Source organism: Pseudoalteromonas sp. APC 3355 (assembly GCF_030407615.1).
GTDB lineage: Bacteria > Pseudomonadota > Gammaproteobacteria > Enterobacterales > Alteromonadaceae > Pseudoalteromonas > Pseudoalteromonas distincta.
Genome location: NZ_JASDDB010000001.1, coordinates 271557 through 386899, shown reverse-complemented (window position 1 = coordinate 386899; position 115343 = coordinate 271557). Strand labels below are relative to the sequence as shown.

107 protein-coding genes and 2 pseudogenes (1 of these 109 only partly in view) are annotated in these 115343 nt (G+C 38.3%); 46 read left to right on the top strand and 63 right to left on the bottom strand.

The features are described 5' to 3' along the window. The 5 genes and pseudogenes from asnB to pxpB form a co-directional block, all read right to left on the bottom strand. On the bottom strand, window positions 1-1310 hold the 5' portion of the coding sequence (gene asnB / locus QMA08_RS01705) for an asparagine synthase B (RefSeq protein ID WP_290173427.1). Its footprint begins 364 nt before the window's first position; only the first 1310 of its 1674 coding nucleotides appear in the window; it begins with the start codon at window positions 1308-1310; its stop codon lies off the left edge, out of view. A gap of 153 nt (window positions 1311-1463) precedes the next feature. Beyond that, the gene (gene pcp / locus QMA08_RS01700; RefSeq protein WP_290173426.1) at window positions 1464-2132 is read right to left on the bottom strand and encodes a pyroglutamyl-peptidase I; all 669 of its coding nucleotides are present in this window, start codon (window positions 2130-2132) and stop codon (window positions 1464-1466) included. After that, a pseudogene (locus QMA08_RS01695) lies at window positions 2125-2407 on the bottom strand (DUF979 family protein); the annotation flags it as partial. The gene pcp and the pseudogene QMA08_RS01695, both read right to left, overlap by 8 nt. Before the next feature lie 43 nt (window positions 2408-2450). Then, complete coding sequence (locus tag QMA08_RS01690; RefSeq protein ID WP_290173424.1) at window positions 2451-3377, bottom strand: biotin-dependent carboxyltransferase family protein; 927 nt, start codon at window positions 3375-3377, stop codon at window positions 2451-2453. Next, window positions 3370-4035: a 5-oxoprolinase subunit PxpB gene (pxpB, locus tag QMA08_RS01685; RefSeq protein ID WP_290173423.1), complete on the bottom strand. Its 666-nt coding sequence runs from the start codon at window positions 4033-4035 to the stop codon at window positions 3370-3372. The genes QMA08_RS01690 and pxpB overlap by 8 nt, the downstream gene beginning before the upstream one ends. A 248-nt stretch (window positions 4036-4283) precedes the next feature. Between pxpB and msrA (QMA08_RS01680) the strand changes: the two genes are divergently transcribed. After that, window positions 4284-5573 carry a peptide-methionine (S)-S-oxide reductase MsrA gene (gene msrA / locus QMA08_RS01680; protein WP_290173422.1) on the top strand — a complete coding sequence of 430 codons (1290 nt, stop codon included), beginning with the start codon at window positions 4284-4286 and terminating at the stop codon, window positions 5571-5573. A gap of 133 nt (window positions 5574-5706) precedes the next feature. Next, window positions 5707-6483: an amino acid ABC transporter substrate-binding protein gene (locus QMA08_RS01675; protein WP_138489015.1), complete on the top strand. Its 777-nt coding sequence runs from the start codon at window positions 5707-5709 to the stop codon at window positions 6481-6483. 813 nt (window positions 6484-7296) lie between these two features. Here QMA08_RS01675 and QMA08_RS01670 read toward each other — a convergent pair. From QMA08_RS01670 to QMA08_RS01630, 9 genes are all read right to left on the bottom strand, one after another. Next, a complete protein-coding gene (locus QMA08_RS01670; protein WP_002961883.1) occupies window positions 7297-8178 on the bottom strand; it encodes a LysR family transcriptional regulator in 882 nt (293 codons plus the stop codon). A 333-nt stretch (window positions 8179-8511) separates the two neighbouring features. Further along, window positions 8512-9168: a CoA transferase subunit B gene (locus tag QMA08_RS01665; RefSeq protein WP_002961879.1), complete on the bottom strand. Its 657-nt coding sequence runs from the start codon at window positions 9166-9168 to the stop codon at window positions 8512-8514. Between the two features lie 14 nt (window positions 9169-9182). Beyond that, window positions 9183-9881, bottom strand: coding sequence for a CoA transferase subunit A (locus QMA08_RS01660; protein WP_008135270.1), 699 nt, complete (start codon window positions 9879-9881; stop codon window positions 9183-9185). Window positions 9882-10142: 261 nt separating this feature from the next. After that, the gene (locus QMA08_RS01655) at window positions 10143-11039 is read right to left on the bottom strand and encodes a hydroxymethylglutaryl-CoA lyase (protein WP_290173421.1); all 897 of its coding nucleotides are present in this window, start codon (window positions 11037-11039) and stop codon (window positions 10143-10145) included. Beyond that, window positions 11039-13057: an acetyl/propionyl/methylcrotonyl-CoA carboxylase subunit alpha gene (locus tag QMA08_RS01650; protein ID WP_290173420.1), complete on the bottom strand. Its 2019-nt coding sequence runs from the start codon at window positions 13055-13057 to the stop codon at window positions 11039-11041. Before QMA08_RS01650 ends, QMA08_RS01655 begins: the two co-directional genes overlap by 1 nt. Before the next feature lie 8 nt (window positions 13058-13065). Next, window positions 13066-13836: an enoyl-CoA hydratase/isomerase family protein gene (locus QMA08_RS01645; protein ID WP_290173419.1), complete on the bottom strand. Its 771-nt coding sequence runs from the start codon at window positions 13834-13836 to the stop codon at window positions 13066-13068. 12 nt (window positions 13837-13848) lie between these two features. Continuing rightward, window positions 13849-15456, bottom strand: coding sequence for a carboxyl transferase domain-containing protein (locus QMA08_RS01640; protein WP_290173418.1), 1608 nt, complete (start codon window positions 15454-15456; stop codon window positions 13849-13851). A gap of 10 nt (window positions 15457-15466) precedes the next feature. Next, window positions 15467-16642 carry an isovaleryl-CoA dehydrogenase gene (locus tag QMA08_RS01635; RefSeq protein WP_290173417.1) on the bottom strand — a complete coding sequence of 392 codons (1176 nt, stop codon included), beginning with the start codon at window positions 16640-16642 and terminating at the stop codon, window positions 15467-15469. 56 nt (window positions 16643-16698) lie between these two features. Then, window positions 16699-17133 carry a MerR family DNA-binding transcriptional regulator gene (locus tag QMA08_RS01630; RefSeq protein ID WP_165723432.1) on the bottom strand — a complete coding sequence of 145 codons (435 nt, stop codon included), beginning with the start codon at window positions 17131-17133 and terminating at the stop codon, window positions 16699-16701. Between the two features lie 330 nt (window positions 17134-17463). Here QMA08_RS01630 and QMA08_RS01625 point away from each other — a divergent pair, with 330 nt between their 5' ends. The 7 genes from QMA08_RS01625 to QMA08_RS01595 all read left to right on the top strand — a co-directional run bounded on the left by QMA08_RS01625 (window position 17464) and on the right by QMA08_RS01595 (window position 25224). Next, window positions 17464-18645: an acetyl-CoA C-acyltransferase gene (locus tag QMA08_RS01625; protein WP_007376569.1), complete on the top strand. Its 1182-nt coding sequence runs from the start codon at window positions 17464-17466 to the stop codon at window positions 18643-18645. A gap of 125 nt (window positions 18646-18770) precedes the next feature. Beyond that, window positions 18771-20261: a CoA-acylating methylmalonate-semialdehyde dehydrogenase gene (locus QMA08_RS01620; protein ID WP_290173416.1), complete on the top strand. Its 1491-nt coding sequence runs from the start codon at window positions 18771-18773 to the stop codon at window positions 20259-20261. A 162-nt stretch (window positions 20262-20423) separates the two neighbouring features. Next, window positions 20424-21581 (top strand): acyl-CoA dehydrogenase family protein, encoded by a 1158-nt coding sequence (locus tag QMA08_RS01615; protein ID WP_002961869.1) that lies wholly within the window; start codon window positions 20424-20426, stop codon window positions 21579-21581. Between the two features lie 10 nt (window positions 21582-21591). Further along, window positions 21592-22383 carry an enoyl-CoA hydratase gene (locus QMA08_RS01610; RefSeq protein WP_182751964.1) on the top strand — a complete coding sequence of 264 codons (792 nt, stop codon included), beginning with the start codon at window positions 21592-21594 and terminating at the stop codon, window positions 22381-22383. Next, on the top strand, window positions 22383-23534 hold the full coding sequence (locus QMA08_RS01605; protein WP_290173415.1) for an enoyl-CoA hydratase/isomerase family protein: 1152 nt from the start codon (window positions 22383-22385) through the stop codon (window positions 23532-23534). The genes QMA08_RS01610 and QMA08_RS01605 overlap by 1 nt, the downstream gene beginning before the upstream one ends. Window positions 23535-23544: 10 nt before the next feature. Beyond that, complete coding sequence (gene mmsB / locus QMA08_RS01600) at window positions 23545-24444, top strand: 3-hydroxyisobutyrate dehydrogenase (RefSeq protein WP_182711279.1); 900 nt, start codon at window positions 23545-23547, stop codon at window positions 24442-24444. Window positions 24445-24453: 9 nt separating this feature from the next. Further along, window positions 24454-25224, top strand: coding sequence for an SDR family oxidoreductase (locus QMA08_RS01595; protein ID WP_182715378.1), 771 nt, complete (start codon window positions 24454-24456; stop codon window positions 25222-25224). A gap of 73 nt (window positions 25225-25297) precedes the next feature. Here the strand turns inward: QMA08_RS01595 and QMA08_RS01590 are convergent, their stop codons facing one another. Continuing rightward, a complete protein-coding gene (locus tag QMA08_RS01590) occupies window positions 25298-26266 on the bottom strand; it encodes an integron integrase (protein WP_182715379.1) in 969 nt (322 codons plus the stop codon). Between the two features lie 235 nt (window positions 26267-26501). On the opposite strand from QMA08_RS01590, the gene QMA08_RS01585 reads away from it, so the two are divergent. From QMA08_RS01585 to QMA08_RS01565, 5 genes are all read left to right on the top strand, one after another. Next, a complete protein-coding gene (locus tag QMA08_RS01585; RefSeq protein ID WP_290173414.1) occupies window positions 26502-27236 on the top strand; it encodes a hypothetical protein in 735 nt (244 codons plus the stop codon). A 106-nt stretch (window positions 27237-27342) separates the two neighbouring features. Beyond that, on the top strand, window positions 27343-27774 hold the full coding sequence (locus tag QMA08_RS01580; RefSeq protein ID WP_024600383.1) for a hypothetical protein: 432 nt from the start codon (window positions 27343-27345) through the stop codon (window positions 27772-27774). Between the two features lie 289 nt (window positions 27775-28063). Beyond that, on the top strand, window positions 28064-28513 hold the full coding sequence (locus QMA08_RS01575) for a hypothetical protein (RefSeq protein ID WP_182715381.1): 450 nt from the start codon (window positions 28064-28066) through the stop codon (window positions 28511-28513). An 88-nt stretch (window positions 28514-28601) separates the two neighbouring features. Next, window positions 28602-29015 (top strand): hypothetical protein, encoded by a 414-nt coding sequence (locus QMA08_RS01570; protein ID WP_182716931.1) that lies wholly within the window; start codon window positions 28602-28604, stop codon window positions 29013-29015. Window positions 29016-29075: 60 nt separating this feature from the next. Next, complete coding sequence (locus tag QMA08_RS01565; protein ID WP_182716927.1) at window positions 29076-30104, top strand: IS110 family transposase; 1029 nt, start codon at window positions 29076-29078, stop codon at window positions 30102-30104. A gap of 236 nt (window positions 30105-30340) precedes the next feature. Here the strand turns inward: QMA08_RS01565 and QMA08_RS01560 are convergent. After that, window positions 30341-30598 (bottom strand): annotated as a pseudogene (locus QMA08_RS01560) (transposase); the annotation flags it as partial. A gap of 403 nt (window positions 30599-31001) precedes the next feature. On the opposite strand from QMA08_RS01560, the gene QMA08_RS01555 reads away from it, so the two are divergent. Further along, a complete protein-coding gene (locus QMA08_RS01555; RefSeq protein WP_002961860.1) occupies window positions 31002-31223 on the top strand; it encodes a hypothetical protein in 222 nt (73 codons plus the stop codon). A 675-nt stretch (window positions 31224-31898) separates the two neighbouring features. Continuing rightward, window positions 31899-33056, top strand: coding sequence for a DUF547 domain-containing protein (locus tag QMA08_RS01550; RefSeq protein WP_182672632.1), 1158 nt, complete (start codon window positions 31899-31901; stop codon window positions 33054-33056). A gap of 541 nt (window positions 33057-33597) precedes the next feature. Here QMA08_RS01550 and QMA08_RS01545 read toward each other — a convergent pair. Together QMA08_RS01545 and QMA08_RS01540 are read right to left on the bottom strand one after the other, a co-directional pair. Beyond that, a complete protein-coding gene (locus tag QMA08_RS01545; protein ID WP_182715455.1) occupies window positions 33598-34626 on the bottom strand; it encodes a methionine synthase in 1029 nt (342 codons plus the stop codon). A 78-nt stretch (window positions 34627-34704) separates the two neighbouring features. Beyond that, window positions 34705-35682 (bottom strand): DUF1852 domain-containing protein, encoded by a 978-nt coding sequence (locus QMA08_RS01540; protein ID WP_170070935.1) that lies wholly within the window; start codon window positions 35680-35682, stop codon window positions 34705-34707. 612 nt (window positions 35683-36294) lie between these two features. Here QMA08_RS01540 and QMA08_RS01535 point away from each other — a divergent pair. From QMA08_RS01535 to QMA08_RS01515, 5 genes are all read left to right on the top strand, one after another. Next, on the top strand, window positions 36295-37044 hold the full coding sequence (locus QMA08_RS01535) for an ATP-binding protein (RefSeq protein WP_290173413.1): 750 nt from the start codon (window positions 36295-36297) through the stop codon (window positions 37042-37044). Between the two features lie 136 nt (window positions 37045-37180). Then, window positions 37181-38194, top strand: a complete 1014-nt coding sequence (locus QMA08_RS01530) for a DUF5924 family protein (protein WP_290173412.1) — start codon at window positions 37181-37183, stop codon at window positions 38192-38194. A 71-nt stretch (window positions 38195-38265) separates the two neighbouring features. After that, window positions 38266-38502, top strand: a complete 237-nt coding sequence (locus tag QMA08_RS01525) for a hypothetical protein (protein WP_076926026.1) — start codon at window positions 38266-38268, stop codon at window positions 38500-38502. Window positions 38503-38513: 11 nt separating this feature from the next. Beyond that, a complete protein-coding gene (locus tag QMA08_RS01520) occupies window positions 38514-38957 on the top strand; it encodes a hypothetical protein (protein WP_182724490.1) in 444 nt (147 codons plus the stop codon). A 122-nt stretch (window positions 38958-39079) separates the two neighbouring features. Beyond that, complete coding sequence (locus QMA08_RS01515) at window positions 39080-39883, top strand: hypothetical protein (RefSeq protein WP_182724489.1); 804 nt, start codon at window positions 39080-39082, stop codon at window positions 39881-39883. Window positions 39884-39951: 68 nt separating this feature from the next. Here the strand turns inward: QMA08_RS01515 and QMA08_RS01510 are convergent, their stop codons facing one another. Beyond that, the gene (locus QMA08_RS01510; RefSeq protein WP_182724488.1) at window positions 39952-40272 is read right to left on the bottom strand and encodes a hypothetical protein; all 321 of its coding nucleotides are present in this window, start codon (window positions 40270-40272) and stop codon (window positions 39952-39954) included. 12 nt (window positions 40273-40284) lie between these two features. Next, window positions 40285-41331: a YHYH protein gene (locus tag QMA08_RS01505; protein WP_182724487.1), complete on the bottom strand. Its 1047-nt coding sequence runs from the start codon at window positions 41329-41331 to the stop codon at window positions 40285-40287. A 250-nt stretch (window positions 41332-41581) separates the two neighbouring features. On the opposite strand from QMA08_RS01505, the gene QMA08_RS01500 reads away from it, so the two are divergent. Further along, window positions 41582-42241 (top strand): NAD(P)H-dependent oxidoreductase, encoded by a 660-nt coding sequence (locus QMA08_RS01500; RefSeq protein ID WP_290173411.1) that lies wholly within the window; start codon window positions 41582-41584, stop codon window positions 42239-42241. A 121-nt stretch (window positions 42242-42362) separates the two neighbouring features. Then, entirely contained in the window at window positions 42363-42809 is a 447-nt protein-coding gene (locus QMA08_RS01495) for a hypothetical protein (protein WP_182724485.1), read from the top strand. A gap of 114 nt (window positions 42810-42923) precedes the next feature. On the opposite strand, the gene QMA08_RS01490 is transcribed toward QMA08_RS01495, so the two are convergent. Next, a complete protein-coding gene (locus QMA08_RS01490) occupies window positions 42924-44939 on the bottom strand; it encodes a TonB-dependent receptor (RefSeq protein ID WP_182724484.1) in 2016 nt (671 codons plus the stop codon). Window positions 44940-45164: 225 nt separating this feature from the next. On the opposite strand from QMA08_RS01490, the gene QMA08_RS01485 reads away from it, so the two are divergent. Beyond that, on the top strand, window positions 45165-46982 hold the full coding sequence (locus tag QMA08_RS01485; RefSeq protein WP_290173410.1) for a serine/threonine protein kinase: 1818 nt from the start codon (window positions 45165-45167) through the stop codon (window positions 46980-46982). A gap of 106 nt (window positions 46983-47088) precedes the next feature. On the opposite strand, the gene QMA08_RS01480 is transcribed toward QMA08_RS01485, so the two are convergent. Both QMA08_RS01480 and QMA08_RS01475 read right to left on the bottom strand, forming a co-directional pair. Next, on the bottom strand, window positions 47089-47619 hold the full coding sequence (locus QMA08_RS01480) for a hypothetical protein (RefSeq protein WP_290173409.1): 531 nt from the start codon (window positions 47617-47619) through the stop codon (window positions 47089-47091). A 13-nt stretch (window positions 47620-47632) separates the two neighbouring features. Further along, a complete protein-coding gene (locus QMA08_RS01475) occupies window positions 47633-48637 on the bottom strand; it encodes a YHYH protein (RefSeq protein WP_290173408.1) in 1005 nt (334 codons plus the stop codon). A 206-nt stretch (window positions 48638-48843) separates the two neighbouring features. On the opposite strand from QMA08_RS01475, the gene QMA08_RS01470 reads away from it, so the two are divergent. Continuing rightward, window positions 48844-49275, top strand: coding sequence for a DUF3859 domain-containing protein (locus QMA08_RS01470; RefSeq protein ID WP_290173407.1), 432 nt, complete (start codon window positions 48844-48846; stop codon window positions 49273-49275). 97 nt (window positions 49276-49372) lie between these two features. Here the strand turns inward: QMA08_RS01470 and QMA08_RS01465 are convergent, their stop codons facing one another. The 3 genes from QMA08_RS01465 to QMA08_RS01455 all read right to left on the bottom strand — a co-directional run bounded on the left by QMA08_RS01465 (window position 49373) and on the right by QMA08_RS01455 (window position 51539). After that, window positions 49373-49789, bottom strand: a complete 417-nt coding sequence (locus tag QMA08_RS01465) for a VF530 family DNA-binding protein (RefSeq protein ID WP_002960902.1) — start codon at window positions 49787-49789, stop codon at window positions 49373-49375. A gap of 72 nt (window positions 49790-49861) precedes the next feature. Further along, window positions 49862-50854 carry an MDR family oxidoreductase gene (locus tag QMA08_RS01460; RefSeq protein ID WP_290173406.1) on the bottom strand — a complete coding sequence of 331 codons (993 nt, stop codon included), beginning with the start codon at window positions 50852-50854 and terminating at the stop codon, window positions 49862-49864. A gap of 49 nt (window positions 50855-50903) precedes the next feature. After that, window positions 50904-51539 (bottom strand): TetR/AcrR family transcriptional regulator, encoded by a 636-nt coding sequence (locus QMA08_RS01455; protein WP_182194609.1) that lies wholly within the window; start codon window positions 51537-51539, stop codon window positions 50904-50906. Between the two features lie 409 nt (window positions 51540-51948). Between QMA08_RS01455 and rmf the strand changes: the two genes are divergently transcribed. Further along, a complete protein-coding gene (gene rmf / locus QMA08_RS01450) occupies window positions 51949-52119 on the top strand; it encodes a ribosome modulation factor (RefSeq protein WP_002960897.1) in 171 nt (56 codons plus the stop codon). Between the two features lie 65 nt (window positions 52120-52184). On the opposite strand, the gene fabA is transcribed toward rmf, so the two are convergent. Further along, window positions 52185-52700: a bifunctional 3-hydroxydecanoyl-ACP dehydratase/trans-2-decenoyl-ACP isomerase gene (gene fabA, locus QMA08_RS01445; RefSeq protein ID WP_002960896.1), complete on the bottom strand. Its 516-nt coding sequence runs from the start codon at window positions 52698-52700 to the stop codon at window positions 52185-52187. A 203-nt stretch (window positions 52701-52903) separates the two neighbouring features. On the opposite strand from fabA, the gene QMA08_RS01440 reads away from it, so the two are divergent. The 3 genes from QMA08_RS01440 to QMA08_RS01430 are packed head-to-tail and all read left to right on the top strand — an operon-like array spanning window position 52904 to window position 55009. Next, a complete protein-coding gene (locus QMA08_RS01440) occupies window positions 52904-53761 on the top strand; it encodes a 6-carboxytetrahydropterin synthase (RefSeq protein ID WP_024595367.1) in 858 nt (285 codons plus the stop codon). Beyond that, entirely contained in the window at window positions 53754-54572 is an 819-nt protein-coding gene (locus QMA08_RS01435) for a M23 family metallopeptidase (RefSeq protein WP_182693902.1), read from the top strand. The genes QMA08_RS01440 and QMA08_RS01435 overlap by 8 nt, the downstream gene beginning before the upstream one ends. Before the next feature lie 5 nt (window positions 54573-54577). Then, window positions 54578-55009 carry an acyl-CoA thioesterase gene (locus tag QMA08_RS01430; RefSeq protein ID WP_182733519.1) on the top strand — a complete coding sequence of 144 codons (432 nt, stop codon included), beginning with the start codon at window positions 54578-54580 and terminating at the stop codon, window positions 55007-55009. Window positions 55010-55280: 271 nt separating this feature from the next. Here QMA08_RS01430 and QMA08_RS01425 read toward each other — a convergent pair whose 3' ends face one another. Genes QMA08_RS01425 through QMA08_RS01405 form a run of 5 tightly spaced genes read right to left on the bottom strand, consistent with a single transcriptional unit; the run spans window position 55281 to window position 60877 of the window. Next, window positions 55281-56603 carry a Na+/H+ antiporter family protein gene (locus tag QMA08_RS01425; protein WP_096793083.1) on the bottom strand — a complete coding sequence of 441 codons (1323 nt, stop codon included), beginning with the start codon at window positions 56601-56603 and terminating at the stop codon, window positions 55281-55283. A gap of 8 nt (window positions 56604-56611) precedes the next feature. Then, window positions 56612-58582, bottom strand: a complete 1971-nt coding sequence (locus QMA08_RS01420; protein WP_290173405.1) for a DUF3488 and transglutaminase-like domain-containing protein — start codon at window positions 58580-58582, stop codon at window positions 56612-56614. Continuing rightward, the gene (locus QMA08_RS01415; RefSeq protein ID WP_290173404.1) at window positions 58582-59568 is read right to left on the bottom strand and encodes a DUF58 domain-containing protein; all 987 of its coding nucleotides are present in this window, start codon (window positions 59566-59568) and stop codon (window positions 58582-58584) included. Before QMA08_RS01415 ends, QMA08_RS01420 begins: the two co-directional genes overlap by 1 nt. Before the next feature lie 6 nt (window positions 59569-59574). Beyond that, window positions 59575-60480, bottom strand: a complete 906-nt coding sequence (locus tag QMA08_RS01410; protein WP_290173403.1) for a MoxR family ATPase — start codon at window positions 60478-60480, stop codon at window positions 59575-59577. A gap of 13 nt (window positions 60481-60493) precedes the next feature. Beyond that, window positions 60494-60877, bottom strand: a complete 384-nt coding sequence (locus QMA08_RS01405) for a response regulator (RefSeq protein WP_290173402.1) — start codon at window positions 60875-60877, stop codon at window positions 60494-60496. Between the two features lie 529 nt (window positions 60878-61406). Between QMA08_RS01405 and QMA08_RS01400 the strand changes: the two genes are divergently transcribed. The 6 genes from QMA08_RS01400 to QMA08_RS01375 all read left to right on the top strand — a co-directional run bounded on the left by QMA08_RS01400 (window position 61407) and on the right by QMA08_RS01375 (window position 68264). After that, a complete protein-coding gene (locus QMA08_RS01400; RefSeq protein WP_290173401.1) occupies window positions 61407-62735 on the top strand; it encodes a hypothetical protein in 1329 nt (442 codons plus the stop codon). 152 nt (window positions 62736-62887) lie between these two features. Next, the gene (locus QMA08_RS01395; RefSeq protein WP_182736149.1) at window positions 62888-64192 is read left to right on the top strand and encodes a sugar ABC transporter substrate-binding protein; all 1305 of its coding nucleotides are present in this window, start codon (window positions 62888-62890) and stop codon (window positions 64190-64192) included. A gap of 146 nt (window positions 64193-64338) precedes the next feature. After that, the gene (locus QMA08_RS01390) at window positions 64339-65211 is read left to right on the top strand and encodes a sugar ABC transporter permease (protein ID WP_290173400.1); all 873 of its coding nucleotides are present in this window, start codon (window positions 64339-64341) and stop codon (window positions 65209-65211) included. A gap of 2 nt (window positions 65212-65213) precedes the next feature. Next, on the top strand, window positions 65214-66044 hold the full coding sequence (locus QMA08_RS01385; protein ID WP_024589367.1) for a carbohydrate ABC transporter permease: 831 nt from the start codon (window positions 65214-65216) through the stop codon (window positions 66042-66044). Window positions 66045-66054: 10 nt separating this feature from the next. After that, window positions 66055-67056 carry an ABC transporter ATP-binding protein gene (locus QMA08_RS01380; RefSeq protein ID WP_290173399.1) on the top strand — a complete coding sequence of 334 codons (1002 nt, stop codon included), beginning with the start codon at window positions 66055-66057 and terminating at the stop codon, window positions 67054-67056. A gap of 248 nt (window positions 67057-67304) precedes the next feature. Further along, window positions 67305-68264 carry a sugar-binding transcriptional regulator gene (locus QMA08_RS01375; protein WP_002960874.1) on the top strand — a complete coding sequence of 320 codons (960 nt, stop codon included), beginning with the start codon at window positions 67305-67307 and terminating at the stop codon, window positions 68262-68264. Window positions 68265-68684: 420 nt separating this feature from the next. On the opposite strand, the gene QMA08_RS01370 is transcribed toward QMA08_RS01375, so the two are convergent. The 14 genes from QMA08_RS01370 to QMA08_RS01300 form a co-directional block, all read right to left on the bottom strand. After that, window positions 68685-69509, bottom strand: a complete 825-nt coding sequence (locus QMA08_RS01370) for an alpha/beta hydrolase (RefSeq protein ID WP_149602630.1) — start codon at window positions 69507-69509, stop codon at window positions 68685-68687. Between the two features lie 357 nt (window positions 69510-69866). Then, a complete protein-coding gene (locus tag QMA08_RS01365) occupies window positions 69867-70295 on the bottom strand; it encodes a response regulator (protein WP_002960870.1) in 429 nt (142 codons plus the stop codon). Between the two features lie 206 nt (window positions 70296-70501). Then, entirely contained in the window at window positions 70502-73372 is a 2871-nt protein-coding gene (locus QMA08_RS01360; protein WP_290173398.1) for a response regulator, read from the bottom strand. Then, the gene (locus tag QMA08_RS01355) at window positions 73369-74535 is read right to left on the bottom strand and encodes a hypothetical protein (RefSeq protein ID WP_272450487.1); all 1167 of its coding nucleotides are present in this window, start codon (window positions 74533-74535) and stop codon (window positions 73369-73371) included. The genes QMA08_RS01360 and QMA08_RS01355 overlap by 4 nt, the downstream gene beginning before the upstream one ends. 9 nt (window positions 74536-74544) lie before the next feature. Then, window positions 74545-75360: a secretion system protein gene (locus QMA08_RS01350; protein ID WP_024589372.1), complete on the bottom strand. Its 816-nt coding sequence runs from the start codon at window positions 75358-75360 to the stop codon at window positions 74545-74547. Then, window positions 75357-76232, bottom strand: coding sequence for a type II secretion system F family protein (locus tag QMA08_RS01345; protein WP_290173397.1), 876 nt, complete (start codon window positions 76230-76232; stop codon window positions 75357-75359). Before QMA08_RS01345 ends, QMA08_RS01350 begins: the two co-directional genes overlap by 4 nt. After that, complete coding sequence (locus QMA08_RS01340; RefSeq protein WP_039487860.1) at window positions 76225-77523, bottom strand: ATPase, T2SS/T4P/T4SS family; 1299 nt, start codon at window positions 77521-77523, stop codon at window positions 76225-76227. The genes QMA08_RS01345 and QMA08_RS01340 overlap by 8 nt, the downstream gene beginning before the upstream one ends. Window positions 77524-77529: 6 nt before the next feature. Continuing rightward, window positions 77530-78297, bottom strand: coding sequence for a hypothetical protein (locus tag QMA08_RS01335; protein WP_002960857.1), 768 nt, complete (start codon window positions 78295-78297; stop codon window positions 77530-77532). Between the two features lie 69 nt (window positions 78298-78366). Further along, a complete protein-coding gene (locus QMA08_RS01330; RefSeq protein ID WP_039487863.1) occupies window positions 78367-78756 on the bottom strand; it encodes a hypothetical protein in 390 nt (129 codons plus the stop codon). A gap of 688 nt (window positions 78757-79444) precedes the next feature. Further along, window positions 79445-80122, bottom strand: coding sequence for a hypothetical protein (locus tag QMA08_RS01320; RefSeq protein WP_290173396.1), 678 nt, complete (start codon window positions 80120-80122; stop codon window positions 79445-79447). Further along, window positions 80119-82038, bottom strand: coding sequence for a pilus assembly protein N-terminal domain-containing protein (locus QMA08_RS01315; RefSeq protein ID WP_182756565.1), 1920 nt, complete (start codon window positions 82036-82038; stop codon window positions 80119-80121). Before QMA08_RS01315 ends, QMA08_RS01320 begins: the two co-directional genes overlap by 4 nt. Before the next feature lie 212 nt (window positions 82039-82250). After that, window positions 82251-82823: a tRNA-(ms[2]io[6]A)-hydroxylase gene (locus QMA08_RS01310; RefSeq protein WP_002962521.1), complete on the bottom strand. Its 573-nt coding sequence runs from the start codon at window positions 82821-82823 to the stop codon at window positions 82251-82253. A gap of 47 nt (window positions 82824-82870) precedes the next feature. Beyond that, window positions 82871-83503 (bottom strand): sulfotransferase, encoded by a 633-nt coding sequence (locus QMA08_RS01305; RefSeq protein WP_290173395.1) that lies wholly within the window; start codon window positions 83501-83503, stop codon window positions 82871-82873. 14 nt (window positions 83504-83517) lie between these two features. After that, window positions 83518-83889, bottom strand: coding sequence for an MAPEG family protein (locus QMA08_RS01300; protein WP_290173394.1), 372 nt, complete (start codon window positions 83887-83889; stop codon window positions 83518-83520). Between the two features lie 152 nt (window positions 83890-84041). Between QMA08_RS01300 and QMA08_RS01295 the strand changes: the two genes are divergently transcribed. Then, entirely contained in the window at window positions 84042-85388 is a 1347-nt protein-coding gene (locus QMA08_RS01295; RefSeq protein WP_290173393.1) for a DUF2254 domain-containing protein, read from the top strand. Between the two features lie 134 nt (window positions 85389-85522). Here QMA08_RS01295 and QMA08_RS01290 read toward each other — a convergent pair whose 3' ends face one another. The 3 genes from QMA08_RS01290 to ggt all read right to left on the bottom strand — a co-directional run bounded on the left by QMA08_RS01290 (window position 85523) and on the right by ggt (window position 90018). Next, window positions 85523-86248, bottom strand: coding sequence for an SIMPL domain-containing protein (locus QMA08_RS01290; protein WP_290173392.1), 726 nt, complete (start codon window positions 86246-86248; stop codon window positions 85523-85525). Between the two features lie 154 nt (window positions 86249-86402). Next, window positions 86403-88097: an NAD-dependent malic enzyme gene (locus tag QMA08_RS01285; protein WP_149592354.1), complete on the bottom strand. Its 1695-nt coding sequence runs from the start codon at window positions 88095-88097 to the stop codon at window positions 86403-86405. Window positions 88098-88239: 142 nt separating this feature from the next. After that, window positions 88240-90018, bottom strand: coding sequence for a gamma-glutamyltransferase (gene ggt, locus QMA08_RS01280; RefSeq protein ID WP_290173391.1), 1779 nt, complete (start codon window positions 90016-90018; stop codon window positions 88240-88242). Between the two features lie 97 nt (window positions 90019-90115). Between ggt and rrtA the strand changes: the two genes are divergently transcribed. Then, on the top strand, window positions 90116-90712 hold the full coding sequence (rrtA, locus tag QMA08_RS01275; RefSeq protein ID WP_290173390.1) for a rhombosortase: 597 nt from the start codon (window positions 90116-90118) through the stop codon (window positions 90710-90712). A gap of 89 nt (window positions 90713-90801) precedes the next feature. Here the strand turns inward: rrtA and QMA08_RS01270 are convergent, their stop codons facing one another. The 5 genes from QMA08_RS01270 to QMA08_RS01250 all read right to left on the bottom strand — a co-directional run bounded on the left by QMA08_RS01270 (window position 90802) and on the right by QMA08_RS01250 (window position 98092). After that, entirely contained in the window at window positions 90802-93306 is a 2505-nt protein-coding gene (locus tag QMA08_RS01270; protein ID WP_290173389.1) for a prolyl oligopeptidase family serine peptidase, read from the bottom strand. Window positions 93307-93438: 132 nt separating this feature from the next. Then, window positions 93439-94602, bottom strand: a complete 1164-nt coding sequence (locus QMA08_RS01265) for an endonuclease/exonuclease/phosphatase family protein (RefSeq protein WP_272450493.1) — start codon at window positions 94600-94602, stop codon at window positions 93439-93441. Between the two features lie 112 nt (window positions 94603-94714). Further along, window positions 94715-95866, bottom strand: coding sequence for a 5-(carboxyamino)imidazole ribonucleotide synthase (locus tag QMA08_RS01260; RefSeq protein WP_272450494.1), 1152 nt, complete (start codon window positions 95864-95866; stop codon window positions 94715-94717). Between the two features lie 2 nt (window positions 95867-95868). After that, window positions 95869-96351 carry a 5-(carboxyamino)imidazole ribonucleotide mutase gene (purE, locus tag QMA08_RS01255; RefSeq protein ID WP_272450495.1) on the bottom strand — a complete coding sequence of 161 codons (483 nt, stop codon included), beginning with the start codon at window positions 96349-96351 and terminating at the stop codon, window positions 95869-95871. A 151-nt stretch (window positions 96352-96502) separates the two neighbouring features. Then, window positions 96503-98092, bottom strand: a complete 1590-nt coding sequence (locus tag QMA08_RS01250) for an ABC-F family ATPase (protein WP_076914937.1) — start codon at window positions 98090-98092, stop codon at window positions 96503-96505. A 637-nt stretch (window positions 98093-98729) separates the two neighbouring features. Between QMA08_RS01250 and QMA08_RS01245 the strand changes: the two genes are divergently transcribed. Then, window positions 98730-99938 carry a porin gene (locus QMA08_RS01245; protein ID WP_290173388.1) on the top strand — a complete coding sequence of 403 codons (1209 nt, stop codon included), beginning with the start codon at window positions 98730-98732 and terminating at the stop codon, window positions 99936-99938. Between the two features lie 780 nt (window positions 99939-100718). Here the strand turns inward: QMA08_RS01245 and QMA08_RS01240 are convergent. From QMA08_RS01240 to QMA08_RS01230, 3 genes are all read right to left on the bottom strand, one after another. After that, the gene (locus QMA08_RS01240; protein ID WP_272450497.1) at window positions 100719-101600 is read right to left on the bottom strand and encodes an alpha/beta hydrolase-fold protein; all 882 of its coding nucleotides are present in this window, start codon (window positions 101598-101600) and stop codon (window positions 100719-100721) included. Window positions 101601-101630: 30 nt separating this feature from the next. Then, entirely contained in the window at window positions 101631-102242 is a 612-nt protein-coding gene (locus QMA08_RS01235; RefSeq protein WP_272450498.1) for a MarC family protein, read from the bottom strand. Window positions 102243-102404: 162 nt separating this feature from the next. Next, the gene (locus QMA08_RS01230) at window positions 102405-102887 is read right to left on the bottom strand and encodes a GNAT family N-acetyltransferase (protein ID WP_002962624.1); all 483 of its coding nucleotides are present in this window, start codon (window positions 102885-102887) and stop codon (window positions 102405-102407) included. 107 nt (window positions 102888-102994) lie between these two features. On the opposite strand from QMA08_RS01230, the gene QMA08_RS01225 reads away from it, so the two are divergent. Further along, the gene (locus QMA08_RS01225; protein WP_002962626.1) at window positions 102995-103195 is read left to right on the top strand and encodes a hypothetical protein; all 201 of its coding nucleotides are present in this window, start codon (window positions 102995-102997) and stop codon (window positions 103193-103195) included. 58 nt (window positions 103196-103253) lie between these two features. On the opposite strand, the gene QMA08_RS01220 is transcribed toward QMA08_RS01225, so the two are convergent. Continuing rightward, window positions 103254-103448, bottom strand: coding sequence for a CPXCG motif-containing cysteine-rich protein (locus QMA08_RS01220; protein ID WP_002962627.1), 195 nt, complete (start codon window positions 103446-103448; stop codon window positions 103254-103256). Between the two features lie 281 nt (window positions 103449-103729). On the opposite strand from QMA08_RS01220, the gene msrA (QMA08_RS01215) reads away from it, so the two are divergent. Then, window positions 103730-104329 (top strand): peptide-methionine (S)-S-oxide reductase MsrA, encoded by a 600-nt coding sequence (gene msrA / locus QMA08_RS01215; RefSeq protein ID WP_290173387.1) that lies wholly within the window; start codon window positions 103730-103732, stop codon window positions 104327-104329. A 68-nt stretch (window positions 104330-104397) separates the two neighbouring features. Here msrA (QMA08_RS01215) and QMA08_RS01210 read toward each other — a convergent pair whose 3' ends face one another. Then, on the bottom strand, window positions 104398-104637 hold the full coding sequence (locus QMA08_RS01210; protein ID WP_002962631.1) for a hypothetical protein: 240 nt from the start codon (window positions 104635-104637) through the stop codon (window positions 104398-104400). 323 nt (window positions 104638-104960) lie between these two features. On the opposite strand from QMA08_RS01210, the gene QMA08_RS01205 reads away from it, so the two are divergent. From QMA08_RS01205 to QMA08_RS01190, 4 genes are all read left to right on the top strand, one after another. Further along, window positions 104961-105875: a 2OG-Fe(II) oxygenase family protein gene (locus tag QMA08_RS01205; RefSeq protein WP_290173386.1), complete on the top strand. Its 915-nt coding sequence runs from the start codon at window positions 104961-104963 to the stop codon at window positions 105873-105875. A gap of 333 nt (window positions 105876-106208) precedes the next feature. Next, window positions 106209-107471: a hypothetical protein gene (locus tag QMA08_RS01200; protein WP_290173385.1), complete on the top strand. Its 1263-nt coding sequence runs from the start codon at window positions 106209-106211 to the stop codon at window positions 107469-107471. Then, on the top strand, window positions 107471-107911 hold the full coding sequence (locus QMA08_RS01195; RefSeq protein ID WP_138489075.1) for a hypothetical protein: 441 nt from the start codon (window positions 107471-107473) through the stop codon (window positions 107909-107911). The genes QMA08_RS01200 and QMA08_RS01195 overlap by 1 nt, the downstream gene beginning before the upstream one ends. Further along, on the top strand, window positions 107904-109535 hold the full coding sequence (locus QMA08_RS01190; protein ID WP_290173384.1) for a sensor domain-containing diguanylate cyclase: 1632 nt from the start codon (window positions 107904-107906) through the stop codon (window positions 109533-109535). The genes QMA08_RS01195 and QMA08_RS01190 overlap by 8 nt, the downstream gene beginning before the upstream one ends. 67 nt (window positions 109536-109602) lie before the next feature. Here the strand turns inward: QMA08_RS01190 and QMA08_RS01185 are convergent, their stop codons facing one another. Continuing rightward, complete coding sequence (locus tag QMA08_RS01185) at window positions 109603-110025, bottom strand: hypothetical protein (RefSeq protein WP_290173383.1); 423 nt, start codon at window positions 110023-110025, stop codon at window positions 109603-109605. Window positions 110026-110289: 264 nt separating this feature from the next. Between QMA08_RS01185 and QMA08_RS01180 the strand changes: the two genes are divergently transcribed. Both QMA08_RS01180 and QMA08_RS01175 read left to right on the top strand, forming a co-directional pair. Continuing rightward, window positions 110290-110991 (top strand): metal-dependent hydrolase, encoded by a 702-nt coding sequence (locus QMA08_RS01180; RefSeq protein WP_290173382.1) that lies wholly within the window; start codon window positions 110290-110292, stop codon window positions 110989-110991. Window positions 110992-111303: 312 nt separating this feature from the next. Beyond that, a complete protein-coding gene (locus QMA08_RS01175) occupies window positions 111304-111906 on the top strand; it encodes a thiamine biosynthesis protein ThiC (protein WP_290173381.1) in 603 nt (200 codons plus the stop codon). A 259-nt stretch (window positions 111907-112165) separates the two neighbouring features. Here QMA08_RS01175 and QMA08_RS01170 read toward each other — a convergent pair whose 3' ends face one another. The 3 genes from QMA08_RS01170 to QMA08_RS01160 form a co-directional block, all read right to left on the bottom strand. Next, window positions 112166-112540 (bottom strand): hypothetical protein, encoded by a 375-nt coding sequence (locus tag QMA08_RS01170; protein ID WP_290173380.1) that lies wholly within the window; start codon window positions 112538-112540, stop codon window positions 112166-112168. Continuing rightward, entirely contained in the window at window positions 112540-113514 is a 975-nt protein-coding gene (locus tag QMA08_RS01165) for a hypothetical protein (RefSeq protein ID WP_290173379.1), read from the bottom strand. The genes QMA08_RS01170 and QMA08_RS01165 overlap by 1 nt, the downstream gene beginning before the upstream one ends. 664 nt (window positions 113515-114178) lie before the next feature. Next, window positions 114179-115153, bottom strand: a complete 975-nt coding sequence (locus QMA08_RS01160) for a transposase (RefSeq protein ID WP_290173378.1) — start codon at window positions 115151-115153, stop codon at window positions 114179-114181. Between the last annotated feature and the right edge of the window lie 190 nt (window positions 115154-115343).

The following is a 115343-nucleotide window of genomic DNA, read 5'->3' as shown; positions in this document are numbered from 1 at the left end:
AAACCTTCACGTAAAATGTGTTTTTCGATTTTGCCATCTTTACACATTTTAGCTTCAGGGTTGATACGCATAGCAACATCAACAAATTCTTTATCAAGGAACGGTACACGTGCTTCAACGCCCCATGCTGCCATTGATTTATTAGCACGTAAACAGTCAAACATATGCAGTTTTGATACTTTACGGTTTAGCTCTTCATGAAACTCTTGTGCGTTAGGGGCTTTATGGAAGTATAAGTAACCACCAAATAGCTCATCAGCACCTTCGCCAGATAACACCATTTTAATGCCCATCGCTTTAATTTGGCGAGCCATTAAGTACATAGGTGTAGAGGCACGAATCGTTGTTACATCATACGTTTCAATGTGGTAAATCACTTCACGCAGAGCATCAATACCTTCTTGAATGGTAAAAATGATAGGGTGGTGAATAGTACCAATCATGTCAGCTACTTTTTGGGCAGCGGCTAAATCAGGTGAACCCTCAAGGCCTACTGAAAAAGAATGCAGCTTAGGCCACCATGCATCGCTTTCGTCGTTATCTTCAATACGTTTGGCAGCAAAGCGCTGGGTAATAGCAGAGATAACCGATGAGTCTAAACCACCAGAAAGTAATACACCGTAAGGCACGTCACACATTAGCTGGCGTTTAACGGCCGCTTCTAATGCATCTTTAACGTCTTGCGCTTGTGCGCTGTTATCTTTAACTGCATCAAATGTTTCCCAATCACGCTTGTAATAAGGTGTCATTTTGCCATCTTTGCTGTACAGGTAATGCCCTGGTGGAAATTCTTCAATATGCTTACAAATTGGAGAAAGTGCTTTTAACTCAGAAGCAACGTAAAAGTTACCGTGCTCGTCGTGACCAGTGTAAAGCGGGATAATACCAATATGGTCACGGCCAATTAAGTAAGCGTCATTTTCTTCATCGTATAAACAAAATGCAAAAATGCCATTTAGATCATCTAAAAAGTCAGGCCCTTTTTGTTTATAAAGCGCTAAAATAACTTCACAGTCTGATTGAGTTTGAAAAGTAAAATCAACATCTAGCTCTGCTGCAAGTTCTTTATGATTATAAATCTCGCCATTAACCGCTAAAATATTTGTTTTTTCAGGATTATATAAAGGCTGTGCACCGCTTGATACACCAACAATAGCTAAACGCTCATGTACTAAAATAGCTTTTTCAGATGCATATACACCAGACCAATCTGGGCCACGGTGTCTAAGCAGCTTTGACATTTCAATTGCTTGGGTACGCAATTGAGCGGGATCAGATTTAATATCTAATACCCCAAAAATTGAACACATAGTAACTCCTCATTCCTATTATGTGTGCAGCAAAGCCAATTTGCTGTGCTGCGAAACCTTGTTTTATCAGAAAAAATTACTCAAGTCACATAGCTTTTACAATTAATTAAGAATAATTTATGCACCAAGTTATATGTAACCGCACCAAAGTGGTCAATGCGTGGTGCCTGCTGTTATTTTTACGTCGTTATTATTGTTCAAAGCTTGTGCAATCATCACTTTTAGCGCGTTAATAACAGTGTCTTTACACATGCTTGGTGCGCCATTGTGGTGCACAGCTTGGCTTGGTAAATAAGGAATATGCACAAAGCCACCTTTCATTACAGCGCAGTGATCATTTATATAATGCATAAGGCCATACATAACGTGATTGCATACAAACGTACCTGCCGTATTGGAAATGGCAGCAGGTATATTGCTGTTGTGCAGTGCTTGAAACATACGCTTTATGGGTAAATTTGTGAAATAGGCATCAGGGCCATTTTTTTCTATTGGTGAATCGACAGGTTGCTTACCTGCATTGTCTTTAATACGTGCATCGTCAACGTTTATTGCAATACGCTCAATTGATATTTCGCTGCGCCCACCGGCTTGGCCTATACATAAAACAACCGCCGGATTATGTGACTCAATGGCGTTTATAAGCTGACTAATAGACGTATTAAACTCACAGGCAAGTTCTAGTGTACATATTTTGTGTTTCATGATGATAGTTTCATCAAGTTTTTGCACTGCTTGCCAAGAAGGATTGATAGTTTCGCCACCAAAAGGCGCAAAGCCGGTTATTAATACACACGCCATAGAAGAAGTTGATTTAGTCATTAAACACCAAGCTATACATTAAAATAATATTAACGGCGAGTAAGGTAACTGCCGTCGGAATTTGAACCTTTATTACATAGCACTTATCTTTTAAGTCTAAAAGAGCTGCAGGAAGAATATTAAATTTGCTGTCATAGGCGTCATTAACATACCGCAATAACCGCTATACATGCCGAGCGCAACTAATGGAGCAGGGCTTGCGCCATGACCTCCAATTAAAAATGCCATACCTACACAATACAAAAAACCAGTATAAAACGATTATCAGGGCCAATAATTTAAGTCGAACATAGTTTTCCTATTTATTTTTAGAATATTTTATAGGTTATTTTTAAGTGCAAGGCTCAATTGATGTAGGTGTCCGTCAAGTTTCTGCTTCGCCTTTGCTGCTTCTTCAAACGTTACATATTTAAACTCAACAGTATCTAAAGGTCTAAATTGTGCAAATTGACGTAAGTCGGCTTCAATAACAGTCCCTAACAGAGGGTAGCCCCCTGTGGTTTGGCCATCATTTAGTAACACAATTGGCTCTCCACTTGGTGGTAATTGAATACTCCCAGGGCTCACCCCTAATGATGGCAAAGAGTGCGAATGCCCCAAATTATTTTTATGCTCAAGCCTTACGCCCATTCGGTTACTATTATTGCTGACTTTAAAAGCGGTAGACACAAAGTTGCTAAGTAAAGTATCGCCTAATAAGTTGGCATGAGGACTTGGATGCAGGCGTATAAGTTTGCGCTGGGCGGGAGCAATTGCGCCTACCTTTATAAACTCTCCATAATAAGGAGTAATAGGTATTTCATCACCAGTGGTGAGAGATCTACCTTCAAAACCACCAAAACATGCGTTTAAATCTGTAGACTTAGAACCCATAACCTCAGCATTTTGTATACCGCCTTTCACTGCTAAATAAGCTCTTAAGCCTGCTCTACCAGTAGCAAAACTTAGGACTTGTTTGTTTTTTACTGTGTATGTCCAACCAGGATAAATTGCATGTCCATCAAGGGTTGCTTGCAAATCTGCACCATGAAGCGCAATTACTGTGTCGCAGGTAAATTCCAGTTCGCACAAACCCACAGTTATTTCTAAAACGGCATCATTGTCGTTATTGTTAAGTAATCTATTAGCAATTATTTGTGCATAAGGGTCTAGGCTGCCCGCTTTGCTTACACCTAAATGGCGGTAGCCCTCACGGCCAAAATCTTGAATTGTAAGTAATACACCACTTTTAAGTACTTTAATCATGATTTGCTCCTTTATTAACGAGCGGAACAAATTCAAGCGTATCGCCTGGTTGAATTAAACAAGGTTGCTCAGAGGTCGAATCAAACAAAGCAGTATCTGTATGGCCTATTATATGCCAACCACCTGGGGTATCTGCGGGGTAAATGCCGGTTTGTGCAGCACCTATCGCAACAGAGCCTTTAGGAACCCTAGTACGTGGCTTATCACGTCTTGGTGTATGTAATTGCTCATTTAAGCCATGTAGGTAAGCAAAACCGGGCTGAAAGCCTAAAAATAAAACGTAGTACTTGGTTTTACTATGAATATTAATAACTTCATCGGCACTTAAATTATGATAGCGAGCCACGTAATTAATGTCCTCACCCTTGTATGAGGTTTTGATTAAGTGATGCTGCCCCTTAAAAGTACTCGTTTTAATATCATTCCACAGCGAAGGTAGCACTTGTACCCACTTATTTAAGTGTTTATCTGATTTTAAATAAAGAGTGAGCGAGTTCATGGCTGGCACTAAATCGTTAAATTCATCAGTGCTTTTACAGTGGCTAGCTAAAGCCCAAATTTTCTTTTGAATAGAGAGTCTATCTGTAGCGTCTAAATGCGATGCATCAAACAGTAAACTACTGTTTGTTAATGCATAAATATGAGGAGCTGGCTTCATTAAATAAACCTATTTGTACAACATAATTTAAACGTAACACAGTTTTATTAATTTATTTACACCATTGCGACTAAGTGGTTATGTTTATTGCCCAACATACTTTAAGAGTAGTTTTATATTCAATTAATTGTATTTAACTTATTGAAGACCAAAACTTAATACGCTTCGTACTAAATAAGTAATTAGGTTGAAATGAAAATTAGGATAAGGAGGTCTTAGTTAGCACGCACTTGTTTAAGAGGTACTTTATGAAACACCAGCATTTATTATATTTATCAGGCGCTGCTATTATATTTAGCGCAGGCAGCTTTGCTTTATCTATGGAAAAGGTTGAGCACAGTAATGTAGAAGCCACCATGCATGTAGAAACCATTGTACTTGGATCGGGTTGTTTTTGGGGAGCCGAAAAACGCTACGAAGCGCTTAATGGCGTTATTGATGCTGAATCGGGGTACGCTGACGGCAATGGCTTTAAAGCTACCTACAGAAACATTACTGATCAGTCTCGTCGTTTTGACGAGAACAATTATGCTGAAGTTGTACAAGTTATGTATAACAGCAATATAATTTCAGCAAAAGATCTCTTAAAAAACTATTTTGAAAGTCACGACCCTACGCAAAAAAATCGCCAAGGTAACGACATTGGTACGCAATATCGCTCAATTGTATTAACGACCACTGATGCGCAAGCTAAAGTAGCTGAGCAAGTTAAATCGCAATATCAGCAGCTTTTAACTGATGCGAGCTATGGCAAAATTGAAACAGTTATTAAACCGCTTCAAGGTTTTGTATCGGCAGAAGAGTATCATCAAAATTATTTAGAAAAGAATCCTAATGGCTATTGTCCCGATCACTCTACCGGTGTTGTTTTTAATAAAACACCTGTAGAAAAAGTAGATAACACTGCTTTACTAGCAGGAAAGCAAATAGTGGTACTTGATTCACGTGAATACTGCCCATATTGTGAAAAGTTTAAAAAAGCAGTCGCAAATGATTACAAAGGAACAATACCAATGTCGTTTCGCCATGCTGACCAACTTGATGATTTAACTATTAAGTCAGCCACGTGGGCAACACCAACCATTTTGTTTTTAGAAAATGGCGTTGAGGTATATGGTCGTCAAGGTTACGCAACGCCTGAAGAGTTTTATAAAGCATTAGGCGCTTTTAAACTAGGTAACAGTGATGCTTATAAAGTTGCATTTGATGCACGAACAGATAGACCTTACTGTAAAGAGTACAAAGAGTTTAAAAATACACCAGACGGCACTTTTGTTGATAAATTAAGTGGCGAGCCACTATTTGATACAAGCGATAGGTTTAACTCAGGTACTGGTTGGTTGTCCTTTACTCATCCTGTAAAAAACAACGTAACACAGCACGACGATAGCAGCTGGGGCATGACACGCATTGAGCTTCGCTCTAAAAGTACAGGCATACACTTAGGGCATCTATTTCCAGGTGAAGGTCCAAGAGGTCGAGATCGTTACTGTATTAATGCAACAGTCCTTGATTTTGTACCGAGAGATAAAAGCTAAACCCTTTCTTTGCGAAGCCTGATTTTAATCAGGCTTTTTTTTGCATAAAACAAAATAGGCTTATCATAATCTTTGCAAATTTGTTAAAATTTAAGCGTGCAGCTAATCGTCAATAATATTACTTAGGTTATTAATGAATCAATTAAAAAAAATAGCAACGCAGTTAATATATTTGCCATTCGCTTTACTGCTTTTAATAAACAACGCTAAATCAGCGACTCATTACGTAGTAGGCGTAGAGAATATAGAATACCTTCCATACTACGATGGTAGTGGGGCTGATAACCGCGACTATTATGGTTTCAGTCAAAAGTTACTTACCTTGTTTGCCCAGCAGCATGACTTTGAGTTTGAGTTTTACACACTACCTATTAATCGACTTTACAAAGAATTTGTGGAACATCGCCATGTCGACTTTAAGTATCCAGATAACCCTAGCTGGAAACCAAGCTACAAAGCTTCATTTATTGATGTAAATAAAATTATTTATTCGCAGCCAACCGTTGTGACTAAAACGGGCATTGCGAGTTTAAATAAAAATATCACTATTGATGAATGCATTAGTTTTGCAACGGTAAGAGGGTTTACGCCTCAAAGCTTCAAACCGTTAATGAATAATGAAAACGTTGAGTTAATAGAAACAGCTAACGTAATTGAATTAATAGAGTTGCTTTTAAAAGAGCGAGTGGAGTGTATTTACATATCTAACGATGTATTAAATTATAACCTCCTAAAATACTTTAAATTAACCCGACCTGTTTATTTTCAAAACGAATTGCCGACAGATTTACAAGCCTTTCTATTATCGTCGATTGACTACCCTGACATAATCAAGAAATTTAATACCTTCTTGATTTCACATAAAGTGCAAATAAGTAAATTAAAAAAAGAATATCAAATTAAAAATTAATTAAAAAAGCCCCGTAAGTTATAACTTACGGGGCTTTTAAAAGTATTAAACTTATATTGCATATCATGTGGTTTGCGCCAAAAATAAAAACAGTTCAAGCTAAGTCACCACCTAACTTGAACCGCTTTTTCACACTGACAACATCTTCACACACAATATAAAGATTCTGTTTACTACGCTTTGGTAGCTTTGTATTGCATACCATGTGGTTTGAGCCAAAAATAAAAACAGTTCAAGCCAAGTCACCACCTAACTTGAACCGCTTTTTCACACTGACAACATCTTACACACACAATATAAGATTCTTTTCACTGCTACGTTTGAGTTACTAGAACTCTAAAGGTTGCATTTATTGCTCTTAAGAAACAATTTAACTAAGTTGTTTTGAGCTGATAAAGCAACTTTAATATTTAACTTTATTTTCGACAAACGATAAAAACGAAACCAATGAGTGAAAAAAATTAAACTATAGACTTTAGTCTAATGTATGGCGCTAAGTTTATGTATTTAATTAAAAAATATTATTTAAATTTGCAGGAAGTTATACCAATCTGCTTATATATGGGGTCTATTTAACGTTAAGAAAATTACGCTAGAACTAGGCAAAAATTTTTGTATCTAGTTGTTCTCGGCAATTGCTCCCTGCATTGCTCTACCTCCTGCATCCATGCAGTCGTAAATAAAAAATTTTTAACGACGTAATAGTGCAATTTAATTAGTTAAATTGATCAAAGATTTATGCAGGTTGGTATTAGACGAGTTCAGTAATACAACACAGAGTTGGTTGTATTACTGAACTCACTTAATAGGGGATTATTCTTGGATTTTTCTAAACGTATTTACAACCCACTTCGCAAATAAATCAAGGGGGTGATTAGGCGTGCTTGATTCGTGCTGCACTAAATAGTATTTATCTTTAGTTGTTAAAGGCTGTTCGAATAACTTGTAAAGCCATTGCTCATCTAGCCAGCTTTGGCTAATAGGCAGTGGGATAAGTGCAATCCCCATGCCTTGCTGCGCTGCACGCGCTACACCAAACATGCTATCTATTTGAATAATCTGCGAAGGAGAAAAGTCATCAATCCCTGCTTTTTCGGCCCACTGATGCCAAGCCCAAGGGCGAGCTTTGTGCAAGATTAGCGGAACTTGGTTAAGGGCTTGACGATGATCGTCCCTCCACTGATCGAGCAATTTTTTATTACATGCAGGAATATATTCAAGGTTAAACAACTCAGTCGCTAACCCTTCAGTAGGTTTACCTGAGGACAATACAATAGATAAATCGCTATGACGCGTTAATTCTTTGCGTGTTTTAAGCGTGTCCATTTGCAGGTTTATATTAGGGTGTTCTGACGTCCACTCACTTAATTTAGGCATGAGTAGTTCGCTGGCAAAAAATTCAGGCAGCGTAATCGTCAAATTTGTATTTTGCTGCATCTGACTAAACTCATTAATGGTGCTCTCTAACATTGTGATGATAGGAGACACAGCATCAAAAAAGTTTTTACCCGCTGTGGTTAAGCTAATTGAACGCGTTTTACGTTGAAAAAGCTCAATACCAAGTTGTTCTTCAAGTTGTTTTATTTGATGGCTTACCGCAGACGGCGTTAAGTACAGCTCATTAGCTGCATGCTTAAAACTTAGGCTTCTTGCGGCAAAGCAAAAAGAGCGAAGGCCACGAATAGGAGTTTGCATGTTTTCCAGAATTATTTAATTTATTGAGACGCCTTACTTAGGCAAAATTTGAACCAACTATTTAATTTTTAAATATCAGTAGGTTAAAAATAAAATTAACGCTAGTTCACAAAAAGGGTGCAGGCTATCCACAAAATAGTGCAAAGAATCTAAGCGCTTACATTTAATTTATATTTGTATTATAGATAAAATTTACTACAGATGTATGAATGACGGTAAAAATAATGACAAAAGATAAAAAAAATCCCTCGTAAGAGGGATTTTGGGTAACTCAGCGCCATTGGCACTGGGAATGAGGTCGGTACAGGGTAAAGCGTTATTTTAAGTTAAAGCCTAAAAAACCATTTCTGGAACTTCACCGTCAACAAGTAACTTACCTGCTGTTTTACTAATGATTTCATCAACAGTAACGCCCGGAGCACGTTCTAATAGATGAAATGCGCCGTCTTTAACTTCTAATACGGCTAAATCTGTTACTATTTTTTTTACGCAATTAACGCCAGTAAGCGGTAAAGAGCAGGCCTCTAATAGTTTAGAGTCACCATGCTTACTTGCATGGGTCATAGTAACAATAATATTTTTCGCGCCAGCGACTAAATCCATCGCGCCACCCATGCCTTTAATCAGCTTTTTAGGGATCATCCACGATGCGATGTTGCCGTTCTGGTCAACTTCAAATGCACCCAGAACGGTTAAGTCTACATGACCACCCCGTATCATGGCAAAACTATCTGCACTATTAAATATGGCTGCACCTGTGGCTGCTGTCACGGTTTCTTTACCCGCGTTAATCATATCGGCGTCTAGCTCTGCTTTAGTTGGGTACGGGCCCATGCCTAAAAGGCCATTTTCGGACTGTAACATAACTTCAATATCATCTGGTACATAGTTTGCGACGAGTGTCGGAATTCCTATGCCCAAATTTACGTAGTAACCGTCTTGAAGTTCTTGTGCAACGCGCATTGCAACTTGTTCACGTGATAATGCCATAATTATGCTCCTGCTTAATCTCGTGTTGTTACACGTTCAATGCGTTTTTCAAAGCTGCCTTTAATAACGCGATTTACAAAAATACCTGGGGTATGAATTTGGCTTGGCTCAAGCTCACCCGGTTCTACAATTTCTTCTACTTCGGCAACGGTAATTTTGCCCGCTGTTGCCGCCATTGGATTAAAGTTCATGGCGGTGTGTCTAAACACTAAATTACCAAAGCGGTCGGCTTTCCACGCTTTAACAATAGCAAATTCACCCGTTATAGATTCTTCTAAAATATACGGGCGACCATTAAACTCTTTTACGTCTTTGCCTTCAGCAACTGGAGTACCGTAACCGGTTGCGGTGTAAAACGCAGGTATACCCGCGCCACCAGCACGCATTTTTTCAGCTAGTGTACCTTGAGGCGTAAGCTCTACATCAATTTCGCCACTTAATAACTGCTGCTCGAATAGGGCGTTTTCGCCAACGTACGAGGCAACTACTTTTTTAATTTGTTTGTCTTGTAATAAAATACCTAAACCAAAGTCATCAACACCACAGTTATTAGATACTACGGTTAAGTTTTTTGTTTGCATGTGCTTAATTTGTTTAATTAAGCCCTCAGGAATACCACATAAACCAAAACCACCGGCAATAATGGTATCGCCGTCTTTTAATCCTTCCATTGCAGCTTCGTAACTAGAAACTACCTTATCAAAACCGGCCATGAGTCTCTCCTCATTGTGTGCTATTTGTTGTTAACTATCGTGAATCATCATTTCATAAGATAGCTATTTAACCTGAACTCTGGTTAATAGATTTACTAACATATGAATCAGGGTGATATTTAAATTTATTTTCTCTAGCCAGAGATTTTCAGTGAAAACAAGGCGAATTTACGCGTCAATAGCTGGCCTATTGCAAGTAAATTCAACGCAGTTAGTGCTGAAAATAGCTGCTCGAGATAGATTTATTATCCAGAGCTCAGGTTATTTTGTGTGTAGTGCCACAGATACTTTGCTCACAGGTTGCTTACCAAGTGCTTTGGTTATTTCCCAGCCAGTGTCACTTAACCTTTGTAAATCAATTCCATGCTCAATGCCAAGCCCTTGCAGTAAGTAAACTACATCTTCGGTGGCAACATTTCCTGACGCACCCTTAGCATAAGGACAGCCACCAAGGCCCGCAACTGCCGCGTCAACCGTTGCAATACCTAGGCTTAAAGCTGCGTAAATATTTGTGAGCGCTTGGCCGTATGTATCATGAAAATGCACGGCCAACTTGGCTTTATCAATGTGCGTTAAAAGTAACTCGATTAATTGCGTTACTTTTTTTGCGGTGCCAACACCTATGGTATCGCCAAGGCTTACTTCGTAACAGCCTAAATCTAATAGCTTTTGCGATACACTCAGTACTGCTTGTGGGTCAATTTCACCCTCATAAGGGCAACCTAGCACACAGCTTACATAACCACGTACGCGAATATTATTCGCTTTAGCAAACGCCATTACTTCGCTAAAACGTTCAATACTTTCGTCTATTGAGCAGTTGATATTTTTTTGACAAAACGACTCACTCGCAGCTGTAAATATAGCAAACTCTTTAATGCCAACAGCATGCGCTGCTTGTGCACCTTTTAAGTTAGGTGTAAGGGCACTTAAATTTACGTCAGGTAAATCTAGCGCTGATATTACATCCGCTGAGTCTGCCATTTGCGGCACCCACTTAGGAGAGACAAACGCACCAGCTTCAATATCTTTTAAACCTGCAGCACTTAGGGCGTTAATAAGCGCTACTTTATCGGCTGTGCTTACTGTTTTTTCGTTTTGTAGGCCGTCTCGCGCACCAACTTCAACAATACGTACTTTAGTTGGAAAGGCACTCATTATGCACCTTCCTCAGTTGTATCTTCTACTATAGCAAGCAGAGCACCATGCGTTACTAATTCGCCTTCACCAAAACAATAGCTTTTTAAAATGCCGTCGTGTGGTGCGTTAAGCGTGTATTCCATTTTCATGGCTTCGATAATAACAACCGCATCGCCTTTGGTAATTGTGCTACCAATGTCGATTAAGTGCTTAACTACTGTGCCATTAAGGGGCGCGGCAAGAGGCAGTGCTTCGCTTTCGTGCGAACTAATATAATGTTTATCAACTAGCTCAAGCTTAGTTTGCAGTGCTTTATTCATAACAGTGACAATATTGCCACCAGTACTATTGCCAACAGTATTATTACCTACCGTAGTTACGTGCGCGGTATGTTTTTCGCCATTAATAAATACACTGCACAGATTATTATTTAATGTGCCTTGTAGGTTAAATACGTGCTCGCTATGCGTAATACTATAGCCCGCTGCCGTTTTTATAGCGCTTAGCTGTAAATCGGCAAAAGGGACTGTAATTACTTGTGGTGCATTGAGTGTAAAACCACTCAGTTGTTGCCACGGGCTTGCACTGTTTTGCGCATTTTGGGTATTAGTTAGCGATTCTAAATATGCAAAAGCAGCAATAAGCTGGCTCGTTTGTAATAACGATTCGTCAACCGCAACTAACGAGTCGCCTTGCTCTGCAATAAAGTGTGTGCTTGGCGCACCTTGTTTAAAGGTAGGGTGGCTTGCTAAATTATGTAAAAAGCCAATGTTTGTGCTAAAACCCGCTAAATGAAATTGCTCAAGGGCTTGTTGTAAGCGGCTCAGTGCTTGTTCGCGATTGTCGTCGTGCACAATAAGTTTTGCAATCATTGGATCGTAAAACGGGCTGATTTCGTCGCCTTGTGCAATGCCTGTATCAATGCGTACAAATTCACTGTTAAGCGGTGTGTGTAGTGCTTCAATAGTGCCCGAGCACGGAATAAAGTCGTTGGCTGGATCTTCTGCGTATATACGTGCTTCAAAGCTATGACCCTGCAATTGAATATCACTTTGTGTCAGTGGCAATGTTTGCCCACCCGCAATATTTATTTGCCAATTGACTAAATCTACACCGGTTACCATTTCGGTCACTGGGTGTTCTACTTGAAGGCGCGTATTCATTTCCATAAAGAAAAATTCATCGCCACACAGTAAAAACTCAACCGTACCTGCGCCTCTATAATTTATAGCCAGAGCACAACGTACAGCCGCTTCGCCCATTTCTTTGCGTAGTTCGTCAGATAAACCCGGAGCAGGGGCTTCTTCAATTACTTTTTGATGACGACGTTGCAAAGAACAATCACGATCGCCTAAATAAACACAGTTACCGTAGTTATCCGCAAATACTTGCACTTCAACATGGCGAGGCTGGTTAACGTAGCGCTCAAGTAATACTAAATCGTTACCAAAACCGGCAATCGCTTCACGTTGCGCACCTTGTAATGCGCTCATAAAGTCTTTTGCCTTTTGTACAACGCGCATGCCTTTACCACCGCCACCAAAGGCAGCTTTAATTAGTACAGGGTAGCCAATTTTTTCAGCTTCACTTTGTAAAAAAGCAGGGTCTTGTTTATCGCCGTAATAACCAGGTACTAATGGCACATTAGCAGCTGCCATTATTTCTTTAGCGCGGGTTTTAGACCCCATTGCTTCAATGCTACTTGCTGGTGGCCCTATAAAAGCAATGTTATTAGCTTCGCAGGCTTTAGCAAATTCACTGTTCTCAGATAAAAAACCATAGCCCGGGTGAATACAATCAGCGCCGCAGTCTTTGGCAACTTGTAAAATTTTGTCTGCTACTAAATACGAATCTTTACTTGGCGCGGCACCAATATGGTAAGCCTCGTCAGCCATTTTTACGTGCTGGGCATGTTTGTCTGCGTCAGAATAAACCGCGACCGTGGTTAAGCCCATTTGTTTTGCGCTGCGCATTACTCGGCACGCAATTTCTCCACGATTGGCAATCAGTATTTTTTGTAATCGTTGTGTGTTCATAATCAATCCTACAGTTGCCAAGCGGGTGGGCGTTTATCAAAAAAAGCACTTAGCCCTTCTTGACCTTCTTCAGATACGCGAATTTTTGCAATACGCTCTGCGGTAAGCTCAATGAGTTCATCGGTAATTTCTTTATTTGCTACATCGTTAATTAATGCTTTTGCGGCTTTTACTGCAACAGGTCCGTTATCAATCAGTGTTTGCAGCATATTATCGAGTGCACAGTCTAAATTACCGGTTACTTGATGAATTAAACCAAGTTGCTTAGCAGTATGTGCATCAAACACTTCAGCCGTTAAAAAGTACCTGCGAGCAGCGCGCTCACCAATGGCTTTAATGACATACGGGCTAATAACCGCCGGAATAAGACCCAGCTTTACTTCACTTAAACAAAATTGCGCATCGTCTTTACTAAGGGCTATGTCGCAACAGGCAATTAAGCCCAGAGCACCACCAAAAGCAGCACCTTGCACAGCACAAATTGTAGGATGAAGGGATCTTGCTAATACATGCATTAATTTAGCTAATTGCATTGAATCAGCTAGGTTATCGGCATAGTTGTTATCCGCCATCGATTGCATCCAGGCTAAATCGGCGCCTGCTGAAAAGTGTTTACCCTCAGTTTTTAAAACCAAAGCACGAATATCAAGCGTATTTGCATGTTCAATACACTGGATCAGCTCATGTATTACTTCGCTGTTAAATGCGTTTCTTTTTTCTGGGCGACTTAACACAAGTACAGCCACATTAGATTTTGTTATTTGTAGTGTTACTGACATTTTGCGCTCCGGTTACATTCTAAATACGCCAAATTTCGAATCACGTTTTGGTGCGTTATTCGCAGCCGTTAACGCAAGCCCTAATACATTACGCGTATCGGCAGGGTCTATAATGCCGTCATCCCACAAGCGTGCGCTTGCGTAATACGGATGACCTTGCTCTTCGTACTGATCAATAATTGGCTTTTTAAAATCACTGATTTCTGGCTCGCTCATGGTTTGGCCTTTGCGTGCTAAACCATCTTGTTTAACTTGCGCCATTACACCGGCTGCTTGCTCGCCGCCCATTACCGAAATACGGGCATTAGGCCACATCCACATCATAGTTGGTTCAAATGCGCGGCCACACATACCGTAGTTACCTGCGCCGTAAGAGCCGCCAATAAGTACAGTGAATTTAGGCACATCAGCACACGAAACCGCCATCACCATTTTAGCGCCGTGCTTAGCAATACCTTCAGCTTCGTATTTTTTACCCACCATAAAGCCGGTAATATTTTGTAAAAACACTAAAGGAATATTGCGCTGAGCACACAGCTGAATAAAGTGCGCGCCTTTTTGCGCCGACTCACTAAATAAAATACCGTTATTAGCCACTATGCCAACGGGGTTGCCATAAATGCTGGCAAAACCGGTGACTAACGTTTCACCAAAATAGCGTTTAAATTCATCAAATGATGAGTCGTCCACTGTGCGCGCTATTACTTCGCGTACATCAAACGGCTTTTTAAGGTCGGTGCCTACAATGCCGTAAAGCTCGTTAATATCGTAACGCGGTGGTTTTACATCCTCTAGAAGAGGGGCTGTAGGGCGTGTGTAATTAATACGCTCGATACATTGGCGCGCAATAGAAAGCGCATGAGCATCGTTTTCAGCGTAGTGATCGGCAACACCCGAAATTTTACAATGCACATCGGCACCGCCAAGCTCTTCGGCGGTTACTTCTTCGCCGGTTGCTGCTTTTACAAGGGGCGGACCTGCTAAAAATATAGTGCCTTGATCTTTTACAATAATGCTTTCATCGGCCATTGCAGGTACGTACGCACCACCTGCGGTACATAAGCCCATTACTACAGCAATTTGTGGAATGCCTTTACCCGACATACGGGCTTGATTGTAAAAAATACGACCAAAATGCAGCTTATCCGGAAATACATCATCTTGCTCAGGCAGGTTAGCACCGCCGGAATCCACCAAATAAATACACGGTAAGTGGCAGCGCTCTGCAATGTCTTGTGCGCGTAAATGCTTTTTAACGGTAAGCGGAAAATATGTACCGCCTTTAACCGTGGCATCGTTTGCAATAATCATGCATTCAACGCCTTTAACACGGCCAATACCGGCTACAACGCCTGCACAAGGTATTGCTTGTTCGTACACACCAAAGGCAGCAAATTGCGAAATTTCTAAAAACGGTGAGCCTTCGTCAATTAATGTATTTATGCGGTCGCGTACAAATAATTTACCACGGCCTTCGTGGCGCTCCTTTAATGCAGCGCCTCCGCCTTGGCTAATTGTTGCTACTTTACTGCGTAAATCATCCACCAGCGCTGACATATTTTTATGGTTTTGCACAAACGTTGGGTCGTGAGGATTAACGCTCGATTTTAAAATAGTCATGGTTTAATCCTTAACGGCTTTCTGTGAAAAGTTCGCGGCCAATAAGCATGCGACGAATTTCGGATGTACCTGCACCAATTTCGTATAATTTAGCGTCACGAAGAAGACGACCCGTTGCGTATTCGTTTATGTAGCCATTGCCACCTAAAATTTGAATTGCATCTAGCGCCATTTTAGTTGCAAGCTCTGCGGCGTATAAAATGGCACCGGCGGCATCTTTACGGGTGGTTTCGCCTCGGTCACACGCTTTAGCTACCGTGTATACGTATGAGCGCGCAGCATTCATTTGTGTATACATGTCGGCTATTTTGCCTTGAATTAACTGAAATTGACCAATAGGGGTATCAAACTGTTTACGCTCATGAATGTACGGTACCACTATGTCCATACACGCTTGCATTATGCCAAGCGGGCCCGCTGCAAGTACTACGCGTTCGTAATCAAGGCCACTCATAAGTACTTTAACGCCTTCGTTTAAGTTACCTAAAATGTTTTCCTCGGGTACTTCGCAGTTTTCAAATACTAACTCACAGGTATTTGAGCCGCGCATGCCCAGTTTGTCGAGCTTTTGCGCTGTTGAAAAACCAGGAAAGTTACTTTCAACAATAAACGCGGTAATACCTTTAGCGCCGGCGTTTAAATCTGTTTTAGCGTAAATAACTAACGTGTGCGCGTCTGGACCATTGGTGATCCACATTTTATTGCCATTTAAAATGTACTTATCGCCTTTTTTCTCGGCTTTGAGTTTCATCGATACAACGTCAGAGCCCGCATTAGGCTCGCTCATTGCAAGGGCACCAATGTGCTCACCACTAATAAGCTTTGGTAAGTATTTTTCTTTTTGAGCTTGTGTGCCGTTACGGTTAATTTGATTAACACACAAGTTTGAATGCGCACCATAGCTTAAACCTATAGAGGCACTGGCACGGCTTATTTCTTCCATAGCAATAACATGTTCTAAGTAACCTAAACCGGCGCCGCCAAGTTCTTCAGATACGGTCATACCTAGTACGCCCATTTCGCCCATTTGAGTCCAAAGTTGATTTGGAAAAGCGTTATCTAAGTCCGTTTTTTCAGCAAGCGGGGCAATCTCCTGACTCGCAAAACTGTTTACGTGGTCGCGGATCATATCGGCGGTTTCGCCAAGGCCAAAGTTCATTTCTTTATATAGTGAAATAGTGCTCATGATTCATTCCTGTGTGACGTGTGTGTTGTCAGTGTGTTTTTATTTTAAAAATAAACTTACTCGTCTATTTTATTAAGCGTGTCTCTACAGCGGCGCTCGGCCGTCACCAACTCCATAAGAACAACTTTAATGTCGTCCATTTGTTGAGATAGGTCTGCTTTTTTTTCTGAAATAAGGTCAAGCATAGTAACCAACTGCTTAGCGCTTGATTTATCTGCGTCGTACAGTTCAAACAAACGACCGGTTTCGGCCAATGTAAAGCCAAGGCGCTTACCACGTAATATTAGTTTTAAACGCACTTTATCGCGTTTTGAATAAATACGGGTTTGACCATTACGATCAGGCGTTATTAACCCTTGGTCTTCGTAAAAGCGAATAGAACGGGTTGTAATGTCAAATTCTTTAGCGAGTTCGCTAATGCTAAATGTTTGTTCATTACTGGCCGGCATTTTGGCTGAGCTTGCAAAGTTTGTTTGATTATCTGGTTTCATAATTGTATTTACCTCATTCGAATAACTCCAATATAAGTGAAGTTTACGTAAAGGTAAAGCTTGGTGTGATTTGAAACTATTTATAAAGAGATGTTTGAGCGAGGCATTGATTTATATTATTAATATTCAATGGGTTACTTTTATTTTATCAGTGTAGTCTAACCGATGGAAAATAATCCTTACACTTATAAAACTAAAAATTAAGCTGTTTTTAGTTGACGTTGGCGTAAACGTTAGTATTGTGTAAGGGTATTAAATAATAAATGAATACTAAATTAATAGAGCAAATATACTAACAACTATTTGCATATAAATACAATGGAGTTAGTTATGACTTTAGAATCAGTGGTAATTGTAGCAGCAAAACGCACCCCAATGGGTGGTTTTATGGGAGCGTTAAGTGATGCGCAGTCTACCGAGCTTGGCGCTACCGCCATTGCCAGCGCACTTGCACAAACTGGTTTAGCTAATAACGCTATAGATGAAGTAATTATGGGCTGCGTATTACCAGCAGGCCTTGGACAAGCACCCGCACGCCAAGCAATGTTAAAAGCAGGCCTTGCACTTAGCACTGGCGCTACAACAATTAATAAAGTATGTGGCTCTGGTTTAAAAGCGGCCATGCTTGCAAACGATTTAATTAAAGCAGGCTCTATTCAATCTGCTATTGCCGGTGGCATGGAGAGCATGACAAACGCACCGTACTTTATTCCAAAAGCGCGTGGCGGAATGCGCATGGGACATGGCGAAATAAAAGATCACATGATGAGCGATGGCCTTGAAGATGCTTACGACAACAAAGCAATGGGTTGTTTTGCACAAGACACCGCCGACGAATACGGCATTGGCCGCGAGCAAATGGATGCGTTTGCATTAGGCTCATTAAGTAAAGCTAAAGCCGCGATACAAAATGGTAGCTTTGATAACGAAGTTGCACCCCATACAATGCAAACACGCAAAGGCGATGTAACAGTATCGATTGATGAGCAACCAGGTAACGCCCGCCCAGAAAAAATTCCTACCTTACGTGCAGCTTTTAAAAAAGACGGCACTATTACAGCGGCTAATTCATCGTCAATTTCAGACGGTGGCGCAGCGCTTATATTAATGAGCGAATCAAAAGCAAAAGAGCAGGGCTTAACACCGCTTTGTAAAATTGTGGCGCACAGCACGCATTCTCAAAAACCAAGTGAATTTACAGTAGCGCCAGTAGGGGCTATGAACAGCGTGCTTGAAAAAGCAGGTTGGGCTGTAAACGATGTTGATCTTTGGGAAATTAACGAAGCATTTGCCATGGTAACCATGCTGGCTATTAACGAGTTAAAACTTGATGAAAGCAAAGTAAACGTTAATGGCGGTGCATGTGCACTTGGCCACCCAATTGGTGCAAGCGGCGCGCGTATTTTAGTAACGCTTATTCATGCCCTTAAAAACCGAGGCCTTAAAAAAGGCATTGCGTCTTTATGTATTGGTGGCGGTGAAGCGGTTGCTATGGCCGTGGAAGCGTATTAACTAGGTATTTAATAGTTATAAGAAAGCTGTACGAATAACTATAAAAGCGCTGCACTAATAATACTAACAAAGCGGCGCTACCAATTTTAAAAGAGAACACACAACTCACACACTAGGATTTAATCATGCACCAAGTACCACTACTTATTAATGGCGAATTTATTCAATCAGCATCAAAAGAGCTTATCGATGTTATAAACCCAGCAACTCAAGAAGTACTTGCACAAGTGCCATGTACCACAGAATCAGAAATGGACGCGGCAATTGCCTCAGCTTCTGAAACGTTTAAAACATGGAAAGACGTACCTATTACTGAACGTGCTCGCATTATGATGAAGTACGCGGCGCTATTAAAAGAACATCATGATGAGCTTGCTACCATTATTTGCCATGAATTGGGTAAAACATTTGAAGATGCAAAAGGCGATGTTTGGCGCGGTATTGAAGTAGTAGAACAAGCAGCAAACGCACCATCATTAATGATGGGTGAAACAATGGAAAACGTAGCGCGTAAAATCGATACGTATTCTTACATGCAGCCACTTGGCGTATGCGCGGGCGTAACCCCGTTTAACTTCCCAGCAATGATCCCTCTTTGGATGTTCCCGCTCGCTATTGTGTGTGGTAACACCTTTATTTTAAAACCGTCAGAGCAAGATCCACTTACACCAATGCGCTTAGCTGAGCTATTTATTGAAGCCGGCGCACCAAAAGGCGTATTACAGGTTGTTCATGGTACAAAACCACAAGTAGACCGCTTACTAGAAGATAAAGCAGTGCGTGCTATTTCGTTTGTAGGCTCGTGTGGTGTAGGTGCTTATATTTATTCTAAAGGCACACAAAATCTTAAACGCGTGCAAGCGTGTGTTGGCGCTAAAAACCACATGGTTATTATGCCTGATGCAAGTAAATCGCACGTTGTAAACAACCTAGTAGGCGCATCTGTCGGTGCTGCTGGCCAGCGTTGTATGGGTATTTCGGTTGCTGTGTTTGTAGGTCAAGCAAGTCAGTGGGTAGATGAAATAAAAGCAGGCTTTGAAAATGTACGCCCAGGCGTGTGGGATGATGCAAACGCGGCATACGGTCCACAAACATCAAAAGCAGCAAAGGCACGTATTTTATCACTCATTGCTGGTGGTAAAGAGCAAGGCGCTACCTGTTTAATTGATGGCTCTGACTTTACGGTTGAAGGGTATGAGCAAGGTAACTGGGTTGGTCCGACGTTATTTATCGATGTAACCAAAGAGATGGATTTATACAAAGAAGAAATATTTGGTCCAGTACTCGCGTGTATGTTTGTAGACACGCTTGATGAGGCAATCGCACTTATTAACGACAGCCCTTACGGTAACGGCACCTCGTTATTTACCTCAAGCGGCGCAGTGGCTCGTAAATTCCAACACGAAATTGAAGTAGGCCAAGTAGGTATTAATGTGCCAATTCCGGTGCCACTTCCGTTCTTTTCATTCACTGGTTGGAAAGGCTCGTTTTACGGCGATACTCACACGTACGGCAAGCAAGGTATTCGTTTTTACACAGAAACTAAAACAATTACCTCACGTTGGTTTGAAGACGACATTGCGTCGGGTCCAAACATGAGCATTAACTTAAAATAATCGTAATTAAAAAATGAGTAAATAAAAGAATAATTAATAAAAAAGATGGGCGCGAAGGCTACTTCACACACAACACACACATAAGCCTTCGCCGCTCGTCACAAACTATCCCTGTGACGGGAAACACTAACAACACAACTAACACAATTAAAGAGGCCTACCATGGACTTTAACTTATCTGAAGATCAACAAGCCTTTGCTCAAACTGCACGTCAATTTGCCGAGTCAGAACTTGCGCCCCATGCTGCAAAATGGGATCGCGAACATATCTTTCCTAAAGACACGATTAAAGCAGCGGGCGAGCTTGGTTTTTGTGGTTTATACACGCCAGAGGAAGCAGGCGGCCTTGGTTTATCACGTTTAGATTCGAGCATTATTTTTGAACAACTTGCTATGGGCTGTACCGCAACAACGGCCATGTTGACCATTCATAATATGGCCACCTGGATGGTAGCAAGTTTTGGTACTGATGCCGTAAAAGACAAATACGTAGAGCAATTAGTAATGGGCGAGCTACTTGCCTCTTACTGTTTAACAGAGCCAGGCTCGGGCTCAGATGCCGCATCACTTAAAACAAAAGCCGTGCTTGAGGGTGATGAGTACGTTATTAATGGCTCAAAAATGTTTATATCAGGCGCGGGCGAAACCGAAGTATTAGTGGTAATGGCACGTACAGGCGGCGAAGGCGCTGCGGGTATTTCGGCATTTGTAGTGCCTGCCGACGCAAAAGGCGTTGAATACGGCAAAGCTGAAGAAAAAATGGGTTGGAACGCACAACCAACACGGCTAATTAGCTTTGAAGATGTGCGCATCCCTGCGCATAACTTGTTAGGCGCAGAAGGCGAAGGCTTTAAATTTGCGATGCAAGGCCTCGATGGCGGCCGAATTAACATTGCCACATGTTCAATTGGTACAGCGCAAGCGGCGCTTAATACAGCCCGTGAATATTTAAAAGAACGTACACAATTTGGTAAACCATTGGCTGCGTTTCAAGCATTGCAATTTAAAATTGCCGATATGAACACCGAGCTTGTAGCTGCGCGCCAAATGGTAAGGCTTGCTGCATTTAAACTTGATAATAACGACGTTGAAAAAACCACTTACTGCGCCATGGCTAAACGCTTTGCTACCGATGTTGGCTTTACTGTGTGTAACGACGCACTGCAAATTCATGGTGGTTACGGTTACATAAAAGAATACCCGCTTGAGCGCCATGTACGTGATGTACGCGTTCATCAAATTTTAGAGGGCACTAACGAAATTATGCGTGTGATTATAGCGCGCCGTATTTTGGCTGAGTCTGCAAGCGACGTTTTATAAGGAGCAATGTATGTCAGAATCTAAATCTAATCCGAGTATTGAACTTACAACCGAAGGTCATGTTGCTATTTTAACTATGTCTAACCCGCCAGCAAACACCTGGACAAAAGACACCCTAGTTGATTTAAAAAATACCGTTAACGCGCTTAATAATAATAAAAATATTTATGCATTAGTACTGACTGGTGAAGGCGAGAAGTTTTTTAGCGCGGGTGCCGACCTAAACGTATTTGCTGGTGGCGATAAAGGCGTAGCTGCTGATATGTCGCGTGTATTTGGTGAAGCATTTGAAGCGCTTACTAATTTTAGAGGCGTGTCGGTTGCTGCCATAAACGGCTATGCAATGGGCGGCGGTTTAGAGGTGGCGCTTGCGTGCGACGTACGTATAGCGGAAGAGCAAGCACAAATGGCGCTCCCTGAAGCTAAAGTAGGGTTATTACCCTGTGCTGGTGGCACACAAAATTTAGCATGGCTAGTTGGCGAAGGCTGGGCAAAACGCATGATTTTATGCGGCGAGCGCTTAAAAGCTGATAAAGCCCTGCAAATTGGCTTAGTAGAAGAAGTAGTACCACAGGGTGAAAGCTTTGCGGCGGCATTAAAACTGGCCAACCAAGTGGCCGATCAAAGCCCCACCTCAGTTGCAGCATGTAAAACATTGATTCAAAAAGGGCGCCATCAACCAATGGCAAGTGTATTGCCTCTTGAGCGCGAGTTATTTGTTGGTTTATTTGATACCGAAGATCAACAAGAAGGCGTAAATGCCTTTTTAGAAAAACGCCGCGCTAACTGGGTAAATGGCTAATGAGTGCTTTAACATTATTAAATAGCGCCGATGAGCCCGTGGTATTTGAAACCGCAACCGCAGAAAACGGCAGTTTAATTGGGCTTATTACACTCAATGCGCCAAAAGCCTTAAATGCACTTAATTTTGAGATGATCAAATTACTTGAGCCGCAATTGCGAGCTTGGCAAGACGATGATGCTATTGCAATGGTGTTGTTAAAAGGCGCAGGCGATAAAGCATTTTGTGCAGGCGGCGATGTTGTAAGCCTTCATCATGCAATGGCGCAAGGTAAACCAACAAGCTTAGTCGAAGAGTTTTTTACGCTTGAGTACAAGCTTGATTATCTTATTCATACCTTTGATAAACCTATCCTCGTTTGGGGTAACGGCATAGTAATGGGTGGCGGTTTAGGGCTAATGGCCGGTGCTAGCCATCGCGTCGTAACCGAAACATCACGCATTGCCATGCCAGAGCAAACCATAGGTTTATACCCTGATGTAGGCGGTAGTTACTTTTTACATAAAATGCCACAAAGCGTCGGGTTATTTTTAGGGCTAACTTCGGCATCAATTAACTGTGACGACGCGCGTTTTGTATCGCTTGCCGATCACTTTATAGACAGCACTAAATATGATGCCATGCTTGCACAAATTTTAGCAGCTAAATGGGGCAAAACCGCAAGCTTAAATCATGAGCGTTTAACTAAGTTATTAACCGATTTAGACAACCAATCTGCGCGTATGCCAAAAGGCAATATAAAAGCTAATTTAAAAACAATTCAAAAGCTGGGTGAATTTACAACCTTGCAGGAGCAAGTTGATTATATTTTAGGGCTAACCACTGATGATAAGTGGCTACAGCGCGCTCAAAAATCACTTAAACACGGATGCCCACTAAGTTGTGCACTCGTTAGTGAGCAATTAAAAACAAGTAAAGGCAAAAGCTTATTAGCGTGTTTTAAAATGGAGCTGGGTATGTCGGTTCGCGCTGGCGAAGTAGGTGAATTTCAAGAAGGTGTAAGAGCGCTATTAATAGATAAAGACGGCGCGCCTAATTGGCAGTACAAAACACTTAGTGATGTCCCACAAACAATAATCGACAGCTTTTTTGCTAATCGCTTTGGCGAAAACCACCCACTCGATGGCTTAGACACGCCAATACACAAATAAAGGAAAGACGATGACTAAACTCAATATCGGTTTTATCGGCTTAGGCAATATGGGCGGCCCAATGGCGGCTAACTTAATTAAAGCTGGACATACTGTGAGCGTGTTCGATTTAAACCAGTCGGTCGTAAATGAACTTGCAAGCAAAGGCGCAAAAGCTGCGATTGATGCAAAGCAGTGTGCAACCAATGCTGACGTACTTATTAGTATGTTACCTGCGGGCAAACATGTTAAATCGCTGTATTTGGGTAATAACGACGACAGCGGTTTAATTAACGTGCTGAGCAAAAATACATTAGTCATTGATTGCTCAACAATAGATGCAGAATCAGCACGTATTGTAGGCAGCGCACTTGGCGAGCAGAGTATTAGCTTTGTAGATGCACCAGTATCGGGCGGAGTTGCAGGAGCAACTGCTGGCACTCTTACCTTTATTGTAGGTGGCGAAAAAGCAGCGTTCGATAAAGCAAATACAGTGCTTAGTGATATGGGTAAAAACATATTTCATGCAGGCGATATTGGCGCAGGGCAAGTAGCAAAAATATGTAATAACATGCTACTCAGTATTTTAATGGCAGGTACCAGCGAAGCACTGCAAATGGGTATAAATAACGGCCTCGATCCTAAAGTACTTAGCGACATAATGACCGCAAGTTCGGGCCGTAACTGGACGCTTGAACTTTACAACCCTTGCCCAGGTGTAATGGATACCGCACCGGCTAGTAACGATTACAAACCAGGCTTTATGGTCGATTTAATGGCTAAAGACCTAGGCCTTGCCATGGAAGCCGCGCAGCAAAGTAATTCATCAACCCCAATGGGTTCAATGGCTAAAAATTTATACACTATGCTACAGCACCAAGGTGCGGGTAGTGATGACTTTAGTGCCATTTTTAAACTGTTTTCTAAGTAGGAGCAACGCGTGGAAATTAAAAGTAACACGGTAGTAATAACCGGTGGCGCACAAGGTTTAGGCTTTGCAATGGCGCAAAAGTTTGCACTTATGGGTGCTAACATTGCTTTAATAGATATGGCACAAGACTTATTAAACACAGCATGCGAAGAACTCACACAGCTTGAAGGTGTAACTAGCAATATTAAAGGTTATGCCGCAAACGTAACCACTGAGAGCGAAGTAGAAAACGTATTTAATACCATCAACAGCGATTTTGGCCATATTGGCGTGCTTATAAACAACGCCGGTATTTTACGCGACGGCATGTTTATAAAAGCTAAAGATGGCAAGGTCGTTAAAAAAATGTCTCTTGAGCAATTTCAATCAGTGATTGATGTGAACCTGACCGGTGTGTTTTTAGCAGGGCGGGAAGCTGCAAGCCACATGATTGAATCAGGCAAAGGCGGCGTAATCGTAAATATGTCGAGCGTAGCGCGCGCAGGTAATATTGGGCAAACAAACTACGCGGCATCAAAAGCAGGCGTAGTGGCACTTACCACCACATGGGCTAAAGAACTTGGCCGCTTTGGTATACGCGTAGGCGCTATTGCACCAGGTGTTATAAGCACCGCCATGACCGACGCCATGAAGCCCGAAGCCAAACAACGTATGCTTGCAGTAACGCCAGTAGGGCGCTTAGGCGAAAGCGACGAAATTGCCCATACTGCACAATACATTATCGAAAACGACTTTTTTACCGGTCGCGTGGTTGAAATAGACGGCGGCATTCGTTTGTAAAACGAACTAGATTAAGGTTGATTTAAAAGCATAACTCTTTGGGTTGTGCTTTTTTGTTTTAAATCGGGGAGATTTATAAACTTGAAAAAGGGCTAATAACCCCGTTTGCACCTTGCTGCAATACATGAGTATAAATTTGTGTGGTTTTAACATCAGAATGGCCAAGCTGAGCTTGAACAGTTCTTATATCGGCGCCATTTTGCAGTAGATGAGTAGCAAAAGAGTGCCTTAATGTATGAGGTGTTATTATTTTTGTTAACCCTGATTTTTGGACGGCTTTTTTAACCTCTTTTCTAATACAAGAGTGATGAAAATGATGTCGCCTTATTTCACCACCTTGAGGATCTGAACTTAACATATGAGAAGGAAATAAATATTGCCATGCTAGTGTTTTTGCGGCTGAAGGATATTTTTTTGTTAAGGCATATGGCATCCACGCGCCGGCATATTTAGTGTTATTTAAATCAAGCTTTAGGTAGTCATCAACGTTTAAAATTTGAGTTCTCAGCATAGGGATCAGCTCTGTAGCGAGCGTTACAATACGATGTTTATTTCCTTTGCCATTCCATACTTGAATACATTTATAATCAAAATCAATATCTTTCACCCTTAATTGCACCGCTTCCATTACTCTTAAACCACTTCCATACATAAGGGCTGCAATTAAATAATAGCGCTTATTTAAATGAGCCATCAACATTTTAACTTCCTCTGGGGTCATCACGACAGGGAGCTTTGCTTGTTTTTTACTACGGGCAAAATTTAAATTTAATGAAAGTTCGTTTTTTATTATATGTTTGTATAAAAATGACAATGAATTGAGTGCAGTGGCTTGCGTACGTGGTGCAACGTTTTGCTTTAACACTAAATGTTCTAAGTAGCACTCGACTTCATTGTCTCCCATTGAGGCGGGATGGCGTTTATTATGAAAATGGATATAAGATGCAATCCATCTTAGGTAGGTATCGATGGTGCGTAATGAATACTGACGTACCAACATATAATCGGCTATATAATTTAAAAATGGAGAGCGTGTTTTCATATTACCACCAATAATGTAACTGTATTTATATACAGTATAGTTGCACTGCTCCCATCTTCAAGAAAATGAGCGACGAGCGCATTTTGTCTTTTATTGAGAGTTTGTGTGCTAGTAAAAAATTATATATAGCAATGTGTTAAGTTATTTGGTAAAAATGATTTATTGAATACATGAGCGTGACATTGGCAGGTATATGCGCGATGAGCGCACTATAAAATTGTTAGGTATTTAGAGTATGCATCGAGTTCAGGTTCAATATGAAAGGTTACGTAGGCACTATGAGCATGCAGAGAAAACATATGATTATGCCTCTCTTTTAGATCTTTCTCACATTTTAAGAATTTGGGTAGAGTTAAAGGCAGTACTACCTAATATCGACAAATCATTCACATCAAAAATACTTTTTAAATCAGCAGTACCAAATAGAAAAATATTAAAAGCATATAAAGACGTTGAATACATTGTTGCCTTTATGCCAGATGGAGTTACAACTCATGCGGCAAAAGGAAAAATGTTTGATTGGAAAGAAAAAGAAGGAGATTTTTCAATTGGTGGCAGTGTAGCCCAAAAAGACGACTGGATGAAAATGACAAGTTTTCATTTCTGCTTTCCCAATGCAGAGAAAGGCACAAAAAGTATATGTGACAACCCTAAAATAAGCCGATTAAATATGGTTCAATGGTTTGGTGCTGAAATCATTAGAATTAACTTTAGAAACAATAATGGTTTGTTGGAAACTATATCAATCCCTAGAGAAATACTAGTAAAGCGGCTAGCAAATATAATGGACGGCTCGCATACTTCACTAGAAAAAAGTGGAGATTTTGACAATAAATTTGATGAGCCAATAAAATTCTTAATGGACTTTAAGTGTGCGGGATGTCCTATACCTTATTATTTGTTAATGAAAGTTGCCCAAGACATAGTAGAGTTTGGCCCTAAATTGATAGGTAGTATAAAAAATACCTAACAAGCAAATCAACTAGGACTAAAAACAGCGGGCTGTTCGCTCCGCTCCATTTTAGCCCACTATTTTTAGCCTGTTATTTGGGCGTTAGGGTTTTCTGGAGTCACGGATGAAATTTAAACTACCTTTTATTTTCCTCGTATTTATTTCAACATTCGCGTATTCGAATGAAATTGATGAATTCTGGAATACAGAAGCTGCATATAAAAACAAAGCTGAAAGTTATATTTCTCAACTGTACAGCAATAAGCCTGAACTTCTTGTTCTTGAATTTTCTATTAAACGCAACCCAACGAAAATTGAATCTGAATTAGAGCACTATGTATTTTTTAAGGCGCTCGACAAAGCGAGTATCGTTGATACTAAAGATCCTGCTATTCTAGAATGGGCTAAATCTAATGGTATAAGTGCTAAAGATATAACCATCTATGACGTAGTTTTCGAGTTGCCTAAAACTAATAATATCAGTCCAGTAATAATGTCAGTTGGGCAAGAGACTGGCTTTTTAAACAACAAATGGGCAGAGTTAATAAAACCTTAAAAACACTTAAAATGCAACAAAAACAGTTACTCAGGTTCCGCTTCGCTTCACATTTTAACCAGCTATTTTTGTCCGCTTAAGTGGGCGTTGAGGCTGTAGAATTACTCTTTTTTAAGAAAACAGCCTGTTTTATGGTTTCCAAATGCATTACCTAATGCTTTTAAAGCGCTTAGAGTTGATTTGAGGAACTCGTTTTTTAATTGAATTTGGTTGTTGGAGTTATTCTACAGCCTCGTTAGTTGGCTTAAATTCACCCTGTAGTATGGAATAGATTTTTGGAGTTTTAAAAATGGAGTTTCTCATAGGTTTAATTCTTTTTTTATTCTTCTTTGTTCTAGTAAATTATGTACAAAGCATTGTTGGATTTTACCCTAAACTAGCAAAAGAGTACAAAACGGATTTATGTATTTCTGAACGTTCACTTTTTAAATCAAAAAGTATTAACCTGACAAATGTTGCGGACTTTTCTCAGGAGAAAAACAGTGAATATAGAAATTTTCTAAATATAAAACCATGTAAACAAGGTTTGTTTATAGGTCAAAATAAGATGTTGATTCTACTATTTCCCAATAAATTTTTAATTCCTTGGGGGCAAATCAACCTAATAAAAGAAAAAACTAATTTTTTAAAAAATCAATATCTTTATAAAGTAGAAAGTAAAAAAGAGCCTATTTATATCATTTCTAAATTCGATCTGTTTAAAAGCACAACTAACAAGAATTTAAAGCGGGACTGCTAACAGTTTGCTCAGTTTCGCTTCGCTACACATTTTAGCAAACTATTATCAGCCCCTTAAATGGGTGTTAAATGCAAAGGAATCTCCAGCAATGGATGCGCTCGAAAAATTAGCGGAGAGAAACCGCCAACATAATAAAATAAAAAAGGATGAAAAATTCTCAACGTATTTTCTTTTGTTAGGCTTATTGCCTTTTTACACAGATCTCATTTATTCTAAATTTGTTGTTGGTCTAGAGTTTCCTGAAAGCTTTGGGTATTTTCTGCAATCACTGGCTGGGAATTGTATATTCGCTTTTCCTGTTTTAGGTATGGGGAGTCTTTTACTTTTTCCTCGGTTACTGAAATTGTTTACTTTAATTGGTATTCAAACTTGGTTTACATATTTTTGGGTATTCCATGACTTAACTTGGGTTGGCTTTTTCCCTTTAGTAATTGTGTATATAACTTTTCAAATACAATTACCAAAAATAAAGCAACGTGCCGCAGAAGAAGATGGTATATAACAAGATAATTGGACTCCCAACTTCTACACTTAAGTAGAAATTATTTTTCGGAGTTCAATTATGAATAAGTTAAGAATTGGTGTCGATTTAGCTCATAAATTAATACAAGTTTGTAGTTCTACAAATAATAAAGTGCACTCAAATAATGAGATGACACTGCAACAATTTAGTGAGTACTTGGTATCGCTTAGTTCTTCAACGATTATTTTTGAGGCCTGTGCGAGTGCTAATTATTGGCATCAATTTGCAACTTCACTTGGTCATAATTCCTTACTAATATCTGCGCGATTAGTTATGTCTGTTCGTCAAAGTCAAAAAACAGATAAAAATGATGCTTTGGCTGTTTTACAAGCATCGCTGTTACCAGATGTTCACTTTATTACTGCAAAATCAATTAATGAACAGCAAGCGCAATCAATGCTCAAATTGAGAGAGCACAGTGTTAAACAAAAAGTAGCGCTTAAAAATCAACTCACAGGTTTACTGCGTGAATTTAATATAAGCAGTGGTCGCTCAATAAGTCAGTTTGTAGGTACAATCCAAGATACATTGGAAGATGCCGAGAATGGTTTTTGTGATGCATTTAGAAAAATGCTTAAAGTATCATTGGATTTATATTTAACGTTAACTGAAGCAATCGCGACCTATGATTTAGCATTGGCTAAATGGGTTGATGAAACACCAAGCTGTAAAAAACTAATGCGCCTAGAAGGGGTTGGGATTTTAAATGCCATTCATCTTTTTATTAATTTGTCGTCGGGTGAATTAGCCAGGTTTAAAGCGGGCAAAGATGCCGCTGCTTGTATAGGTTTGACACCGACTCAGCACAGCTCTGGTGGTAAATTAAGTTTAGGTAGAATAAGTCGGCGTCGAAATACAACATTACGTAGTTTACTGATTACAGGTGCAATGGCTGTCATCCAACAAGTTGTTAAGCGAGAGCCAAAAACAAGTAAAGAGCGCTGGCTTAAAGCGTTAATAGAACGACGAGGGAAAAAGTGTGCAGCAGTCGCATTAGCCAATAAAACGGTTAGAACCGCTTTTTCTTTAATCAATAATAAAACAGAATATAAAGCTGTTTTATTATAAAAAAATCAAACATCAGCTTTAGCTAAATTAACAACATGTTAGACGACACAGTATAGTCACAAGTCACAAGAGCGAAAAGCTCGTTAACAAGAAGAGTGTTCTAACACGCGAAATTATCTTGGAGTCGAGGTAGCGCCTCATTTAGAACTCGTACATAAGAAAGCGAATTTATTTAGTTAAAATAGTTGTTGATAAATGGGACTCCACATAAGTGACTATGGTGTCAATTCCTAATTTTAAACCATTTTAGGATCCCACATGACACCATTTCTCACCAGAGAATTAATGATTACTATAAGCTTTCTTATACAGGCAATAATAGCCACTTTTTTAGATTTCCCTGCCGCGGCTAGCCGATGATAAATAGCTTTAAATTTAGGGTTACATTGGATAGCTGACATCATTACCATATACATTGCGGTTCTAATTTTTTGCCGTCCACCTCGTATCATTCGTTTACTCTGATAGGCTCCACTTTCTCGATTAAATAATGGCAAACGACTCGGCTGTATCGAACCGGCTTTCCTTTAAATAAAAAGCGGAACATTACAGTGAATAAAGGGGTGAACAAACTGACCTTACGAGGTCAGATGAAAACGAATGCCTTTACTTTATTGTGTGGCAACTGTATTGCCTTGTTCATAAAATAGAAAAGTTGCAAAACACGATGCATTAAGAAGGGTAAGCCCTTTTACTCTAAATAAAAGCCACTCAAACACCCGAAATCCCTTCCAAAACGCCAATTAAAACAATATCAAACACTTCTATATTTTGCGTAAAAATACAGTAATCAATTGAACCAAAATAGGAACTCAGCTATGGTTTGTTTATCAATAAAAAACAAATTTAAAAGCGAGTTAATCTACAGGCTCGTTATAATCAAAGGAGCTGTAGTGGATGGAATCAAAAGTAAAGTTAACTGGTGGCACGTTATTCGTAATAGCGTTAATTGTTCTCTTTTTGGGGAATGCACGTTCCATAGAAATTGTAGAAAAACTAGATGAGATACAGTCTGATGTTTCTAGCTTAAAGAGTGAAGTTGCATCTTACAAGCAGCAAGTTGAAATATTGAAAAATGAAAACCTTAACTTAAAAGAACAGCTTAGAAGTGGTAATTAGTTATAACAAGCTGTTAAACAAGGACAATGCTCCTGACCCGTTTTAGTGGACACCTCCTCATCACTTTGAGGAAAATAATGATTAGGATGACACCTATCCTAATCATTAGGAAAAAAGCCAACAAAAACAGTATGAAGAGTGCATTATTATAAATAATGAATCACGCAAAAAGCTGAGCTATGTAGACAAAATGAAAGTAAAAATAGACAGCCCAATCGGGCTACGATAGCTGTTTATTAAATAATGGCAAACGACTCGGCTGTATAGAACCGGCTTTCCTTTAAGTAAAAAGCGAAATATTATCGTGAATAAAGGGATGAACAAACTGACCTTACGAGGTCAGATGAAAATGAATGCCTTTACTTTATTGTGTGGAAACTGTATTGCCTTGTTCATAAAATACAGTTGCAAAAGACGATGCATTGAGAAAGGGAGGCCCTTTTACCCTAAATTAAAGCTACTCAACCAGCCGCAACCCTTTCCAAAACGCCAATTAAAACAACACCAAATTCCCACTTTATATTCTGCATAAAATACAGTAATCGATTGAACCAAAATAGGAACTCAGCTATGGTTTGTTTATCAATAAAAATAAATAAAAAACGAGTTAATCTACAGATTCGTTATGTTGCTCATGAAGAATGTGGGCTATTCTACTCAAAATAAGGATTTTTTATGAGTTTATTTAAATTAGTTAGTTTATTGATCAAGTTTAGTTGTTTGTTGTTGCTTTTAAGCGCCCCAAAATATCTTCATGCTGAGGATAAAGCCTACCCTCAATTTAGCGGTTATTCACCTAAATCTAAGTTAACAATAAACTTTGAACCTGTGAACATATTATTAGAATCGAATGTTCTTGATATGGGGCCATCCAGAAGAATAAATGCTAAACTTGACAAACCTCCGATAGGTACTAGGTTAAGAAATGTTTTCCCCAGTGCTACCCATAATGAAAGTAACAGATTCACATATGAGTTGATAAAATCTCCTAAACAAAAAAGTTTAGTCAATGATGTTAAAAAATATTTAGAATCATTGCCCGAGAAAAACAACCTTAATTTATATTCAAAACAAGAGCAATTGGCCTATTGGCTTAATCTTTATAACATTACTTTAATTAACGAAATTGTAAAGCGGTATCCAATAGTTAGTTTAGAAAAAATATTAACTGGTCCTGACTCACTATTGGATAAAAAGCTAGTGAATATTGGTAGTCTTCAGTTGAGTCTCAGTGACATACAGTATGGGATTTTAGATAAAAACTATAGTAAAGAACCTTTAATTATTTATGGATTATATCAAGGGTATATCGGCAGCCCAAATATCAATAAAAAAGCCTTTTCAGGTAAAAATGTATATAAGCTATTAAAAAATAATGCAACAGATTTTGTCAATTCGAATAGAGGTACAAAAATTGATTCTCTAAATAGTTTAGAGGTCTCAAGTTATTATGCGAGAAATGCTGATTATTTTCCTAATTTTAGCAATGACCTCAAACTTCATCTGTTGCAATTTGCTGATAAAACAACCCAAGAAATAATAAATAAGTCGGATAAAATTGAACCCATTATAAATAATTGGGCAATTGCTGATCTATTTGGAAGTAAAAGAGTCTTTGGTGGGGGCATGTCTACTAACTCAGCAGCATCAATAGGAATGTCAAGAAATTATGCGTTGACCGATAAAGTCACTAAAGACGCGAACACAGGTGGAAAGTTCAGACTTTCAGCTAGAGAAATAACCAGGTTAAAGGAGTTAATGAGAGTAAGAGCTAAGAATTACGGTGAGACATCCGTAACGATAACAGACCTAGAATTACAAGATGAAAACTAAAATTTACAATATATGAACAGTAGCTCAGTATGGTGAGAAAAAAAACAAATAAAAAACGAGTTAATCTATAGGCTTGTTAGGTATACAAGGAAGTATTGAGTCTGGTGTTGATCCTTAAAGAAAAATTCAAAACTATTTTTGAGTCTACTTTCTTAATCGTTGTATTCTTACTTTGTGGGTTGGCAATTAGTGATATCCTAATTCAGCCGTTTGCAAAACTCGTATTCATATCTATATTCTTTTTAGCATGGTTTATATTGCTAATTTATGGCTTAATTTACAAAGAGTCTTATATGTTTAAGTGTTCTGTAAAAAGTAGATTATTGATATACTTAGCTGAGCAGTTTATATATTGTTCTTTGATCATAATTACAGGTATTGTTCTCTTTCGAGCAGTGTATACCTAACAACACCTCTGAGGTGGACAGCAAGCTCTAAAGCTCACTTCCCACCGCAAGCTTTAACAGTGTTGATCTCTTACTTTTCAATGCCGTTAGGTAAGTTGATTCATCTTAGGGCGTATGTAGATTTAAACCCTATTTTACTTATTTAGTTCTTTTCTTATAATTTCTGCCCCTGCGCTCAAGGCATTTAATTTGCCGTTAGCTATATGGTGAGGTAGCGGAGCCATGCCGCAGTTTGTACATGGGTAGAGTTTGTCGGCATCTACAAATTGCAGTGCTTTACGCAGCGTATTAGCTACTTCTTCTGGCGTTTCGATAGTGTGATTTGCTACATCAATAGCACCAACCATTACTTTTTTACCACGAATGAGTTCTAGTAAATCCATTGGTACATGGGAGTTATGGCACTCTAGTGAAATAATATCGATTTTAGATTGCTGAAGTTTAGGGAATGCTTCTTCGTACTGTCGCCATTCACTTCCTAGTGTTTTTTTCCAATCTGTATTGGCTTTAATGCCGTAGCCATAGCAAATATGCACGGCTGTTTCGCATTTGAGCCCTTCAATTGCGCGCTCTAAACAGGCAATTCCCCAGTCGTTTACTTCATCAAAAAATACATTAAACGCGGGCTCGTCAAATTGAATAATATTAACGCCTGCGGCTTCTAACTCTTTTGCTTCTTGATTTAGAATTATGGCAAATTCCCACGCTAGTTTTTCGCGGCTTTTATAATGGTCATCGTAAAGCGTGTCAATCATTGTCATTGGGCCTGGTAATGCCCATTTTATTGGTTGCTTGGTTTGCTTGCGTAAAAATTTAGCGTCTTCAACAAACACAGACTTTTGACGGCTGACAGGGCCCACAACGGTGGGTACACTTGCGTCGTATCGGTCACGAATTTTTACTGTTTTACGTTTTTCAAAGTCAACGCCATTTAGGTGCTCTATAAATGTAGTTACAAAGTGTTGCCTTGTTTGCTCACCATCGCTAACAATATCAATGCCTGCTTGTTGTTGGTCGAATAATGACAAGCGAAGAGCGTCGTGTTTGCCTTGAGTTAATTCATCACCTTGTAATTTCCAAGGTGACCAAAGTGTTTCTGGCTCTGCAAGCCATAAAGGCTTAGGTAAACTGCCAGCGGTAGATGTCGGTAGTAATTTTTTCATAATAAATAATGCCGTATATTTTAGTTAATTATTAAACGTAGCGTTAAGCGCGTTATTACTGGTTGTTACCATTAGTTGTTATGACAGATAGCTAGTAGAGAATTGCTCAAGGACCGTTTGGTACGGCTTGATAAAATGCTCTTGTGCAAACTTGCCTTGCTCACTGGCTAACTTGCCGCGCTCTTCTCGGTCATACACAATTTGCGTTAGTGAGTGATCCAAGTTTTTTAAGTTTGGTTTATATGATTTACCCGCTGTTGCGTTGGCATTATAAATCTCTGGTCTGTAGATTTTTTGAAACGTTTCCATCGTACTAATGGTGCTTATAAGCTCAAGATTGCTGTAATCATTAAGTAAATCACCAAAGAAAAACAATGCTAAAGGCGCTGCACTATTTGGCGGCATAAAGTAACGTACCTGCAAGCCCATTTTTTTGAAGTATTGCTCAGTTAAAGACGATTCATTTGGTTCGTATTCAACGCCAAGTACCGGGTGTTGGTTTTCGGTGCGGTTGTAGGTTTTGTTATCTGACACACTTAGGCATATAACCGGTGGTTTTTTAAAGTTTTGTTTGTATGTATCCGAATTTACGAATGACTGAAATAGCTTGCCATGTAAAACTCCAAAGTCATCAGGAATACTAAATTGAGGCTTGCCTTTATTGTGCTCTTGTAGGAGTACGCTAAAGTCGTAGTCACGCACATACGATGAAAAGTTGTTTCCTACAATGCCTTCAATGCGCTTATTAGTTTTATGATCAACAATATTTGTTTTTAATATTTCGATTGATGGGAAGCTTTCGCCGCCGTCTTCAATACCTATCTCAACAGAGACAATTTCAAGCTCAACAGCATAACGCTCACCTTTGGTGTTATCCCAGTGGGCTAGGGCATTAAAACGGTTGTTAATCATGTTTAAGGCGTTACGCAAGTTTGCTTTGCGGTATTCACCTCTGGCTAAATTAGCAAAGTTGGTTGTGATACGCGTATTAGTTGATGGATGATAATTTTCGTCGAGTGAAACGCTCTTAATATTAAATGTAAAATCTTTTTTCATCGTGTTTATATCCAATTTTATAATTTAAACCTGATTGATGCTCTGCGCTTTATTAGCCTTGCAACTTACTTAGCTGGTTTTGTTATTCAGCGGCTTTAAGTTGTTAGTAATAGTGTTTAGCGCTAAGGGATGAGTAATTTATACGTGGATTGGCATATGAAGAAAAACGGTTTAATTTCACATAAAACATGAGTCATATTCATTACACATTATTGTTAGATGCGATTACGTAGTAATTGACGAAAAAAAGGCATAAATCGATAAAAATAAAGGATGGATGTTTAGCCGTTTAGACTTCCTTTGTGTTGGTGTGTACTTTATTCATGTTAAACATGAGGAATATTCAAAGAGTTTTTTTGTAGCTATATCAGTGTATTAGTTGGTTTTTAGCATATTGCATCGCTGTTTATAATAAATGTCGTCACGGGTAAGTTCCATCTAGCTATATAAGTAGATACCTTAGCTAATCTAATCCCAAAAGATAAACCGACTTTTCTGAGTACGTATATAAATGCCTGTAAATTAATAAAAGGCTATAAATCATATTAATAGCCATGGCAGTACGTTAAGTAAGTTATACTCGTTTTTCATCACCTCACCTATTGAGTATTCGTGGATATCAAAGGCACTTGTATTGCATCAACTATTGATGAGCATGGCCCTGTTTATGTATATCAAACAAAAAAGAATCTAATTCTCAGCTTTGACGGAAAAATTTATCAAAGCTGTATTAAGTTAAATAATATTAACGGGTTAAGCTTAGCTTATACGCAAGCTATGATGGCTGCGCTTTTTTTTATACCAAATTTAAAAACCGCGATGATAATGGGACTTGGGGCGGGCTCTATAGCAAAAAGTCTTTATCATGCGTTTCCTGCACTAACTATATATACCGTTGAATACCGTAAAGCCGTTGCTGAAATGGCTATAAAATATTTTGAACTGCCTGTGTCAGAACGTTTGTTTATTCACATTGATGATGCGGCAAACTACATGAAAAAAACGCAGATAAAAACGGACGTTATTTTTTCTGATTTATATAGCTCAGAAGGGATGGAGTCAGATCAGGTGCAATCATCCTACTTACGTGATTGTAAAAATGCGCTCACTTTTGATGGTGTTTTAGTACTTAATATTTGCCATACCAAAATTGGGCAGAGGGAAGTGTTTGATCAACTACTTGAGAAAGAATTTGCAGGAAAGATTCTTAGTTTTATTCTTGAAGGCGGTAATAAAATTGTGTTCGCTTTTAACAATAAAATGCCTGCACTTAGTGAAGACGAATTACTTGCTAAGGCTCACGCGTTACAAAAATTAATAAACGTACCAATGACGCGCTATGCTGGGCTTTTATTTAATTAAAAATGGTTAGTTTGATGTACTGTTAAATGGCGCGTTTAAATCCATCCATCTATCTGTTGTTCATTTAAACTTGGTTAAACTAATCATACTCTGAATAAAAATAATAAAGTACGTACCCGTACGGAAACACTCATACATGGATTACTGTAAAAATATAATCGCTAAGTTTATAAGCTTGATGCAAAAGCGGCCTGGATTATTGGCTGTGTTGGCGTTTTTGTCGGGCGTTGCTAGCTTTGTACTTGTAGATAGAAAAGAGTCTTTTTCGCAAGTTATTGCGATATTTTTACTTATTAGTTGGTTGTGGCTAATTATTGATAATTGGCTACGAGACAAAGTAGAAGAAAAGTTTGGTGTGGCTGTATCTCCTAATGTAATGCGTTTTGCTCTACAAATGGTGCAGCAAGAAAGTCTATTTTTTGCTTTGCCGTTTTTTTTAGCGGTTACGCAGTGGGATCATCCTCAAGCAATTTTTACTTCCCTTATTGCTTTGTGTGCAGTTATATCGGTTATCGATCCCTTTTATTATAAAAAACTTGCTAGAAACCGCACGCTATTTAGCGTGTTTCATAACTTTGCTTTATTTGTTGTTTTACTTGTTACCTTACCTATTTTGTTAAACCTTACAACGAGCCAAAGTTTAGCTGCCGCACTTGTAACTGCTGTCGTGGTTACTCTTCCGAGTTTAAACAATTTAATGCCTAATGCTCGCTGGTGGCGTTTTCCTATTCTTGTATTGATTTTATGTGCTTTAAGCACAGCAGTGTGGCAATTAAGAAGCTATGTGCCTCCTGCAGCACTGCGATTAACCGATATTACATTAGCTCATGAAGTTGATTTACAGCATAAAAAGCCAGTAGGGAGTATTAAACACTTAGATTCTTATACGCTGCACCATCAAGGTTTATATAGTTGGACTGCTGTTAAAGCACCAAGAGGCTTAAACGAAAAAATATTTCATGTGTGGCTTCATAATAAAAAAGAAGTTGATCGGATCACGTTAAATATAAACGGTGGGAGAGAACTCGGTTATAGAGCGTGGACACACAAAGTAAACTTTCCTAAATACTCTGTTGGTAAGTGGCAGGTAAAAGTAGTCACCGAATCAGGCCAGTTAATAGGTTTAACGAAATTTACTGTTACACCTTAATGATGGTAATAAGTTTGTAATCTAATAAATATTTGATAGGCTATTTTTACAGTGTTTATTGGATGAACGTTATGAGTTTTGCATTTGATCTGTTTATTTGGTTAATGGTAGAGACTATTTTAGGTTTTTTTATTTACTCAACAGGTTGTACTATTTTAAAAATAGTTACCTTTGGTAAGTTTAAATGTGATATTACCGATTACGTATCGTTTAAGGCGAATAAAGCTAAAAATGTTTATTTAATTTGTGTGCTCGGGTTTAGCTTTTACGTGCTATTAATTGGCTTTGTTGCCTACATGAGTCATTAAATTATAATTACATGAATAACAATACGTTATTTACAGCAGGCATTTTAAGCTTTATAGCATCACTTTTACATGTAGCCTGTGTTTTTGGAGGGCCTGATTGGTATCGCCTTTTGGGTGCTGGTGAGCAAATGGCTCAAATGGCAGAGCAGGGCAGTATGTATCCTACTTATGTAACTTTAGCTATTTCAGTTATTATTGCTATTTGGGGCTTTTATGCTCTCTCTGGTGCAGGCGCCATTTTAAAACTGCCATTTTTAAAAACTGCACTCGTATTAATAACCGCAGTGTATTTAATACGAGGTATTGCGGGTTTAATCATTCCTTTTTTAACTTCAAGCCAAATCGTTCATCAGAATTCTATTCAATTTTGGATTATAAGCTCGATAATCTGCTGCATTTATGGGTCATTTTACTTATTTGGTACCCTTAAATGGTGGCGAATAAAAAATGTATGAATGCTAGATTTCCTGATCTTTTAAATTCAAATTATTAAATACTGATAGCTTATTTTTATATTGCGAAATACTATGTGCGACTATTTTTTACGCGCATATATTTTGGCTTTAGGTATCTATAAATGAATAAAACGTTATTGAGTACTTTGCTTGCAGCTCTTATTTGTGCATCTCTTTTAGCTAAAGTGCAGGCCCAAGACGTTCATGCACTTGAGCCTGAATTAGGTGTTGGCGGAAATATTAAGCTAGATGAGGCAAGTACAGCTTATGTTGATGACGGTTTTGATTTTCATGTGCATCCACTTTGGGAAAGTCGATATGTAAGTGAGGGCCGTGACAATTTAGCGGGTAAAGGTATTGCCTCAATCGCAACTGAATTCAATTATAATGAAATAGCTATTATTCCGTGGGTTGCAACGGGTGTTGATAGCGATTATACCGAGTTTAACTTAAATGCTATTTATGCAACTCAGTTATTTAATACCGTTGATATGTTTATTGGTTACAACCATTTAAGATCGCGTGAAAATACCTCTAATGCTCTCGACAATGAGGTTAGCTTAGATTTTTCGTATTTTTACGATGATAAATTTCAGCTCACTAGCAGCGCATATTATTCGTTTGATTCTCAAGGCACATTTATAGAGCTTACGATAAATAAAGGCTACGAGATAAATGAAGCTGTTAATATCGATTTTCAAACGGGGCTAGGGTTTAATGCAGGTTATGTAAGTGATGGCCATAATGGTATTAACAACCTTAAGCTTACAGCTAACGTATCGTATCAAGTTATTAAGCAGCTTGAAGTATACGCATATACTAGCTACACCATGGCAATTAATAAAAATGCTGAGCGCTTTGTGGGTGATCAAACCTTAAAAAACGTGTTTTGGAGTGGTATTGGTCTGAGCTATCTATATCGTTAAAAGTTAGCAGCACAATAAAATGGTTGTGCTGCTTATTAAGAGTTTATCAATAAAAATTAGCCCTAAATTTACATAGCTTTATTAACGTTGGTTTTTAAATCACTCTTTTCTTTTTCGTGAGTGTGGCTTTTTATAGGGGCGGAAATTCCATTATCAATTTTTTGAATCGGTTGGCTTCGTACACACATTAAATCATCAGCCATATACTGGCAGCTGCCAATATATAAATCGTTATGGCCGCCTTCGTATTTACATGATTGAGATTTTACTTTATCTGCGCATGCTTTAACTGCAACACCATTTAACGGCCCTGAATGAGCATTTAAAAATGTGGGTGCTGCAAGTAAAGCCATACCAAACACGCTTAAACAACTACTTTTTATAAACATAACAACTCCTTTTTAATGCTTTTCAGGATCATTTCCTGGCGGTGGACCATTATGATCACCCGGTGGCCCACCTGCAGGCCTAACTGATTCTCCATGTAGGCACCCTATAAACATATTTTCACTAGGACTGGCTGCGTGGTAGTGATAACCCCTTACTTCATCTGTATTACCTCGGCATTCATCAAGTGACTCTTCTTTACCGCTTGTATCACGCATTGCATAAATACCATAACCGTCTATTGCATAACCTATAAGAGGTGCATGTCCACCTTCTGTAGCAGCTGAGTCAGTACAACCAGTGGTAGAGTGATAGTGATAACCTTGGTGTAAATTTATATGGCCACCACAATCATCAAATGCCGCAATGGTATAGCTCTCTAAAATTGCATTAATTGGAGCAGGCCCTGATAGCTCAGTACCGTCTAGTGCTATACCTACTGTTCTTAAGCGGCCAGTATCAGATGCTGGAATAGGTGTAACAGGAATTAAATACGTTAATGAAAAACTATCTTCTAAATACGAAAGTTCACACTCAATACAATTTTGTTTATATTGCTCTTCAACATCAGGGCGAGCTGCACCAGCGCAAGACTCTTTTGTAGCTGTATATCTAATTTCATTTGTTTTAGTGTCGTAAAGTACCCACTTTTCATCGCCGTAGTATTCATCAAGCTTCAGGACAAATTGGCCTGTTAAATCAACTAAATCACCAGTACCTTCTTTACTAAACCAACTGCCAGTTACATCAGCGCCATCGGTCGATGTGCGCGGGCAAAATGGACCCGGCTCTCTACCTGCAGGTGCTCCTGATGTAATTAACTCATAACACTTAGTTTTAGTTCCTTGCGCCGTTTCGCAATCAACAATGTTAGGCTCAGATAAAAAGGCCCCTTTTTTAAACATAGATAAATTTATTGTTTGATTCGTTTTTTGTACTTCACTAAGGGAGCTACTAACTTGCTTAGTATTTTTATTAGTTGGTGAGTCGTCGCAGCCACTTAGAGTTAAAACTGTTGCGGTAATAATGATTGCAAACGCGCTGTAATTATTTGAGCCCATTACTTGTATCCTTTTCAGTATAGGTTTTGGTGTACTTATACTGTGGCATATTACTGGCTAAATGTGCAAAAAGTATGGAGAACGACAAAATAAGCACATGATAAAAAACCTTTAACAGTGTGTGGTTGCTAAAGCGCAGTTTTAAATTTAATTATTAGTGTTCAAAATTAATAAAAACGGATATGTGTAATACACATAAGCTAAAAGTGTTAGTGTTTAGATGTTATTCAAATACATATGAGGATTACATATGAAGTTTTTAGTGTTCTTAGGGACAGTGCGTAACAGCACGCCACCAAAACCTGCTCGCTTAGGTGAGAGAGTGTCTAAAGCCTGCATGGAGTGCTTAAACGAGCAATTCTCCGAACATGAGTTTGAGCTTATAGATGCACTTGATTACCCAAGTGATCAAGTTTTTAAACCACATTTTGCCTATGCTCAAGGTAAGGCGCCTTCAATGCTAAATACTTTAGCTGATAAAATTAAAGCGGCTGATGGATATGTAATGGTTAGCCCTGAATATAATCACAGTATGAGCCCAGCTCTCGCTGACTTACTTAATCACTTTGGTAGCTCACTATTTTCATATAAGCCCAGTGCTATTGTTACTTACTCTGCTGGGCAGTGGGGTGGACTCAGAGCGGCAATTAGTATGCGCTCGTTTTTATCAGAGCTTGGCTGCTTACCTGTATCAGCAATGATCCACGTACCAAAAGCACAAGAAGTATTTAATGATAATGGCTCTGTGCAAGCTGGTGAAGAGCAGTCACCGTGGTTTAATTATTTTCACCGTACTTTTGGGCAGTTGGTTTGGTGGGCAAAAGCTGCAAAAGTGCATAGTGAAAATGTAGATCCTCATCAAATGATAAAAAGCTTTAAATCAAATCCATCGCAGCGTAATGCCCCTTAACGAATACTTTTAAAATATAACTAATTTAGCCCTTAACTGGGCTAAATTTGTTTCTTTTATAGAAACTTAAAATATATAAATGTTACTATTAACATCTACTTATAAAAAAGGATGTTATATCTTGAAATACCTTACTCTTTTAAGTGTATTAACACTTAGTGCTTGCAGCTCTGTACAAAACTTAACGGCGCTAGGCGAAGGGACTACTGCTAATATGAATTTAATAGCTCTTTCGGAGCAGAGCGCGCCACAAGGTGTTAGCGGTACATTTAAGTTTTATATTAAAACTGCAGGCTCTCAGTTCGGTGACGTATTTTTAAATACCGAAGCTGACTATCGTGATCGACGTGCTATTACAATTTCAATTGATTCAAAAGTAGCTGCTAAACTCACCGAAAAATACGGACAATCAGCCAACACATTTTTTATAGGTAAAACAATTGAAGTAACAGGTGAAGCGAAGCGGGTAACTATCGATTTTTTAAGTAAAGGCAGAAAAACCAATAAATATTACTATCAAACACATGTTGCTGTTAACTCAATAAATCAACTTCGCATTGTTGAGTAACATCAGCCAGCTTGTTGAGGCATCGGATTAATTACTAAGATACTTATTGGCTAAGGGTATGTTTTACAGTGATACTGTTCTTATATACAGTACCACTGTAAATCTCAATGAATACTAAAATAATAAACTTACACTTAATCGAGCTGTTCGTGGCTCTATTGGATGAAAGTGGTTATCTTCAACGCCTTGTGCTGATTCGCCAGGTAAACGCGATGCATAATAGTAATCTATATCGTGGTCGGTGCTATTAAATAAGTTAAGTAATTCAAAGTTTACTTTCCAGTGAGTCTGCTCATAGCTAATTGCGCTATTTACTACTGTTAAAGGCTCCGAACGCTCGTCACCATCGCTAGTTAATGTACGTTTGCCAATATGGCGAACTCTAACTGATGACTGCCATTGCTCACTTAAGTGCCAATTTAAACCTGTACTTGCAACAACAGGAACAGCACCTTCTATATAATCATTATTGTCATTAATATCTAAACGTGAATGCGTGAACGAGGTTTCTGCGTCGATACTAAAGCTGTCGTTAATCCAATAATAAGCGCTTATTTCTAATCCGTAACGTTTAGATGCATCACTTGGTTCTGTGTTACCCGCATCGCCAACAAATAAAAGCTCTGAGTCGAGTGTTAGCCACCAAAGTGCAGCTGATAGATTAAACTTTTGCTCATCAGCAAATCGGACGCCTATTTCAGCGCCTTCACTTTTAACTAATAAGTCAACTTGCTCTGCTTGCTCACCGGTAACAGGGTCAATATTAATAGTAGATCCGCGCGCATCATTTGAATGAAAAGATTGTCCCCAATTAGCATATGCAGCTACTAAATTTGTAAAACGGTAATTTAAACTCCCTTTAAAACTTACTAAATCATCCTTTGCTTTTCCTGAATTTACGGCGGTAATACTAGTCACGTTTGTATCAAAATAGTCGTACCTAACGCCAACGGTTGCTTCAAGTTTTGGAGTAAGTAAAAGTTTAGACTCCCAAAAGCTTGAGTAGCTCGTTTGCTTTAGTTCATCTTGCCTAACCGTACTAAGTCGCTCTCTTGCTTGTGTGTTATAAAGCCCTACGTTATCTATGTCGTCGTGGCGAAGCTCAATACCTACGGTATGTTGTATGTTTATATCTGATGTTTTGGTTTCAAACTGGTAGCTTATATCTGTTCCATAAATATTTCGGCTATCTTGCTGATTAAACTGATCGCCATTAATTGGATCATTTAAAAAATAACTAAAATTAGAATACAGGTTTAAATCGTAATTAATTACATAAGCGCTGGCTTTTATATGCTCGCCCTGCCAGTTACTCGATAAGCTATAACGGCTAGAGCTACCGCCAAGTGTGGTGTCAAGAGAGCCTAATTGAGTAATTAAATTTTGTGATATAGCGCGCTGTGGAATTTGATCTGCTGAATTCCATGTATTGTCGTATGCCATGGCACTTATTGATAAGTCACCATCAAAAGCTTTACCAACATAGCGCAGTAGGGCATTCTTTTTATTTACATCTTCGTTTATATCATCCCATGGGCCGTCATAGCCTTGCCATTCTGCCGCTGCAATGAGCTTACCTGTTGCAATGTTAGTAGATCCCAGTACAACAGCGCGTCTATAATTATCTTCTCCTATACTGAGTTCAACTTGGTGATGTTTTAGGTTATCAGTAAGTTGAAATTGAGCACTACCAGCGGTTGAAAAGTCACCTTGGCTTGCGCTATATGAGCCTTTTTGATAGTTAATAGTTGAAATAGACTCAGGGATTATAAAGTTTAGGTCGGTGTAACCTTGTCCGTGGCCATGGCTGCGCATATTAATTGGCATGCCATCTATGCTGGTGGCAAAGTCGGTGCCGTGATCTAAATTAAACCCCCTAATAAAGTACTGATTAGCTTTACCAGAGCCGCTATGTTGAGTGACCGCCATACCTGGGATTAACTCTAACATTTCGGCGCTTCTTAACATTGGGCGCTGCTGAATTTCACCTTGACCAATAATACCGCTAGATGCGCTGATTGACTCACCAATTAACCCATCTCTGTGACCATAAACGGTTAATTTTTCTATGTTTGCATAGCTATAACCACTATACAAAGCGCCTAGCGCTAAAATTGCTAATGTTTTCATGACTAAAATCCCTATCTAATGTATTTGTTATTAATGCAGCTATGTTAAATACGGCTTAGATAATTTATTGGATGCAACATTTGTTGGTTATTTGTAACTATTTAGGGGTGAGTAAAGATGGGTAACTTAAAAACTACGCCGCACGCTATTGTAATCTTATTACATAAAACTAATAATCGAGTGCTTTAAATAACTGTATAACACTAACAAGACAGAGAGCCCGTATTGAAAGCCAAAGAAATCCGCAATTTTTACATTAACGAAGAGCAATCTGTTTATTTGCTTTCGCACCGCGATGCTAAAAAGCACCGTCAGTGGCTTAATATTTGTATTAAGCAGTTAACAGTGTTGGGCTATAAAAACGTTGAAATGATTGGCTCGGGTGCTTTTGGCTTTGTGTTTGCAGGAGATGACGATAACGGCTTACCTTGGGTATTTAAGTTTTCGCGTATTACTCTTGCTCAAAGTGTGCGTGACCGCCTAGAAGACGAAGCGTATATGCTTTCGCAAATTAATAACCCCTTAGTGCCTACCTTTTATGCTTTTGAACGTATTAAAAAACAAGGGATTTTAATGATGGCACGCGCCATTGGAGAGGACCTTGAAAAAGTATCGCTTAAAACAGGGCGCTTTAGTGCCGCGCAAATAATGACGCTAGCTGTTAGGTTACGTAATGTGTTGGTTGATTTACGTAGCCATAAAAATGGCGTTAGCCCACAACCTATAGTGCATGGCGATATAAAGCCTTCAAACCTTGTATGGGATGCAAACACTGATGCGCTGTCGTTAGTGGATTGGGGAAGCTCTGTGTATGCACAGCTCGATAGTGATGGTAACCCTGTTGCCAGTAACTTTATGGATTTAATGTCGGGCGATTTAAGTACAACGAATGCGCGTATGGGCGATGTGTACTTTATTGGTGAAGCGCAAATGTCGGGGGAGCAATCATCCCCACGATTTGACGAACAAGGTGTAGCCGCTACGTTGTATGCGCTAGCGTCGGCGCAGTCATGTCGCTTTGGTGCACAAGCTATCCCAGCAAGCAGCTTAGGGCTTCCAAAAGAGCTGGCTAAAGTCATTGACGGTATGCTTTCTAAAAGTAAAGCTCAACGTGATGGTGCTGGTGATTACTTTATGCGTAACATTACAACTATGGCGAAAGCGTATTTACCTGAGTTTGCTAAAAAACCAAAAAAAGCAGATATCCCTTTTTGGTATGGCAACGACGAGCAGCCCGACACGGTGGTATATAGTTCACGAAAACAGTTTTTACGCCAAGCCGATCATAACCAGCAATTACTAGATATAAACGACGCGCAACTTGACCGCTATTATAAAGAGTTTTTATTTGATACAGGCGATACCGAAAAAGCATTTTTAGCATCAATAAGCCGATTAGCTAAGTACCCTGTAGTAGGTGGGCTTAGTTTTCATTGGAAGGATGAGTCAATGTTTGTTGAATCATCTTTAATTATGCATGACGAATCATTGGGTGATGCGTTTAGCGATGCGATTAATAACACGGTAATGCTTGCTCAAGCGATTAATCAAAAAGGGTTATTTAAGTGTTGTTTGTTTGATGCCCGTAAAACCATTCAGTTAGAGCGAGATGGCACCGGTGCATTTAAGTTTGATAGCCTACCAGAGCTTGAATACGAAGTTGTAAGCATGAAGGCAAACGATATAACCCGCCCGCATTCATACTTTGAAGACGGTAAAGACCCTGATGAGCAACTACAGCTACCTAAAAAAGTTATTAAGTGCGTATTTGAGCTTAACCAAATTCATCATACGGGGTGTATTATTTTTGAAGCACTGCCGGACAGAATGAAGATTCACCATTACTACCGCTTACTCGATTCGAGCAAAGAGGTTGAGTTTAAACGCCTTCTTAATAAACTTATGCAATACGCAGTAAATATTACGGACGTGGGTGTTGCGGGCTTTATGAAGTTGCCATATAAAAACACCCGTGAGTTTAGTTTACGTGAGCAGCAACAAGAGCATTACTTTCCTAAAAATCCCAAGCTTGTATCTTTATAGAAAGAACCCTTCACTAAAGAGTGTTAAATAAGAAGACAAAGATAAAAAAGAGCACAAATTTGTTTAACTTGTACTCTTTGCCACTTAATTATTTAGGTAAGTATTACTAATTATTAAACACCTTACTAAAGGGCGACGTTGGTGTTAGCTCAAATTGATGAGTTAGCTTTTGCGTTTTATTAGTCGCTGTAATTTGATAATGCTGCTTGTGCTCATTGTTACTAAATAGCTTAACGTTAAAGTTAACTTTGGTTAGTTTACTAGGCAAAGAGTAGCGCCCAGTAATGGTTACTTGGTCTATATTGTCGCTTTTATGTTTATGCGACGCTTCTGGGTTTAGCAAAAGTCCATCAATAGTAAATTTATACTGATGATCCGCTAAATAAACGTTCTTTTTAACTCGCTTAGTTATTAGTTTTTTATGAGCGTTAAACTCAATTATTGACACTTTGCCATCCTTGTTTTCATCAACCCCTTTAAAAGCCGACATAGGGATTGAAAGCACAATAAACACGTTATTATCAACAAAATTCAGCGTACCGTGCTCTGCAACCATTAAATGCGCGTTTGCTAATGTTGATGTACTCAATAAGCCCAATGTGGTCACACTTAACAGATAATTTTTTATATAAGGCATAACTTACTCCAAATTAAACTTCGCCTTTAACGCAGCGTTGAAAAAACGGGTAAGTGTCTGTTGCGTAGTAGTGGTATATCCCATCAGGAAACTCAGGTGTTACGCCAACGCGGCCATTACATTCATCTAAATCACCAGAGCCTGCTACGTATTCCCAATCTTGTGCAAATGTACCTAATGGGTATATATCGGTAGAAGGGCGGTTTACGCTTACAGATGTTATGTGTTGGTAGCTACCGGTCATTACGGTTAGCGCTGAAGTTGCATCATTTGAGTCTAAATAGCCGTAACGTGCATAAATGGGAAAGCCGTCTGCTGCCCAGCCTATTAGAGTCATAGTGGAGCTATTGCCACCTCGCAGTGTTACAAAGCCTTCAGGCATACCATGATAATGATATGTGCCATCGGGTTGTACGTGTGCATTGTTGTCGTCTGTTCCAAAACTAAACGTGTCTTGGCTTAAAGCTTCTATATTCCAATTACCGCTGTTGTCGCCTAAATCGCAATCGGTGCCTGAATCATCGCAACTTCCGCCTGTGCCGGCGTCTATTTTAATGCCGTTAAGTACAACGCCTATCATTCCGCGAGGGCCACCAAGCATGGTTGCTTGTGTTGTTTCTACAGGCTCAAGTGTGTAGCTTTCATTTACTGATTGTTCAGAAATAGTATTTGGGTTATCGGCATTAGGGAATGTACCTACTTCGTGATCAGGTATGCCATTAGCTACTAAGTCGCGTGTAGTTCCTGTGCATGACCAATCTGCAGCGCTGGTGGCCTGTACTGATACTGACTCGTTATATTCACTGTAGCTATATTCACAAAACACGCCTTGGGTTGAGCTACTCGTACCTGTACCGTTATCTGAGGTGGTTGATGATGAATCTGTAGTTGTTGAGGTATCAACTATGCCTTCTTCACCTCCACAAGCAACTAACGATAAAACAACTAGAGCCAAGGTGCTTAGCTTTATAGCATTTACCCTATTTGAGTTTTTATTATTAAGTGCGTGTAGTTTCATTGCTGCTTACCTGAACAATTAAGTTACTCAAACAATAATCAGCAATTGTGCAAATAATGTGTAAACAATGATGACAAATTAGCAATGATGTAAATAGACAAAGTATTAAAGCTAAGTTGAGATTTAACTTTATTGAATTGTGTTTTATTTTAAAAATTCAAAAAGTTAAACTAATGCAAAAATAGCTAATATAAAAGGTTACCTTAATGGCTAAAACAAAACCTGTAGTGACGTTACAAAGTCACGGTATTTACTCTAAGTGGGACAGCGAAAGTAAAGCATTGCCACAAATAGAGCAATTTACAACACATGTAATAGCTGAGGTAGATGTTGAGTTTGGCTTAATCGTAAATATTAAAAAGGGTAAAGGCGAAAAGCTTCACTATTGTATATACCATCCAGATATTCCAGACAGTGACGGTGATGTAATGGACCCCTTTGAAGGCGACGTATACGTTAAAAACAGTGATTGGAACTTTTATTTAGGCGACACGCTTTGGTTACCAATAGAGAATAAGTTGGGTGATTGGCGTATGACGATTGAGCTAAATGGAAAAATTATTGCTGATAAAACTTTTAAGGTGGCATTAGAGCTAGAGCGTACTGAAACAGATTTTTGGAAAAACCGAGGGTATTGATTTCTATTTGTTAGCTATACGGCGTGGATGTAATAGAAATTAATAAAAGAGAGTTGTAGAGCCATTAAAATAGCTCTACAAAATTAAATTAGCGTGTTTAGTTACCCCAAGGGTTACTAGAATTAGAGCGTTGTTTGCGATCACGAGCACGTTGCTTTGATGCTTTTTTTTCCATAATACGTTTTGCATCACTAAAACTTAACTCACATGGCTCACCAGGTTTATGATCAGCTGGGATCACGCGATCACGTGGCGGTAATTCGTATTGTACATCATCAGGTCTAGGTAAGTTTTTTAGGCGATAAAGGTAAAAGTTATCTACTTTTTCTTGTGCCCATTGTGTTTTACGTAAAAATTTAACCGCTGACTTTATATCAGGATTGTTTTTAAAGCAGTTAAGTTGTAAATAAGCGTGTAGGAGCTCCCACCCGTATTGTTCAACCAGCTCTTCAACCACTTGTTCTAATTTAACGCCTTGCAGTGGATTATTACTGAAAAGTTCTTGGTTGCTCATAGGTGTTGCCTCGTTATTAAAATACAAATTGCATTATAAATTTAATAACGAGGCTTTAACAGAGTAAATAGCTTAACTTTGACAATTAACTACAACACGACCGCGAATTTTGCCTTGCATAAGTAGCTCTGCGTTATCAATTACGTGTTCTAGTGATATTTCTGTCGAAATTTTATCTAAATAATCAGCGTTTACTAATTTTGCTAAACGATCCCACGCTTCAATTCTGTCGGCTTTAGGGCGCATTACGCTATCAATGCCTATTAGTGACACACCACGTAATATAAATGGGGCAACTGAGGCAGGTAAATCCATGCCTTGGGCAAGTCCGCAGGCGGTTACTACACCCCCATACTTTAATGATGCACAAATATTAGCAAGTGTATGGCTACCTACTGAATCTAATGCCGCTGCAAAGCGCTCTTTTTGCAAAGGCTTACCAGGATTTGAAAGCTCGTTTCTGTCAATTACCTGTTTAGCACCTAACTCTTTTAAATATTCACTTTGATCTAATCGACCCGTAGCTGCTGTTACGTTGTAGCCAAGCTGGTTTAATAAATAAATAGCAAAGCTGCCTACGCCACCATTGGCACCTGTTACAAGTATTTCGCCAGATTCAGGGTTTATTCCTTGTTTTTCAAGAGCTATAACACTTAGCATAGCGGTATAACCGGCTGTACCTATTTGCATCGCTTGTTTTGGAGAAATACCTGCAGGCAAGGGGATTAGCCAATCGCTATTAAGTGCCGCTTTTTGAGCAAGCCCGCCCCAATGTTTTTCGCCTACACCAAAGCCATTTAATATTACGTTATCGCCATTTTTAAATTCATCGCTGGTGGAATTTGTAACCGTACCCACTAAATCGATACCTGGCACCATAGGAAAACTGCGTACAACAGGGCCTTTACCCGTAATTGCTAAACCATCTTTATAGTTAAGTGTGCTGTATAGCACGTCGATAAAGACGTTTTCGTTTGGTAAATCACTGCTTTCGATAGTCGATAATGAGGCGCTGTAGTTATTATCTTCTTTATTAATAACAATGGCTTTAATTGGGTTATTCATAGGATATCCTTTTAGACCGATCGTCTTTTAATTGGTAAATAAAAACGCATTAGGTTAGTAATGCGCGTAAAAACATTTCTGTATATAAAGTAAGTGGGGTATTTGATTTTGTGAGCTTGGCGCGCATAACCGCACCTTCCCAGCCAATCCAAAAGTACTCACTCATCAATTTTGTATTTACATGGCTTGCAATAGTGCCTTGTTGCTTAGCTTGGTTTAAGCAAACCTCTACATGGTTTTGCCAAGCGGTGTAGCTTTGCATTAATCTGGTTTTAAACTCATCACTTAAATGGTTAAGCTCTTGATTTAAGTTACCGACTAAACAGCCACGTTTGTAATCGTATTTTTTCATTCCTTTAATTGCGCTTTGGGTAAAATTAACGATTCGCTCAAGTGGGGGAATATCTTCTTGCTGTAGGTAATGGGTAAGCTTTGCAATAAAGTAACTGTCGTATGCATCAACTAGGGCAATGCCGTAGGCCTCTTTACTTTTAAAGTAATGATAAAAGGAGCCTTTAGGTACAGCCGCTTTTTTTAAAATAGTATCGAGCCCCGTGGCGCTAAAGCCAAATTCAGTTAAGGTTTCTAGGCCCGTGCGAATAAGTAACGCTTTGGTATCGGCGTTCTCTCTGGCTATTTTAGGTGGGCGACCACGGCGTATTGGTGTTGATGTATTTTTGTTCATGTACATATATTAGACCGATCGACTTTAAATAATCAAGCATAAATTTAAATTGTTTAAAAATACTTCAAGTTAAAGGCGGGCTACTAATTTAAGATTAATGAAATAAAAGTGTCACGATTACATTTTTGTTTGGAACTTAGTCAATATTAGTCGGTCACAAATAAAGCACATAAGTGCTTTTTAGCGATTATTGAGTCGCATTTTATTTAGCATAAAACCGGTCAAATTAAATGTTGTATGACCACTTACTTTTTTAAATGTTAATTCATTTTTGCATCAGCAGCTTAGTTAAAGTCAAACAATTTAATTGCTTTTACGATTTGAATTTTACATTTTTATTAACTATTCATTAAATGTAGATTTCACTAATGCTACACAATATATAAATAAAAAGGTGAGGATATTACCGATGAAGAGACAGAAAAGAGATCGTTTAGAAAGAGCTCATTCTCAAGGTTTTAAAGCAGGTTTAGCAGGTCGCTCAAAAGAGCTATGCCCTTATCAACAAGTAGATCCCAAATCAGAGTGGTTAGGAGGTTGGCGTGAAGCGATTGAAAACCGCAACATGTACAAAACCTAAAATCAATAATCGAATTTAAGCAAAAAGGCCTCCACGTTGGAGGCCTTTTTGTACGCATTTAAAAATTAAAACGCGCTAGTGTCTTGGAACAAGCCCACTTTTAAATCTTTTGCTTCGTAAATTACTCGGCCATCTACTTCTACAGTGCCATCTGCAACACCCATGAACAATTTACGTTTAATTACGCGTTTCATTACAAGGCGGTAAGTTACTTTTTTATTAGTTGGTAAAATTTGGCCAGTAAATTTAACTTCACCCACACCTAGCGCACGGCCAAGACCAGGGCCACCAGACCAACCTAAGTAAAAACCAACTAGTTGCCACATAGCATCTAAGCCTAAACAACCTGGCATTACTGGGTCGCCTTTAAAATGACAATCGAAAAACCAAAGGCTAGGGTCAATATCAAGCTCAGCAACAATTTCGCCTTTCCCATGAATACCGCCATCAGCAGTAATAGAGGTAATGCGATCCATCATTAACATGTTGTCACTTGGTAAACGGCAGTTACCTTCACCAAACATTTCACCTTGACCACACAGGATCAACTCTTCTTTTGTATAGCTATTTTTAGGTTCCATAACACTTATCTTCGCTTAGAAATTGCCAAGTACTTTAGCGTACACTTGTACGCTAAACAACTCGGAGCAGTTAAAAAATCAAAATATTGCATATTAAATCATCAATCAATCAACGCGATTGGTTTTTGCACTATAAAACCGCGCAATTACAATCAGAAATCATTATAATTAACGCTGTCTTATAACCAGTCTAAAGGAAGTTTATGATCCTTTTTGTTAACTCACTAACTGTGATTGATTTTTCTTACTTATGTAACAAACGCGGCGCCGTTGGCGAGAGCTGGATTGTTGATTTAACTTTGCACGGTAAACTTAACGAAGAGTCTATGGTTTTAGACTTTGGTTTAGTTAAAAAGCAAATTAAAGGCATTATAGATGAGTGTATTGATCACCGTTTAGCAATTCCTACAGGGCTTAATGGTACTGTATCTGAATTTGACGAGCATAAAACACTCGACTGTACATTTGGTGAAAATAATCACTTAGCTATGAGCGCTCCTCATCAAGCTTATTGCATGATTAACGCAGATGAAGTAACTGTTGAATCGGTTACCGAATTTTTAATTGCGACTATTTTACCAAAGCTACCAGATAACATCGAAAAAATTGAGCTGTCTCTTAAGCCTGAACACAGCCAAAGTTTTTACTATCATTACAGCCATGGCCTTAAAAAGCATGACGGTAATTGCCAGCGTATTATTCATGGGCATCGTTCTCAAATTGGTATTAGCCTAGATGGTATTTCTATGCCGCGCTTGCAAAAAGAATGGTCTCAAAAGTGGGAAGATATTTACTTAGCCACCAGTGAAGATCAAATTAACGCTGCTGATTTAAAACACATAACAGCCAAAGCGGGTGATGTATGTTTTGCTTATACATCGGCACAAGGCTATTTTGAAATGGCTATAAGCGAGTCTCGTTGCGACATTTTGCCAGTAGATACCACTGTAGAATGTATTGCTGAACATGTAGCTGGCCAAATTAAAGCTCAATATCCAGAAAAAGCAGTGAAAGTAACGGCTTATGAAGGTGTTGGAAAAGGATCGATTAGTTATGTTTAAAACACTTTTAGCAACAGCGCTTGTTGCCTCTGCTAGCTTTAGTGCTATGGCGCTTGAGTTAAAAGGACATTTAACACAAGGCGGTTTAGTTACTGGAAAGCTAGAAAACGCTAAATCAGTAAGCTTAGATGGCAAAAGCTTAAAACTTTCACCAAAGGGTGACTTTGTATTTGGTTTTGGTCGTGACGCTGAAACTACTCATACTTTAAAATGGGTAGATAACAATGGTAAATCGCATTCACAGCCAATAGCTATCACAAAGCGCGAATATAAAATTGATAAAATTACCGGTGTAGCTAAAAAATATGTCTCTCCGCCAAAAGAAGTTAGTGCGCGTATAAGCCGTGAAGCAGTTGCTGTTCGTAAGGCGAGAGAAGTTGATTCTGATTTATTGTACTTTTTAGACCCTGTGTTAAAGCCTGCAGAAGGGCGCATATCGGGTGTTTACGGTAGTCAGCGCTATTTTAATGGCGAGCCTCGTCGTCCGCACTTTGGCTTAGATATCGCGAATAAAACGGGCTCTCCTGTTTACGCGCCTATTAGTGGTACCGTGGTATTTGCTGAACCTGATTTATACTACTCTGGCGGAACATTAATTATTGATCATGGCCATGGTATTACCTCAACTTACATTCACTTAAGTAAGCTTGATGTAAAAGTGGGTGATAAAATTGAGCAAGGTAACAAAGTGGCTGAAATTGGTGCAACTGGACGTGTAACGGGTCCTCACCTAGATTGGCGTTTTAACTGGAAAGGCGAACGCCTTGATCCTGCATTACTAATGCAAGATACATTAGCAAACAAAAAGTAGAGATTATGACTGACGTAAATCGCGATGCAATAATTGCTCAGCGTATTGAAGACTCAACCACATCGGTAACTAAAACCGTGTTTCCAGGGCGTACTAATCATCACAATACTTTATTTGGTGGTGATGCACTGGCGTGGATGGATGAAGTGGCATTTATAGCCGCTACTCGTTTTTGCCGTAAGCCTTTGGTAACTATATCTTCTGATAGAGTCGACTTTAAAGAAGCCATACCAGCAGGTACTTTTGCAGAGTTAATAGCTAAAGTAGTGCATGTAGGTAACACCAGCTTAAAAGTTGACGTAGATATATTATTAGAAACTATGCACAAAGACGATAAGCATTCAGCCATTAGTGGCAGCTTTACCTTTGTTGCAGTTGATGATAACCACAGACCGACTCCGGTAGTATGCGAAAAAATGATTTATGGTTTTGATTAACTTAAAGCTTTGAATATGCGCTAAAGCAAATTTATATAAGCACCTTAATTGGTGCTTATATAAAACACCTAAAAGAACACATCATACTAAATATTCATAAAGTATAACCTCAACAACAGAGTGAGTATTAACTAAAAAAGTAATCAAACTGAAGCGAATTGATAGGGGTGAGAGATGTTGGATTTGGATACTAAAAAGGTATGCTTTTAACATACCTTTTTGGTTATATTTAGCTTTTAATTACATTTATTAATACTTACATAAATACTTTTTAAAGTACCATTGCTGCAATCCAGCCAAATATCAGCAGCGGTATGTTAAAGTGAATAAACGTTGGAATAACAGAGTCTCTAATGTGGTCGTGCTGGCCATCGGCATTTAAACCCGATGTTGGGCCAAGCGTTGAGTCTGAAGCAGGAGAGCCTGCATCACCTAAAGCGCCCGCAGTACCAACAAGCGCAGCGGTAGCCATAACAGAAAAGCCAAGGTCTAAACATAAAGGAACAAACAAAGTTGCAATAATAGGCACTGTTGAAAACGAACTGCCAATTCCCATTGTAATTAATAACCCGACTAACAAAATAACACCGGCGGCCAAAGGTTTATTACCATCAAAAAGGGCGGCTGCGCTGTGTACTAAGCTTGCTACATCGCCAGTGGCTTGCATAACCGATGCAAAACCTTGTGCCGATATCATAATAAAGCCAATCATGGCCATCATCGCAACGCCTTTACTAAATACGTCACCGTTTTCTTCCCACTTAACTACACCAAAAACACTAAATATCATTACACCTACTAAGCCACCTAAAATCATTGAGCCACTTAGGTTTTGTGCAAGAAGTGAGGCAAGTACTGCAAAAAGCCCCACAATCATTACTTTTTTAGGGTTTTCTACCTCAGCAGATTTACTCACAGTTGTTAATGGGAGCTCGGTGTATTCGCGGCGTTTTTTGTAAGTAATAAATACCGCAATAAGCAATCCAATAAACATACCTAATGCAGGAATTATCATCGCCACAGGGACTTGGGTATTTACAATGTCTAGGCCGTTATCAACTAGGTTTTTGTGCAAAATCGAATATAAGTAAATACCCCCAAAACCATAAGGAAGCACCATGTAAGACGTTGCTAATCCAAATGTTAAAATACACGCTATAGCACGCCTGTCTAATCTTAACTGATTAAAAACAACAAGTAACGGCGGGATCAAAATAGGAATAAACGCTATGTGTACAGGGACTAAGTTTTGCGAAGAAATTGCACAACCTAAAATAATTAATAAAATGAAGTAACTTAAAAATGTTTCATTACCGCTGCCTTTTGCATTTACTTTAGCAAGTAGCTTATCAGCGAGAATGCGTGTTAAACCCGACTTAGAAATAGCAACGGCAAACGCGCCGAGCATAGCATAACTTAGTGCAATTTCAGCTCCAGCTGAAAGGCCAGAATTAAACGCATCAACACTTTCTTTTATGCCCAAGCCTGCAGTAAGACCTGCAACTAACGCGCTTATGATCATGGCAACAATGACGTTAACGCGAGCCAGAGATAGCCCGAGCATTAAAATAACGCCTATAACAACAGCATTCATAGTATTCTCTATTTGGAAATTTTAATTAATTTTATCAGATCTTTAGCCTGAGTTTTACGCTCTTTCGTAAAAGGTTTTTTACCATAGCGTACTTGGTTAAATAACTGCCTAAAAGTGTTTATAGATTGTGCAGAACGAGGAAGTTGATCAGCAAAAAAGTCTAACTGCTGACTCGGTGTTAAATTATCGGGTGTATTTATTTTTTGTTTTTTAGCCCATGCTTTTACTTCATAAAACTCTTTAACCATAGGCGCTAATTTAGACGGGCGTTTTGGCAAGTTTAAATAAATAAAATAACCTATAAAACAAAAACCAGCTGTTAGTAAAACCATTAATGGTACAAGCCAAATATTTTTACTACCAAAAATTGATTTTAAAAAATCATTTTGTTTTTCTTCGTCAAAACCAAGTACCCAGCTAGACCATTGATAATCGAGGTTTTCAAGTTCCAACCTTAACCAATTAATAGCGGGGAAATTACTTAAACTCACTAAACCAAAATCAAGATTACTTTTAAATTCGTCATTCAGCTCTTCGTTTTGCGAAAGCGAGCCATTTAAACGCTCCGGAGCTACAACAGCGGTTGCATCAAAAATAACCCAACCTTCGTTTTGTAAATATACTTCGACCCATGCGTGTGCGTCGTACTGGCGAACTGTTAGCGTATTATTATCTTGATTTAATTCACCGCCTAAATAACCACTTACTAATCGAGCGGGTATACCTGCGGTTCTAAAAATGTACGCAGCAGCGCTTGCATAGTGGCCACAAAAGCCACGTTGATTATCAAATAAAAATTGATCTATGGTGTTATCGCCGCTCATAGGAGTGGGTGTTAATGTGTAAGTAAATCCCGTACCTGCAAAGTATTGTAATAAGCGGTTATAAAAATCGCGATCAGAGTGTGTATTTTGCTTTAAGTTTTTAGCAAGTAATGATGTTTTTATATTCTTTTTATAAGCGAGGTATTTGTAGCGTTTTTCTTCAAATTCGCCAAGCGGTAAAGCTGTGAAGTTAAAGCTATTTACATCGTATTGTAAGTTTTTAGCTTGGCGACTTTTTTTACGCAATAAACCTAGTGAATTACCTTCAACATTTGGTGAGTTACTACTGGAATACGCTAAACCATAGAGCCATTTTTGTGTCGCAGGCTCTGTAATAACTGAGTAGCTTGCAATAAGTTGCTCATCATTTTCGCTCTGCGTATTTGTTTTTACATTATTATATTTTAAAAAGTCAGACGTAAGCCACGCATTACCATTAAACTCATCATGGACTATTGCTCGCCAATAATAAGGCGCTACAGGTTTTTCTTCGTTAAATTTAGCTCTAAACACAAGTTCATCTGAGTTTGAAAGCTTTGCAATATCGAATGGATCGACTTGTTCAGAAAGCCCTGTTTTAGCAAGCTTAGGCCCAGGAAGCTGCCAAAAGGCGGGCATTTTTGGCAAAAAAAGCAGTAAAAATATAGCTAAAGGAAGCGCTAAAAGTAGCAGTTTACCGCTTTGTTTAGAGGCTATTTTTAAATTATGTTTGGACTCGAGTAAGCCAAGTACTGCAAAGTTTAATATGTATAAACCACTTACAGTTAAAGTTGTTAAAATGCTTTGGTTAAATAAATACACCGATGAGAGTGAAAAAAACGTAAGCGTTGTAATTACATGATAGTGTTTTTTGGTTTTAGCCTGCAGCAGCTTAAATAAACTAGCAAGTAGCAGCATGGCTACAAATAAAATAACCGTATCCGACATGCCTACTGTGTAGAGCATTAAACCCAGTGACACACCTGCGAGTATATTTGCCAGCCAAGCATTTGGCTTTGGTTTATTACTCAGCGTTATGTAAAAGTTCCATGCACAAATAAGTGAAAGTACACCTACAAAAACAAGCGGTAAATGTGATACAAAAAATACAATCAAACATGCATATATAAAAGACAGCGAATAATTTATTACTTTTTCGTTTTTAAGTATGTCCATTACACATCACCATTAAATGAGCATAATACTTCTAAGCAGTGCTGCTTATGATGCTGTCCGGTATTTGTATTTATTGTTTTATTCGGTAGCTTTAACATAAAAGGGGTGTTTTTCTCGGTTGCTTCACACACTAAAAAGCATAACTGGCTTAACCGTTGTTCTGTATCTCCATTCATTAACGTAAAATCGAAGAGTGCATTTGCTGTTTTAAAGTCTACAAACTCTTTAACTAACAACTGCTGTGTTTTTGCGTAATGCTTCCACGACACTCTTTGCAAGCCCATCTCAGGTAAGTGTGGGATAAGAGACTCAAACTCTTCGCTACCAGATTGTGTAGAAATACCTTTATCGGCTTGCTCATCAAGCATAGAAACATGCGCGTCACAGTGAACCTGTTCAAGCGACGGGTATACAAATACATCTTGTTGTAATTGAATGTAGCTCCAAACAGTTATCAAACCAAAGGGATAGTTACTCGCTATTTTAATACGTTGCACTGAGTACTTACCGCGTGAGCTGTAGGGTAAGTTGAGTGTAAGTAACTGAGGTTTACTATCAACTTGGCCGGTATGTTTGTGAGTTTGCTCACTACCTTGATATGTTAAATTAATAGATTGGGTAACAGAAGGGCTTTGTAATTCAAATATAATACTCGGTTTTTGAGGAGCGTAGCTGTTAAATGCATCTTTAAATTTAACTGTTAAGCCTTTAGCGTTACTGTAGCCCATTAATACAGCAATAATCATTACCACAAACATAAGATAAGACATTATTAAAATTAAATTATTTTGATAATTAATGCCCATCACAAAGTTTAAAATAGCTACAACTATAAAATACCAACCAAGGGATGATGGCAATACATAAATTGTTCTGTGTTCAAGTGTAATTGAGTTTTTTAAATGTTTATTTTTTAATAACTTATTAAATACACTTTGCTTAAATGACTTAAATAAAGAAGGGCGCTTAGCTGTTTTTTTTGGCATAAAAGTTTATACCGGAACTAATACGTTTTTTAAAATATCGTTTACTTGTGCTTCACCTGACTCATTATGCAAACCTAATCGATGCTGACACACACTTACAAATACGGCTTGGACATCTTCTGGCATTACAAAATCACGACCATCAATAAAGGCCCACGACCTAGCTGCTTTAGCCAAAGCCATACTAGCACGAGGTGATAACGATGATGCAAAAGCGTTGCTTGTGCGTGTGTAATTAACAAGCTCTATAATGTAGTCAATAACCGGGCTACTTAAAGTAATTTGGCTTATCTGAGTTTGAATTGCCGCTAACTCTTGTTGGTTAATACGCTTAGGTAATTGGCTGTAATCTCGTTTTTGCATATTCAAAATTAAGCGTTTTTCGGCTTCTTTAGGTGGAAAACCTAAGCTAATGCGCATTAAAAATCGGTCTAATTGCGACTCAGGTAACGGGTAGGTACCTGATTGGTAAAGCGGGTTTTGTGTTGCAATCACAAAAAATGGATTTGGCAGCGTATATTTTTTTCCATCAACTGTTACTTGTTGCTCTTCCATTGCTTCAAGCAACGCACTTTGTGTTTTGGGCCCTGCGCGGTTTATTTCATCAGCTAAAACAACTTGGCTAAAAATAGGGCCTTTATGAAACGTAAAACTGTGCTCGGTAGAGTTAAATACATTAGTACCCAGAATATCAGCAGGGAGAAGATCACTGGTAAACTGTATACGCTGATACGATAAACCTAACACAGCTGACAATGCATGAGAAAGAGTGGTTTTTCCCATGCCAGGCAAATCTTCAATGAGTAAATGCCCTTCGCTAAATAAGCATGTAAGTGCCAGTTTTATTTGTTGTTGTTTACCAAATATAACACTCGAAAGATCGTCTATAATCGCAGTAACAGTTCTATGCATGCTAACCTTATTATTATTCTATTATTTCAAGACGCTTCATTACAGTGTCTACTTTTTTTGTATTAAAAGGTTTTGCAATAAAACCTTTAGCGCCCATTTCCCACGTGTTTTGTACGTTTTCGAGACTATTGTGGCCCGAACACATAACAACATGAGTGTGCGGGTAAGCACTTTTAATGTATTCCAATATCTCTGCACCGTTAGAGTCTGGTAAATCTACATCTACAAATATAACGCCTGGCGGTTTATTGTCCATAATAGGTTTGGCAGAGCTAAAATCAGCACTTTCTAATATATCTTCAAACCCTAAGTCAGTTAAAATTTGGTTTAGATAATCACGAATTTCCTTAACGTCATCAATAATGAGGATGGGCTCTAGCGGGCGAACAAATTCCATATGTAGGTTACTTCTATTTTGAATACATCTAAGTGCTTTAATACTAAGCTAACCCCATCATAAGCTCAAGAACGTTACTTAAAAAACACCAATAAATAAACTGTTTATAGGTTTGCCCAACAACGTATTTTTAAATGATTATCTGCTCTCATATCTTCTACTAACTTATATTTTCATTAATTGTAATGAACAATAATGACGTATTCATAAGAAATTCCTTAATCCAATACAACATTCCATCAAAATTTGATGTAACAAATTTGCTACTTAACTTATTGATTCAAAAATATTTACATATGAATTCGATTTTTTGTAAACGTTTTGTAATAAAAAATCGTTGACCTTCTAAATTCATTCTGTGATTATGCTCAGCAGATGGGCTTATGCTCACAAGTGCAGTTTCATTAACCACTTAATGTTTTGCTCAGTCAGCCTCATCTATACACACTGAATTAATACCAATTTCATTAAATGAAAATGCAATTTAATAAAGTTGGCATCACACACCACACTAAATAAAGAGCTTATTATGTTGAATAATAAAAAGACTAAATTTGCAATTTCTCTCATAGCGGCAGCTATGGCTACATCGGCTCCAGCACAGGCTGATATTTCTGAATATTTAGATCGCGTTGACGTAGACTTTTTACTAATGCAAAACTTTCAGTCAATTCAGGCTAAAGATGGTGCATTTCGTCCAGAAGATGAAGAACAAGAATCAGGATTTGGCCGTATTAGAGCAAATCTAATGCTTAAATTTCATATTAACGAGTTCATCACTGCCGATATAGATATTGCAGAAGAGCCTAATGACTTTGGTGGCGAAGATCGTGACTTTTCATTTCACAACGATTTTGCAGGTGTTGAATTTGACTTACTAGGTCTATATGGCACACTAAAAGAAAACGCAAATTTAACACTGCGTTTGGGTAATATTGGTGGCTCACCATTTCAATTTAAAGGCTTTCAAGACGGCGCAGATAACCAAAGTAATGCACTTATTGGTAATGGTATTACCGATTACGCAACCGCAGAAAACGGCGCACAGCTAAGTTACAGCGAAACTTTCGATAGTGGTGTAGTACGTGCTTATAATGTTACAGGTCACATTACGACTTCAAGTTTCGGTGAAACATTTCAAGAAGACAGAGGTTATAACTACCGACTTCAAGGTACTCTAGAATTTGAAGGTGGCTTTAAAGCAGGCTTAAACTTATTAAAAGCGAATCAAGGCGACCAGTTACGTTTTGAAAATGGCGTAGCAAGTCTTGATGGTGTAACCACAACAAACTATCGCTTTGGCGATGGTGAAAACTATAATTTCTCAGCGTCACCTTCAAACGAGCGTGACACTCACGTTGGTGCAATGCCAGGGCTTGAGCAATCAATCATCCAGCTTAACTTAGCTTATCAACCATCTGACGAAACTAGTCTAATTTTTATGGTTGGTAAATCATCTGATGACTACACATTCGCAGATGCCGCTGGTAATGCAGTTGCCGGTATTACCTACTTTGGTACAAACGGCATAGCTGATGAAAATGGCACTACTTTTGATTCAAACAGTGTAATAGAAGGCGACTCATCGGTTGAGTACTTCGTGTTTGAAGCACAACAATATATTATTCCTAAAAAGCTATATGTAGCGGCTCGTTATGCAGAAGCCGAAAACACTTCCGACTTAATTGAACAAACAGACAACACAGTAGAGCGTATTCAAGTAGCCGCAGGTTACTGGTTTAACGATAAAACGCTTTTAAAAGTTGAGTATGTTAACCAAGAAGAAGGTGTTAATTCGGGCGGCCAAATCGGTAAAGGATTTGACGGCTTCACTTCTGAGATCTCTGTTAAATTTTAAATCATTATCCAACTAGTCTAACTATTTAAACAAAGGACCTAAAAAGGCACTTTGCGGGCAGTTTTATGCGTTAAAACTGCCATAAATAGAATTGGTAATAGATTGAAATTTAATAGCACTTGTTAAAACATAACGTGTATGGGGAATACCCGATGAAAAATAAATTAATTATGCTCGCGTGTGGCTTTATAAGCATGGGCGCTGCGGCAAAAGAAACAATCACAATAGCGACTGTTAACAATGGTGACATGATCACCATGAAAGAATTAAGCAGTGACTTTACCAGCCAAAACCCGGATATAGATCTAAAATGGGTTACTCTAGAGGAAAACATTCTTCGCCAACGTGTCACTACCGATGTTGCAACAAAGGGCGGCCAATACGATGTTATGACCATAGGTACTTATGAAGTACCAATTTGGGGCAAACAAAACTGGCTAAAAGAGCTGGATAATTTAGGTGAAAACTACGATTTAGACGATTTAATTCCGGCAATTCGAAGCGGTTTAACGATTAACGACAAGCTTTATGCTGCGCCATTTTATGGCGAAAGCTCAATGGTTATGTACCGCACTGACTTAATGGAAAAAGCAGGGCTGACAATGCCTAAAGCCCCAACATGGGACTTTATACGCAAAGCTGCTAAAGCGATGACAGATAAAAAAGAAGGTGTTTATGGCCTTTGTCTACGTGGTAAAGCAGGTTGGGGCGAAAACGTTGCGCTTATTACATCCATGGCAAATTCGTTTGGTGCGCGTTGGTTTGATGAAAATTGGAAACCTCAGTTTAATACCCCAGAGTGGGAAAATACCCTTCAGTATTATGTCGATGTGATGAAAGAATCTGGTCCTGCTGGTTCATCTGCAAACGGTTTTAATGAAAACCTTGCACTTTTTCAAACCGGAAAATGTGGTATTTGGATTGATGCAACCGTTGCAGGCGCATTTGTTACTAACAAAAAAGATTCAGAAGTTGCCGATAAAGTAGGGTTTGCACTTGCGCCAGATAACGGTCTAGGTAAACGCGGTAACTGGTTATGGTCTTGGACTTTAGCCGTACCGGCAAGCAGCAAAAAACCAGATGCCGCAATGAAATTTATTAGCTGGGCAACATCTAAAGAATACACACAACTTGTAGCCGATAAAAAAGGTTGGGCAAAAGTACCGCCAGGTACACGTAAATCACTTTACAGTAATCAAAAGTACATGGACGCAGCACCGTTTGCGCAAATTACTTTAGATTCTATTCAATCTGCAGATCCTAAAAATCCAACCGTTAAACCGGTGCCTTATGTAGGTATTCAGTTTGTTGCTATTCCTGAGTTTCAAGGAATTGGTACAGCTGTTGGGCAACAATTCTCAGCAGCATTAACTGGCCAAATGACCGTTAAGCAAGCGCTTAGTGCGTCTCAGCACCTCGTTGAGCGAACAATGCGTAAAGCTCGCTATCCTAAATAGCATGTAATGGGCGGGTAAGTACTAAAACTTACCCAATATTTTATGTCAATTCTATTTACTTGTTAGTTATAAACACTATCAAGGGTTTCTGATTTTCACTTGATAGTTAACAAGTAAATAGAATTGGCTTTTTTAAGGTCACCTTTATGGCAACAACTAACTCGCGCACGCTTGCTCGGTTTATGCTTATTCCTAGTGTAATTTTATTACTTGCTTGGATGATAGTTCCGCTGTGTATGACACTGTATTTCTCATTTATTGATTACAACTTACTCGTTCCAGGGGATAAAGAGTTTGTAGGCTTTTTAAACTATGAATTTTTCCTAACTGATCCTGCTTTTTTTGAATCATTTTTTAACACGCTTTACCTAGTAACTGGGGTTTTACTTATCACTATATGTGGTGGTATTGGCTTAGCTATTTTACTAGACCAAGCAATATGGGGACGAAATTACGTTCGCATTATGGTACTAGCCCCATTTTTTGTAATGCCAACTGTGTCGGCATTGGTATGGAAAAACATGCTAATGAACCCAGTTAATGGCTTATTTGCACATTTCGCGATTTGGATTGGCTTTGAACCTATCGACTTTTTTGCTCAAATGCCGTTATTTTCAATCATCATAATTGTGTCTTGGCAGTGGTTACCGTTTGCAGCATTGATACTGCTAACAGCAATACAGTCATTAGACCGTGAACAATTAGAAGCGGCTGATTTAGACGGAGCTGGGCCATTTAGTAAGTTTTTTTACATCGTTTTGCCGCACTTATCGCGCGCTGTAACCGCTGTTATTTTAATCGAAACTATATTTTTACTGTCAATCTTTGCTGAAATATTAGTTACAACCAGCGGTGGTCCTGGTTATTCGTCGACCAATATAACGTACTTAATTTACACGCAATCGCTACTTCAGTTTGATGTAGGCGGCGGTTCGGCAGGGGGCATAGTTGCAGTTATTATTGCAAATATAGTCGCTATATTTTTAATGCGCTTAATTGGCAAAAACTTGGAGGGTTAATTATGACTATAAAAGATAGCCGTCGTTCCAAACTAATTTATACCATTGCTGCATGGACAATAAGCGGCATGATTTTCTTTCCAATTTTATGGACGTTAATCACCAGTTTTAAAACGGAAGCCGAAGCAATCTCAGCAAGCCCAAGCTTATATGCGTTTGATTGGACGCTCGAAAATTACCGCGATGTACTGTCGCGCTCGCCATACTTTACCCATTTTTGGAACTCTGTAGTTATATCACTAGGTTCAAGTTTACTGGGGTTATTAATTGCGGTACCTGCTGCGTGGTCTATGGCGTTTGTGCAAACTAAAAAAACAAAGCACTTATTAATGTGGATGCTTTCAACCAAAATGTTACCACCAGTAGGCGTACTTATTCCTATCTATTTATTGTTTCGCGACTTTGCATTACTCGATACAAAATTAGGTTTGGTTATTGTAATGACACTCATTAACTTACCAATAATGGTATGGATGCTTTACACCTACTTTAGAGAAATACCAAACGAAATACTTGAAGCTTCTCGTATGGATGGCGCAACAATTGGTGAAGAAATATTCCATGTTTTATTGCCAATAGCCTTACCGGGTATAGCCTCAACGCTATTACTCAATGTTATTTTGTCGTGGAACGAAGCGTTTTGGACACTTATTTTAACCGCTGCAAATGCTGCACCTTTAACGGCATTTATTGCCAGTTACTCAAGCCCTGAGGGGTTATTTTACGCTAAGTTATCGGCAGCATCTGCCATGGCCATTGTGCCAATTTTAATACTTGGTTGGTTTAGTCAAAAACAATTAGTGCGTGGATTAAGTTTCGGCGCAGTAAAATAGGAGAATACACATGGGCAGCATCACACTAAAACAAGTCACTAAAAACTTTGATGAAGTAAACGTAATTAAACCGCTCGACTTAGAAATTAAAGACGGTGAATTCATCGTTTTTGTTGGGCCATCGGGCTGTGGTAAATCTACATTACTTCGTATGATCGCAGGTCTTGAAGATACCACCAGTGGTAATATAGAAATCGATGGTATAGATGCCACAAAAACACCGCCGGCAAAAAGAGGCTTGGCAATGGTGTTTCAATCATATGCGTTATACCCGCATATGACCGTGCGTAACAATATTGCTTTTCCTTTAAAAAGAGCCAAGGTAAGCCCTGCAGAAATTGAGAGTAAAATTGCTAACGCTACTAAAATTCTTAATTTGACCGATTATTTAGATCGAAAGCCAGGGCAATTGTCGGGCGGTCAGCGCCAGCGAGTAGCGATAGGGCGCGCAATTGTACGCCAACCTTCGGCATTTTTATTTGATGAACCGCTTTCGAATCTTGATGCGTCATTACGTGTAAATATGCGTTTAGAAATATCTGAATTACATAAAAGTTTAGCTACAACAATGATTTATGTTACGCACGATCAGGTTGAAGCCATGACAATGGCAGATAGAATCGCGGTATTTAATGCCGGTATTATTGAACAAGTAGGCACACCTTTAGAGCTTTATAAAAACCCTGTAAACAAATTTGTAGCTGGTTTTATAGGTTCGCCAAAAATGAATTTTATAGATGCTCCACAAAATGAAGATGCGAATGTTAGCTGTATTGGTATTCGACCAGAGCATATAACACTCTCTACTGAGCAAGGTACTTGGGCTGGAACTGTAGGTGTAATTGAGCATTTAGGTTCGGAGAGCTTTTTACATATAAATATTGAAGGCAAAGGGACCGTAACAGTAAAAGCAGATGGTGATTGCCCATTAAAATATGGCGACAGTATTTACCTAAGCGCACCGGATGATAAAGTATTAAAGTTTGATAATAACGGTTTAACAATTCGCTAAAGCCAATCTTTAATTACCTTAAATAGCACCTTTATAAGGGTGCTATTAACTAAATTCTAATTACATAATCCTATGAAACCTAGGTATTTTTTATTAAGGAATGGTATATTTAAAACTATAAATAACAAAAACGTTATTGATAAATAGATAATCCAAAATTAATAAAATAATTTATATAGCAGCACATATAATTAAAATTATGTAATGAAAATAAGGACTTAGTTTTCCTTCTATTTTAAGAGGTTTACGTGGTAAAGCTATCAAATACAGAAATTAGAAAGCTAGATGATGCAGCCAGAGCAGGGTGGTTATATTATGTTGGCGGTAACACACAAGATGAAATTGCCAAAAAGCTAAATATATCTCGTCAATCTGCACAAAGAATGGTCGCATTATCTGTGAGCCAAGGATTAATTAAAGTTAGACTTGACCACCCGATTGCTAAATGTATGGATTTGGCCGAAAAATTAAAAAGCCGTTTTGGGTTAGATTCGTGTGAAGTTGTACCGAGCGATCCATCTGAACCTTCATCTACATTAGGTTTGGCTCAAGCTGGCGCGGCAGAAATAGAACGTCATTTAAAATCAGAACAACCCAAAGTACTTGCTATGGGAACCGGTCGAGTTTTACGTTCATGTGTGGATGAGCTAAGAACCGTTGATTGTCCGCAACATAAAATTGTAGCCATGCTAGGTAATATGGCTTTGGATGGATCGGCTTCACCTTATGATGTTGTAGTAAGAATGGCCGAACACACCAATGCAAAACATTATCCAATGCCATTGCCAGTTTTACCAAGAAGCATTGAAGAAAAAGAACAGTTGCACGCACAACAAAATATTACCGGTAATTTAAAACTCGCTAAAGATGCCGATGTAACATTTGTGGGTATTGGTAGCTTAGGTGAAAAGTCGCCATTACATATAGATGGTTTTATTGATGCGCAAGAACTTAAAGAGTTACAAGATCTGGGTGCTGTTGGTGAAATGATTAGCTGGGTGTTTGATAAAAACGGTAAGCTTTTAGATTGCACAGTTAATCAGCGTGTAGCAAGTACGCCATTAAAAACAAATGCTAACAAACAGATTTATGCGATAGCTGCTGGTGAAGAAAAAGTGTTAGCCATTTTGGGCGCAGTAAGGTCAAACATGATCAGTGGATTAATTACTAACGAATATACAGCTGAGCGTTTACTTAGTATTGATTAAACAAATTGATAAATAAAGTATCTGTATTAGTAATACTAGTTATTGTAATAAAAACACTTAATGTCCGATACCGTCTAGTATTGGACATAGTAAGGGCGCATTTAGGCGCTCTTTCTATATATGCATTAACTACCTATAATTTATATTATGTTAAATAGCATAAATAAATACATAACTAAGTTACTCACCTTCATTAATTAACGTATAAACGCGATATTTTGACTATTTAATAAGCATTAACCTACTTATTTTAAAAATTAATGTTTTGCCTCTTTTCGCTATTTGTTACTTAATCATATAAAAATACCGCTTGGTTATTAATATAATCAAGCGGTATTACAATGGTTGCCTATTCGCTACTTTACTCAATAAAACTTAACGTATTGAAATAAGTAGCTTTTTAATAAGCCTAGTAATTAACTAGAATGTTTTATCATTCATAAATTCATTAATAAGCTCAGACACTTTATCTGGATGTTCATCAATAACCCAATGTGCGGCTTTATCTATCCAAACCAATGACGAATTTGGAATTGCTTCTTCTAACATTGGTGCATACTTTGGCTTTTGAAACTTGTCTTCTTTACCCCATATTATGAGTGTTTCATGAGGTAAGCTTTTAAGATCGCCTGTAATAGCTTCGGTATATTCTTTATTGAGTCTGCGCATGTTACTAAATAAAGCGGCTTTTCCTTTTTCATTACTCCATGGTGTTAAGTATATTTTCATCAACTCTTCAGTCATTACGTTCGAGTCGTAAACACCTTTGGGCATGAAATCTCTTAATGTATCAACAAATTCATCTACAGATGTTTTTTCTTCTACGCCTGGTTCTAGTAAAGGCTCAAATTCTGGTATTGGCCAAGAATCAAAACATACACTATCAAGTAAAACCAACCCGTTTACTTTATCTGGATGATTTACAGCCATTAATTGAGCAACACCACCACCAATATCATGTGCAGCAATATTAACTTTAGAAATACCGAGCTCTTCTATAAACTTACACATTATTCTACATTGCGCATTTATAGATACATCAGTGTTACTTGGCATATCTGATTCACCAAAGTTAAGTAAATCTGGTGCTATTACCCGATATTTTGATGCAAGCTTTGGCATCACATTTCGCCATAAAAATTTATTTGTCGGAATACCGTGTATCAATAATAAAGGTGTACCTTGTCCCATTTCTTGATAAGCAATTTGATGACCTTCTACTGTAACGTACTGTGTTTTGCTCATGCTTGTGCCTCGTTAATTTTAAAAATTATAATGTTTAGTAAACTATAAAATTGGAATATAGCCTTATAAAGCAAATTCCATCCCAAGATGAGTATTTTTTAGTTATTAAAAAATCTTAATGTTTTAAAAGTTAAACCCTTGTGATACCTTGGCTTAAGGCTAAGTAAGTTTATTTGTTTTTTATTATTATAGAGTTTGATAATTGTGATTTTTAAACCACTTTATGAAGTGTGAAGCGTTTACTCTTATATATGCAACAATTACAAAAGCGAAGTTGCTAATAATTTGAAGAAATTATTCTTATTAAATAGTTTTTAGTAAGTAATAAACAGCGAACCGCCCTACTATTGCTATTAATCACTTTAAGAAAGATCTAATATTTTCAATTAATACACTTTGCTTAACTGGCTTTAATAACAAACCATTAAATCCCAGCTTTATATATTTATTATTACTATTTTCGTTTTCACTAAATGTATGCGCAATAATTTTCGTTGCTGATGCATCAGCGTGCTTTCTTATTTTTAGCATTGCGTCTGTGCCTGTAAACTGTGGCATGACTATGTCCATTAAAATAATATCGTAAATATTTTGTGAAACCATTAATAGCGCCTCTATTGCACTGGATGCAAAATCTATTAATATGTTTTCTTCTTTAAGCATTTTTCTTATTACAATTTCTATTAGTAAATCATCATCGACTAAAAGTAGTCGTGTAGTTTTATTTATAGGCTTTACTTTATTAAACCCGATAACTTCCGCTGTATTTCCAATAGTGTTATTCATTTTTCACCTTATTACTTTTCAGTAATATATTACTGCTAATTTTTAATACCAACCGCTATAACTTTTAGAACAAATTAACGAGTAAAATAACTTTATAACGTTGTTAAAATTTCAAATAAAGAAATTAGATATAAAACTTACTAAGTTGTAGCGCTAATTCTTTATCGTTAAATAGACCTCTTATGTAAGGCGGTTGGTATAGCGGATTACCTTTTTAAAATACGTGCTATTTGGTTTATTAATATACCTTGTTTTACAGGTTTTAATAGCATGTCATCAAAGCCCTGGTTTACATATTTAGATTCTGGATCGGGTGTCGATGTATGGGCAATTATTTTAGTTTTAGAATTATCACTGTGTTTTTTAATTTTTAACATAGCATCAGTTCCTGATAATTCTGGCATTACTATGTCCATTAAAATAATGTCGTAACTGTTTTGAGATACCATCAACATTGCTTCTATAGCACTTCGCGCGTAATCTATTTTAATGCTCTCATTTTTTAGCATTGCCCTAATAACAATTTCAACCAGTGGATCGTCATCAACCAGTAATAGCGTGTTTTGTTCTTCATTAGTTAATGGATTAATATTTACTAAATCGGTAGTTATTAATGGACTGTTTAATACTTCTTGTCCATCATCTTTGTTTTGTTTACTCGCTAGGTTTACCAACATAGAAAGTGATATCGTCGTTTTATTTGCACTACTGCTAATAATTATCGCTTTCCCACCAAGCATTTTAAATATCGAGATAAAAAACTTTAACTCTAATGATAAGTCTTTATCATCTATAAAGCGCGTTATATCATCACCCGAAATGCTTTTAAGTTCAGTTATAAAATGGTTAGTGTTGATTAAATTACTTAATGAAAAGTCGAGGTTTAAGTAATTACGCGTACTTTCTTTTTTAATCAGAGCATCAATTGAAAGCGTTGTATTATTTGATGAATCCAAAACCTCAGTAACTAACTGAATAACCAGTTGAGAAATTAACTTTTCATCGCTTGCTACCGTTAACTCTGATGTAATATTATTTTTCAAAACTATTTTATTATTTTCAGCCTCTTTCGCTAAAATTGACATGTTATTATTGATCAGTTTCTTTAGGTTTACGTTTTTGGCTTGAAGCTTTAACTTACCTATCTCTGATTTATTTATATTTACGAGCTGTTGAATCACACTTTCAAGCTGGTCGCACACATCAGAAATATTCCCCACATTGTTTTTAAATTCGTTAAAGCTTATTGGATCTTTAGATATTTCAATTAATGACTTTAAAGATGATAAAGGTGTTTTTAACTGACGGCTAAGCCTTGAAACAAATTTTTCTTTTAATTGATTTGTCTGTTTTGATTTTTCGAGAACATCAGCGAGTAAACACTCTTTTTGATGTGCCTCTGTATCATCTCTAAAGTAGCAAACAAAACCATTAAAATCTGTATGTCTTTGTAATACGGTTATCCATTTCCCGTCTGTAAAACCTATATCTATTAATTGGTTACGATCATCATCAAGCTTATGATGCTCATGGTAATGATTTATAATATTATGCTGTTGCGCAATACTTATCAGCTGGCTATACGATAGCTGACTGTTTTGTTTATTCACCTGTGCAAATAAAAGATTAAATGCATTGTTGGTAATCACAGGAAATTCGTGGCTATTAAAAATAGCAAACCCATGCGGCAGTGCATCAAGAGAACTTGAAAATAGCTCTTCCCTATTAAGTATTAATTGATTTTTTTGTTTTATTTCATTGTGTAAACGCCTAGGCAAACGTAAAAAATAGTACACGAATGCGAATACACAAAAGGCGATCAGTCCTAATCTAATTAGGCTATATTTAGTTATTTGTGGACGTACTATTTTATTCATTGGTTGCACATGTAAACGCCAAGTAGGTGGAAAACGACTGCTTAAAGCGCTAATACTATTTTTAATTATACTGGGGTTTACTTCTCCTTGTTTTCCTAAAGTAAACTGTGGTGTTGCTATAAAAACGTTATAATTTTCAGTGTTTAATTTTCCAATAACGGCTTTTAAAAACTTACTTAAATCAAATGCTGTAAGTGTATAAATAGAGCCTTGTTTAATTTTTATTTCAGAAATTAAAAAGGCCGTATCTGCAACAGTAAATACTTCTACTGCTTGTTTATTCGCTCTATTATTGAATTTTTCTAACCAGTTTTTAAATCCATACGCGGCTAAATCAAAATTATTTTTTGACCAAAGTGCAAGTTGGTTATACTCAGAATCAAACACAACATACCCTTTATAAGTTAAGCTTTGTGAAACCTGACTCTGTACTAAATCATTAAGCTGCTCTTTTGTATAGCTATTTTGGCTTTGTAAAAAACCTGCGATAACTAAATCTTTTTGCGATATATATAATCCTTGATTATCAAATCGCTCTAAAGCATTAAATAACGTTTTACGTAATTGCTGAGTTTGTTCATTGTAATTACTTTGCAGCTCCTTTTTTTCTATAGTATAAAGCAGTAATGCAGTGAATGAGCATAATACTAATGCAATTAAGAATGCCACGGGCGCTAAACTAAATACATGAATATACTTTTCCCCATAATTTTTTTTCACAGGATTAGTACTTTGATTACTTACTGAATCTGAATTTTTATTTAACTGTGTCTGCAATAATTGAGCAAAAGAAATAAACTGATCTTTTTGTGAACCTATTAATGTTTTAGGTGCTAAATCAGCCATCAGCACTACGCCAATTAATTTATTCGTAACACTATAAATTGGATATTGTGCATAAAAACGAATTAATTTGTGCGTGTTGTTTGATACATCATCAAAAAAAGTATCTTCAAATAAATATAGTTTTTCTTGTGTACAGCGTTGTTGATAGCTCAATAACTCATTTTCGACGCTTTCTTTATCGTTGCAGGTTATTAACTGCTCTGAATAAACTTCTCTAAAATCGATAAATTTAACAATTGGAACATCATAAAACTGTTTTAGTAGTGTTAGCGTTTCTTTAATTTCTGTTGATATTTCATCAGTTGATGTATCTACTAAATTAGCATGTGAGGTAAATATATTTGAGGCGTTCATTGACGTTCTCCTTCCCCTTTTGGGGGAGTATGTATCCACGTTGTACTGTTTTGGCCGCTATGTACTGGCAGTAAAACTTTAAATGGTGGCGTTAAACTACTAAGAGCAGGTTCGCCTGTGGTGATATTTATTACTTGTTCTGCATTAACTAAATTAAGTGATGTTTTGCAATATGTAATGCCTGGCTCAATCCCTATTAAGCTCAGTGTTTCACTAATGATAAGGTTATTTACTAAATCGATACCAGCGAGCTCAAATGTAGTTTGTAAAATAGTGAAGACGAGTGTCTCTACAATGTTTTCATCTTCTTCTAAGCGTGTACCTTCTGGGCAGCAGATTGTGCCAAGCTCTATGTCAAAGTTTGTTCCAATTCCAACGAACTTAAGTGCTTTAAGTGCATCTTTTAAAAGAGATTCTACTTCAGGTAAGTATAAATCAAGTATGTCGCCTTGCGATTCGTACCCTGTTTGACATGTGTCACATGATACCGCCAACTCTCGACCATCGGTCCCTACAAGTGGACGACCCAAAGCAGTCACTCCAACTAAACAACTGCTGTCGGCCGGTTGCTTATCTATTTCAAAGCTTTCACAAGGTGAGCCTGTTACTACTTTTTGCGATACATAACGAGATAGAATTTGTTCACTATTAGCAGGGCATTGTTGTGGCGTACTTCTTAATAACTGACCAATAACGGTGTTACCTAACTGCCCTATTGCATAATTTGGACCTTGCTGCAGCGCATTTATATAACTTACATTACCGGTATTATTTAGTTTACTCACACCTTGGCTGTCTGTTGCTTCGTCGCTTAAGCCCTTTAAACACGGGTTACCTTGGCAATTTGGAGCATCGTAATAAACAGCTTCCCGCGAGGTAAACCTATCATCTCTTATGCCTATTAATGCCCTGTACGTGTTGTTTGCTCCCCTGTCTGTATAAAAAATGAGTGGTGCTTGATGCTCATCAAAACTTACTGCAATACCGAGTGGTCTATTGTTAGCATCAACTACAGTAATTTGATTATCTACCTTAGTTTGATGGCGCTTAATAAGGGCATCCCTTACTAAAATCACCCCACCAATTGAGCCAATAATTAAAATAGTTATAATTAAAATAAGCTCAATAGTAAGTATGTACCCTTGTTGATAATGCTTTTTCATATCAGGCTCCTATAACACTTCTACAAGCATTTTAAGTACGTTCATTACTTGTAATGCTGCGGGAAAAAACACCAATACCAAAAACATCGGAAAACAAATTAAGATAATGGGAAAGGTTGTGTGCATCGCTTTTTTGTTTACCTTTTTAGCGAGTAAAATGTTCTTTTTTAAAGCTAGGCCTTCAAGTTGAGCCTCTACTGCTTGGATAAGTGGCGTACCAAGTTTTGACCCTATTAACATTAAGTTGGCGAGTTTTTTAATTCCTAATACGCCGGTTCTTTCAAAAAGTGAATTAAATGCAAATTCACGATCTTTACCTGCGCTTAGTTCGAATAAAAATAACTTTAGCTCTTTATATAATGGGTGTTTTTGACTTAATCCATGATCAACTGCTAGTGCAAATGAACGCTCTAGTGAAAATCCAGCGCGCATGTAAACCAGTAACACCCGTAAAAAAAACTCTAAGCTATTATTTATAACGGTTTTACGTTGATTTTTACGTAATAAAAACCAGCATTCGGGTGCAAAAAAACACATAAAACACAGTAATAATTTAATCGATTGGCTCAGCTCATACCCTGTTAGTTCAATAACTGTAAATGCACTAAAAGTAGCAGCCACTTTAAAGCAGTACAGGCTTATTAATATTTTATTAATTTGAATTCCTGCTTGTCTTAATTGACGTTTAGAGATGATGATTAACGGATACCAATTAATGTTTTTAGTATCGGGTTTATCTAATTCGACTTTAAGAGATTGCCTATGAATATGGATAAACGAGCCCATACTTACTAAAAGTCCGATAAGTAAAAGTATATCAATCATAATGTTACCCTTAAGCTAAGGCGTAGCCATAAAAAACCAAATAGCTGACAAAGAAGCGCAACCGTTATAAATGCAATCCCATTAGGATCGTTTAATAAAGGTTCAAACCAGGTTGGATCGGTATAGCTAAATAAAGGAATTAGTGCGTAAGGTAAAAAACCACTAAATACAGCAGCGTACTTAGTACCCGAAAGCTTTGCTTTTAGCTGTTGGCGGTCGAGGGTCCGAAGCGACATCATGTTGCATACGCTTTTTAGCATGTCAGTTAAATCGCACTGGCTTTGTGTATGTGTGATGATGCTATGAGCAAATAATCTTACGGTCTCGCAGTTGTACCTTTCAATTAACGGAGCAAACGACGTTTCGGCATCACTACCCATGCTCATGCGTTGTAATAGCAAAGAGCTTTGTTTTTTTATATATGGGTCAGCATGTTCATCAGCAAACTGCATTGATTGTTGTAGCGACAGCCCCGTACTTAAACACGATTGTACGGTTTCAATAAATTCTAAAAAATGATGCTCAAATTTTGCTAATTTATAATGAGCCAAGTCAATCAGAGTTATAAAACACGTTACAAAAACCACGATTGAAATAATAAATGCGCTGGTTGATGCCTCAGGGTAATATAATTTAGCTAAAAACCATGAACTACTAGAGAGCGAGCACGCCATGCTTATAAACCAAGCGTTACTTATGTTTAAGCCTAGTACTCGTAGTGACAAAGTAAGGACGTCTTTTTCTTCTAAAATATCTACTTTTTTAGCGCTCTGGTTACTTTTATTTTTAGCATACAAAGAAACCAACACACTAGCTGCAAGTACAAAAGTAATAACCGCCGCTATAGCTAATAAATAATCAAGTTTAGTCATTGTTAGCCTCCGGGTTATTGTGCAGTAATGCTTTTAATTCTTTTGCATTTGCGCCTTGGCCTTTCATAAACTCAATAACACTTGAGTTATCTATTAGCTCACTTTGAACAGGCTCTGCTTCGTTAATACTATAAAGCGGGCTGAAATGTGCGCCGCCATTAACACGCTTAATTTCACCAATACTTTTTAGAGTTCGGGTGCCATTAGTTGAGCGAGAAACATGCACTATAAGTTGAATACTAGACGCAATTAGCGAACTTGTATGTGTATCACTCAGTTGTGCATTGTGTAACTGCACTAAAGTAGATAAACGAATAACGGCATCATTTGCGCTGTTAGCATGTATGGTCGTCATCGAACCTTGGTGACCACAGTTCATTGCTTGGAGCATATCGATTACTTCGCCAGAGCGTACCTCACCTACAAGTATTCTATCTGCGCGCATTCTTAGGGCTGCTTTTACTAAATCTCTTAGGCTTACTGCACCTTTACCATCGCTGTTTGTGTCGTGAGCTTCTAATTGCACAACGTGGTTGTGATGCAAATTAAGCTCAGCACTTTCTTCAATGGTTACAACACGTTCATTTGGGTTAATTGAGTTAGCAAGTACGTTTAATAATGAGGTTTTACCTGCCCCGGCATTGCCACACACTAAAATATTAACGCCTGTTTTAACTGCGCTTTTTAAAAATGATAAGATGTTTTTATCTAAAAAATGGTTATTAACTAAAAAGTCATCGTTTATTTTTTTATGATTAAACTTACGAATCGATACAATCGCGGCGCTGGTACACGCAGGCGGTACAATAATATGAACTCGGCTACCATCTTTTAGTTTGCCATCAACAATTGGCATAAGCGCATTGACTTGGCGGCCACAACCATCAAGTAAGCGATCAACAAATCGGCGTAAATGGCGTTCGTCATCAAACTTACTGGCAGTGCAAAGTAGTTTGCCTTGTTTATCAATCCATATATCTTGCGTGTCGTTTATTAAAATATCACTAACCTGATCGTCCAGCATAAACTGTGCAATAGGACCTAGGCCTTGAATTTCATCAAATACAGCCTGCACAACCTGCTCTTGTTGATGTTGGTTAAATGAAGATTGATTAAATTGTGGAATTTCACTGCACAGTGCAGAGATTTTTTCGAGAACATTACTTGATAAAAGCGCGGTTGGTTCTTGTTCGTACTCTTCGATAACGGCATCATGCAATAGCTTTTTAAGCTCTTCAAAGGTACTTAAACTGGTTTGAACTTCTTCATGTTTGCTTGATAAATTAAACATAAAAACTCACTTAGCTACATATACAGCTTCATTTTTAACGCCTTTAACCACTTCGATTGTGCGACTGGTTTGTAAGCGTGAAAAGTTTTGCAAACGACCTTGTTCAATGTCATAAGCGCTATGCACAATAATTGAAACTTTGTCGGCATTATCTATACCCGCCAACGAATAAACATCTTTTGGAAGTACCGCAAGGACTAACGAAACACCGCCTGTTGCAGAATTAGACTCTTTAGCTAAGTTATCCATTACGCCATTTTTTTCGGCTTGCGATTTAGGGCCTTTTGAAACACCAATGAGCTGTACATCACGGGCAACTGTTCTTACTAGACGATTAGTTTTAGCGACTATGTCGAGTCGGTCACCTTTGTGTATACGCGAAAGCGGAATATCTAAGGTGTTTAGTTTTAAAGTATATAAAACACGCCCTGCTGGTATGGCTTCTGACAAATTTTGGCTTTTCGCTCTAATAAAATCTGTGTCAAATAATGGTTGTTCAACCATTTTATTAGTTGCTAATTTTTGACCAATTAATGCACGTGGGTTTTGAACACTCAGTGCAATATTAGAATAGTTACTTGGATCTATACTCTTTTGCTCTACATCGTGAACGGTTACTGTTTGACCGGCCGACATATTTTTGTTTACTACCCAAGCTGTTACGCTATTTTCATCGTTTACCTGTCTAATACCCAAAGCCGAAGCTAACATGCCAGAGGTGATGAGTAATGTGAGAGCCGCTGTGGTTGCGCCTTTGTTACTTTTACTTTTCATAATATTCCTCCAGAGTAACTTTCACTGCCACACTTTTGTGGCAGTGAGCCTTAAGCTTGGTATTCAAACTTAGTTACCTTGTGAACCGCCTGCCGTTGTACGTGTTGCAGCATCACCACTTGGTGTTGCACTAATAAGTGCCGCATTTTCACTAAAGTCTGATGCAACAAAAGTGAATGAACTACCATCGCCTGCGTACACATCAACTGAATCTACAAAGCCTGAGCCAGACACTTCAGCTGTGCCTTCGGCGTTAATCATCCCGTCAAATACATAGCTTTGGTCAAGTGAGCCAATTGCTTCAGCTACATCTTCAAGTTCGCTGGTTACCGAGTCACGTAATGTAGATAAACCAATTACAAGTGCCGCTACCATTGAAGTAGAAAGAATGATTAGCTCTGACGTTAGTACAAAACCTTTTTGCTTTTTGCTATTTAAGTTATGTTTAATAGTTTTCATAATCGTAGCCTTTAAATTAGAAGAGCTTATGCTCACTTTATATATTGCGAGGACCATGCCAACTAATTAAGTCCTTTAAATACATGTAGTTAGTGTGTTTTGATTATTTGCTCTTTAGCTGTTTTTACTTTTGATTTGCAAAATGCAAATCAATATTAAAAAATAATTTTAGATACTTAATACTAGGGTCTGTTGATCTTTGCGGATTAAAATTTGTTCAAACTAGGGGCTATTTAATCGCGGCGCGAGGTTTGTAATCTAGTGGGCTCGATAACTGCTCCTGCGTTATTCTACTGACTTACATCCATGTAAGAATAAGTAAAAACCGAGCAACAAAGAGTAAATAGCCCCTAGAAAGAACCCTTTGGGCAGCGCCTGTTTGGCATTAATGCTACGTTATCGCCCATTTATGGGGAATAACCACACTACATAGGCTCTGCCTTGCCTAAATACCAAACAGACTGCTGCAAATTTAACCTTGAAAGATCAACAGACCCTAGAAACGCTCTGTTAAATTATTAAAACTAATAGGTGTTCAAAAAAGGGTTAAATATTAGAAGCAGTCTTGTGGGGTAACTTATAAAACGTATGATTAGCGTAAGCTTTACTACTTTTTTTGATAAATAATAAAGTGGTTTTGGCTCCTTAATAATGCCAAATTTTAGGTATAAAAAAAGGCCCGAAGGCCTTAAGAATAACAATTACCTAAAACAGAGAGTTTACCGCGCCTAGCAAGTGCTTTTTGATGCGTGGGTTCGACACGTAAAACTTGCTCATAATAGCCACAGGCCAATAAATTATTGGTATTAGCTTCTTCAATTAGGCCTTTATGGTAAAAATAGGCGGTGCTATTTAAACCAAACTTAACCGAAAGCTCTAAATAGTTTGAAGCTACAACGTAGTTACCCTGGGCATAATGTATAGAGGCCATTTGCAGGTATGGTGAAGCATGTGTACCAAAAACATCTACGCCGTATTGGGCAATGCTTTTCGCTTTAGCTAAATTGCCTTGCTCTATTGCTAAAGTGACTCCTAAAGTAATTGCGTTTAACGGCGGGTTAGCTTTATTAAGCAAAGTGTTTATAACCTGTTGAGACTGATTAGCACGGCCACTTTTATAAAGTACATATGCAGATATTGAAAGTATTGCCGTGTTATCGGGGTGTTCAAGCATTAACTGATTCACCTCATGTACAAGGTTCAAACAGTTACTTGCATTAATACCTTCGCACATTAATGGTTGGGCATTTAATTGGTATTTTTTAACTATGTCACCCAGCGCGTTGTAGGGATTTACTGTTGGCTTGTAGTCAATATGAGCGCAACCCGATAAAGTAAGCAGTAAAATTATATAAAGTATTTTCATAGCCCTTGCTCCTGTATATAGCTAAGTATCTGGGTGTCTATATTTGCCTGTTCCCACGAACGTAAGGTATTAATTGGCTCACGCACCAGGTTTGGAGTTACAACAATTATAAGCTCGCGGTTGTTTTCACTTTTACTGGTTGTTTCGCTTAACTTTCCTAGCATGCTATTGCCGTTGCCATCAGGTACAAAGTCGTGGCTTGCATTGTTATCGGTGCTAATCAAGCCACCAATAATAAGAGGTTGTCCGTCTTTTAAACGCGTTGATGTTTGCATGCTGCGTGTATTAAATGCACTACTGTTCAAACTGCTGCCTGTGCTTTGTGCAATTTCGGCGGTTAACGTGGTATCGGGTAGCGAAATTACTGGGTTTAGATCAAGTGTGATTCTGTCTTTGTCGTCAACCATGGCACGTACATTTAATTCAACTCCGAATGATTTAAATTCTGTACCGCTAAACACCGAACCACTACTACCTTGCTGCCCGCTTGTAATTCCTGAAGGGCTATAACTTGTAGGTACGGGCACTTCTCCACCGACCTTAAATACGGCACTTTCACCAGCTAAAACCGTAATTGTAGGGCGAGAAAGCGTTCGAGAAATACCTTCTTGTTCAAGTAATGAAAACAACATATCAATGGCAAACTGTGAGGTAGAAAGCTGTAAGTTATTAGTTAATTGACCGCCAATTAATTGCAGCGCATTTTCTATTGTTGCAGAGCCTGATTCGCGTTCAGTCATACCGTCACGACCAAACAACCCCGCTTCTTTTTCATACCCATTAGACAGCACGCTAATATCTGGGCGCCATTGCTTTAATCTACGTTGATTTACTTCATATAATTGCACCGATACACGCACTTGAGGTAAATCTTCAACTTCAATGCTCGACAAAACTTTACCGCCAGCCACTGAAAGCAACGTTGCTCTTGCAATATTAGAACTTACATTGCTTAAGTTTAACCCTGATGTAGCATCGTTTATTAACCCACCCGACTCGTTGGCAAGTACTTCAATACCTGCGCTTTTATCCTGTGTTGCGCCGCCCATTAAATTATTAGGATCAAGAGGAGAGCCCTGAGTTTGTAATGCTTGCTCTGGTTCGAATAATTTATTAATTGTATTTAATAAGCGCACTAACTCTATTTGATTTTTTACAGAGCCTGACAGTAAAAATACATCGCTATCATCATTTGATAGCTCATCAACCGAGATGCGTTTAATGGTCACTTTATCTGCGCCCATTGATTTAATTACTTCGCTAATACGTTCTTCTTTTGGCTTGGGTGCTTGAGTTACTTTTATTAAATTAATAATAGCGACTTTGCTCGAGTTTTGAGAGGTACCACCGTTTGCGTTACCCAATCCTTGCAAGCGTTGAGCGAGAGAATTAAACATTCCTTGGTTAGGGTTTGAGGTAATAACGGGTTGTGATGCTTGTGAGCTACTGGCGTATAGATAGTTTTTTGCAGCTTCATAAGCGGCATGACGATAATTTATAGTAGGTACTTCACCTCGTAATACAACAGCATGGCGATCAGGTGCTATGGTTAGTTGCACGTCAGGGTGAATATCGTTTAAGGCATTTTCCAGTACGCTATAGTCTTCGGTAACACCAAGTAAAAATGTTTCCGAGCTTTTATCGTCGTACCACACCATCATAGATGTACGGCCCAACTTTTTAGCTAAAATTAGTAGCTCGCGACCATTAACCACGTTCACATCAAGCGTTGTTTCGTGGCCAAGTGCTATACGCGAAATATCACGGGTAAACACAAAGCGAGTATGCGTCCATTTAACTAAGTGTGATACTTTTTGTACCCGCTCACCATTTGCATTTTCTATATAATCTAAATGACTTTCACTGCCTACGGCGCTAAAAGATATTAGTAAAAGTATAAAAGTAAATTTTAACATAAGCCTTTCCCTTAATTTGCTTAATGTATAGGTAGCAAGTATGAGACCAAACGCTTTTATCTTTATTATCAATGCATTAAGATGTGTGAAAGTGTGTTTTATTATTTTGATTCGCAAATTGCAAATCAATAATTCATGAAGGGTTTAATCAAGAAATGAGAGTAGAGGTAGGTGGCGCAAAGCGAATAAAATAGGCTCTGCGCTAGTTTTAGTTAATGCAAAGCAGCTGTAAATGGGATGCTTTCACAGATTTTAGCTTCAGCTATAAGTAACTCTTCCAGGCGAGTATCAACTTCTTCTTTATCAAAGTATTCGTAAGCAAGCTCTACAAAAAGGTTTTTATGTTTTTCTTCTGACTTGGCAATCGCAACATAAAAGTCTTTTTCTTTACCCTCAGGAAGTGCTTGTGCAACTAAAGAAAAACGCTCGTGACCACGTGCTTCAATTACACCGCCAACCAGTAATCGGTCCATTAAAAAACCATCACGACCATGTCTAAACAGTGCACGTATTTGTTTTATGTACGGATCTTTTTTGTCGTCACCTAAGTTTACATCGCGCTCTAAAAGTAACTTAAGCACTTGTTTAAAGTGTATTAATTCTTCTAATGCTAAGTCGGTCATGGCTTTTACTAATTTACGTTTGTCTGGGTAATGTGAAAGCATAGACATAGCCATACCCGATGCTTTTTTTTCTGCAGCGGCATGATCTTGTAAAAAAGTATTAAAGTCAGCAAGGACAACTTCGGTCCATTCAAATGGGGTGTGGTATTTTAATTCAAACATGTTCTGTACAACTTAAATAATAATGCGGGGATTTTAACGTATTTGTTTTAAAAAATCTTGTAAGGCAGTAATTTATCTATGCGCCCTTTAGCGGTGGATTCGACTTTTAGCGGGTGTTTAATATCGTTCCATGCGGTGACTTTACCGCCCATATTCATTTTTTCAAAATCAGCTTTGTCACTTTTTAATGCTAAAAAATCGCATAGTTTTTTGTAGCTATCAGGCTTTGCTACATCAATGGATAAAAAATCGTTTTCACGGTTATTAAAGTACGTGTGAGCATCATTAAAATGTGTTTCATAGCAGTGAGCTAAGTAACTATCGTCGCTAATATTATTAAGCGAAAGTTCACTAAACGTATTTAAATAACAGCGTTTTATATGAATATTAAAGCCCCCGTCGCCGCGCGTTAAATTAGTGTGCATACGCGTTAAAAGCTGTTTTATTGATACAAGCCATGCATCAAGTTCGCGCTCTAAATAAATAAACTTAGAGTCAGGATAATGAATATCAAGCGCTTTAAAATCGTTAAATATGGGAGTGTCGGCAATCGCACGGGCATTTTCAAAACAGGCATTAGTATACGCGGTATGCGCTGTTGTAATGCCAAGCTCTAAAAATGCGTGGCACACACTGGTTGTGCCGGTACGTGGTAAACCTATTATAAATATTTTGCTCATTAACTTTTCTTTAATTAGCCGCGTGTTACTAGTAATACAAAGGCGCTGATAATCATGACTAAAAATGTAGTAATAGTACCAATTTGGCGATATTTAAGGCTTTTTTCTACTATGCCTAAATTTTGAAACACACGCCCTACTAATAACGCACCACCTAATATATGGCAGTAATGGCTAGCAAGCCCTTGGTACTCTGCTAAAAAAAGCAAAATTAAAGCAAATGGCACGTATTCCATAAAATTTGCGTGGGCACGCACAGCACGTTGCAGCATTGCATTACCGTTATCACCAAGTGATATTTGCTCCGCACGGCGCACTTTTATTACGTTAAAGCTTAAATAAATGTAAAAGAATGCGAGTAATGCAGCATAAGTTGAAATGATCACGGCGTTTTCCTGTTATTTTTATCGCATAAATATGCGCTCTATTATTGTGGGCGTGATAATAACACATAAATTTGAGCAGCATTATCAGAAGTTTAATAATTGCCTATGCTAAGCTAGAGGTATTAAGTTAGTAGAAAATACATAAGGATTTTATGTTTGTACCTCGCAAAGTAGCCGACAGTTACCGTGAAATGATTAACAGTATTGGCTTTTACCCTTCGATGCTTTCAGTGGGCTTTTTGGTATTTGCCATTATTACAATGTCGGTTGAATATTTAGCCCCTGTTGAGCAGCTAAAATCGTTTATATCGGTTGTACTTGTAGATAGCGCCGAAAACGCGCGGACTATTTTAAGCACTTTAGCGGGGAGTATTATTTCGCTTACCGTGTTTAGTTTTTCGATGGTAATGGTGGTTTTAAATTCGGCCAGTGCGAGTTTATCGCCCCGCGTAGTGCCAGGGCTTATTACGCGCAAATCACACCAAATGGTTTTGGGGTTTTATTTAGGCAGCATAATTTACTCTATTATTATGCTTATAAATATTAATAAGCTTGATGGTGGCAGTACGGCAATTCCTTCAATAGGTGTGTTGTTTGCACTTGTTTTTGGATTGATTTCATTAGGTTTGTTTGTATTTTTTATACATTCAATCTCACGTGCTATTCAAGTTGATAACGTGTTAAATGGCTTGTTTAGCCAAACTAAAAACGAAATTAAAACAATAATACAAAGACAACAAGAGAACCCAGTTGAAGACTTTCCGGACTTTAGCAAATGGCATTCGGTTAGCAGTAAAACAGAAGGATATTATAAAGGCGTACATACCGATAAGCTGTGTGCTATTTTGGCTGAGCAAGATATAAAGGTGTATATATCTGTAAACCAAGGCTATTTTACAGTTAAAGGTTACCCGTTTTTAAAATGCAATAAAGATATAGCAAACGATGAAGAGCTGATTAATAAAATTCTCGACTGCTTTATTTTTTATATAGAAGAGTACATTAGCGATCATTACCGTTATGGATTAACGCAAATATCAGAAATTGCGGTTAAGGCAATGAGTCCAGGCATAAACGATCCCGGTACTGCGGTTAAATCAATTGATATGCTGAGTATTTTACTTATTCAACGACTTTCAATTAACGATATTAACTACTCGTTTAAGCACAGTGATAATGCCCCATTGTTATACCTTCATGAAACAAGCTTTGATGAGTTATTACACGACAACTTTACACCGCTGCGTAATTACGCCAAAGGCGATGCATACGTAATGACAAACGTGCTTGAGGCATTTAAAAATATTTTGTTTGTTGCCCATAAAGATACCGATGCACGCAACAGTTTATTTAATTATTTAAATGCGATTGTTGATGACATAAATGAGCATGTAACTAATGAATACGACAGACGCGAAGTGACTAATATGCTCAACTCAATAGCGCGTATTAGCCAAGAGCAAGGTGAGAAGTTGGTGGCACGTTTTGAGCACCACTAGGGCGTGTTGAATTATTTGGATTGAAATTTGTTCAATCTAGGGGCGATTAAATCGCGGCGCGAGGTTTGTAACCTAGTGGGCTAAGTAAAAACCGAGCAACATAGAGTTAATCGTCCCTAGGAAGAACCTATATTTTAATCTATGTAGTACACAGCATAGCTTGAGGCTGTTACTTTAATCTCTCCAGCATGGTAGGCATCAGGTACATAGTTACTTGGTGCGCTATCAGCCATCATTACTTTTTCTGCGCGCATATAAGGCTGCGACTGCACATTGAGTGGACTCAGTGATGCGCTGTATAATCCTTTTAAGTCAACGCCATAATCGTCACTAAACTCTTTTGCTGCGTCACGTGCGTCTTTAATTGCTAACTTTTGCGCTTTTTTATGCAGCTCGTTATAGTTACTTGCTAAAAATTGAGTTTGATTAATTTCGTTAATACCGTTGTTAACTAAGCTTTGTAGTAACTCTGGGTATTTATTTATATCGCTGAGTTTTACTGTTAACGTACGAGAAACCTTAAAGCCTTTAAATTCTTGATTACCGGTAGTGCGGTTGTATTGGCTATCACGGTATATTGAAATTTGCCCTGCGTTTATATCTCCCTCTTTAACACCAATCTCTTTTACGAGCTTAATTGCCTTGGCGATAGTTAAGTCGGTTTTATTTTTAGCAGCAATTAAGTCTTTATCAACTTCGGTAATACCTACACTTAGCTGTACGTAATCCGGCATTGTAGTAAGTGTCGCTTCGCCCTTGACATAAATATGAGGAGCATCGGGAGTCGCTGCCGCGAGTGCATCAAAGCTAAGTATGTTTAAAGCCAGTGCACTACCTAAAACAAGAGTCAGTGTTTTCATTAAGTCGATCCTTTAATTATGTAAAAGCAAGTAAACACCGTACGTGGTTAATTAAATATGAACAAGCACAAAAAAACAGGCAATTGCCTGTTTTTTGTTAAGCGTTGTAACTAATGCTATTACGCCATTTACTTTTAATTACTTATAAACCTAATTAAACACTACAACGTTTATAGTTACGGTATTTTGGTAACCAGTAATTTTTGTCGATTGCTGCCCATAATGCGTCATCCGTAATCTCAAGAGCAACGCCCTCTTCGATTGCTTTTTTAGCGATGGCAAATGCAATACGTTTACTTAGCGTTTCAATTTCAGTCAAGGCTGGTAATAAACTACCTTTACCTGTGTTTGCACGCGGCGACGACTCTGCAAGCATTTCGCTAGACACACTTAACATTGCATCTGTAATGCGTGTCGCTTTAGCGGCAATAACACCTAAACCAATACCCGGGAAAATATAACTGTTGTTACATTGTGGGATTGGGAACGTCTCGCCATTGTACTCAACAGGATCAAATGGGCTACCTGTGGCAACAAGTGCTTTACCGTCAGTCCACTTAATCACATCAGCAGGATGCGCTTCTACTTGCTTAGATGGATTACTTAATGGGAAAATAATTGGCTGTTCACAACCGGCATGCATAGCGCGTATTACTTGTTCTGTAAATAAGCCAGGTTGACCAGAAACACCAATTAGAATGTCAGGTTCAGCACAGTGCATAACATCAAGAAGTGATGCGTACTCGCCGCTGTAAGTCCAATCACTTAACGAGCCTTTAGGTTGTGCAAGTGCTTGTTGGAAATCGCGTAAGCCTTCCATACCCTCACTAAGCAAACCAAAACGGTCAACCATAAATACTTGGCTACGCGCTTGTGCTTCTGAAATACCTTCAAAAACCATTTGGCTAATAATTTGCTCAGCAATACCACAACCAGCAGAGCCTGCACCCACAAACACTACTTTTTGTTGACTTAGGGTTGAATTTTTAACGCGACACGCAGCAAGTAAAGAACCGACCGTTACAGCCGCAGTACCTTGAATGTCATCGTTAAAACTACAAATTTCATTGCGGTAGCGCTTAAGTAATGGCATTGCATTTGGCTGTGCAAAATCTTCAAACTGAAGTAATACATTCGGCCAGCGACGTTTAACCGCTTTAATGAATAAATCTAAAAACTCATCGTATTCGTCTTGAGCAATACGCTTATGGCGTGCGCCCATGTACATAGGATCGTTTAAAAGCTTTTCGTTATTAGTACCCACATCAAGCATTACAGGCAATGTGTATGCTGGGCTTATACCACCACACGCTGTGTAAAGTGACAATTTACCAATTGGAATACCCATGCCACCAATACCCTGATCGCCTAGGCCTAAAATACGCTCGCCATCGGTTACAACAATAACTTTTACTTTACCTTTGGTAGCGTTGCGTAAAATGTCGTCAATTTGGTAACGATCTTCATACGAAATAAATAAACCACGTGCACTGCGATAAATGTCTGAGAATTTTTCACAAGCATCGCCCACTGTCGGTGTGTAAATGATTGGCATCATTTCTTCAAGGTGGTCACGTACTAAACGGTAGTAAAGTGTTTCGTTGTTATCTTGAATCGCACGTAAGTAAATATGCTTATTAAGGTTGTCGGTAAAGCTAGAATACTGCTGATAACAACGCTCAACTTGCTCTTCTATTGTTTCAAAGCGAGGAGGAAGTAAACCAGCAAGATTGAAATTTTCGCGTTCTTTTTTACTAAAGGCGCTGCCTTTATTTAATAGCGGTGTTTCAATTAGGCCAGGGCCAGAATGATGAATATATAAGTAGTTAGGATCAGTATTAGTTGTCATATTTCCAGGCTTTAACGGAGTCTTAAGTTATGATCTGTCATTATCAGTGTTAGAGGTTTAATTGCAACGACAATTAAGCTAGTCAGACCATTGAGAGAAAATACATGCGGGCTTCACTGCCCGCATGCATATTATACATAATTTAAAATTTGATAGTGGCGTTATTATCAGTTAAATCAGATAACGCAACACCTTCACGGCGCGGATCAGCGCCACCATATAAGGTATTATTTTTAACTTCAACTGCGTGTAAGCCTGAGTTTAAATCAATAATACGTACATTGTGGCCGCGTTTGGTAAGTGCAGGCGCAATGGCTTCGATGGCTGTACCTTTTTCAAGGCTGGTGTAATCGTTACGATTTGTTGTACGCGGTAAGTTAATGGCGTCTTGCGCTGATAAATTCCAGTCAATAACACCCACAACAACTTGTGCAACGTAATCAATGATACGGCTACCACCAGGTGAGCCTACAATTAAGCGTAAGCTACCATCTTTATTAAATACCATTACCGGTGACATAGAGCTACGCGGGCGTTTACCGGCCTCTACACGGTTTGCTACAAGCTTGCCATTTTTACGTGGCGATAACGAAAAGTCAGTTAATTGGTTATTTAAAATAAAGCCATTAACCATAACCGTAGAGCCAAACGCCATTTCAATTGAACTGGTCATCGAAACGGCATTACCTTTACTATCTACAATAGATACATGTGAGGTAGAAGGTAACTCGTATGAATCATCCATTGCATAACTTAAGTACCCTACAGGATTACCTGCTACCGCTTTTTGGTCTTTTTCGGTAATTAATTTAGCGCGTGAGGCAATATAATCTTTGTTTAAGAGCTCTTGTGTAGGTACTTGAGTAAAATCGGGATCGCCCATGTACATATCGCGATCGGCAAATGCAATACGCGAAGCTTGGCTAAAGTAATGAATCGCCTTTTCGCCGTTTGGCTTAAGTGCGCTCATATCTTTATGCTCAAGCAAGCCAAGCATTTGTAGTACTGCTACGCCGCCACTACTTGGTGGTGCCATAGAACACACGTTATAAGCACGGTATTGAATACATACCGCATCGCGTTCTTTACTTTTGTAATCTGCTAAATCTTGCACACTTAATTTACCAGGGGCAATTTTAGAGTGTTGAACAGCATTCACCATTTGTTTAGCGTTTTCGCCTTTGTAAAATGCATCAATGCCCTGCTTTGCAATGTCTTTGTACAAATCAGCAAGTGGTTGATTCTTTTTAACGCTACCCACTTCAATTAATTTACCATTAGGGTAAAAGTATTCGTTAATAATTGGCATGCTCAATACGCCTGGGTTTAACTGTCGGGCTAATAAGCCATGTAAACGCGGCGAAACTACAAAGCCTTGCTCTGCAAGTTCAATAGCAGGTTTAAAAAGCGCTTCCCACGGTAATGTACCGTATTGTTTATGTGCGCTTGCAAAGGCATGTAAAATACCGGGTACACCAACAGAGCGTCCACCTACTACGGCTTCAATCCATTTAACGGCTTTACCGTGTTTATCTAAAAACAGCGTTTCGTCTGCATTTGCAGGTGCGGTTTCGCGGCCATCAAAACTAGTCAATTTATTGTTAGCTTTGTTGTAATACATCATAAATGTACCACCGCCAATACCAGAGGATTGCGGTTCTACTAAGGTAAGCACTAGTTGAGTAGCAATCGCAGCATCTACGGCACTGCCGCCTTGGGCTAAGATTTGTTGACCGGCTCTTGAAGCATACGGATTTGCCGCAGCTACCATGTATTTATCACCTTGCACTACTTTTTTATGGATTAATCCGGTAGCAGCTTCAGGTTCGCGAGTTTCAATTTGAGTTGCTTGCTGTGCAAATGAAGGCAGTGATACTGCGCACAGTCCAATGGCAAATAATGAGTTAAGTTTAAAATGCATAAAAATACTAAAAACACTTAATTACGTAGTTGTATTTGGCATCTTAAAGTTAAACGGGCACAATATGCAAAAATTTTGACTAAAAAAATATAATAAAATGCTTAATTTACCTATTCAACCTCGTTATATATTACCGCCTATTATTTTGCTGCTTTTTAGTACCATTTTTGCTGCATTTGATTTAAATAGTTTACTTGAATTTAACCGAAGCCTAATTGATGATGGCGAACTGTGGCGAATCTTTTCTAGTCAATTTGTTCATGCTAATTGGGCTCATTTGGGATTAAATGCCAGTGGTGTTTTACTAATATGGTTACTACATGGCGAATACACATCCCCTACTCGCTACGCTTTTAATGCAATTTCGCTAGCACTGTGGTGTGGACTCGGTGTTTATTGGTTTTGCCCAAACATACAAATTTACACCGGATTAAGTGCTCTACTGCATGGTGTAATTATTTGGGGCGCAGTTAAAGATATAACCGTAGGGCTTAAGTCGGGTTATTTATTATTTATAGGCGTATGGATTAAAATAGCGTTTGAGCAATTTAGCGGCCCTAATGCTGATATAGGAAAGCTTATTAACTCCACTGTGGCTATTGATGCACATTTAATTGGTGTAATTGGCGGGACTCTGCTTGCCACACCATTGGTTATAGAGCTCTTTAAAAAGAACTTTAAAAAGAAAAAATAAAGTTAGATTTTGTTCAATCCAATAAAAACGCCGCATTAGTTAACTAAACTAACGCGGCGTTTTTGTTTTTATACTTTAAGAGTTAAAGATTAAAGCGTTTCTTTAAATAGCTTATGAATACGGCGGTATTCGTCTAACCAGCTTGAAGGCTGTACAAAGCCATGCGGTTCAACAGGGAATATAGCTGTTTCAAAGTTTTGTTTTTCAAGCTCTATTAAGCGCTGTACTAAACGCACTGAGTCTTGAAAAAACACGTTATCATCAACCATTGGGGCATTAATTAATAAACGTTTGTTTAAGCCCTCAGCGTAATAAATTGGCGAGCTGCGCTCATACGCAATCGGGTCAACATCAGGATGGTTTAATATATTAGCTGTATAACCTGTATTGTAATGTGCCCAATCGGTAACTGGTCTAAGTGCCGCACCCGATTGAAATAACTCAGGCGCGGTAAACAATGCCATAAAGGTCATAAAGCCGCCGTAAGAGCCACCATAAGTACCGACCGCTTTGGTATCAACGTTGGCATTTTGCGCCATCCATTTAACGCCATCGGCTAAATCTTGTGTTTCAGGTGTGCCCATTTGACGATAAATCGCGGTGCGCCAATCACGGCCGTAACCTTTAGATGCGCGGTAATCCATATCCATTACTATGTAACCTTCATCAGCGAGCAATGAATGGAACATAAATTCACGAAAATAAACCGAAAATCCCATATGTGAGTTTTGTAAGTAACCCGCGCCGTGGTTAAAAATAACTGCTTTGCGATTTTTACCTACTTCACCTTCAACGTAATCAGCTGGGTAGTACACTTTTGCGTATATTGGTTGTTCGGTATGGCTAGATGGCACAGCAACAATTTTAGGGGCTGTTAGCTTTTTAGCTAAAAACTCATCCGACACTGTATGGGTTAAGCGCGTTGCTTTTGCATTGGCTTGTGCGTCAGCTACATAAAGCTCATTAGGCATCGTAATTGTAGAGTGCTTAAGGAGTAACTTGGTTTCATCTGGGCTTAACGTGTAATCGGTCATGCCGTTTAAGTCAGTAACTTGCTCACTCTTACCAGTTTGCGGGTTAACACGGTAAATTTCGTACAGACCTGGGTGTTCAACATTCGCTTTATAATAAATTGCGCTGTTGTCACTTGTAAGCGTTAAGTTAGAAACCTCAAATTGGCCTTGTGTTAGCGCGGTTGCACTACCATTAACTGGTTTTTTATAAAGCTGACTGTAACCCGACTCTTCCGATAGGTAATAAAGCGTGTTTGAGTTATGTAACCAGCCAAAGTCGTTAAACGCATAAGCAATCCATGCATCGTCGTGTAGGCGATGTTGCGACACAAGTTTATTGTTTTTAAAATCTACGGTAGCAAGCCAGCGGTCTTTGTTATCCCATGCTTCGAGCATGATAGCCACTTGCGAGCCGTCATCGTTCCATACTATTGGGCTTTGCTCAAAACCCCAGTCCATAATAAGGTTAATGCCACGAGGCGCCTTTTTAGACTTATATGTTTTACCATCACGTGCATAATTTTCTTTTTTAACTGCGGCTAAAACATCTTCGTCAAAGCCCGGTAAAGTATTAAAGCTAAGTGATGTTTGCTCTTTATTAGTTAAATTGATGTAGACAAGCTTTGACGTTTCTTCTTTAGCGTCAGCTACTCGGCGGCGTGCTTTTTTAGGTTCAATGGTTGCATCATTTGTAATGTAGTTAGGCATAATATCGCCATCACAACGCCAATCAGTTTGCTTTTGTACAACAACTAATAACGCATCACCATTTGGCGAAAGCTGAGCCTCAGCAACTTTATTACCGTCACCTAAGTAGTAAGCCGTATTAGCAATTGAATCGTTTTGTTCATTAATTTGCTCATTACGTGCTTGCTTGTATTTTTTATTTTTTTGTTGAAGCGCCACAAACTTAATCAATTTATGCTGCTCTTTAGCAATATACGTGCTTGGCTCTTCAATCCCTTTTGGCTCATCAGTAAGTTTTAAGTTAGCAAGCTCGCTCGTTAAGCCTGTTTTTAAATCAACTTTAAAAAACACATTGCCTTGGCGGTAAACTAAATCGCCATTATTTAAAAATTGTGGTTTAGACTCGTTTGCTGATGTCGCTGTAATTTGCTTAAGTTCACCCGTTTTTAGGTTTTTAACAAACACATTGCCTTTAAATGTATAAGCCGCCATTGTTTTATTTTTAGAATAAACGGCTTTATTAGAACCCACAGTATGAAGTTTTTTAAGAGCTACCTGCTCTGCTGTTTGGCTAGTAACAGATTGGCTAAATAAATTGCGTAGTGTATTACCTTGCTCTTTTTGAGCATAAATAATAGTAGCCGAATCGCTAGCCCAGTAAGCGTTCTCTGGCTGATTGCCCATCCAATCAGGATCGGCCATTGCTTGTTCTAGCGTTATTTTTTGTGAGCCGATATCTGCTGGCGTGTTCACAACCGCAGCAACCTTACTTGCTGGTAAAGCACTTTGCTGTGTTGAAGAGGTGTTAGCGGTAGCGCTACAACCTGCAAGCATAACACTTGAGGCAACAGCTAAGGCCACTAACGTTTTAGATGAAGAAAAATTAAAAATCATAGTGCTTCTATACGGTTATTATAATTAAGCCGTATTTAAGCAGAAGCACTTAAGTTATTGCAATTTTTTAAGATAAATAGCCATTAAACAGGGTAAAGCTCTGTTTACTAGCGCCTCTTTTGTTAACAGGCGTTATTCAATTACCAAATCAAGCCAAACCATGCGGTGATCGCTCGATGCGTTTCTATCTTTAATTAAACGATATTCACTACTCTTTTTAGTAGGCCAAAACACACCACCGTCCTTAATTTTTAAACCATAGTTTGACGGTAAAACGTAATCAACACGGGCTTGCCAATTTGCACTGTAATTTTGTGCATAAGGCACATCATACTGCTCTTTAGCACCTTCGCTTTTTGGAACAAAGCTTGCGTTGATAAGTGGGTTTTTAAGTAATTGGTCGGTGGTATTTGTACGGGCTTTATCCCCTTCAGGGGCTGCATTTAAATCGCCTAAAATAACAAAACGAGAGTGAGTTTTTAAACCGCCTTTTTCGCCTTTATCGTCATAAATATACTTAGCATTTGAAACGTAATCGGCAATTAACCTTACTTCATCGTGGTTACGCTTGCCGTTTCTATCCTCTTCACCGTCAAATACAGGCGGTGTTGGGTGAGATGCAATAACATGAATTGTTTTATCATTTACGCTAATAGGTAAATCCCAAAACGATTTAGAACTGAGTCTAAGTGCTTGCCATTCTTGTGCGTTATACCAGTTTTCACCTGTTTTAGGCATCTCAGGCATTTGTGCATTTGGCATGTCTTTATATTTAAAGGTTTGAAGGGTTCTTACTTTATCAAAATCGATTGGGTACTTTGACAAAATAGCCATACCGTAATGCCCTTCAAAAAAGCCAAAGCCTTGTGCATCGCCCATCACGCCATTTTTCTTGCCATCGTTATCTAAATCAAACTCGGTAGCTAGGCCTGTATTTACTGGTGCAATATAAGAGTAAGGGTAGTTAATAGCGGCTTGTTTTTGCTGACTTACATTTAAATAATGCTGATTAAAGTATTCAATGCCTTGCTCTTTTGGGATGTAATCAAATTCGTTAAGTAAAATAATATCAGGGCGAACACGCTGAATAATTTCCGCTATGTTCTTAATTTGCTGGTGGTTAGCTTTAAGTGCATTAACTAAAGCATCACTTTTAACTTGCTCACCTTTAGGCGTGTGATTAGTTGCATCCATACTTACATTAAAAGTTGCAACACGAAGAGATTCCGATGCAAATGTATTTAAGCTAAATAATGCAGTAATGGCTAGCACGCCAGATATTGTTTTTAGTTTCATTGTTTTACTTCACAAATTTAAAATTAGACTTTAACAGTATTACATATTCAAAGCCCATTTTTATGACAAAAAAATACCGGCTTAAGCCGGTATTTATATAAAAGTATGATAACTATTCGCTGAGCACTAAATTGGCAGCTGCTTTTAAAATACCAGGATAATCTTGCTCTGGTAGGTACTCTGTAAGTTCGCCAAGTTTGTCTGCTAGTTCGCTCATATTAGCAGCCGATACATTAATATGGCCCATTTTACGACCTGGCTTAGCTGTTTTACCGTACCAATGGCTCGTTACATCAACCGTTTTTAATACTTCACGTGGAATACTTGGTTGGCCTAATACGTTTATCATCGCGGTAATGTGCTTAAGCTCTGTATTGCCAAGCGGTAAACCTGCAACAGCGCGCATGTGGTTTTCAAACTGCGAGCAATGGCAACCTTGTTGCGTCCAGTGGCCAGAGTTATGTACGCGCGGTGCAATTTCGTTAACGAGTAACGTGCCATGTACATCAAAAAACTCAATAGCTAACACGCCAACGTAGTTAAGCTCATTTGCTATTTTTGTAAATGCATCGTTTGCTTGAGCTTCGACACTTTGATTATTTTTACCGGCAACAGAAAGCGTTAATACACCATTTGTGTGCTCGTTTTCTGTTAGCGGATAAATAGCAACATTACCGTGTTTGTCGCGCGCACCAATAATAGAAACTTCACGATCAAACGGAATCATTTTTTCAGCAATAATCGTATGTGGCGCAAGCTCGGTGCCTGATGCAATAAAATCAGCCATTTGTGACCAAATTTCGTCTATTTGATCATCCGATTTTAAACGCCATTGGCCTTTTCCGTCGTAACCCGCTTGGCATGTTTTAATTACAAGTGGTTTACCTAGAGTTTTAACGGCAAGTTCTAAATGCGCTTTTTCAGTAATTAATTGGTACGGCGCACAAGTTACGTTTGTTTTATCAAGCAATGCCTTTTCAAGCGAGCGATCGCCACCGGTTTTAATAGCGGCTTTTCCTGGGTAAAACTTATTACTGTTACAGCAAAGGGTTAGAACATCATCAGGAATGTGCTCAAACTCGGCAGTAATGGCATCAGCGTTTGATATTGCTTGCTCAAGCGACGTGTTATAAATGTCACCAGTTAGCGGGTGCATAATTTGTTTACTACCTACATCGTACGCAACAACGTTTAAATTAAGCGGCGCGCCTGCAAGGCTCATCATACGTGCAAGTTGCCCTGCACCTAATATTAAAATATTCATTATTACTCTGCAGGGTTTGGATTAGCTAATATAGTGTCGGTTTGAGCTTTACGAAACGCTTCAATTTTTGCAAAAACTTCTGGATTTTGACATCCTAAAATTTGTGCAGCTAATAAACCCGCGTTTGCTGCGCCCGGCTCACCAATTGCAAGCGTACCTACTGCAACGCCTTTAGGCATTTGGCAAATAGATAAAAGTGAATCAACACCATTTAATGCTTTTGATTTTACAGGTACGCCAAGTACAGGAAGCGACGTAAAAGCAGCTGCCATACCAGGTAAGTGCGCTGCGCCGCCAGCACCAGCAATAATAATTTTAATACCACGTTCTGCGGCTGAACTTGCGTAATCAGCAAGTAATTGAGGAGTGCGGTGTGCAGACACGACTTTGGTTTCGTACTTAATGCCAAAATGCTCTAGCATAAGTGCTGCATGTTCCATGGTTGGCCAATCTGATTTAGAACCCATAATAATGCCAACAGTCATAAATACTCCTCAGTAATGTATTTTAAAAATAGCGGACTTATGTCCGGTTTTAGGCGGGTATTATACCCAAACCAAGTTTAATTGCGACTCACAAAAACAAAAAAAGCCATGTTTAAACATGGCTTTTTAGAGTTAACGGGTAAATAGCTAATTAAGCTTCTTTACTCGCTAGGTATTCTGCGTAGTTGCCTCTAAAGTCGATAACTTTACCGTCTTTAATTTCCCAAATACGGGTCGCAACTGATGATACAAACTGACGGTCGTGGGAAACAAACATCAATGTACCCTCGTAAGCTTCAAGGGCTAAGTTAAGCGCTTCAATTGATTCCATATCCATGTGGTTAGTTGGCTCATCCATTAACAATATGTTTGGCTTATGCATCATAATTTTACCAAACAACATGCGGCCTTGCTCACCACCTGAAATTACTTTAACTGATTTTTTAATATCGTTTTGAGAGAATAACATACGGCCTAAGAAGCTACGAACCACTTGCTCGTCGTCGCCTTCTTGTTGCCATTGCTCCATCCACTGAAACAAGTTCATGTCGGTTGCAAACTCATCAGCGTGATCTTGCGCGTAGTAACCAATATTCGCATTTTCTGAGAACTTAAACTCACCAGCTTTAGGTGCTAAACGCCCTGCTAATGTATTAAGTAATGTTGTTTTACCAACACCATTTTCACCAATAATAGCAATACGTTCACCAACTTCTACTAAACCTTCAAGTCCAGAAAACAACGTATTGTCGTCAAAACCTTGTGTTAAGTTTGTCATTTCAAGTGCGTTTCTGAATAACTGCTTTTCTTGATCAAAACGAATAAACGGCGTTTGGCGTGAAGATGCTTTAACTTCGTCTAATTGGATTTTGTCGATACGTTTAGCACGCGATGTTGCTTGCTTAGCTTTAGATGCGTTAGCAGAGAAACGAGATACAAACTGTTGAAGTTCAGCAATTTGGTTTTTCTTTTTCGCGTTTTCGTTAAGTAATTGCTCACGTGCTTGCGTTGCTGCAAACATGTATTCGTCATAATTACCTGGGTAAATACGAAGCTCGCCGTAGTCAATGTCGGCCATGTGTGTACACACAGAGTTTAAAAAGTGACGGTCATGCGAGATGATTATCATGGTACAGTCGCGCTGATTTAACACGTCTTCTAACCACTTGATGGTGTAAATATCTAAGTTATTAGTAGGCTCATCAAGTAGCATAATGTCTGGGTCTGAAAACAATACCTGTGCAAGTAGTACGCGCAGCTTAAAACCCGGTGCAATTTCTGACATTGGGCCAAAGTGTTGGTCAGTGCCAATACCTACACCTAATAAAAGCTCACCTGCTTTAGATTCAGCAGAGTAACCATCCATTTCAGCAAATTCAGTTTCAAGATCGGCTACTTTCATACCGTCTTCTTCACTCATTTCAGGTAAAGAGTAAATACGGTCACGTTCTTGTTTGATTTCCCACAGCTCTTTGTGGCCCATAATCACGGTATCGATTACTGAGTATTCTTCGTAAGCAAACTGATCTTGATTAAGTTTAGCAACGCGTTCGTTAGGATCAGTACTTACATTACCTGAAGACGCTTCAAGCTCACCACTTAAAATTTTCATAAATGTTGATTTACCACAACCATTTGCACCGATTAAACCGTAACGGTTACCATCGCCAAATTTTGCTGAGATATTTTCAAATAATGGTTTAGCACCAAATTGCATGGTGACATTAGCTGTACTAATAATAGCGCTACCCTCCAAAGGAGTAATGATGTATTTAAATTGCGCGCAGTTTAAACCAAAATGGCCTGTTTTTCTATGAAAGTTTAAAGGCAAACCACTGCGTTTTAGCCATTTATTATGGCTATGTAGTTAGTAGTAAAAATAACGGATTAGATTTAATGGTTTCGTTAATTTTTATTCAACTTATTCTAATTAAAATCCATAAAGTATGTTTTATAAACAGGCATAAGAGATTAGAAATTACGATACAAATTAGAGTAAAAACACTTTTAACGTGTTTGTGTGTCTACTTAACTCATTTTTGTTCACTCTATAATAATAAAAAGTTATATTTATGAAAATAAAGTACTTTTAGAGCTTTTACACTAGTTACTACTTTTTAACCAAGATGAAATTAATTCAAATTACAATTTTTACACATCGCTAATTCCTCATCCTATTTACCTATCAAATCATTAAAAACATAAACTTTTGCAACACCTGAAAAACAAAATTAACCTTTAGTGAATATCAGTTAAGTTTAACGATTAATTTTATTGAGTATTTTTCACTTTTGAGCCGTTTATTGCTTTGTTAGTCTTCGAATCTGAATTTTTACCTACGTAAAAAATTGACCAATTTACACAGGGCAACACACAAGATGAGCAAAAAATTAGCGACGCTTATTAGCGCAAGTATTGTATTCGCACCCGCTGTTTCGGCAGTAGAATTATACAAAGATGACAAAAATACTGTTGAAGTTGGTGGATATCTTGATGTGCGTGTAATTAATACACAAAACGAAACCGAAGTTGTTAACGGTACCTCGCGCATTAACTTTGGATTTACCCGAAAGCTTAAGAAAGACTGGACTGCACTCGCACTCGTAGAATGGGGTGTAAACCCTGTTGGCAGCAGCGATATTATTTATAACAACCGTTTTGAGTCTATCCAGGATGAGTTTTTATACAACCGTTTAGGTTACGCAGGGCTTTCGCACGAAAAATATGGCCAACTTACCATTGGTAAACAATGGGGTGCATGGTACGACGTAGTTTACGGCACAAATAATAGCTTTGTATGGGATGGTAATGCGGCTGGTGTTTACACCTATAACAAAGACGATGGCGCTGTTAATGGCACTGGTCGTGGAGATAAATTAGTGCAGTACCGCAATAGCTATAACGATTTTAGTTTTGCAGTACAAGCGCAGCTTAAAAACAGCGAATTTTTTACCTGTGACGTAACCGACATTTCAGAAGAAGAATGTGAAGCACTTTGGAACTCTGGCGATAGTGCAGCCCAAGAAGTTGAATTTAATTACACATTTGGTGCGTCTGTAACTTATACCCCAACTGACATGCTAACACTTACAGCAGGTGTTAACCGTGGTGAGTTTGATTTAACGTTTGGCGATGGTTCTACTCGCAATGTTGAAGATTTAATTTATGGTGCAGGTATTATGTGGGGCAACATTGATGAGCCCGGCCTATACGTTGCAGCCAACGTAAATAAAAACAAAAACCACGACACAGATAACATTGGTCGCTTAATTAAAGACGCAATCGGTGTAGAAACATTTGCATCTTACCGCTTTGATAACGATTTTCGCCCTTTTATTGCCTACAACGTGTTTGATGCCGGTGATGATTACGTAATTCAGCCAAACTTTAACGCCGACCCAGAAGATGTGTTTAAGCGTCAGTTTGCTGTTATTGGCCTTCACTACTTAATTGACGAAGACACTATTGCCTACGTAGAAGCGCGTAAAGACTTTAGCGACTTTGAAAGCGATAACGACGATCAACAAGCACAAATGGAACAGTCGGAAGATGACGGTATAGCATTTGGTTTTAGATATAAGTTTTAAATATAAGTTTTAAATATAAGTTTATAAAACGACTACAACTTCCCTAAGCACAACCCTTTTAGCCCTTTTAACTTTTTTAACTGGGCTTTTTTTTATTCCGCCATACTTTTTTCAATACTCAATTTTGCATTTAAGGCTATTTCAAAAAAGGCATTAACAGCCGCAATGGTATCTGCTTTTTTAATTTGTAATAGCACCATTCACGATGCCCCTATTTTTAACGTTTACCGTTTTTCTGCTCATTACAATGAGCGGGGAAAACTTTAATTAAGCACTCATAGTCCACACTCGGCATTTATATTTTTAGTAGATGTAGTTATCGCAGGCTTTATTATTTTGATTACTTTTTTCTAATTTGACTCTATTGCTAAGTTTAGCCTTATAGCAATATTTAGTATGATGTGTTCTTTTGCTGTAAAGCCACCAGCCAATTTATATTAACTGCATTAAGAGTATAAAAAGATGCTGAAACTATATTGAAATAGCAAAGTACTTACACTGCTTATTGCTGATCACAAAGGCGAAAGGCTGATTAAAAGCAGTAACAAATAGATGTGTATATGCTTCATGGGTACTGACGGTATTCTAATTTAATAGTTGTGAACTGTATATAAAAACAGTACATGTAATTGCAGTGCAAAAATAATTTAAACCTAGCTTTTTTGTAAGTCGTTAATAATATTGAACTAAGTAAATTGTTATAAAGCTGATTCGTTATCATAAATAGATGAAATAGCGACAACTGTATATGTATACAGTTGTCGCTTAAACCTATCTAACCTACTTTTTAATAAACGTACTATAACCAGCTAATGCCTTAGCCACACTAATTGATGGATTATCTGAATGCTCAGCACCTTTGTTTATAGCACTTTGCCACACAAGGTTATTGTTAGGGTTGGCTGTTAAAACGGTCTCTAAATTACTAAACGCTTTTAACATTAACGGATGCTCTGCCCCGCCCACCGAAAGATATAAATAAGTAGACGATTTAACTTTGTTATCTTGAGCATTTAAAAACGCTTCTAAATTATTAACTACGGTCATATCGTCATACCAAGCCGCTGGGCTAAAAGCAAAATAGCCATTAAACAATTCAGGCTTTGTATGCAGTGTATAAAGCACAAAGCTACCACCTGCCGAAAAACCACTTAATACACGGTTATTACTAAGCTTATATTTTGCTGATAAATAAGGGAGTAACTCAGTTTCAATAAACGCTAAAAACTTGTCGGCTTCACCATTTGGTTCAATAAGTGTTTCATGCTCTGGACGCGCTTGTGTATTTACATCTTGGCGGGCATAAGGAGGTACTAAATCGCGATTACGTGTATCTGTAAAAAACAAATTAGGAATAGACACCAATATAGCCTTATCCCCTTTTTCGCTCTTAGCTTGTTTTGTAAGTGCTTTATCCCATGTATCTAAATTAAAGTTACCATCGGTTTTAATAATTAACGGATACGCTTTTTTAGGATTGTAATTAGCGGGCAATCTTATAAACACTTTGCGCGACTCATTAAGCACGCTTGAGTTAATTGTTACATCTGTATAGGCCGATACATAATGGTTATAATAACGTATAGCTAAAATACCAATAGCAAAAATGACTACGGCTAAACTTAAATTAATAATATAGTGTTTTGTTATTTTTATTGCCATACGGCATTCCTTTCAATGTTTAGGAGTTATTTAATCGAGCTTAACCCATTGCTTTATTTCCAGCGCGGTCATAATAAGCTCTACCGAAAACGCGGCTAAAATCATGCCCATCACTCGCGTTAAAATAGACGCGCCGCCAACACCAATTAGCTTAATAATTTTACCCGAAAGCAGCAACAGTATTAAAGTAATACCCAACACACCAATTGTAACAAGCGCTGTGCCTATTTGAGTAGTAATTGGGTGTATGTGGTTATCGGTAAGTAGTATTACCGCCAAAATAGCGCCAGGAGTCGCCGTTGCCGGTATAGCAAGCGGAAACACGGCTATATCGTGATCGGGGTCTTGTTTGGCTTTGTTAGAATCGTTTCCAAAAATCATTTGCAGGCCAAACAAAAACAATATAATTCCGCCCCCTAACTGAAACGACACCAACCTAATTCCCATCGCATTAAGTATTAGTTGCCCTATTAAAATAGAACCCAATAATACGCCCCCGGCATAAAGTACCGTTTTAAATGCAGTTTTACGGCGTTGTTGATCAGTTAAATGAGAAGTAAGCGCAGCAAACAGCGCCATAGTGCCTATTGGGTCAATGGTCGCCCAAATTACAAGCGCATCTTGAGAGAGTTTTTCTAGCATATAAAATCCTTGTTAAGCGTAAATGTTTAATAAAACACGGGTAACAAATTCATTTGCTTACGCTTAACTATAATAGAAAGCCGCTATTTTTTGTATTTTATTTACTGAGCTTTAAGGATTGAGGATTGAAAAAAGGTAAGCACTTATAATTGCCGTCTTGAGTTAAAGTGATTTATGCCAAATAGAATTTTCTCTTAAACTAAAGCCCAGTTTCATAAGTAAATTATGGGAACGTGCATTATGTGCACTCACCTCAGCAGACAAATGTTTAAGCGGAATATGCTTAACTAGAGTTTCAATAAAACCGGTCACCACTTCAAACATTACGCCCTTATCCCAAAAGTCAGGATGCAGCTCAAATCCTATAAACGCACTACTTTTACACGGGGTTAAATTATAAAGCCCACAAGTACCCATTAACTTTCCAGATATATTATGTTCAATTGCAACTCGAATTACTTCACCTTCGTAGTAGGCACTAATATCATCTTGTATTAATTGTTTGATTTGCGTTTTGCTAAGTGGTGTTTCGTAGTCGTTAAATTCTGACACGTGCGGGTGATTTAAAATATTAAATAAACACGCTGCGTGTTTGTGGGTAACTAAACGTAGCGTAACGCGCTCAAGCTTTGTGGTGTTAAACATTTTATTTAAGTGGTTAGTTAAATTAGCTCTTTATGGGCACGCATTATTAACTTACCATACCCCATTAACAAGCATTATCTTTAAAGCAAAAAGAGTAAGAGAACGTAATGAGTGACGATTTTAAAGTAATACAACCCACTACCACAGTATATTGCCCAAAGCGCGGCGAAGGCTGGACCTTAACAGGCATTACTAATATTAACGAGTTTACCTCAGTAATGTTTGACGGCACACGCTATACGCTTCCAGCACGCGAAATAGTAGAAGAACTTCTTCCTAACCAATTAGCGCGTGAGCAAAATAGCTAACCAAACACATACACAGTAAAAAGGCTGCTATTTTGCAGCCTACTATCTAATTAACGAGTTAAAATGCATCGTCTTCGCTGTAAACATTAACGTTTAGCTCGTCATCATTTTCAAATACCACAAACGAAATAGGCTTACAGCATACTTGGCAGTCTTCTATGTATTGCTCATCAATATCTGCTGCATCAAGTAATACTTCTATACTTTCTCCACAATAAGGGCAGCTTATTGATGTTTCTGTTAACTGGTTCATTTATCACCTGCTAATTTATATCACGAATGTTGTCACTTTAATGAACACGTAAGCATAATTCAACACCCCATTAAATAACGCATACTTGGCTAACCCAATTAAACCGTGCTACTAACTTAAATAGTGATCTTGTTACTAGCCTTATCCCTATAAAACTTGTCAAAGCACAATATTTTTAACCATAGATAAGTTGGCCAGCCCTCTACAATGAAATTGTATTAGCACTTAGCGGGTCTAACTTTATAAGTATTTATAAACTCACAGTACAGATGGATAATTTTATGAAAAAATCACTTACGCTTGCATTAACATCTGCCGTTATTTTGTTTAGTACATTTTCCCATGCAGCTAAAACCGAAAAAGCCGTTCTAGCTGGAGGTTGTTTTTGGTGTATGGAAAGTGACTTTGAAAAGCTAGAAGGCGTAACCGATGTAATATCGGGCTTTACTGGCGGTAAACTTAAAAACCCGACATACAATGGTAATCATAAAGGCCATTACGAGGCGGTAGAAATTACTTACGATCCGGCCATAGTAAACTATCAGGGCATACTTGATCATTACTGGGTAAATATTGATCCCTTTGATGCCAAAGGCCAATTTTGTGATAAAGGCCCTAGTTACTTAAGCGCTATATTTGTACAAAACGACGAACAACGTAAATTAGCCGAAAAAACAAAAGCAGCAGTAGTTGCCGAGTTCCCTAATCAAACTGTGGTTACACCTATACTAAACGCAAGCACCTTTTACCCTATAAAAGGGAGGGAAAGCTTTCACCAAGATTATTACAAAAACAATCCAATCCGATACAACACTTATCGTTGGCGTTGTGGTCGCGACAGCCGCCTAGAAGAAATTTGGGGCGACAGAGCAACCCATTAATCACGTTAAATCAGGTATACCACAGTAAAATATTAAAAGGCTGGTTTAATTATCAGCTTTTTAATATTTTAGTTATTGCGAGATTCTTTAATAAATCGATATCTAAATTCAGATAAATAACCAACAATGCTAACAAGCAAGGCAGAATTAAAATCACCTCTCACAAGCTGTGTCCAAACATTTCCTTCTCCATTAAAGCTAATGTAAATAACCATAATAAAAGCAACAAACGCTGAAACTTGATACATCCAAGAATATTCACCAAAAAATTTCTGTGTCACACTTTTTTCTTTTAATTTATCTTCCACAATTAATCTCCATTTTATATTGCTATTAAATCCTAGCTATAACATAGGCAAAATAAGGAATTTATAATAAAGGTTTATTTATACACCGTCTATTTCATAAAGCCTTTGTTATTAAGCTAAATGCTTGAATAGCTAATAGAATACATATCACTTCGCTTTAAGTGGACAGCACTGCTTGACTTAAGATACTCAGTTTTAGGATTCATTATCAATAAATAGTATATTCTGTTTCCTAAAGCAGGCTGTTTATCTACTAAATCAAATACAATAAATTGCACTCCTAAATTGATATAAACAAAATTCAACAGCTGGAGTTACACAAAATGTTTGCCAAGCAATTACAACTAGCGCGTGCTCTAGAGTTACCAACACGACAAGCCATGCTTTACCGTGAACCAGCAGTACAAAACTTTTGGATAAACAACACTGACCTAATTACAAACGCGTGGAGCGAATGGGAAGCCACATCAATAGATAGCTCAACGTTTACACTTGACGACACACTACTTGATAAAAACCTGCGCGAAGCAGTAAAGCAAGCATGGGAAGATCCATCAAAAGAGCTGGCCGTAAAAGCGTTATTACACGAAGTAGCGCCTGATGTGTTTCAATTTCAATTTTTTGATCCTGAGCGCCTAGCTGTATTACGCGGATATTTAGAACAAGTATGGAATTCGCAAATCCCTATGCGCCCGCCATACGGCATAGTGTTAAATCACCGTGGTGCCATGCTTGATAGCCGATCAGAAGGTTATTTAGCCGCGCCAAGCTTTCAAGCATTTTATAACGAAATACTAAACACTTATATGCGCCCTATTTCACGTATGCTGTTCCCGGAAGTTATGGGGTTTGATACACAAACATTTGGCTTTTCAATTTATTATGAGCCAAATACAGATTCGTCAATTCGCCCACATACCGACGCATCAGCTGTAACGCTTAACATTAACCTAAATTTACCAGGCGAAGAGTTTACAGGGTCACAAGTGGACTTTTATCACCCGTACACAGGTGACATTAAATCACTTACCTTTAAGCCTGGTACTGCCATGTTACATCGAGGCAATATTGCACACGCAGCCAAGCCTATTACCAGTGGCGAGCGAACTAACTTTGTATTGTGGTTGTATGGGGAGCGCGGTCGATTACCAGCACAAGGTGCACCACGCATTCCTGTTGATGCTAAACAGCGCTGGACTAACCCAAACAAACCAAATGATGGCTATGCACCATTTTAAGTAATCGCTTTTAACGTTTTAAATACAAATGGCTGCCTAATTTAAGCAGCCTTATAAAAATAAAGCTCATCCAGTAACCAACACGTTTTAAATATAGTAATATCAAAAAACCGCCCTATTCATAATCTATATTGTCGCCACTTATAACAATAGATAACACAAATTTTCCGCCTTGCTTTTCTTATGTCCAGTACTTCGCTTAACAAAGTACAAAATTTAGGGGGATGTCATGTTTTTTTGTATTTAATTGATAAGCCACTGTAATGCTTAAGTTGGTAATTTAATAAACTGTGCTATCTTTTTACTATCTATATCATAAAAATAAGCGCTAACATGTTGTTCCGAGGTACAATTGCCATAGCTATATTGGTAATTTCCGCTGCTAATAAAAGCTATGCAGATGAAGTAGACGTGCAATTTAGCGGTTTTGCATCCTTAACACTCAGCTACACGGACGATTCAGATATTGGCTTTGCATCGAGTTATTCAAATGTCAACGAATCTGGTTTTTCAGCAACGCGAGATTCAATTTTAGGTGGGCAGGCTAATATATCATTGGCCAAAAATTGGGACTCTGTGTTTCAAGTAGTTATTCAAGATCATGCCTTTAAAAGCTTTGATAATTTTTTAGAGCTCGCCTTTGTGCGCTATCGCCCTACCCGTCATTGGGCTATTCGTGCAGGCAGGTTAAATAGCGACCTTTACTTACTATCGGAATACCCTTACGTAGGGTATGCCTATTTATGGGTGCGCCCGCCTCATTCGTACTACTCGTTTGCAAACATTGCAGGAAATTTCGATGGTGTAGATGTGGAATACAGCAAAGCAATTAACGACGGTTTTTTACGTTTAAAACTTGCTTATGGTATTACAACAGCCAAGCTACAAGCCTATAATAACGACTTTTTTATTGATTTTGATAACTTAACAACTTTTAGCGCAACCTACTCTTTAGATGCATGGACTATGCGTTTTTCATTATCAAAGTCAGACTTTGGGGATTATAAGTTAACCTCTTTAGATGAGTATTTAGCCGCACTCAACTCAATACCACAAAGTATATGGCCGCAAGCGCAAAAAATATCAAACAAATTTAACACCAAAGGTAACAGTATAGAATACGCCGCGTTTGGGCTAACTTACGATCACAACAATTGGCTAATCCAATCTGAGGTGGGTATTTCAGAATCCGATTGGATAGTTGCTCCGTCAGTTCTTAGTGGCTACATTAGTGCAGGTTACCGTGTAGATAACGCAATATTTTATACAGGTTTTACAGCGGCTAAACACCGACATGACGTAATAAAAGTAAACGATCCTGCTTTTCCGCCAAGCACTCCCGAGCAATTTTCAGTGCCTATACAACAACTCGCAGTTGCCAGTCAGTCTGCTGTTAAAGTTACCAATGTTCACCAACACTCAATTAACGTAGGCGTAAAATGGCAACTGTCTGAGAGCATAGCATTAAAAGCCCAGTTAGACCGCTTTGATATAAAGCCTCAAGGCGCTGGCTTATGGAGTCTTAGCAACCCTTCAGATGTTGATGAGGGCCACAAAGTACATATACTTAGTCTAAATGCTAGTATGGTGTTTTAATGATGAGCCCTCGCAACTTGTTTATAACTGCATTGCTGCCCTTGTGCCTGCTTTTTATGAGCTTTTATGCTAAATCTACAGAGTTTGTAGTCGTGGTTAATAAAAGCAATGCGATTAACGCATTATCAAAACGAGAAATTATTGATATTTACATGGGCCGGTATTTAACTTTCCCTGATGGTGAGACATCAAAACCGCTTGATTTGCCCGCGCAATCAACATTAAAAAACGACTTTTACCTGCAGCTGGTCAACAAAAATGAGCAAAAAATTAATGCTTATTGGGCAAGGCTTTTATTTTCAGGGCGTGCAAAGCCACCCACTCCTTCAACATCGGTAGAAGACGCAATAAACAAAATAGCAGCATCACAATTTGCAATTGGCTACATTCCGCTATCGCAAGTTACAGATGAAGTAAAAGTGGTATACACATTTGATTAAAATTATTAGCCAAAAACTCTACATACGCGTCGCTATATCAATTGCGTTAGTTGCTATTGTTGTGTCTTTAGTCTCGTCTATGCTCTCTTATTACTCAGGCTTTAAAGAGAAAAAAAATACAAATTACTTACTCGTTCAACAGTTAGCGCAAACAATGGAAAAAACAGCCGCCATAGCAGCCTACCTAAACGACCGTGAATTAAGCCAAGAAATTATTAACGGCCTACTCAGTAACGACTTAGTGCAAGGCGCAAGCCTAGAAGGAGAAGTAAACCCTAAAGGAGAGATGGATTTATTTATAGCAAAAGGATCTACTAACAAAAAAAATGAAGCTGTTTTAATTAAATTAGTTCACCCTTTTATAGAAGACACTTTTATAGGTGTACTCGCCATATACCCTGACGATAACTTTATTGAACAACAAGCACAGTCAGCGCTTATAAAAGAATTTATCTTAATGCTGATTCAATCCATTGTTATCGCATTTTTTGTATCGCTGGTAGTTCAGCGCTGGCTTACACAGCCTATTCAAAACCTAACCGACAGCTTTGCTAAAATAAATCCAAGCGAGCCAGAAACCCTTAAAATGCTAACCTTCAAGCAAGGCAAGCGGGACGAAATAAGCCGTTTAACCCAAGGTATAAATGCCTTAATGCACGAGCTACATTTAACTATTAGTAATGAGCAAACACTGCGTAAAAAAACTCAAGAGCTAGAAGCTAAATTTAGACTTATTTTTGAACAAGCCAGCGCAGGTATTTGTTTACTCGATGACAAAAACATTATCACCACCTTTAACCCTGCATTTAAGCATTACTTTACCGTACCTGGTGAAGAAGAATTACCAACCTTGCATTTTCCTGAGTTACTTAGCAATGTAGACGAATTACAAAGCCTACTGGCAGATATTCGCTCTGCTAAAAACCCACCACAAACCACCTTAGATGTAGAGTGTAAAGTTGGCTATAAAACGGTATGGTTTCATTGTTTATTTGTAAGGTTAACAGACCAAAGAGATACCAAACGAAACCCCAAACAAGAGCAGCTAGTAGAAGTAATTTTACACGATGTAACCGAGCGCGCAGAACGCGAACAGCAAACCCGCTTTGAAGCCGATCACGACCCACTCACTGGCTTATTAAACCGACGCGCCGGTGAAAACCGCCTTAAAAAAGCACTACGTGAATGTATTAAACATAATGAACATTTAGTACTAATGATGATTGATTTAGATAAGTTTAAACCCATTAACGACACCTACGGCCACGAAGCAGGTGATAAAGTACTTATTGAAATAGCACACCGATTTAAAAAGCACTTTAACCAAGAAACCGACATATGCATCCGCCTAGGCGGTGACGAGTTTATTGTTGCAAGGCAGGTTAATACCTACAACAAAGCAGCAACGCGTGAGCAATCAATCGCTTTACTAAACGAGCTACAACAAGACATTTATATTTCACAAAATAAAACATGCGCCGTGGGTGCCAGCATTGGTATTGCAGTCGGCCCTAAAGATGGTGATGAGTTACTCGAATTAATGATCAATGGTGACAAAATGCTCTACCACGTAAAAGAAACAGGCCGAGGGAAAATTGCATTTTATGACGAGTTTAAAAAGTAAGATGGTGTGACTTAAATAATAGCATACAGTTTCTTGAAGTTGCGAAAATAGACAGCAGAAGCTAATGCTATAAAGTTTTAACGACTTTCAAATAGTCTTTATTATAAAAATAAGCCGCTAACCCAAAATAAGAAATAGCACCTAAATAAGCAATTGGAAAGTGTGAATATACACTGAGGTAAATAAGCAATAATATAAAAAACAGACTAATGCTAAAGCAAACAACTGCCAAAAGCCTGCCTAACCAACATATAGGTTGGGCTGCAATATTTAAAACAAACAAGCTAATAGCACCAAGTATTACATACACTAAAGTGTTTAAATCTTCCCCATGCGCTAAACCATCTTCGGTATAGTACATCATGTAATGAGCAAGCGGAGTCAGTGCTAATAAAGCCCAGAAACCATAACTACTCCAAGTTGATGAGACAAAATAGTTACTACCAATGTCAGGCGCAGGAAACGATGCTTTATATCTATTTTGGTTCATGTGAATTCCAGTTAAGCCGTTTTATATAAGTTGATAGCTAGGCTTTTATCAAAAACACAAAAGGCCAACAGACAATAAAAACTGTCCGTATTATTGATTTTTATCAAAAAAATTACAACTTGCTTCTATTACTAACCACAATACAGAATAACAATTGTACTATTAGCGATTAATCAAAGTAATAAAAAATCTATTTAAAAAGAATATTGAACAATAAACTTTTCAATTGATAGAATGCCCTACTTTTTCCCATAAAGAGATACAATGGCAAACTTCAATACTCATCTTAATACTGCCGTAATCATCACAGGTTTAGGCTCGGCCACTTTATTATCTGCAGGCCATATCGATTTAAAAGACGCACTTTGGTTATGGTTTTTAGGCTCAATTGGCGGCTTATTGCCCGACATAGATTCAGATAACTCAACATCACTCGATACTATTTTTAACTTATTCGCACTCAGCGCTGTATTACTGGTACTGCATTACATAACTACCGAGCTCATTATTGAAATTAGCTTTATCGAGTTAATCATAGTGCCGTTATTGGTTTACGGATTTATGAAATATATTATTAGACCTATTTTTGAATGGATCACAGTACACAGAGGTAGTTGCCACTCTTTACTATTTATACTGTTATGCGCGCTAATAACGACTCAAGTAACATGGAAACTGAATGACCAATCAACCACACAAGCAGCCGTCTTTGCCTGGTTAACGGGTGGGTTTATTTTACTCGGCGGATTAATTCATTTATTGCTGGATGAAATTTACAGTGTAGATTTAAGTAACGTCACCATTAAACGCTCTTTTGGCACCGCTTTAAAAATAGCCGACTTCGATAATAAACTAATTACGCTAGCTTCAATTATTGCCATTGCAGGTTTGATCTATGTTGCCCCTCCCACAGAACAAACTATTACAGCGTTAAGTGACTGGTCTCATTTTACGTTTTTATCTTAACGCCATAAGTAATAAGCCGTTTGTCCACATACTCAAAATGTGTGCCCTCTTGGTAATCAAATGTTGATTTATTAAGAGGGCATGAGGCACTGCGCTTTTAGATACATGCATGGCTAAACCAAAGCGGCTTTGCAAAGTCCTGTTTGTTATTAATTAATACTTTTATAGGTTTAAGTGAAATAATTTACTCGCTTTACCTGTCTTATACCTACAACGATAAACGCTATTTAATACAAATACTAAGCAGTTTGATACATTCAAACCCGCAACAACTGTTGAAAGCGTCAAATATAAAATCAAAAGAGGTCCATAATGGAATTTACACATAAACGCACCGCCCTAATTACAGCATCGTTATTGTTGGTATTGGCGATATCACAGGGTATTTATTCAGCGCTTTACAGTGCTGAAATTAGTTTTTCAAGACAGGTTGCTTGGGGGCTAGAAGCACTGGTATTTACTTTACTTGTTGCCTTTGCAGGCGCAGCTATGGTGCAAGCAAAAAACGCTCAACTAGGCTGGTCGGCTATCGCGTTTAGTGCAGTACTTAACATAGTGCAGGTAAGTATTGGCCTTACGTTGTTTTCAACATTTGGCAAAGTTGCAGGCACAGTAGAAGGCGCACAACCTTTAATTGGTGGCGTAGTTTCTTTGTCATTCATGATTTACTACGCAGCTAAAGTACTATTGGGATTAGCAGCACTTATTTTTGGCCTGTCTTTTATAGCTAAAGGTGGCAAAGCCATCGGTAGCCTTACAGCCCTTGCTGGCGCAGTTGCAATGTTAGCCAATGGTATTTTAATTACCTTTGGTCGCGATGGATTTTTGCCATCAGGTGTTGCTGGCGCATCAGGCATGATTGCCACGTTACTTTTGGCAATCTGTTTAATAAGTCTTTACCGTAAAGTAGACTAAGGTTTAATATCTTATAAGTAATGTGCTTACTTAAATAAGTTATAAACATCGGCGTGTATTACATATATGCGCCGATGTTTTACGTTTAAAGTGATGGAATTTAAAATGCCAACCACCTTAATAAGTTTTCACAAAGAGGCTATGAGGCGCTGCGCTTTTAGAGGACGTTGATAGCTTAAAACATAAAGTTTTGCTAATTTAAGTTTTGGTGATTGGAGCCATAGCTGACTTTATTAGCTAAAAACCCCATCAACATGTGTTAATCAAAAAAACCGAGTGAGTTTAGGAGTGCGAAAAAAGCCCCGAATAAACCTGAAAGAGTCAATGACCAATAGAAGATACAACCAAGTACCCTATCGAATATTGTTGTATTTTCGTATAAAGCAGACGAGTTTGCATACATAAATGCAAACTTACTCTTTTCAACCTTGAGCATCCATTTCCTTGGTAGTGAGAATACTTTAGCAACATTTATGATATCCCAGCCACTTATATACTCCATACCAAGAAGCTCTTTGGTGTTTGGGTTTTTCCTTAATTTGCGTACAGTAACTTGCCCAAAAAAAACATATAAAACTGCACTAAGAAGGCAACCAACTAGAAAAATAACAAATAAAGTTTTTTCAATATCCATTAAGAGTCAAACCATTTCATAATTTCGTCGTATAAACTACCGCTATTTTTCTTCGTATAATCATTAATTTCTATTGAGGCGGCCGCCGCAGTTCCTGCTACTGCCAATCCCCCAATAACAAGCCCAACCCAGCCGACGGGAGTTGCTACGACTAAAAAAGTTAGAGCAGCAGCCCCCGCGTTAACAACACCGATACCAGTAGCAGCACTTGCAATAAAACTAGTTGATTCTACGAACATTTCGCGCTCCCAATTATCACCAGCTTTGTAGGTGTTATGTATGTTACCCACCCGACTACCAAAATCAATTACAGCTAAACCATTTCCTAAAAACTTAGAATATTTTGTAAATTTAACAACATTATCTGCATGAGTAGGGGTTATTAAGTCCAGCTTAGCAACATTACGGCTGCTCCTAGCTATATTTGCCCCCCTTGAAAAGTTTGTCATAGGTGTACCGCGTTTAGATTGGATTTGGTTTGTAACTGCTTTTACTTCCAATCTAAATTTATTTTGCATTTTATCAAAAGCAAGCTTTGCTTTTTGTTTAGCCGCAGCTTTATATGGTGATTTAGACTTGATGGCTTGACGAAATTCGAGCAGTGATTTCTGATAATCACTTACTGCATCGGCAAAATCACCAACTCTTTTAGAATAGACACTAGTCGAAGTGCCCATCAGCCCTATATTAAATTCATTTAATTTTGCTGAGATCATTGAAAGAGCTACTAAATTATCACCACCAAAAGAAAGTGATAAGTCTGTTAAGTTTTTTACATTTGGAATATTGGATATCTTTGCTAAGGAACTTGTACCAGTAGTCGAATTTCTACCTTTCAATAAATATGGTTTGTTCGCAATTATCATGTCAGGATCAGGGCATGTTAAAGAGAAAAGCCCTTCCATTTCAATACCACAATTGTTTTTTAATGAAGTACTATTCATATTGCTTTTACATAAAATTATTTCATCCATTACTCTAGTTCCTTCTAAAATTTTTATTACGCTATAAATATCTAATTTATCAAATCAATTAAATCAATTAAATCAATTAAATCATCTTTAACTTAATGACACCCTCTAAAACTAAAATTTATATAATCCCAAATATATAGAGCGCTTTAGATTATTTTTGCAAGTTTGAAAAATAATCTAACACAAGCAATTTAGAAAGCCAATTCACTCATATTGAAAAGAGATGAATTAAGTTGAAGGTAATAGATTTTTCACCAATCTTTTTAGATAACCCGCTTGATGGGTGGTGTGGGGCTGGAGGTTAGAGACCTCCAGCTACCCGATTAAAGTACTACTCATTCAAATCTATTTCATCATCAGAGGTATCATCGAACTGCTCTCTCAATTTAATTTTTAGCCAACTTCTGGGTAACTAAACTAGACAGAGGAATAACTAAACTAGACAGCGGAATAACTAAACTAGACAGCTACTTTAATTGAACAAATAAAACTATGCCAAAAAATTCGCTCTTCAGGTTAAGAATTTATCTTTTATAACTGGGTCACTTTATTTCATCCGTTAAATAAGTAATTAGCCCTATTAAAGCTAAATTACACGCATGAAAATAACAGCATAATGCAGTTGTGATTTTTTACTGAATAGTTTTACTGAGTAGCTTAAGTTTTATGCGAGTAGCTTTTCGCAGTTGCTAATATTTGATCGCCGTTTACGCTTTAAATTTTCACAGTAACTTGCTTGTGAAGTGGGTCTGCCTACTGCACCTTGAAATACGCGCGCAAATTGCGTAGTCAGTTTTAACCAGTTCTCTGGGGATATATTAAGCCTTTCTAACAAAGGTAGGTTCATGTAATCAATATACCCGCGTTTATCCTCTCGTATTATTCGCCCTGTTAGCTCAACAAGTTCAAGGTACGATTTAAGCTCAAACGGCAGTCCTTTAGGCATAATCTGACGTGGCATACCTGCAAAACGTAGTAACTGTTTAGGCTGTTTACCTTCTGTCGCGCATGTTAAGCGCTTTTGTACACTGGTATGGTCTGACTCTTCTGGTGTGTTAGCCATTTTAGCCCTAATGGGATTTAAATCGACATAGGCCATACACGCTGCAAGTGCTGCTTCATCTAGTAATGCTTGCGATTTGAATCTACCCTCCCAGAATCGTCCTGTGCAGTTATCTTCTTTATTTGCTCTGCGCGCAATGTCTTCATTTAACAACCGCATAAACCAGCTAATACTTGCTAGGCGTTCGCGGTATTGTTTAACCGTTTGGTTGAAAAAGATGAGTTCAACTTTACTTAGCTTTTCACCTTGTACATATTTTTGCGTTAACAATGTGCCTTTACAGAGTTTATGCCAGCGAATAACAATCGCTTTATCATTCAGTCTGTTTGCTTGATTATCATCTACATACAGGACTAAATGAGTGTGATTACTCATAACAGCATAAGCACACACATCAATACAAAATACCTTCGCTAATTCAAGCAGCTTATCTTCAACCCAGCCTCGTCGATGCTCGTAAGATTGACCAGTAAAACTGTCTTCTCCACATAAAAATGCACGACGAACACAGCGTGAAATACAGTGATAGTATTTTGTATCAACCAAACTTATTTGACGCTTTCTTGCAATTGCCATAAGACGCCCTGCTTTTTTTTGAACTAATTAAAACGTAGTCCTTAATTTTTAAAAGAGCAAAATTTAGAATGGGTGTCACTGTTAATCGTCAAGAATGGGTGTCACTGTTAATTCCACATAAAAATGCACGACGAACACAGCGTGAAATACAGTGATAGTATTTTGTATCAACCAAACTTATTTGACGCTT

Coding starts and splice junctions, on each gene's coding strand:
- pcp (WP_290173426.1), bottom strand. CDS start 2,132: ATGACTAAATCAACTTCTTCTATGGCGTGTGTATTAATAACCGGCTTT.
- QMA08_RS01690 (WP_290173424.1), bottom strand. CDS start 3,377: ATGATTAAAGTACTTAAAAGTGGTGTATTACTTACAATTCAAGATTTT.
- pxpB (WP_290173423.1), bottom strand. CDS start 4,035: ATGAAGCCAGCTCCTCATATTTATGCATTAACAAACAGTAGTTTACTG.
- msrA (WP_290173422.1), top strand. CDS start 4,284: ATGAAACACCAGCATTTATTATATTTATCAGGCGCTGCTATTATATTT.
- QMA08_RS01675 (WP_138489015.1), top strand. CDS start 5,707: ATGAATCAATTAAAAAAAATAGCAACGCAGTTAATATATTTGCCATTC.
- QMA08_RS01670 (WP_002961883.1), bottom strand. CDS start 8,178: ATGCAAACTCCTATTCGTGGCCTTCGCTCTTTTTGCTTTGCCGCAAGA.
- QMA08_RS01665 (WP_002961879.1), bottom strand. CDS start 9,168: ATGGCATTATCACGTGAACAAGTTGCAATGCGCGTTGCACAAGAACTT.
- QMA08_RS01660 (WP_008135270.1), bottom strand. CDS start 9,881: ATGGCCGGTTTTGATAAGGTAGTTTCTAGTTACGAAGCTGCAATGGAA.
- QMA08_RS01655 (WP_290173421.1), bottom strand. CDS start 11,039: ATGAGTGCCTTTCCAACTAAAGTACGTATTGTTGAAGTTGGTGCGCGA.
- QMA08_RS01650 (WP_290173420.1), bottom strand. CDS start 13,057: ATGAACACACAACGATTACAAAAAATACTGATTGCCAATCGTGGAGAA.
- QMA08_RS01645 (WP_290173419.1), bottom strand. CDS start 13,836: ATGTCAGTAACACTACAAATAACAAAATCTAATGTGGCTGTACTTGTG.
- QMA08_RS01640 (WP_290173418.1), bottom strand. CDS start 15,456: ATGACTATTTTAAAATCGAGCGTTAATCCTCACGACCCAACGTTTGTG.
- QMA08_RS01635 (WP_290173417.1), bottom strand. CDS start 16,642: ATGAGCACTATTTCACTATATAAAGAAATGAACTTTGGCCTTGGCGAA.
- QMA08_RS01630 (WP_165723432.1), bottom strand. CDS start 17,133: ATGAAACCAGATAATCAAACAAACTTTGCAAGCTCAGCCAAAATGCCG.
- QMA08_RS01625 (WP_007376569.1), top strand. CDS start 17,464: ATGACTTTAGAATCAGTGGTAATTGTAGCAGCAAAACGCACCCCAATG.
- QMA08_RS01620 (WP_290173416.1), top strand. CDS start 18,771: ATGCACCAAGTACCACTACTTATTAATGGCGAATTTATTCAATCAGCA.
- QMA08_RS01615 (WP_002961869.1), top strand. CDS start 20,424: ATGGACTTTAACTTATCTGAAGATCAACAAGCCTTTGCTCAAACTGCA.
- QMA08_RS01610 (WP_182751964.1), top strand. CDS start 21,592: ATGTCAGAATCTAAATCTAATCCGAGTATTGAACTTACAACCGAAGGT.
- QMA08_RS01605 (WP_290173415.1), top strand. CDS start 22,383: ATGAGTGCTTTAACATTATTAAATAGCGCCGATGAGCCCGTGGTATTT.
- mmsB (WP_182711279.1), top strand. CDS start 23,545: ATGACTAAACTCAATATCGGTTTTATCGGCTTAGGCAATATGGGCGGC.
- QMA08_RS01590 (WP_182715379.1), bottom strand. CDS start 26,266: ATGAAAACACGCTCTCCATTTTTAAATTATATAGCCGATTATATGTTG.
- QMA08_RS01585 (WP_290173414.1), top strand. CDS start 26,502: ATGCATCGAGTTCAGGTTCAATATGAAAGGTTACGTAGGCACTATGAG.
- QMA08_RS01580 (WP_024600383.1), top strand. CDS start 27,343: ATGAAATTTAAACTACCTTTTATTTTCCTCGTATTTATTTCAACATTC.
- QMA08_RS01575 (WP_182715381.1), top strand. CDS start 28,064: ATGGAGTTTCTCATAGGTTTAATTCTTTTTTTATTCTTCTTTGTTCTA.
- QMA08_RS01570 (WP_182716931.1), top strand. CDS start 28,602: ATGGATGCGCTCGAAAAATTAGCGGAGAGAAACCGCCAACATAATAAA.
- QMA08_RS01565 (WP_182716927.1), top strand. CDS start 29,076: ATGAATAAGTTAAGAATTGGTGTCGATTTAGCTCATAAATTAATACAA.
- QMA08_RS01555 (WP_002961860.1), top strand. CDS start 31,002: ATGGAATCAAAAGTAAAGTTAACTGGTGGCACGTTATTCGTAATAGCG.
- QMA08_RS01550 (WP_182672632.1), top strand. CDS start 31,899: ATGAGTTTATTTAAATTAGTTAGTTTATTGATCAAGTTTAGTTGTTTG.
- QMA08_RS01545 (WP_182715455.1), bottom strand. CDS start 34,626: ATGAAAAAATTACTACCGACATCTACCGCTGGCAGTTTACCTAAGCCT.
- QMA08_RS01540 (WP_170070935.1), bottom strand. CDS start 35,682: ATGAAAAAAGATTTTACATTTAATATTAAGAGCGTTTCACTCGACGAA.
- QMA08_RS01530 (WP_290173412.1), top strand. CDS start 37,181: ATGGATTACTGTAAAAATATAATCGCTAAGTTTATAAGCTTGATGCAA.
- QMA08_RS01525 (WP_076926026.1), top strand. CDS start 38,266: ATGAGTTTTGCATTTGATCTGTTTATTTGGTTAATGGTAGAGACTATT.
- QMA08_RS01520 (WP_182724490.1), top strand. CDS start 38,514: ATGAATAACAATACGTTATTTACAGCAGGCATTTTAAGCTTTATAGCA.
- QMA08_RS01515 (WP_182724489.1), top strand. CDS start 39,080: ATGAATAAAACGTTATTGAGTACTTTGCTTGCAGCTCTTATTTGTGCA.
- QMA08_RS01510 (WP_182724488.1), bottom strand. CDS start 40,272: ATGTTTATAAAAAGTAGTTGTTTAAGCGTGTTTGGTATGGCTTTACTT.
- QMA08_RS01505 (WP_182724487.1), bottom strand. CDS start 41,331: ATGGGCTCAAATAATTACAGCGCGTTTGCAATCATTATTACCGCAACA.
- QMA08_RS01500 (WP_290173411.1), top strand. CDS start 41,582: ATGAAGTTTTTAGTGTTCTTAGGGACAGTGCGTAACAGCACGCCACCA.
- QMA08_RS01490 (WP_182724484.1), bottom strand. CDS start 44,939: ATGAAAACATTAGCAATTTTAGCGCTAGGCGCTTTGTATAGTGGTTAT.
- QMA08_RS01480 (WP_290173409.1), bottom strand. CDS start 47,619: ATGCCTTATATAAAAAATTATCTGTTAAGTGTGACCACATTGGGCTTA.
- QMA08_RS01475 (WP_290173408.1), bottom strand. CDS start 48,637: ATGAAACTACACGCACTTAATAATAAAAACTCAAATAGGGTAAATGCT.
- QMA08_RS01470 (WP_290173407.1), top strand. CDS start 48,844: ATGGCTAAAACAAAACCTGTAGTGACGTTACAAAGTCACGGTATTTAC.
- QMA08_RS01465 (WP_002960902.1), bottom strand. CDS start 49,789: ATGAGCAACCAAGAACTTTTCAGTAATAATCCACTGCAAGGCGTTAAA.
- QMA08_RS01460 (WP_290173406.1), bottom strand. CDS start 50,854: ATGAATAACCCAATTAAAGCCATTGTTATTAATAAAGAAGATAATAAC.
- QMA08_RS01455 (WP_182194609.1), bottom strand. CDS start 51,539: ATGAACAAAAATACATCAACACCAATACGCCGTGGTCGCCCACCTAAA.
- rmf (WP_002960897.1), top strand. CDS start 51,949: ATGAAGAGACAGAAAAGAGATCGTTTAGAAAGAGCTCATTCTCAAGGT.
- fabA (WP_002960896.1), bottom strand. CDS start 52,700: ATGGAACCTAAAAATAGCTATACAAAAGAAGAGTTGATCCTGTGTGGT.
- QMA08_RS01440 (WP_024595367.1), top strand. CDS start 52,904: ATGATCCTTTTTGTTAACTCACTAACTGTGATTGATTTTTCTTACTTA.
- QMA08_RS01435 (WP_182693902.1), top strand. CDS start 53,754: ATGTTTAAAACACTTTTAGCAACAGCGCTTGTTGCCTCTGCTAGCTTT.
- QMA08_RS01430 (WP_182733519.1), top strand. CDS start 54,578: ATGACTGACGTAAATCGCGATGCAATAATTGCTCAGCGTATTGAAGAC.
- QMA08_RS01425 (WP_096793083.1), bottom strand. CDS start 56,603: ATGAATGCTGTTGTTATAGGCGTTATTTTAATGCTCGGGCTATCTCTG.
- QMA08_RS01420 (WP_290173405.1), bottom strand. CDS start 58,582: ATGGACATACTTAAAAACGAAAAAGTAATAAATTATTCGCTGTCTTTT.
- QMA08_RS01415 (WP_290173404.1), bottom strand. CDS start 59,568: ATGCCAAAAAAAACAGCTAAGCGCCCTTCTTTATTTAAGTCATTTAAG.
- QMA08_RS01410 (WP_290173403.1), bottom strand. CDS start 60,480: ATGCATAGAACTGTTACTGCGATTATAGACGATCTTTCGAGTGTTATA.
- QMA08_RS01405 (WP_290173402.1), bottom strand. CDS start 60,877: ATGGAATTTGTTCGCCCGCTAGAGCCCATCCTCATTATTGATGACGTT.
- QMA08_RS01400 (WP_290173401.1), top strand. CDS start 61,407: ATGTTGAATAATAAAAAGACTAAATTTGCAATTTCTCTCATAGCGGCA.
- QMA08_RS01395 (WP_182736149.1), top strand. CDS start 62,888: ATGAAAAATAAATTAATTATGCTCGCGTGTGGCTTTATAAGCATGGGC.
- QMA08_RS01390 (WP_290173400.1), top strand. CDS start 64,339: ATGGCAACAACTAACTCGCGCACGCTTGCTCGGTTTATGCTTATTCCT.
- QMA08_RS01385 (WP_024589367.1), top strand. CDS start 65,214: ATGACTATAAAAGATAGCCGTCGTTCCAAACTAATTTATACCATTGCT.
- QMA08_RS01380 (WP_290173399.1), top strand. CDS start 66,055: ATGGGCAGCATCACACTAAAACAAGTCACTAAAAACTTTGATGAAGTA.
- QMA08_RS01370 (WP_149602630.1), bottom strand. CDS start 69,509: ATGAGCAAAACACAGTACGTTACAGTAGAAGGTCATCAAATTGCTTAT.
- QMA08_RS01365 (WP_002960870.1), bottom strand. CDS start 70,295: ATGAATAACACTATTGGAAATACAGCGGAAGTTATCGGGTTTAATAAA.
- QMA08_RS01360 (WP_290173398.1), bottom strand. CDS start 73,372: ATGAACGCCTCAAATATATTTACCTCACATGCTAATTTAGTAGATACA.
- QMA08_RS01355 (WP_272450487.1), bottom strand. CDS start 74,535: ATGAAAAAGCATTATCAACAAGGGTACATACTTACTATTGAGCTTATT.
- QMA08_RS01350 (WP_024589372.1), bottom strand. CDS start 75,360: ATGATTGATATACTTTTACTTATCGGACTTTTAGTAAGTATGGGCTCG.
- QMA08_RS01345 (WP_290173397.1), bottom strand. CDS start 76,232: ATGACTAAACTTGATTATTTATTAGCTATAGCGGCGGTTATTACTTTT.
- QMA08_RS01340 (WP_039487860.1), bottom strand. CDS start 77,523: ATGTTTAATTTATCAAGCAAACATGAAGAAGTTCAAACCAGTTTAAGT.
- QMA08_RS01335 (WP_002960857.1), bottom strand. CDS start 78,297: ATGAAAAGTAAAAGTAACAAAGGCGCAACCACAGCGGCTCTCACATTA.
- QMA08_RS01330 (WP_039487863.1), bottom strand. CDS start 78,756: ATGAAAACTATTAAACATAACTTAAATAGCAAAAAGCAAAAAGGTTTT.
- QMA08_RS01320 (WP_290173396.1), bottom strand. CDS start 80,122: ATGAAAATACTTTATATAATTTTACTGCTTACTTTATCGGGTTGCGCT.
- QMA08_RS01315 (WP_182756565.1), bottom strand. CDS start 82,038: ATGTTAAAATTTACTTTTATACTTTTACTAATATCTTTTAGCGCCGTA.
- QMA08_RS01310 (WP_002962521.1), bottom strand. CDS start 82,823: ATGTTTGAATTAAAATACCACACCCCATTTGAATGGACCGAAGTTGTC.
- QMA08_RS01305 (WP_290173395.1), bottom strand. CDS start 83,503: ATGAGCAAAATATTTATAATAGGTTTACCACGTACCGGCACAACCAGT.
- QMA08_RS01295 (WP_290173393.1), top strand. CDS start 84,042: ATGTTTGTACCTCGCAAAGTAGCCGACAGTTACCGTGAAATGATTAAC.
- QMA08_RS01290 (WP_290173392.1), bottom strand. CDS start 86,248: ATGAAAACACTGACTCTTGTTTTAGGTAGTGCACTGGCTTTAAACATA.
- QMA08_RS01285 (WP_149592354.1), bottom strand. CDS start 88,097: ATGACAACTAATACTGATCCTAACTACTTATATATTCATCATTCTGGC.
- ggt (WP_290173391.1), bottom strand. CDS start 90,018: ATGCATTTTAAACTTAACTCATTATTTGCCATTGGACTGTGCGCAGTA.
- rrtA (WP_290173390.1), top strand. CDS start 90,116: ATGCTTAATTTACCTATTCAACCTCGTTATATATTACCGCCTATTATT.
- QMA08_RS01270 (WP_290173389.1), bottom strand. CDS start 93,306: ATGATTTTTAATTTTTCTTCATCTAAAACGTTAGTGGCCTTAGCTGTT.
- QMA08_RS01265 (WP_272450493.1), bottom strand. CDS start 94,602: ATGAAACTAAAAACAATATCTGGCGTGCTAGCCATTACTGCATTATTT.
- QMA08_RS01260 (WP_272450494.1), bottom strand. CDS start 95,866: ATGAATATTTTAATATTAGGTGCAGGGCAACTTGCACGTATGATGAGC.
- purE (WP_272450495.1), bottom strand. CDS start 96,351: ATGACTGTTGGCATTATTATGGGTTCTAAATCAGATTGGCCAACCATG.
- QMA08_RS01245 (WP_290173388.1), top strand. CDS start 98,730: ATGAGCAAAAAATTAGCGACGCTTATTAGCGCAAGTATTGTATTCGCA.
- QMA08_RS01240 (WP_272450497.1), bottom strand. CDS start 101,600: ATGGCAATAAAAATAACAAAACACTATATTATTAATTTAAGTTTAGCC.
- QMA08_RS01235 (WP_272450498.1), bottom strand. CDS start 102,242: ATGCTAGAAAAACTCTCTCAAGATGCGCTTGTAATTTGGGCGACCATT.
- QMA08_RS01230 (WP_002962624.1), bottom strand. CDS start 102,887: ATGTTTAACACCACAAAGCTTGAGCGCGTTACGCTACGTTTAGTTACC.
- QMA08_RS01225 (WP_002962626.1), top strand. CDS start 102,995: ATGAGTGACGATTTTAAAGTAATACAACCCACTACCACAGTATATTGC.
- QMA08_RS01220 (WP_002962627.1), bottom strand. CDS start 103,448: ATGAACCAGTTAACAGAAACATCAATAAGCTGCCCTTATTGTGGAGAA.
- msrA (WP_290173387.1), top strand. CDS start 103,730: ATGAAAAAATCACTTACGCTTGCATTAACATCTGCCGTTATTTTGTTT.
- QMA08_RS01205 (WP_290173386.1), top strand. CDS start 104,961: ATGTTTGCCAAGCAATTACAACTAGCGCGTGCTCTAGAGTTACCAACA.
- QMA08_RS01200 (WP_290173385.1), top strand. CDS start 106,209: ATGTTGTTCCGAGGTACAATTGCCATAGCTATATTGGTAATTTCCGCT.
- QMA08_RS01195 (WP_138489075.1), top strand. CDS start 107,471: ATGATGAGCCCTCGCAACTTGTTTATAACTGCATTGCTGCCCTTGTGC.
- QMA08_RS01185 (WP_290173383.1), bottom strand. CDS start 110,025: ATGAACCAAAATAGATATAAAGCATCGTTTCCTGCGCCTGACATTGGT.
- QMA08_RS01180 (WP_290173382.1), top strand. CDS start 110,290: ATGGCAAACTTCAATACTCATCTTAATACTGCCGTAATCATCACAGGT.
- QMA08_RS01175 (WP_290173381.1), top strand. CDS start 111,304: ATGGAATTTACACATAAACGCACCGCCCTAATTACAGCATCGTTATTG.
- QMA08_RS01170 (WP_290173380.1), bottom strand. CDS start 112,540: ATGGATATTGAAAAAACTTTATTTGTTATTTTTCTAGTTGGTTGCCTT.
- QMA08_RS01165 (WP_290173379.1), bottom strand. CDS start 113,514: ATGGATGAAATAATTTTATGTAAAAGCAATATGAATAGTACTTCATTA.
- QMA08_RS01160 (WP_290173378.1), bottom strand. CDS start 115,153: ATGGCAATTGCAAGAAAGCGTCAAATAAGTTTGGTTGATACAAAATAC.